Origin of the sequence: Selenomonas ruminantium subsp. ruminantium ATCC 12561, assembly GCF_000424065.1 — a bacterium.
In the GTDB taxonomy this organism is placed as follows: Bacteria; Bacillota; Negativicutes; order Selenomonadales; family Selenomonadaceae; genus Selenomonas_A; species Selenomonas_A ruminantium.
This window is the reverse complement of the sequence record NZ_AUJE01000014.1, coordinates 1-100,325: the sequence shown is the minus strand read 5'-3', so window position 1 is coordinate 100,325 and position 100,325 is coordinate 1. Positions and strand designations below refer to the sequence as shown.

Annotated in this window: 97 protein-coding genes, 3 pseudogenes, 1 riboswitch and 1 other annotated feature; of the genes and pseudogenes, 5 read left to right on the top strand and 95 right to left on the bottom strand. The window is 47.2% G+C overall.

What is annotated here, in order from left to right:
* From tnpA to G598_RS0106925, 13 genes and pseudogenes are all read right to left on the bottom strand, one after another.
* Positions 1-198: IS200/IS605 family transposase (gene tnpA, locus G598_RS18960; protein WP_157833290.1), on the bottom strand; the 198-nt coding region annotated here is incomplete at its 3' end.
* Positions 199-367: 169 nt separating this feature from the next.
* Positions 368-658: pseudogene (locus tag G598_RS0106980) on the bottom strand (phage portal protein); the annotation flags it as partial.
* 189 nt (positions 659-847) lie between these two features.
* The gene (locus G598_RS0106975) at positions 848-1,438 is read right to left on the bottom strand and encodes a hypothetical protein (protein WP_026766350.1); all 591 of its coding nucleotides are present in this window, start codon (positions 1,436-1,438) and stop codon (positions 848-850) included.
* A 27-nt stretch (positions 1,439-1,465) separates the two neighbouring features.
* Positions 1,466-2,107, bottom strand: coding sequence for a hypothetical protein (locus G598_RS0106970; protein WP_026766349.1), 642 nt, complete (start codon positions 2,105-2,107; stop codon positions 1,466-1,468).
* A 349-nt stretch (positions 2,108-2,456) separates the two neighbouring features.
* Positions 2,457-3,530 (bottom strand): terminase TerL endonuclease subunit, encoded by a 1,074-nt coding sequence (locus tag G598_RS20255; RefSeq protein WP_245582773.1) that lies wholly within the window; start codon positions 3,528-3,530, stop codon positions 2,457-2,459.
* A complete protein-coding gene (locus tag G598_RS20485) occupies positions 3,530-3,895 on the bottom strand; it encodes a hypothetical protein (RefSeq protein ID WP_037363481.1) in 366 nt (121 codons plus the stop codon). The genes G598_RS20255 and G598_RS20485 overlap by 1 nt, the downstream gene beginning before the upstream one ends.
* A gap of 270 nt (positions 3,896-4,165) precedes the next feature.
* Positions 4,166-4,417 (bottom strand): annotated as a pseudogene (locus G598_RS20245) (terminase large subunit); the annotation flags it as partial.
* 375 nt (positions 4,418-4,792) lie between these two features.
* Entirely contained in the window at positions 4,793-5,887 is a 1,095-nt protein-coding gene (gene queA, locus G598_RS0106950) for a tRNA preQ1(34) S-adenosylmethionine ribosyltransferase-isomerase QueA (RefSeq protein ID WP_026766346.1), read from the bottom strand.
* Positions 5,888-5,902: 15 nt separating this feature from the next.
* The gene (locus tag G598_RS0106945) at positions 5,903-7,078 is read right to left on the bottom strand and encodes a SpoIID/LytB domain-containing protein (RefSeq protein WP_037363477.1); all 1,176 of its coding nucleotides are present in this window, start codon (positions 7,076-7,078) and stop codon (positions 5,903-5,905) included.
* A complete protein-coding gene (locus G598_RS0106940) occupies positions 7,075-7,701 on the bottom strand; it encodes an epoxyqueuosine reductase QueH (protein WP_026766344.1) in 627 nt (208 codons plus the stop codon). The genes G598_RS0106945 and G598_RS0106940 overlap by 4 nt, the downstream gene beginning before the upstream one ends.
* Positions 7,702-7,713: 12 nt before the next feature.
* Positions 7,714-8,718 (bottom strand): Holliday junction branch migration DNA helicase RuvB, encoded by a 1,005-nt coding sequence (gene ruvB / locus G598_RS0106935; RefSeq protein ID WP_026766343.1) that lies wholly within the window; start codon positions 8,716-8,718, stop codon positions 7,714-7,716.
* A gap of 37 nt (positions 8,719-8,755) precedes the next feature.
* On the bottom strand, positions 8,756-9,358 hold the full coding sequence (ruvA, locus tag G598_RS0106930) for a Holliday junction branch migration protein RuvA (RefSeq protein WP_026766342.1): 603 nt from the start codon (positions 9,356-9,358) through the stop codon (positions 8,756-8,758).
* 133 nt (positions 9,359-9,491) lie between these two features.
* Positions 9,492-10,232: an ABC transporter permease gene (locus tag G598_RS0106925; protein WP_026766341.1), complete on the bottom strand. Its 741-nt coding sequence runs from the start codon at positions 10,230-10,232 to the stop codon at positions 9,492-9,494.
* A gap of 213 nt (positions 10,233-10,445) precedes the next feature.
* On the opposite strand from G598_RS0106925, the gene hypF reads away from it, so the two are divergent.
* The 3 genes from hypF to G598_RS0106910 are packed head-to-tail and all read left to right on the top strand — an operon-like array spanning position 10,446 to position 13,832.
* Entirely contained in the window at positions 10,446-12,722 is a 2,277-nt protein-coding gene (gene hypF / locus G598_RS0106920; RefSeq protein WP_026766340.1) for a carbamoyltransferase HypF, read from the top strand.
* Between the two features lie 12 nt (positions 12,723-12,734).
* Positions 12,735-13,016, top strand: a complete 282-nt coding sequence (locus tag G598_RS0106915) for a hypothetical protein (protein ID WP_026766339.1) — start codon at positions 12,735-12,737, stop codon at positions 13,014-13,016.
* Between the two features lie 18 nt (positions 13,017-13,034).
* The gene (locus tag G598_RS0106910) at positions 13,035-13,832 is read left to right on the top strand and encodes a tRNA 2-thiocytidine biosynthesis TtcA family protein (RefSeq protein ID WP_026766338.1); all 798 of its coding nucleotides are present in this window, start codon (positions 13,035-13,037) and stop codon (positions 13,830-13,832) included.
* 37 nt (positions 13,833-13,869) lie between these two features.
* On the opposite strand, the gene G598_RS0106905 is transcribed toward G598_RS0106910, so the two are convergent.
* The 40 genes from G598_RS0106905 to pepT form a co-directional block, all read right to left on the bottom strand.
* Positions 13,870-14,712, bottom strand: a complete 843-nt coding sequence (locus G598_RS0106905) for a tetratricopeptide repeat protein (protein WP_026766337.1) — start codon at positions 14,710-14,712, stop codon at positions 13,870-13,872.
* 21 nt (positions 14,713-14,733) lie between these two features.
* Entirely contained in the window at positions 14,734-16,119 is a 1,386-nt protein-coding gene (gene amrA, locus G598_RS0106900; protein ID WP_026766336.1) for an AmmeMemoRadiSam system protein A, read from the bottom strand.
* Between the two features lie 92 nt (positions 16,120-16,211).
* On the bottom strand, positions 16,212-16,520 hold the full coding sequence (locus G598_RS0106895) for a hypothetical protein (protein WP_026766335.1): 309 nt from the start codon (positions 16,518-16,520) through the stop codon (positions 16,212-16,214).
* A 20-nt stretch (positions 16,521-16,540) separates the two neighbouring features.
* On the bottom strand, positions 16,541-17,740 hold the full coding sequence (gene coaBC, locus G598_RS0106890; protein WP_026766334.1) for a bifunctional phosphopantothenoylcysteine decarboxylase/phosphopantothenate--cysteine ligase CoaBC: 1,200 nt from the start codon (positions 17,738-17,740) through the stop codon (positions 16,541-16,543).
* Position 17,741: 1 nt separating this feature from the next.
* On the bottom strand, positions 17,742-17,978 hold the full coding sequence (gene rpoZ, locus G598_RS0106885) for a DNA-directed RNA polymerase subunit omega (protein WP_173437244.1): 237 nt from the start codon (positions 17,976-17,978) through the stop codon (positions 17,742-17,744).
* A complete protein-coding gene (gene gmk / locus G598_RS0106880) occupies positions 17,978-18,580 on the bottom strand; it encodes a guanylate kinase (RefSeq protein WP_026766333.1) in 603 nt (200 codons plus the stop codon). Before gmk ends, rpoZ begins: the two co-directional genes overlap by 1 nt.
* On the bottom strand, positions 18,581-18,865 hold the full coding sequence (gene remA / locus G598_RS0106875; RefSeq protein ID WP_026760967.1) for an extracellular matrix/biofilm regulator RemA: 285 nt from the start codon (positions 18,863-18,865) through the stop codon (positions 18,581-18,583).
* A 13-nt stretch (positions 18,866-18,878) separates the two neighbouring features.
* Positions 18,879-19,754, bottom strand: coding sequence for a YicC/YloC family endoribonuclease (locus G598_RS0106870; protein WP_037363472.1), 876 nt, complete (start codon positions 19,752-19,754; stop codon positions 18,879-18,881).
* A gap of 2 nt (positions 19,755-19,756) precedes the next feature.
* The gene (gene dapF, locus G598_RS0106865) at positions 19,757-20,608 is read right to left on the bottom strand and encodes a diaminopimelate epimerase (RefSeq protein ID WP_026766331.1); all 852 of its coding nucleotides are present in this window, start codon (positions 20,606-20,608) and stop codon (positions 19,757-19,759) included.
* A gap of 242 nt (positions 20,609-20,850) precedes the next feature.
* Complete coding sequence (locus G598_RS0106860) at positions 20,851-21,114, bottom strand: hypothetical protein (protein ID WP_026766330.1); 264 nt, start codon at positions 21,112-21,114, stop codon at positions 20,851-20,853.
* The gene (locus G598_RS0106855) at positions 21,111-21,602 is read right to left on the bottom strand and encodes a DUF3990 domain-containing protein (protein ID WP_026766329.1); all 492 of its coding nucleotides are present in this window, start codon (positions 21,600-21,602) and stop codon (positions 21,111-21,113) included. The genes G598_RS0106860 and G598_RS0106855 overlap by 4 nt, the downstream gene beginning before the upstream one ends.
* Positions 21,603-21,818: 216 nt before the next feature.
* Entirely contained in the window at positions 21,819-23,639 is a 1,821-nt protein-coding gene (typA, locus tag G598_RS0106850; RefSeq protein ID WP_026766328.1) for a translational GTPase TypA, read from the bottom strand.
* Between the two features lie 113 nt (positions 23,640-23,752).
* On the bottom strand, positions 23,753-24,511 hold the full coding sequence (locus G598_RS0106845) for an exodeoxyribonuclease III (RefSeq protein WP_026766327.1): 759 nt from the start codon (positions 24,509-24,511) through the stop codon (positions 23,753-23,755).
* A gap of 17 nt (positions 24,512-24,528) precedes the next feature.
* A complete protein-coding gene (lepB, locus tag G598_RS0106840) occupies positions 24,529-25,050 on the bottom strand; it encodes a signal peptidase I (RefSeq protein ID WP_026766326.1) in 522 nt (173 codons plus the stop codon).
* Between the two features lie 84 nt (positions 25,051-25,134).
* Positions 25,135-25,476: a 50S ribosomal protein L19 gene (gene rplS / locus G598_RS0106835; RefSeq protein WP_026766325.1), complete on the bottom strand. Its 342-nt coding sequence runs from the start codon at positions 25,474-25,476 to the stop codon at positions 25,135-25,137.
* Between the two features lie 119 nt (positions 25,477-25,595).
* The gene (locus G598_RS0106830) at positions 25,596-26,381 is read right to left on the bottom strand and encodes an ABC transporter ATP-binding protein (protein WP_026766324.1); all 786 of its coding nucleotides are present in this window, start codon (positions 26,379-26,381) and stop codon (positions 25,596-25,598) included.
* A complete protein-coding gene (locus tag G598_RS0106825) occupies positions 26,371-27,159 on the bottom strand; it encodes an ABC transporter ATP-binding protein (protein WP_026766323.1) in 789 nt (262 codons plus the stop codon). The genes G598_RS0106830 and G598_RS0106825 overlap by 11 nt, the downstream gene beginning before the upstream one ends.
* A gap of 15 nt (positions 27,160-27,174) precedes the next feature.
* Complete coding sequence (locus tag G598_RS0106820) at positions 27,175-28,758, bottom strand: ABC transporter substrate-binding protein (protein WP_026766322.1); 1,584 nt, start codon at positions 28,756-28,758, stop codon at positions 27,175-27,177.
* 31 nt (positions 28,759-28,789) lie between these two features.
* Positions 28,790-29,605 carry a nickel transporter permease gene (gene nikC / locus G598_RS0106815; protein WP_037363465.1) on the bottom strand — a complete coding sequence of 272 codons (816 nt, stop codon included), beginning with the start codon at positions 29,603-29,605 and terminating at the stop codon, positions 28,790-28,792.
* The gene (gene nikB, locus G598_RS0106810) at positions 29,605-30,546 is read right to left on the bottom strand and encodes a nickel ABC transporter permease (RefSeq protein ID WP_037363457.1); all 942 of its coding nucleotides are present in this window, start codon (positions 30,544-30,546) and stop codon (positions 29,605-29,607) included. Before nikB ends, nikC begins: the two co-directional genes overlap by 1 nt.
* Before the next feature lie 153 nt (positions 30,547-30,699).
* Positions 30,700-30,884, bottom strand: a riboswitch (cobalamin riboswitch).
* Between the two features lie 73 nt (positions 30,885-30,957).
* Complete coding sequence (locus G598_RS0106805) at positions 30,958-32,292, bottom strand: MATE family efflux transporter (RefSeq protein ID WP_026766319.1); 1,335 nt, start codon at positions 32,290-32,292, stop codon at positions 30,958-30,960.
* A gap of 86 nt (positions 32,293-32,378) precedes the next feature.
* Positions 32,379-33,008 carry a precorrin-6y C5,15-methyltransferase (decarboxylating) subunit CbiE gene (gene cbiE / locus G598_RS0106800; protein ID WP_026766318.1) on the bottom strand — a complete coding sequence of 210 codons (630 nt, stop codon included), beginning with the start codon at positions 33,006-33,008 and terminating at the stop codon, positions 32,379-32,381.
* Entirely contained in the window at positions 32,992-34,116 is a 1,125-nt protein-coding gene (gene cbiD, locus G598_RS0106795) for a cobalt-precorrin-5B (C(1))-methyltransferase CbiD (protein WP_026766317.1), read from the bottom strand. The genes cbiE and cbiD overlap by 17 nt, the downstream gene beginning before the upstream one ends.
* 8 nt (positions 34,117-34,124) lie before the next feature.
* Positions 34,125-35,114, bottom strand: a complete 990-nt coding sequence (locus G598_RS0106790; protein WP_026766316.1) for a lysylphosphatidylglycerol synthase transmembrane domain-containing protein — start codon at positions 35,112-35,114, stop codon at positions 34,125-34,127.
* A 21-nt stretch (positions 35,115-35,135) separates the two neighbouring features.
* Positions 35,136-35,921: a GTP cyclohydrolase FolE2 gene (folE2, locus tag G598_RS0106785; protein ID WP_026766315.1), complete on the bottom strand. Its 786-nt coding sequence runs from the start codon at positions 35,919-35,921 to the stop codon at positions 35,136-35,138.
* Entirely contained in the window at positions 35,921-36,610 is a 690-nt protein-coding gene (gene queC / locus G598_RS0106780; protein ID WP_026766314.1) for a 7-cyano-7-deazaguanine synthase QueC, read from the bottom strand. The genes folE2 and queC overlap by 1 nt, the downstream gene beginning before the upstream one ends.
* A 17-nt stretch (positions 36,611-36,627) precedes the next feature.
* Positions 36,628-37,272: a ribulose-phosphate 3-epimerase gene (gene rpe, locus G598_RS0106775; RefSeq protein WP_026766313.1), complete on the bottom strand. Its 645-nt coding sequence runs from the start codon at positions 37,270-37,272 to the stop codon at positions 36,628-36,630.
* Positions 37,269-38,171, bottom strand: coding sequence for a ribosome small subunit-dependent GTPase A (gene rsgA / locus G598_RS0106770; RefSeq protein ID WP_026766312.1), 903 nt, complete (start codon positions 38,169-38,171; stop codon positions 37,269-37,271). The genes rpe and rsgA overlap by 4 nt, the downstream gene beginning before the upstream one ends.
* A gap of 31 nt (positions 38,172-38,202) precedes the next feature.
* Positions 38,203-39,972 carry a Stk1 family PASTA domain-containing Ser/Thr kinase gene (gene pknB / locus G598_RS0106765; protein WP_026766311.1) on the bottom strand — a complete coding sequence of 590 codons (1,770 nt, stop codon included), beginning with the start codon at positions 39,970-39,972 and terminating at the stop codon, positions 38,203-38,205.
* Between the two features lie 33 nt (positions 39,973-40,005).
* A complete protein-coding gene (locus G598_RS0106760) occupies positions 40,006-41,403 on the bottom strand; it encodes a peptidoglycan D,D-transpeptidase FtsI family protein (RefSeq protein ID WP_026766310.1) in 1,398 nt (465 codons plus the stop codon).
* Positions 41,396-42,667 (bottom strand): FtsW/RodA/SpoVE family cell cycle protein, encoded by a 1,272-nt coding sequence (locus tag G598_RS0106755; protein WP_026766309.1) that lies wholly within the window; start codon positions 42,665-42,667, stop codon positions 41,396-41,398. Before G598_RS0106755 ends, G598_RS0106760 begins: the two co-directional genes overlap by 8 nt.
* On the bottom strand, positions 42,664-43,383 hold the full coding sequence (locus G598_RS0106750) for a Stp1/IreP family PP2C-type Ser/Thr phosphatase (protein WP_336433144.1): 720 nt from the start codon (positions 43,381-43,383) through the stop codon (positions 42,664-42,666). Before G598_RS0106750 ends, G598_RS0106755 begins: the two co-directional genes overlap by 4 nt.
* Positions 43,380-43,832 (bottom strand): FHA domain-containing protein, encoded by a 453-nt coding sequence (locus G598_RS0106745; protein WP_026766307.1) that lies wholly within the window; start codon positions 43,830-43,832, stop codon positions 43,380-43,382. The genes G598_RS0106750 and G598_RS0106745 overlap by 4 nt, the downstream gene beginning before the upstream one ends.
* Complete coding sequence (locus G598_RS0106740; RefSeq protein WP_026766306.1) at positions 43,832-44,581, bottom strand: FhaA domain-containing protein; 750 nt, start codon at positions 44,579-44,581, stop codon at positions 43,832-43,834. Before G598_RS0106740 ends, G598_RS0106745 begins: the two co-directional genes overlap by 1 nt.
* A gap of 12 nt (positions 44,582-44,593) precedes the next feature.
* Positions 44,594-45,634, bottom strand: a complete 1,041-nt coding sequence (gene rlmN / locus G598_RS0106735; RefSeq protein ID WP_026766305.1) for a dual-specificity RNA methyltransferase RlmN — start codon at positions 45,632-45,634, stop codon at positions 44,594-44,596.
* Between the two features lie 4 nt (positions 45,635-45,638).
* Positions 45,639-46,973 carry a 16S rRNA (cytosine(967)-C(5))-methyltransferase RsmB gene (gene rsmB, locus G598_RS0106730; protein ID WP_026766304.1) on the bottom strand — a complete coding sequence of 445 codons (1,335 nt, stop codon included), beginning with the start codon at positions 46,971-46,973 and terminating at the stop codon, positions 45,639-45,641.
* Entirely contained in the window at positions 46,966-47,772 is an 807-nt protein-coding gene (locus G598_RS0106725) for a DUF116 domain-containing protein (protein WP_026766303.1), read from the bottom strand. The genes rsmB and G598_RS0106725 overlap by 8 nt, the downstream gene beginning before the upstream one ends.
* Positions 47,773-47,812: 40 nt before the next feature.
* Positions 47,813-48,748: a methionyl-tRNA formyltransferase gene (gene fmt, locus G598_RS0106720; RefSeq protein ID WP_026766302.1), complete on the bottom strand. Its 936-nt coding sequence runs from the start codon at positions 48,746-48,748 to the stop codon at positions 47,813-47,815.
* Positions 48,745-49,212, bottom strand: a complete 468-nt coding sequence (gene def / locus G598_RS0106715) for a peptide deformylase (protein ID WP_026766301.1) — start codon at positions 49,210-49,212, stop codon at positions 48,745-48,747. The genes fmt and def overlap by 4 nt, the downstream gene beginning before the upstream one ends.
* A gap of 9 nt (positions 49,213-49,221) precedes the next feature.
* Entirely contained in the window at positions 49,222-50,475 is a 1,254-nt protein-coding gene (pepT, locus tag G598_RS0106710) for a peptidase T (RefSeq protein WP_026766300.1), read from the bottom strand.
* A gap of 128 nt (positions 50,476-50,603) precedes the next feature.
* Here pepT and lgt point away from each other — a divergent pair, with 128 nt between their 5' ends.
* A complete protein-coding gene (gene lgt, locus G598_RS0106705; protein ID WP_026766299.1) occupies positions 50,604-51,407 on the top strand; it encodes a prolipoprotein diacylglyceryl transferase in 804 nt (267 codons plus the stop codon).
* Here lgt and G598_RS0106700 read toward each other — a convergent pair.
* The 5 genes from G598_RS0106700 to ispE form a co-directional block, all read right to left on the bottom strand.
* Positions 51,367-52,044: a Crp/Fnr family transcriptional regulator gene (locus G598_RS0106700; protein WP_026766298.1), complete on the bottom strand. Its 678-nt coding sequence runs from the start codon at positions 52,042-52,044 to the stop codon at positions 51,367-51,369. The genes lgt and G598_RS0106700 overlap by 41 nt on opposite strands.
* A gap of 69 nt (positions 52,045-52,113) precedes the next feature.
* Positions 52,114-53,061, bottom strand: coding sequence for a ribose-phosphate diphosphokinase (locus G598_RS0106695; protein ID WP_026766297.1), 948 nt, complete (start codon positions 53,059-53,061; stop codon positions 52,114-52,116).
* A 125-nt stretch (positions 53,062-53,186) separates the two neighbouring features.
* Positions 53,187-54,551 carry a bifunctional UDP-N-acetylglucosamine diphosphorylase/glucosamine-1-phosphate N-acetyltransferase GlmU gene (gene glmU, locus G598_RS0106690; protein WP_026766296.1) on the bottom strand — a complete coding sequence of 455 codons (1,365 nt, stop codon included), beginning with the start codon at positions 54,549-54,551 and terminating at the stop codon, positions 53,187-53,189.
* A gap of 23 nt (positions 54,552-54,574) precedes the next feature.
* On the bottom strand, positions 54,575-55,288 hold the full coding sequence (locus tag G598_RS0106685; RefSeq protein WP_026766295.1) for a GntR family transcriptional regulator: 714 nt from the start codon (positions 55,286-55,288) through the stop codon (positions 54,575-54,577).
* 23 nt (positions 55,289-55,311) lie between these two features.
* Positions 55,312-56,181 (bottom strand): 4-(cytidine 5'-diphospho)-2-C-methyl-D-erythritol kinase, encoded by an 870-nt coding sequence (gene ispE, locus G598_RS0106680; RefSeq protein ID WP_026766294.1) that lies wholly within the window; start codon positions 56,179-56,181, stop codon positions 55,312-55,314.
* Between the two features lie 154 nt (positions 56,182-56,335).
* Here ispE and G598_RS0106675 point away from each other — a divergent pair, with 154 nt between their 5' ends.
* Positions 56,336-56,800, top strand: a complete 465-nt coding sequence (locus G598_RS0106675) for an S-adenosylmethionine decarboxylase family protein (RefSeq protein WP_026766293.1) — start codon at positions 56,336-56,338, stop codon at positions 56,798-56,800.
* 60 nt (positions 56,801-56,860) lie between these two features.
* On the opposite strand, the gene G598_RS0106670 is transcribed toward G598_RS0106675, so the two are convergent.
* The 37 genes and pseudogenes from G598_RS0106670 to G598_RS0106490 form a co-directional block, all read right to left on the bottom strand.
* A complete protein-coding gene (locus G598_RS0106670) occupies positions 56,861-58,888 on the bottom strand; it encodes a diguanylate cyclase domain-containing protein (RefSeq protein ID WP_026766292.1) in 2,028 nt (675 codons plus the stop codon).
* Between the two features lie 97 nt (positions 58,889-58,985).
* Positions 58,986-59,945 carry a tRNA modification radical SAM protein MnmL/YtqA gene (mnmL, locus tag G598_RS0106665; RefSeq protein WP_026766291.1) on the bottom strand — a complete coding sequence of 320 codons (960 nt, stop codon included), beginning with the start codon at positions 59,943-59,945 and terminating at the stop codon, positions 58,986-58,988.
* A 42-nt stretch (positions 59,946-59,987) separates the two neighbouring features.
* Positions 59,988-61,799 carry a B12-binding domain-containing radical SAM protein gene (locus G598_RS0106660; RefSeq protein ID WP_026766290.1) on the bottom strand — a complete coding sequence of 604 codons (1,812 nt, stop codon included), beginning with the start codon at positions 61,797-61,799 and terminating at the stop codon, positions 59,988-59,990.
* Between the two features lie 716 nt (positions 61,800-62,515).
* Positions 62,516-63,964: a beta-Ala-His dipeptidase gene (pepD, locus tag G598_RS0106655; RefSeq protein WP_026766289.1), complete on the bottom strand. Its 1,449-nt coding sequence runs from the start codon at positions 63,962-63,964 to the stop codon at positions 62,516-62,518.
* Between the two features lie 189 nt (positions 63,965-64,153).
* Positions 64,154-64,723, bottom strand: a complete 570-nt coding sequence (locus G598_RS0106650; RefSeq protein WP_026766288.1) for a cell division protein SepF — start codon at positions 64,721-64,723, stop codon at positions 64,154-64,156.
* A gap of 135 nt (positions 64,724-64,858) precedes the next feature.
* Positions 64,859-65,488, bottom strand: a complete 630-nt coding sequence (locus tag G598_RS0106645; RefSeq protein ID WP_026766287.1) for a redox-sensing transcriptional repressor Rex — start codon at positions 65,486-65,488, stop codon at positions 64,859-64,861.
* Positions 65,489-65,864: 376 nt separating this feature from the next.
* Positions 65,865-67,238: pseudogene (locus tag G598_RS0106640) on the bottom strand (O-antigen ligase family protein); the annotation flags it as partial.
* Between the two features lie 20 nt (positions 67,239-67,258).
* The gene (locus tag G598_RS0106635; RefSeq protein ID WP_026766285.1) at positions 67,259-68,572 is read right to left on the bottom strand and encodes a bifunctional folylpolyglutamate synthase/dihydrofolate synthase; all 1,314 of its coding nucleotides are present in this window, start codon (positions 68,570-68,572) and stop codon (positions 67,259-67,261) included.
* Positions 68,573-68,590: 18 nt separating this feature from the next.
* On the bottom strand, positions 68,591-71,257 hold the full coding sequence (locus tag G598_RS0106630) for a valine--tRNA ligase (RefSeq protein ID WP_026766284.1): 2,667 nt from the start codon (positions 71,255-71,257) through the stop codon (positions 68,591-68,593).
* A 49-nt stretch (positions 71,258-71,306) separates the two neighbouring features.
* Positions 71,307-71,524, bottom strand: a binding site (T-box leader).
* A gap of 66 nt (positions 71,525-71,590) precedes the next feature.
* Positions 71,591-72,889, bottom strand: a complete 1,299-nt coding sequence (locus tag G598_RS0106625; protein WP_026766283.1) for a DUF445 domain-containing protein — start codon at positions 72,887-72,889, stop codon at positions 71,591-71,593.
* Positions 72,889-74,121 (bottom strand): DUF445 domain-containing protein, encoded by a 1,233-nt coding sequence (locus G598_RS0106620; protein WP_026766282.1) that lies wholly within the window; start codon positions 74,119-74,121, stop codon positions 72,889-72,891. The genes G598_RS0106625 and G598_RS0106620 overlap by 1 nt, the downstream gene beginning before the upstream one ends.
* Positions 74,122-74,154: 33 nt before the next feature.
* The gene (galU, locus tag G598_RS0106615; RefSeq protein WP_026766281.1) at positions 74,155-75,027 is read right to left on the bottom strand and encodes a UTP--glucose-1-phosphate uridylyltransferase GalU; all 873 of its coding nucleotides are present in this window, start codon (positions 75,025-75,027) and stop codon (positions 74,155-74,157) included.
* Positions 75,028-75,112: 85 nt separating this feature from the next.
* On the bottom strand, positions 75,113-76,141 hold the full coding sequence (gene rfbB, locus G598_RS0106610) for a dTDP-glucose 4,6-dehydratase (RefSeq protein ID WP_026766280.1): 1,029 nt from the start codon (positions 76,139-76,141) through the stop codon (positions 75,113-75,115).
* A 2-nt stretch (positions 76,142-76,143) separates the two neighbouring features.
* Complete coding sequence (rfbC, locus tag G598_RS0106605; RefSeq protein ID WP_026766279.1) at positions 76,144-76,719, bottom strand: dTDP-4-dehydrorhamnose 3,5-epimerase; 576 nt, start codon at positions 76,717-76,719, stop codon at positions 76,144-76,146.
* Between the two features lie 17 nt (positions 76,720-76,736).
* Positions 76,737-77,609 (bottom strand): glucose-1-phosphate thymidylyltransferase RfbA, encoded by an 873-nt coding sequence (gene rfbA / locus G598_RS0106600; RefSeq protein WP_026766278.1) that lies wholly within the window; start codon positions 77,607-77,609, stop codon positions 76,737-76,739.
* Positions 77,610-77,685: 76 nt separating this feature from the next.
* Positions 77,686-78,921 carry a polysaccharide biosynthesis C-terminal domain-containing protein gene (locus G598_RS0106595; protein ID WP_026766277.1) on the bottom strand — a complete coding sequence of 412 codons (1,236 nt, stop codon included), beginning with the start codon at positions 78,919-78,921 and terminating at the stop codon, positions 77,686-77,688.
* Positions 78,918-80,090 carry a non-hydrolyzing UDP-N-acetylglucosamine 2-epimerase gene (gene wecB, locus G598_RS0106590; protein ID WP_102012090.1) on the bottom strand — a complete coding sequence of 391 codons (1,173 nt, stop codon included), beginning with the start codon at positions 80,088-80,090 and terminating at the stop codon, positions 78,918-78,920. Before wecB ends, G598_RS0106595 begins: the two co-directional genes overlap by 4 nt.
* An 11-nt stretch (positions 80,091-80,101) precedes the next feature.
* A complete protein-coding gene (locus G598_RS0106585; RefSeq protein WP_026766275.1) occupies positions 80,102-81,178 on the bottom strand; it encodes a polysaccharide biosynthesis protein in 1,077 nt (358 codons plus the stop codon).
* A 204-nt stretch (positions 81,179-81,382) separates the two neighbouring features.
* Positions 81,383-82,792, bottom strand: coding sequence for a lipopolysaccharide biosynthesis protein (locus G598_RS0106580; RefSeq protein WP_026766274.1), 1,410 nt, complete (start codon positions 82,790-82,792; stop codon positions 81,383-81,385).
* Positions 82,793-82,813: 21 nt separating this feature from the next.
* Positions 82,814-83,857, bottom strand: a complete 1,044-nt coding sequence (locus tag G598_RS0106575; protein WP_157833289.1) for an acyltransferase family protein — start codon at positions 83,855-83,857, stop codon at positions 82,814-82,816.
* A 22-nt stretch (positions 83,858-83,879) separates the two neighbouring features.
* Complete coding sequence (locus G598_RS0106570) at positions 83,880-84,983, bottom strand: DegT/DnrJ/EryC1/StrS family aminotransferase (protein WP_026766272.1); 1,104 nt, start codon at positions 84,981-84,983, stop codon at positions 83,880-83,882.
* 84 nt (positions 84,984-85,067) lie between these two features.
* Positions 85,068-86,063: a 3-oxoacyl-ACP synthase III family protein gene (locus G598_RS0106565; RefSeq protein WP_026766271.1), complete on the bottom strand. Its 996-nt coding sequence runs from the start codon at positions 86,061-86,063 to the stop codon at positions 85,068-85,070.
* Positions 86,064-86,075: 12 nt separating this feature from the next.
* Positions 86,076-86,822 carry an SDR family NAD(P)-dependent oxidoreductase gene (locus G598_RS0106560; RefSeq protein ID WP_026766270.1) on the bottom strand — a complete coding sequence of 249 codons (747 nt, stop codon included), beginning with the start codon at positions 86,820-86,822 and terminating at the stop codon, positions 86,076-86,078.
* 6 nt (positions 86,823-86,828) lie between these two features.
* Positions 86,829-87,044 (bottom strand): phosphopantetheine-binding protein, encoded by a 216-nt coding sequence (locus G598_RS0106555; protein ID WP_026766269.1) that lies wholly within the window; start codon positions 87,042-87,044, stop codon positions 86,829-86,831.
* A gap of 23 nt (positions 87,045-87,067) precedes the next feature.
* Complete coding sequence (locus G598_RS17270) at positions 87,068-87,643, bottom strand: GNAT family N-acetyltransferase (protein WP_245582774.1); 576 nt, start codon at positions 87,641-87,643, stop codon at positions 87,068-87,070.
* 24 nt (positions 87,644-87,667) lie between these two features.
* Positions 87,668-88,078 carry a sugar 3,4-ketoisomerase gene (locus tag G598_RS0106545; RefSeq protein ID WP_026766268.1) on the bottom strand — a complete coding sequence of 137 codons (411 nt, stop codon included), beginning with the start codon at positions 88,076-88,078 and terminating at the stop codon, positions 87,668-87,670.
* A gap of 57 nt (positions 88,079-88,135) precedes the next feature.
* Positions 88,136-89,068, bottom strand: a complete 933-nt coding sequence (locus G598_RS0106540) for a glycosyltransferase family 2 protein (protein ID WP_080656970.1) — start codon at positions 89,066-89,068, stop codon at positions 88,136-88,138.
* A 23-nt stretch (positions 89,069-89,091) separates the two neighbouring features.
* Positions 89,092-90,429 carry an O-antigen polymerase gene (locus G598_RS0106535; protein ID WP_026766266.1) on the bottom strand — a complete coding sequence of 446 codons (1,338 nt, stop codon included), beginning with the start codon at positions 90,427-90,429 and terminating at the stop codon, positions 89,092-89,094.
* Between the two features lie 119 nt (positions 90,430-90,548).
* Positions 90,549-91,367, bottom strand: coding sequence for an HAD-IIA family hydrolase (locus tag G598_RS0106530; RefSeq protein WP_026766265.1), 819 nt, complete (start codon positions 91,365-91,367; stop codon positions 90,549-90,551).
* The gene (locus G598_RS0106525; protein ID WP_026766264.1) at positions 91,364-92,110 is read right to left on the bottom strand and encodes a phosphocholine cytidylyltransferase family protein; all 747 of its coding nucleotides are present in this window, start codon (positions 92,108-92,110) and stop codon (positions 91,364-91,366) included. Before G598_RS0106525 ends, G598_RS0106530 begins: the two co-directional genes overlap by 4 nt.
* Before the next feature lies 1 nt (position 92,111).
* Complete coding sequence (locus tag G598_RS0106520) at positions 92,112-93,125, bottom strand: iron-containing alcohol dehydrogenase family protein (protein WP_245582772.1); 1,014 nt, start codon at positions 93,123-93,125, stop codon at positions 92,112-92,114.
* Positions 93,126-93,178: 53 nt separating this feature from the next.
* Positions 93,179-94,210 (bottom strand): glycosyltransferase, encoded by a 1,032-nt coding sequence (locus tag G598_RS0106515; RefSeq protein ID WP_026766262.1) that lies wholly within the window; start codon positions 94,208-94,210, stop codon positions 93,179-93,181.
* Positions 94,211-94,212: 2 nt separating this feature from the next.
* Complete coding sequence (locus tag G598_RS0106510) at positions 94,213-95,514, bottom strand: glycosyltransferase family protein (protein ID WP_026766261.1); 1,302 nt, start codon at positions 95,512-95,514, stop codon at positions 94,213-94,215.
* An 18-nt stretch (positions 95,515-95,532) separates the two neighbouring features.
* Positions 95,533-96,711 carry a CDP-glycerol glycerophosphotransferase family protein gene (locus tag G598_RS0106505; protein WP_026766260.1) on the bottom strand — a complete coding sequence of 393 codons (1,179 nt, stop codon included), beginning with the start codon at positions 96,709-96,711 and terminating at the stop codon, positions 95,533-95,535.
* Between the two features lie 67 nt (positions 96,712-96,778).
* Entirely contained in the window at positions 96,779-98,209 is a 1,431-nt protein-coding gene (locus G598_RS0106500; RefSeq protein WP_051180029.1) for a GumC family protein, read from the bottom strand.
* Positions 98,210-98,267: 58 nt separating this feature from the next.
* The gene (locus G598_RS17265) at positions 98,268-99,359 is read right to left on the bottom strand and encodes a glycosyltransferase (RefSeq protein WP_037363447.1); all 1,092 of its coding nucleotides are present in this window, start codon (positions 99,357-99,359) and stop codon (positions 98,268-98,270) included.
* A 61-nt stretch (positions 99,360-99,420) separates the two neighbouring features.
* Positions 99,421-100,325 (bottom strand): exopolysaccharide biosynthesis polyprenyl glycosylphosphotransferase (locus G598_RS0106490; RefSeq protein ID WP_026766258.1); only part of this gene is annotated, 905 nt, incomplete at its 5' end.

The following is a 100,325-nucleotide window of genomic DNA, read 5'->3' as shown; positions in this document are numbered from 1 at the left end:
GTGAACACCGAACTGCGGGTGAACCTCCAGTAGAAGATGCACATGGTCTGGCATGATTTCCATTTCGATTACATCGACTTGGATTTCTTCACAGATTGACTTGACCAGCTCCTTTAGTCTGGTGTCAACGCCATTGACCAACACTTTTCTGCGGTACTTGGGACAGAACACGATATGGTACTTACATGAATATACGATATTGTGGCTTTAATGATATTTTTTTTTTCCCATATTTGTATTATACAACTTTAAGAAAGATAATACAACACAAGTTAAAAAGTAATTCTCCACCTTCAATTACTTACGTAAATTCGGTGGACACGCCTTATATCCCCATAACTAAAGTTAGGGGGTTTACGGCGTTTTGGATAAAAGAGGTCATTTCAGGGTTGGGCGAATCGTGAAGAAGAAAATAGAGCGGATGCCCCGGCACACGCTCTTTCCCGTTCCCTCGATATTCATATACATGAAGCGGAAGCCCCGCAATGGACTCCGCCAAGATGCGGACGCAGGCATAAACCGCCGTGGTCTGCATGGCTATGAACTCGTTGACCTTGGCTCCGGCGGCAGATTTGCCGAATACGAACGGCCAACCGCTGAAGTGGTAGCTGTTTTGGGGCTTATCCCGTGAGCGGAAGAGTTTTGCAAAGAAATTCATGGGTATCACGCTCCTTGATTTTTTCCACGAAAAAACACCACCATTTCGAGTGGCGTTCATGATATTTGATTTCAGAAGATATTTTGAGCAAGCAATCCGAGCATTGGAGATGCAGAAATACTGCCCATATTTTGTGCGCTAATGCTGTCTGACTTGTCTCGAGATTGTAGCACTTGCATAGTTTCTATTCTATTGTTGCTTGCTGTTTTCGTATTTATGTTTTATGACTCGTATTATCCCTTCAACATCCCTAGCGACCTCTATAGAAATGCATGGAATATAAACTGTGTGAAATTGTAAATTATCAATTTCTAATTTCACCGACACACTATCTATGATTTTCTGACTTTCACTATCTGAGCCAGCTGTTACACCACCAAGCACAGCTCCTACCCCACCAGCTAATATACCGCCAACTATAGCTCTCTTAACTCCACTTGAACCCTTTTTAGTTTGGATATGATATGTATATTCCACTTCATGCGAGGTAATATCTTTCAAACTAAGTTTATAACGCATATCATCTGTTAGGATTGCAAAATATGGTGTTTCTGCATCAAAAAAATATATTTTTTCAAATCCTGTCGAGCTAATATTCCATGAATAATATGACGCTTCTTTAGCAACACACACATCATTAAGGATATCATAAATATTAGCCTGTTCATGTTCATTATTTGCTTTCTGTATTTTAGCTATACGATCTTTTTCCTTGCTATCAAGCCAAGACTTTAGCCCCCAGGAAACAACTGCTAATGCTAACCATCCAACTATTTCCATTTGTCTTCTCCAATCCATATAATTTTTTCATTCTTCATATGGCATTTTTAGTATTCCTTTTAATTGTTTATCTGCTTTTTCTGCTCTAGATTCTGCTTGAGCTGCATTCATTAAATTTACAGCTTTATCATAATCTGCCTGTATTCTTTGTCTGTCTTTGATAATCCATTCAGCGAATTGACCATTATAATCTTTTGGTATTTTATTTATTTCATCTAATGCCATCTTATATAATTCTGCATTAGTCCTAGTCATTGGTTTATAATGGTCAGTATCGCGCATAGCTAAAGCTTTAGCATAATTAAGCAATACTCCTAAATCAGGATGTGCCGCTCTTACATCTGATTTTGCTTTCTTATCCGCTCTTTCTTCAATAGTTTCTTCGTGGTTTTTATCCTTACTCGCTGAACCATCATATTCAAAAGCTAATGCAATTGAGTACGCATCATCTAATGCTTTTGAATCATGTATATCGTATTTAGAATCATATTTTGCGCTCAAATCACCGACCAAATTATTATACATACCTTCATATTTTTCAGTTGCTTGCTGTATTGCAAGATCTTCTTTTTGTTTTTTCTCTGCCTCGGATTCGCATCCAGTTAAAATAACCGAACACAATAAAACCAGAATCAGGCCTAACCATACACTTGATTTAAATTTTTTCATAAAATGACCTTCCTTCTATATTTTATTTTTCATCTCCTGTTATGCTTTCTCTTCCGGCGTGCGTTCAGGCTGTATTGCAAGACCAATAACAAAAGAAATGATACAAACCACGCCAATGATTCGTTTGATTTTGCTGACATTCTGATAGTTGTGGTCGTTGATGTAATCAGCACCTTCCGCAATGCGAACTTTACGCTTTTTCTACCAAAACACCACAAAGGCAATCAATGTTATCAGGAATACGAGACTCGCTAAGATGTACATTACGAATAGCCCCCCTTCCACTATACGCTTACAGTATACAATATTCTCCTCCCCCGTAGACTTTCCTGCTTAATATCAAAATTTTTCATAACACCAACAGCCCCCGATTCTCATACACGCTCTCCCCATTCACATTCCCACAACGAATCGCACGGTCAAGAGCCATGATGAGGGCAATCGCCCCGTCAATCTTCTCCGTGCTTTTTGCTTTGTCAGCCTTGATATTCTCGGCAGGGTCGGTGCGGATGAAAATGTTGTCCATGTTCCACCGCAAAACGGGATGCCCGCCGTGGGCGATTTTCTGCTCCAAGACCAGCTTCATCAATTCCTTGGTGGGTGGACTCATAGACGCAAAGCCCTGACCGAAAGGAACAACGGTGAAACCCATCCCTTCGAGGTTTTGCACCATCTGCACCGCTCCCCAGCGGTCAAAAGCAATCTCCCGTATGTTGAACCGCTCCCCAAGCCTCTCGATGTATTTCTCGATGTAGCCGTAATGCACCACATTCCCCTCCGTGGTTTGCAGAAATCCCTGCCGCTCCCAAAGGTCGTAGGGAACATGGTCGCGGCGCACTCGGAGGTCGATGTTGTCCTCTGGAATCCAAAAATGAGGAAGAACGGCGTATTTGTCATCGGCATCCATCGGTGGGAACACCAGGACAAATGCCGTGATGTCCGTGGTGGAGGATAACTGGCGGTCTGCCGCACAACCGTAAACATCCGCTCGTTCCTCGCCGTCCCCGCAACAAAGGAGAAGAGCGACTGCTGCGGCAAGATTATGAGTCGGAACGAAAGATTCTCCCGCCAAATAACAATGGCTGGTGCTGTCCACCTGAATGCACTGCATTGGGATTTTCCCGTAGAGCGGCTCGATATTTTCCAGATAATGAAAACAGGAGCGAGTTTTCTTCACCCGCTCCCGTTTCCGGCAGATTTTCCTATGCAACTTTGATGTTGGTTGGTCGGTAAAAGTGGTAAACCGAATGGTATAAAGCGTTTCACCCGTTGGCTCTCCGTAGCGTGTCGAGGGAGATTCGGTCATGGAGTTCTTGATTCCAAGGCTCCATAAAAGTTCCCTGACAGTTTCGGCAAGCTGCTTTACGGTGCTGACATAAACGCTTTGCACCTTGCGTCTGCCAATGCATCCATCGGAATCCATCAGCCCTTGCAAAAGCTCCCACCGCTGATTTTCGGAGGCTCGAAGATAAGCCGCTGGGATAACCTTATCACGAAAGGTCGGCAGAGGATTTTCCGAAGTTCGTGATAATATACACGGACACTCCCCGGCTGACAGATAGTGTTGTAGGCACGATACGGAATATTTGCCATCACCGCCTGCAAATCTCCATCGCACACGGTGATTTCCGGCTTGGTGGCGCATCCGTTCCCCAGCCAGTATCCGTACAGGTATGGATCTATCGGCAAATCACGCTCTGCCGTTTGAAGGGGCTTTCCAACGGGAATGCGAATAACGGAGCGAAGTGCCTCATGCACATCATGCTTGTTCCGCTCCCTATGTCTCATCGTGCGCCGATAAATCTCGCCCGTTGTTCACAGAAAAGGCTTGGTCTTGCCCACGATGTATTCCACATTCCAAAGATGCCGTTCTCCGGCTACAATGGAGGAGCCGTCACGGAAAGTCAGCCGATAGGCTTGCTCTGTATCGTCAACCTCGCTCTTGGCTACCACACGGCAGGGCTTGCCGTTCTCATCGAAAACGGTATCTCCGATTTGCAAGCCTCCCATCGTGGTAAAGCCGCCCGGCGTAGGAATTTTGGTGTCCAAGGCTAACTGCTTTCCTTGTTTCTTCGGAATCTCAACATATGCCGTATTGAACTGACGGTAGCCGTTGGGCTTGATGATTCCGAACAGATCCCGGATAATTCGCTCCTGCCAGTCAATCAAATCGAAGGGCTTTCCTGCCCATGTCCCCTTGGTATGGCACAGACATTCGATGAAGCCCACCGCATAGTCGGCGGCATCGGCATCGTAGTGGGAATCCTTCGCCATGAATTTTGTCGGTGTGTAATCGGTCAGCTTCCGCAAGCAATCACCTCCCTTGCCCAGAATTTATGTGAACGAGAAAACCGCCCGTAGGCGGCCTGAAGATAATATTACGCGCATCAAAAAAGAGCTCCATCTTTGCCACCAATTTATCCGAGGAGATATTTGTACAAAAAGCTGCCCAATTTTTCATGAATACTGCATTGCAGAAAGGACGCATTGATTTTGAACAGCTCGCCACTCAAACAGAGGCTACCATACTGAAAGATTTCGTTAATGCCATAGTGTCTCGTATCAGTGTACGCAACGGCAGGATTATCGAGCTTGAATTTACCAATGGCCAAATACATAGATTTGAATACTCTCTATGAACGACAAAAGCACCGGCAGTCCTTGACCGTCGGTGCTTTCTGGTATTTATTCATCTTTTTGATGGGAAGCTTCGAGTGCTGCCAGTTCTCTATCCCGTTCATCCTTGGGTTGTTGTACTGAGAGATACATAGCATCACCAAAGGAGAAGAAACGGTACTTCATTTCCACAGCCGTCTTATAGGCATCGAGCACAAATTCCCGTCCGGCAAAGGCGCTGATCAGCATAATCAGCGTGGACTTAGGCAGGTGGAAGTTGGTGATGATGGCATCGACAATCTTGAAATCATAGCCCGGATAGATGAAAATCTGCGTCCAGCCACTCTTGGCAGAGATTTCTCCGAGGCCGTCCGCAGCAGATTCCAGTGTGCGGATACTGGTCGTGCCCACGGCAATAACCCTGTGGCCGGCTTTTTTTGTATCCATGATGAGCTTCGCCGTTTCCTCCGGTACATTGTAGAATTCCTTGTGCATATCGTGCTTCTGGATGTCTTCCACATTGACCGGACGGAACGTACCCAAACCTACATGGAGCGTCACAAAGCCCAAGTTCACGCCCATGTCCTTGAGTTCCTGCATCTGTTCCCTGGTGAAATGCAGTCCGGCTGTCGGTGCAGCCGCCGACCCCTGTTCGCGATTGTAAACCGTCTGATAGCGTTCACTATCCTCTAGTTTTTCATGGATATAAGGCGGCAGGGGCGTTTCCCCTAAGCGGTCAAGAATTTCCTCGAAAATCCCCTCAAACTTAAACTCCACAATGCGACCACCAAAATCTGTATGGTCGGTCACCACGCAGCTCAGTTCATCGCTAAAATTGATTTGGTAGCCCGGCTTAGCCTTCTTGCCCGGCTTGACCAAGGTTTCCCAATGAGTTGCATCCAGCCGGCGCAAAAGGAAGACTTCCACCTTGCCCCCTGTCTGGTCACGATGACCGATAAGGCGTGCCGGCATAACACGGGTATCATTGAAGATAAGCGTGTCGCCCGGTTCCACATATTCCTTGAGGTCATAAAAATGACGATGCTCCATGGTCTTTTCCACGGGGTCAAGCACCATCAAACGCGAGGAATTGCGCGGCTCCATGGGAACCTGTGCAATCCGTTCTTCTGGCAGTTCATAATCAAAATCCGAAAGTAATAACATCATTCAATCCTTCAATCAATATAATTTCTTTAACTCTGCACCACGATAATAATGCTGCAAAATCTGCTTATAATCATAGTGTTCACTATCTGCATAGGCCTTAGCGCCATGCTGGGACATCCCCAGCCCATGGCCCCAGCCATAGCCCTTGATGAACAATACATTGCGGTTCATAGTCATACCAAAAAGCGTACTTTTCAGCCCCAGCATACTGCGCAAATCATTGCCTGTTATACTGGCTTTGCCGTTCTTGCCGACAAACGTCACCTGCTTGACCCGCCCCGATACCGTGCGGTCTTTCGAGGCTTTGCCAATCTTTATGGGGGACAGTTCAATCTTCTTCAGCGTGCCGATATTTTTCCCACGCTTGGCGAGCAGCTCACTGAACTTTTGCACAGTGATATTCTTCTCCCACGGATAAGTCTCCGTCCGCACTTCTTTAGCCGCCCGCAGGCAGTCAATGCGGCTGCCCCATACGTCTTCGCTGTTCTCCGTCATGCCGCCCGAATCCGTATGAAAGAGCGCATCAACAAGTGCGCCATGACTTTCCAAAACCTCGCCGCTGGTTTCCTTTACCGCCCGACTAGCCGCTGCACGCTCCACAGCCACGCCGCCATATTGCTGGCAATGGGTTGTTGCACAGACATCAAAGCCTTCTTTGGCATGACGCTTGCGCTGGCGCAGGGCATACGTCCTGGCCGCCACCGCCTGTGCCTTCACCGCCTCCGGATTCCATTCTGCCGGCATTTCCTCCGGCACAACGCCCTGCAGATATTCCTCCGCTGTTACCCGGTTTAGCAGCTGCAAACTTCCCTTGCGCGGTATAAGGCGCAAGGCACCACGATAGGACTTATTATCGTAGGTACTGACCAGCTTAGACAGATTGCGCTCGTCCTCCACCGTCAGTTCCAAGGCCGCGGCATCCGCTTTTTTAAGTTTTCTGCCGTTAAGTTCCCAGCCCTTGTCTGTGAAGGTTAGCGTAGCAAATTCCTTGGCTTTTCCCTGCCAGACCACTTTCTTATTGTCCAGCCGCTTCAACACCACAGGAACATTTCCCGACAGGCGCAGGGTCGTTCCCGCCGTCCCCAGCGATACCAAAAGCTCCGGCTGCCAGGCCGCTTCCACAAAAGCAGCCGGCGATAATAACAGGCAAAACAAACTGCAAAGAGCAATAAAATGCTTTTTCATCATCCGTCCTCCCCTACACGCGCCTTTGCCTCAGCTTCAAGCCGGGCACGCTTTTTCGCCTTGTTGTCCTTCTTGCGCTGCTTGCGAATAGCCTTGCTGTACCGTTCTTCTTCACTGAAGATACACCCACAATAAGGCTGACGGTAAAGCTCCAATTCCTGACTGATATCAATGCCCTCCTGCCAGCCGGGACGGAAATCTTCATAATAAAACTGCACACCATATTGCGCGGCAAAACGCTCAGCCGTCCGCTTCATTAAATCATGCTGCTGGTAAATGCTGTAAAACAGCGTGGACGTAAAGGCATCAAAGCCATGTTCGGCCGCAAACCTCGCCGCTTCTTCCAGCCGCCAGGTATAACACATCGTACAGCGGCCATTGGGCAAAGCCTCCGCCGGCAGGGCCTGCTTCAAAAAATCCCGCAGACGGTATTGTTCATCGGCGAAAAATTCCATATTGACCTTTTCCGCAAACTCGCGGGCTGTATTTAAACGCATCTCCCACTCTTTGTACGGATGAATATTGGGATTAAAGAAATACCCCACCGGCTCAATGCCATCTGCCCGCAGTTTTTTCACCGGATAACAGGAACACGGCCCGCAGCACATATGTAATAGTAACTTCATCACCATATACTCCTATTCCGGATAAGCAATGCCCAAATGCTCATAACCGGCCTTCGTGACCACTCGGCCCCTGGGCGTACGGTTGATAAAGCCCAGCTGAATCAAAAACGGCTCAAACACATCCTCCACAGTATCCGTACTCTCGCTGATAGCTGCCGCCAATGTATCAAGCCCCACCGGGCCACCGCCGAATTTCTTAATCATGGTCAAAAGCATGCGCCTGTCCGTATGGTCAAGACCGGCCTTATCCACCTCGAGCAGGGACAACGCCTTATCGGCAATCTCGTCGGTAATAACCTCCATGCCTTCATACTGCGCCACATCCCGCACCCGCTTTAACAGGCGATTGGCAATACGCGGAGTTCCCCGGGAACGGCGCGCAATTTCCAACGCACCTTTATCCTCAATGGGGATTTCCAAAATCTCTGCCGCCCGCTTGACAATCGTCACCAAAGCCTCCGGCGTATAATACTCCAGGCGCGAGATAATCCCGAAACGGTCACGCAAAGGAGCCGCCAAAGAACCTGCCTTAGTCGTGGCGCCAATCAGCGTAAAGGGCGCAATATCCAACCGGATAGAACGGGCACTTGGCCCCTTGCCGATAATAATATCCAGCGCAAAATCCTCCATGGCCGAGTACAGCACTTCCTCCACACTACGGGACAGGCGGTGGATTTCATCGATAAAGAGCACATCATGCTCCTGCAAATTCGTCAGCAGCGCCGCCAAATCCCCCTGCCGTTCAATAGCCGGGCCGGAAGTCTGACGGAAGTTCACCCCCATCTCATTGGCGATAATTCCCGCCAGCGTGGTCTTACCCAGCCCCGGAGGCCCATAGAGCAGAACATGGTCCAGCGAATCGCCGCGGTTCATGGCCGCCTGAATGAAAATCTCCAGATTTTTCTTGGCCTTGTCCTGCCCGATATACTCGCTTAACTTGCGGGGGCGCAGGCTGTACTGCCAATCATCTGTCCGCTGCTCGTCCATGGCCACAATGCGGCCATCATCAATATCCATCTCGTAAAAATCTTCTTCAGCCAAGCCTCACCCCTCCTTAAAATTTATTCAACTGCTTCAAAGCCAGCTTGATGACGTCTTCCGTTGTCTTGCACTTGGTTGCCTTCTTGAGCACCGGCGCAATTTCGGCCTGGCTGTAACCCAGAGCCACCAAAGCCGCCTGCGCTTCACTCATCATATCGTCGCCAACCGGCCCTTCCATATCCAGTGTCAGAATTTCTTCCACATCATCAGCTGCCGCAAAAGCAACCTTGTCCTTCAGTTCCAAAATCAGCCGTTCTGCCGACTTCTTGCCAATACCTGGCAACTTGGTCAGCACCGTGGCCTGCTTGTTCTGGATTGCCTTGCAAAGGCTCTCCACAGTGATAGCCGACAAAATCCCCAAAGCCACCTTCGGGCCAATGCCCGACACGCCAATAAGCAACTGAAAAATATCGTATTCTTCCTCACTGGCAAATCCATAGAGGGTAATGCCGTCCTGATAGACATTCATATAAGTAAACAGCTGAGCTTCCTCTTTAAGCCGTAATTTATTCCGGGTAGAACCAGCCACAAAAACCCGATAGCCCACACCATTTACATCCAACAGGCAGTAATCCGTCTTCAACGCCGCTACCTGCCCCCGTAAAAAACCAATCATTCTGTCCGTTCACTCCAATAGACATAGAAAACTTGTAACCTTATTAGTATAGCACGAATAGCAAGCGGCTGACCAGTCAAAATTGACCAGTCAGCACGACCGTGTTCGCATTATTGTTTTACATTCGTTATCCTTATGAACTGAACGTACCCGGAAATACTCGTCGGCTTATAACAAAGCCGGCTGCCGCATACAACAGCAAAATCAACAAAGAACTATACGCCAAATCATTTCCTGCTGCAAGGCTCCGCAACAATGTGCTTGTATGGGTCAGTGGAAGAAGCTCGATAAACCAACGTAAAGCGGCTGGCAATGCCTGCGTTGTAAAGAACGTACCACATAAAAAGGACATTGGCAGTAAGATATAGGTATTTACCTGACTCATTTCCTCATAGGTACTGATTTTCATAGCAGCAATAAATCCCACTTCAGCAAAAATAATCGCATTCAATATGAGAACAGCCCACAGCCAAAATGAAAGGTTAATCTGCGCTCCAAAACCATAAGCCAACAATAAGATGATGGTACTGGACAGAAGACTACGCAGCACCGCAGCCAGTATCTTTCCCAAAACATAAGATGCAGGTTTAATCGGTGCTAATATATACTCCTCCAGACTTTTATGATAAATACGTTCCGCATGTACTGGTGTAATGCTGTTAAAACTGATATTCATCGAATTTAGGGCAAGTATCCCCGGCACCAAAAAATCCAAATAACTGCCGCTTCCAACATTTATACTGCGTCCCAAGCCCCAGCCAAAAGCCACTAGATAAAGCATGGGTGCTACCATACGAGCTAAAATAAATTTGGCCAGACGCCGCTTAAGCACCACCCAGTCACGCCAAAAAACCGTCCAAGTATCATAAAGCATCTGCAAAATATCAAATCCCCTTTATGTAAAATTCTCTATGCGAAGCAGTCATTATATGTAAAAAGATATGGTTTATTATATCACTATCATTGTTTTTTTATCCAGCCCCATGAATAATATTCGTGACAAGTAAAAAGACCATGCTATAATAGCAAATATAAAACCATCCTGTTTTTTTCACAATCTATCCCCTATAATAAAGGAGTTATAAGCATGGCACTTTTTCAAAGCAAAATTTTTGGCATCGTCCAAGGGGTGGGTTTTCGGCCCTTTGTCGCACGGCTGGCGACAAAATTCCAAATTCTGGGCAGCGTCTGCAATAAAGGTCCCTATGTGGAGGTCTATGCTCAGGGCAGCGAGAAAGCTGTGGACAAATTTCTCACGGCTATTGAACAGGAGCCGCCGGAGCGATCGTCCATCTTAAAATTGACGCGTCAGCGCCTTGACGAAGACAAACATTATCAGGATTTTCAGATTATCGAAAGCACCAAGGAAAAGGGCTCCATCTTCGTTTCGCCGGATATTGCCACCTGCGATAAGTGCCGGGCAGAACTCTTTGACCCGCAGAACAAGCGCTATCTCCATCCCTTTATCAACTGCACCGCCTGCGGGCCGCGGCTGACCATCCTCGATTCCATGCCCTATGACCGGGAGCGCACAAGCATGGGCGAATTTCCCATGTGCCCCAGCTGTCAGGCAGAATACGACAGCCCCTCCACCCGCCGCTATGATGCCCAGCCGGTCTGCTGCAATGACTGCGGGCCAGAAGTCTACATCATCGGCGAGGAAAATGTGCGCGGGGCTGCGGCCATCACCCGCACCCGCCAAACGATTATCAATGGCGGCATTGTGGCCATCAAGGGCATTGGCGGTTTCCACCTCTGCTGTGATGCCACCAATGAACAGGCTATCCTGCGCCTGCGCCAGCTGAAACACCGTCCGGTAAAACCCTTTGCCATTATGGCCCGCGATATGGCCGCCATCAATCGGGAATGTTTTGTCGAGGACGGGCAGGAAGAAATCCTCACGGGCCATCAAAAACCCATCCTGCTGCTCAAGCGCAAAATGACCGGTCAAATCCAAGATGTCGTTGCGCCCGGCAATCCCAAAATCGGCATAATGCTGCCTTATGCACCATTACATATGTTATTGTTCGCTTATCCCGATGGGCTGACCATGCCGGACACGCTGATTATGACCAGCGGCAATCCGGCAGGTGCACCCATCTGCCGTGACGATAAGAACGCTGTTGATGCACTTGACGGTTTCTGTGACCTCATGCTGTCGCACAATCGCAAGATTCGCATTCGCGCCGATGACACGGTGATGGACTGGCTGGACGGCAAGCCCTATATGATTCGCCGCAGCCGCGGCTATGCGCCCCTGCCCTTTATGCTGAAAAATGACTGGCATGGCGCGGTACTCGGCATTGGCGGTGAGCTCAAAAACACCTTTTGCGTGGGCAGTGACAACATCTTCTATCCCTCCCCTTATGTGGGCGATATGAGCGATTTGCGCACCATGCAGGCCCTGCGCGAAACGATTCAGCGGCTGACTGCATTGCTCGAATGCCAGCCGCAAATCGTGGCCTGTGATATGCACCCCCGTTACAATACCGTAACCATTGCCAAGGAACTGGGGCTGCCCCTCTTTCCCGTCCAACACCACTATGCCCATATTCTCTCCTGCATGGCCGAAAATGACTATGATGAACCGGTAATTGGTGTCTCCTTTGACGGCACCGGCTACGGTACTGACGGCACCATCTGGGGCGGCGAGATTTTACAGGCGGATTATGCCGGCTTTAAGCGGCTCGATTCCATCACGCCCTTCCGGCAGGCAGGCGGCGATAAAGCCAGCCGCGAAGGTTGGCGCATCGCCATTTCCCTGATCTACGATTTGACGCAGGATAAAGAAGAAACGCAGAAAATTACTCACCAGTTAAACCTTTGCCAGAACAGCGACCTTAATGCCATGTTCTTTATGCTGGATAATGATATCAACGTCATCCAGAGCACCAGCGCCGGACGCATCTTCGATGCAGTCAGTGCCCTCTTAGGCATTCGCAACAATTCTACCTTTGAAGGAGAAGCCAGTATGTATCTGGAATTCGCCGCGCAGAAATGGCATGATGAACATTCAGGCAATCTGCCTGTCCCTGCCATAAGCTTTAACACGGACAAGATATTTGCCCTCCTGTTGCAGCAGCGGCTGGCCGGTGAGGACTGCGGCAAACTGGCGTACCTGTTCCATGCCTGCCTGGCCGCCTTCATCGGTGCTGCCTGCCAAAAAGCCGGCGTACATACCGGCCTGAACACCGTAGCCCTGTCCGGCGGCGTATTCCAAAATCATCTGCTGACCGAACTGACCACCGCCAGATTGCAGGAACGCGGGTTTACGGTTCTGCGCCACAGCCTGCTGCCGCCCAATGATGGGGGTATCTGCTTAGGACAGGCTGCCGCCGCCATGTATCATCTCAACCATAAATAAAGGAGTTTCCTCATGCTGATATCACTGGGCCAAATTTTGGCCTATACGCTGGTACAAACCATCGGTATTTCCATCTTCACCCTTTCGCTCTACCGCCTGAAAAAAATTCGACAGGTCTACCGCCTGAAAGCTTTTTTCTATTTGGCTATGGTCAATTTTGCTGGAGCATTGACCTTTGGCACAGCGCCCTGGCTGGCGACCAGTAAGCCCGTAGCGGCGGGAATCTTTATTTTAGGCATTCCCTTTATGCTGGGCAGCCACCTTTTGCTTTTACTCAGGAATCATAAACATTAACGACTAAAGGAGAACACGATGAATCTCAATATTCCCCAGCTCTACTACAGCAAACTCATGCGCGCTGTAGTGGAATTTGACATGATTAATGACGGCGACCATATCCTGCTGGGCATTTCCGGCGGCAAGGACAGCATTTTCCTAGCTTATGCCATGGCCATTCTCAAAAAACGCCTGAACAAGCAGTTTAAGCTGTCTGCCCTCACCATCAATCCGCAATTCAAGGACGCACAGGGCCGGCCTGCGCTCTTTGATATTGAACGCGCCAAAGGCTTTATGGCGGAACTGGACATTCCCTACGAAATCATTGATGTGGATATCGCCGGTACCATCGCCACGACGCCGGACAAAAATCCCTGTTACACCTGTGCGTTCTTCCGCCGTGGCGCAGTAAACCGCTATGCCATGGAACACGGCGTAAACAAAATCGCCTACGCCCATCACCATGATGATGCCGTTGAAACCTTTCTGATGAGCCTGCTGTACTCCGGACAGCTGCATACCTTCACACCGGTCACCTACCTTGACCGCACGAAGTTGACCGTAATCCGCCCGCTGGTGTACTTCCGCGAATCCGAGTTGATTGATGCCATAAATATTCATGGCTTTGACCCGGTAAAAAGCCCCTGCCCCCATGACGGCCATACGGTAAGACAGGAGGTTAAAGAACTGATTGCCCGGCTCGAACCGGAAATCCCCGACCTCTATGACCACTTGGGCGCCGCCATGCGAAAAGGCGCACTCGGGGAGCTTTGGCCAGCTGCCAAAACCCGCGCCGAAATGCGCCAGACGTATTTTGCCTATAAGAATAAATAATCCTATTGCCTTTTCCACCAGGGGAAGGCTTTTTTGCTTATTTGAGGGCCTTATTGATGTTGTCGATAAGCTCCTTTAATTCCTTGCTTTCCGTCAGCTTGTAGGCGATATCCAAGAAGTAATTGGCATGTTCATACTTCTTGTTGGCCAGCATCGCCTTGCCATACTGCATCGCCGTTTCAATGATTTTGGCATCGGGGCCAATGGGAAAACCGTACTTTTCCCCATAGGAACGCATGGCACCAATGGAGGGGCGCTGGGCCTGGCCTTCCGTTTCCTCATGGATATATTTGAGTTCCAGTTCGGCCTGATAGCGGCCTTCTGCATCGGCAAAACTCATGCTGAGCAGATAGCAGCCAACCGCCTCATCCCACATCTGTTTTTCCACGAAGTAATAGCCTAAATTGCGGTAGCAATGAGCAATTTCCCGGCGCTTGTAGGCAATGGGGAAAATCGCGGTCGTCAGTTCTTTGAGCTTTTCCCAATCCTTCTTCTGCTTGAAAATCTCCGCATGCTCAAAGGCGATATCGGCACTCATGGGGTTCCAATCCATGGCAATGGCCAGTGCCTCTTCGGCTTCATCCAGTTTCCCCTGTTCCAGGAGCAGAGAGCCATACATGGCGTACAGGCGGTTCAAGGGTTCTTCAATATCCGCCACGGGCTGCATTTCAGGATGCTGGCTCTGAAACATCACCATTTCCATCAGGGTATTGAAATCATAATAATCTGCCTGTCCATCATTGTAGAGGTTGAGCTTTTCCACGCTCTCAATCTCCTGCCGCAGAATGTCCGCTGCTGCTGCAACCTCCTTCTCCTCCACCAGCGTTGCGGCCTGTGCCAAGGCATCATTTATCTTCTTCGTCAGTACATTTTCCTGCAATACTTTACACTTCCTAACTAATCAAATATGTCTGGTCACCGTAAACCGCCATAATTTCACGGCTTCATTGGGGCCAATATTGCCCTTTTTGCGGGCAATTTCCACCTGCTGTTCCACGGTGTCCACACCGGCTAAATCCGGCAGAAGCAGTCCGCGCCGACTGCCCGCTTCAACGATTACGCCGTAACGCTTGGTATCCAGCTGCTCTATCCCCTCAATCGGTTCGGGAACAGACAGGACATCCACATCATAAAGCAAATCCTGCAATTCATCTTCCCTCACCGGCGAAAAACGTGGGTCGCCGGTACCGGCAGACACGGCATTATAGAGGATTTCTTCAGCCAAACTCTCTCGCACCGGCAAAATCGTACCAATACAGCCCCGCAGCTGACCGTCCTTCTTGATGCTGACAAACGCCCCGGCTTTTTGACCGGTCAATTCCGCTGGCAGATTTTCCGGCAGTGCCGCCCGCCTGCCCGTCCGCACATAATGTTCCAGCGAATAACGCGCCAAAGCCAGATATGCGTCTTCCTGGCTGTGCCGCCGTTCAATTTCCTCGCGGAACAGCTTCGCCGCCTGCTCGCCAATATTACGGGATTCATCATATTCCCCAGGTGCAAAAACCGCCACCGCATAGCCTACGCCAAACGGCCCTTCCTGCGCAAGCAGCTTTGCCTGCACCTGATGCCTGTCCAAAGCCCCTGCCATAATCCAGAACGAGCGCAGGCCGCATTCGGCTGCCGAATCCGCCAGTTCCGCCGGCGTTGTCATGAGCTGCAGAAAATCACCGGTCTTAAAGCAATCTCCCATACGTTGGTCAAACACGGGGCCGGCCGGATCAAAACCATAGGGGCCATCGGCCTTCAGTTTATGGGATAAATCCCCGCTGGCGACCAGCACCACCCGCCGTTTTAATTCAGCAGCCGCCCGGGCAATCAGTACACCCAACGCATAGTGATGGTCACGGGATAACCCCGACAGGCCGATGCGGACAATCTTGCCTGCAAAACCTGCCTTTTGCAAAAAATACAGCGGAATCATGGTGCCATGGTCAAGACTGCCATCCTGCTTGCCCAAAGTGCCTGCCGGCAGCTTGATTGAATCGGCCAGTTTGGCAATATGCCCGACAAGCGACTCATCATAATCGGCTTCGAAGCGCAGTTCCGCATGCCCAAAGCCAGCAAAACTGCCCTTAGCCCCGGCCCCGGAGGACAGCTGCAAATAATCGGCATACATTTTGGCATGCGGGCTGGTGATTACGATGGTTTCCGGCTGCAGACTGACCACCCATTTTGCCGCTTCTTCATAAGCTGCAATGGTGGCGCTGATTTTCTGTTCCTCACCTCTGCCAACAGCCGGCAGGATCAAGGGCGGATGCGGTACTACACAGGTTCCTAATAAAGCCATTTTATACACCTCTTTACCAAGCTATGCACAAAATCCATCTGAACACACCCTAAAGGCTGACAAGTCAAACTGACCTGTCAGCCCTTAATACCTTATTTTTTTCGCTGCATTCTGCGCTCATGCAGTTCCGCGCATTTTTCCACGATAAGGCGCACGACCCAGGAGGGCGGCCGCGAGGCCTTCTTATGAAACCACATTTCCACCGTGCGGCTGGGTGCGCCCAGTATCTTTTCGCAGTCCCTGGGCGTTATGCCCCAAAGGTCACGCATCATCTTCATCGGCTCGTCGGCGCAGGCTATGCGGTCAAGTTCTGCCGCTTTCTTCAGTTCTTCCACATCTACGTTGAAACCGGTCTTGCGCTGAAACCAGTTGGGAATATCTTCACGGGTCACTTTGGGCATAGCGCGCCTCCTTTATTGCATCAGGACATCAGCTCTGCTATCTTATTCAATATAATCCCGGCTAATTCCTGCTTGCTCATCAAAGGATATTTTTCACAGCCGCCATCACGGGTATAAATCTGCACCCGGTTGTTGTCCACGGCAAAACCTGCATCACTGGCGGATACATCGTTCGCGACAATGAAATCGAGATTTTTCTTCACGAGCTTCTTTTTGGCATATTCCTCCACATTGCAGGTTTCTGCCGCAAAGCCCACGAGAATCTGCCGCGCCTTGTGCTGCCCCAGACCATACAAAATATCCGGGTTGCGTTCCAGATGCAAGACCAGTTCATCATCGCTCTTTTTGATTTTTTCTTTCGCTACTGTTTTGGGTCGATAATCCGCCACTGCCGCCGACATGATGACAGCATCTGCCGCAGCATAGGCTTCCTGCACTGCCGCCTGCATTTCCAGCGCCGTCTGAATGCGTATCGTACGCACCCCCGCCGGGTCAGGCAGGTTGCTTGGGCCGGAAACAAGCAGGACTTCTGCGCCCTGTTTGGCCGCCTCAGCGGCAATGGCATAGCCCATCTTGCCCGTAGAGCGGTTGCCTAAAAAGCGCACCGGGTCCAAGGGTTCAATGGTTCCGGCAGCCGTAACGATGATTTTTTTGCCCTTGAGACGCTGTTCACCAGCGGCAAAATCCAGAACAAACTGGACAATTTCTGCCGGTTCCGGCAGACGGCCCTTGCCTTCCACACCGCAGGCCAAATGCCCGGAGGCCGGTTCGATAATCTGCACGCCCCGGCTTTTTAATTCCGCGATATTTTTCTGCGTTACGGGATTTTCATACATATTGGTATTCATGGCCGGCGCCAGGATAAGCGGTGCCTTAGTTGCCAATATCGTAGTCGTCAGCATATCATCGGCAATACCCGCAGCGGTCTTGGCAATGATATTGGCCGTAGCCGGAGCAATCAGCATAATATCGGCCAAATTGGCCAACGCAATATGCTCCACGTTGAAATTCGTGACCTTGGCCCACATATCCACGGTCACGGGCTGGCCGGTAATTTCCCGGAAGGTCAGCTCGGTAACAAACTCTGTGGCCTCACGAGTCATAACAACATGGACTTCCGCTCCCGCCTTACGGAGACGGGAGGCAATCTCCACCGCCTTGTAAGCGGCGATGCCTCCCGTCACGCCCAAAACAATTTTCTTGCCGGTTAAGCTGCCCATCTTAGAGGTCAGCCTTGGAAATCTTGTAGGCGATTTTGCCTTCCGCGATTTCTTCCAGTGCATTGGTTACATCTTTGGTGGATTTCATTTCGATTTCCTTGAGTTCTTCGCCATCCACCAGCTGACGGGCACGCTTGGAGGCGCAGACCACCAAGCCATAACGGCTGTCCACACGGGACATCAGTTTATCCGTAGACGGGTTTACCATGCTCATTTCCGGTTTGCTCATTACTTTCATTACTTTGCCAACTCCTCAAAAATTTCCTGATTTCTATCCACACGGCAGTGCTCAGCGGCACGAATCGCCATAATGCGCTGCACGGCATGTTTTACGGTATCATTGACGACCACATAACTGTACTTCCTGCCGTCTTCAATTTCCTTGCAGGCAGAACCCATGCGCTTCTGCAGGGATTCCTCCGTCTCCGAACCACGGCCACGGATACGGCGTTCCAGTTCAGCCAAAGAAGGCGGCACGAGGAAGATAAACAACCCGTCCGGGCATTTTTTCATCACATTCAAGGCACCCTGCGTATCGATTTCCAACAGGATATCCTCGCCCTTGGCCAGGCGTTCCTCAATCTTGCCCAGTGGCGTGCCATAGTAGTTGCCATAAACATTGGCGTATTCCAAAAAGCCGCCTTCCGCGATTTTCTGCTCAAAATCCGCCTTGTCCATAAAGTAGTAGTTCTTGCCGTCTACTTCACCAGCGCGGGGCTGACGGGTCGTGGCGGAAATCGAATAGGCCAAATCCTCAGCCTGCGCAAGAAGTTCACTGCATACAGTGCCCTTGCCCGTTCCCGACGGCCCGGAAACGACCATCAATAATCCTTTACGCATTTATTCTTCGTCCTCTTTCTCTTTTTCCGTCTTTACATCGTCATCATCATCTTCAACGCGGTGTGCCACCGTTTCCGGCTGTACTGCCGATAAAATGACATGGTCGCTGTCCATGATGATTACTGCTCTTGTTCTGCGTCCATACGTCGCATCAATAAGCCGCTCCCCATCTCTGGCTTCCTGAATAATGCGCTTAATAGGCGCCGATTCAGGGCTGACAATGGCCACAATACGATTGGCCGATACAATATTCCCAAAGCCGATATTGATGAGCTTGATATCCATCAGTATCTCCCCTTTACTCGATATTTTGCACCTGCTCGCGAATCTTTTCGATTTCGCTTTTCATGTCCACGACCAACTGCGCAGCGTCTTTGCTGTTGGCCTTGGAACCGATAGTGTTTGTTTCCCGGTTAAATTCCTGAATCAGAAAATCCAGCTTACGCCCGGACGGCTCCCCAGCCGCCATAATCTGCCGGAATTGGGCGATATGACTCTCTAAGCGCACCACTTCTTCGGTGTAGTTTACACGGTCAGCAAAGAGCGCCGTTTCCTGAATGATGCGCGTCTCGTCAAAATCTTTCCCGGCAAGGGCCTCGGCCAGAACTTCCTGCAAATGCTGACGGCGTTCTTCCACGATAGCCGGAGCAAGCGTGATTAACTGCTGACGCATACCTTCCAGCTTCACCAAACGCTGTTCAAAATCCTCGGCAATATGCGCGCCTTCCCGCTGACGCATATCGTCAAATGCCTTGAGTGCCTGCTGCAGGGCATCTTCAAGCACCGGCTGCAAGCCGTCTAACTCTGCACTCTGCTCCACCTGCAAGACATCGGGAAAGCCCGCGAACATCGCCGCACTATCCGGACGGGGCAGATGCAGGGTATCACTAAGTTCATTCATCGCCGTTTGATAGGCCAGTGCCAGCCCCTTATCCACGCGAATGGTGCTCTTGGACTCCCGTTTGTCAACGTAATTGACAAAGATATCCACCTTGCCGCGAGCCGCTGCCTGCCGGATAAGCTGGCGCAGATTTTCCTCCCACTGCCCAAACTGCCGGGGCATATGGAAGTTCAATTCCAAAAAACGCTGATTAACCGCCTTTAATTCCACGGTCACTTTGTAATCATCATTTTCCACAGTAGCGGCACCAAAACCGGTCATACTCTTCAGCATAATCACGCCTCCAAATCGGCCAGCTCACCACTGAACACCAGTTCAGCCGGGCCAGTCATAAATACATGGTTGTTATCCGCCCAATGAATCCGGAGCCTTCCACCGTCGAGTTCCACTTCCGTTTCGCCGGCTCTGTCCAGCTTATCATTCAGGATACCCGCCACAACCGTTGCACAGGAGCCGGTACCACAGGCCAGCGTAACTGCCGCGCCACGCTCCCAGACACGCATGCGCACATGCTGACGGTCTTTGACCTCAACAAACTCTGTATTCGTCTTGCGCGGGAAAAGTTCATGGGACTCAAACTTGCTTCCGAGTTCATAAATCGGGAAGTTTTCCGCATCGTCTACGAAAATCACGCAATGCGGATTGCCCATGGACACAGCAGTGAACTGATATGTCCTGCCCTCAACCATAATCGGCTGAGCAACCACCTGCTGACCGTCAAAGCCGATAACGGGAATTTCCTCACCCAAAAGATGCGGCTCACCCATATCCACCTTAATGCCCTTGACCGTACCGCCATCCAGAACAATCTCCGGCACCAAAATCCCGGCGCCCGTTTCCACCGTAAAGCGCGTCTCCTTGGTCAGACCGAAGTCATAGAGATAGCGGGCAAAGCAACGAATGCCATTGCCGCACATCTCCGCCTCGCTCCCGTCGGTATTAAAAATCCGCATACGGAAATCCGCTTCAGCAGAAGGCAGCACAACCAAAATGCCATCTGCCCCCACGCCATAATGACGGTCACAGACCTTGCGGGCCAGTTCGGCATAGTCCTCTATATCTTCATGCAGGCAGTCAAACAAAACAAAATCATTGCCACAACCTTGCCATTTCGTAAATTTCTTCATCAATTCCTGCCCCCTGTCTATTTCGATATCTATACTATAATACCTGCATTTCCGCAAATTTTCAAGGTTTTTCTCACCATTACGCCCATATACAACTTTATTTTGCTATTTTTTCGCTGTAAAAACCCGGAGGACAGATGATATTTTTCCGCAGCGTTTGACAAGCCTGTTGTCTAAGCATAGGAAAAATATTATCTGCCCTCCGGGCGTCTTATTCATTGATGTACCCCCCAAATAGCAGTTCACGCAGTTATCGCTTCTCCTGCATGCAACATATCATAATCTTGGATTACCCAGTCAGCCCAGCGTTGTTCGTCATAATGCCAGAATACTACCGGATCATTGAACATCCTATCGCCAAGATGCGACTTGGTAATCATTTTTCTAGCTTCGACTCTTTTATACCCACGACGCACGAGCTCGATTAATGTAAGCCGATAAGCCATATTTCTGTCTGACATTTTACCAATATACCTTTCAATAACCGATCTCCTTTCCATCGTCATTCATCTTCCTTTCCATTTATTATATGTCCTCTTTTTAGCTCGCTTATTGCCTTCTGACTTTTAAATACGATTTGGCTGCCGATATTAGCTTGACTAATCTGGCGAAAGAAATCATTTTTAGAGATTTCCCCGTGTTTTACCCTTGCAGCCAACTGCCTAGCCTTACCATCCGCAAGCGGCCCTTCTACATAATCCTTATCGATATGTATATCTGCACCATCTACTCTATTACTATAGATTGTATTTTTCCACTCACTCGTAAATCCTGAAAAAGAAACTCCACTAAGATTATCTGTATCGCAATAAAACGCCACAACCGCAGAACTTTCTGTATCTCCAGCCCATCGCGCAGCCTGTTTGTAATCTTCAGTCGTGTAGAATCCTTTTCCAAAATCATTTTTTGACCGCCCAACATTTAAATCAATGCCGTTTTCTAATATATTTTTTGCGGCCGTCTTGTTTGTTCCATGATAATACTTCTTTAGCATATACCTCTCCTTATGTTACATTGTAACATAAGTTAAATAAAAAAGACAGACTATTTATGTACGCTGTTTACTCCGCGCATGTGACAATCAGCTACGCAATAAGCCCGGAGGGCAGATGATGTTTTTCCGCAGCGTTTGACAAGCTTGTCTAAGCGTAGGAAAATATTATCTGCCCTCCGGGCGTCTTAGCATATAGATGTAAACCTAACCTAAATCTTAGCCCTTACGTGCGTTCTTCGCATTACGTCCACGCACCGTACGGTCCAGAATGGTCTTACGCAGACGGATGTGTTCCGGCGTAACTTCAACCATTTCATCGTTGTTGATGTATTCGATAGCCTGTTCCAGAGAGAGGATTCTCGGCGGCGTCAGGCGAATTGCTTCGTCCGAGGAAGACGTACGCATGTTGGATACGTTCTTCTTCTTGCAGGGGTTGATGTCGATATCGTTATCGCGGGAGTTTTCACCAACAATCATACCTTCATAAACCTGTTCGCCCGGCTCAATGAACATTACGCCACGGTCCTGCAGGGAGAAGATACCATAACCGGTCGTTTCGCCCTGTTCGAAAGCAACGAGGGAACCGCGCGTACGGCCCGGGATATCGCCCTTGTACGGCGCATAGCCATGGAACACATGGTTCATGATGCCGTTACCCTTCGTGCTCGTCAGGAGTTCGGAACGGAAACCAATCAGGCCGCGGGCCGGAATGGTGAATTCGAGGCGCATGTAACCGGCCGTCTCCGTCATGTTCGTGAGTTCAGCCTTACGGGTGCCAAGGCCTTCCATAACAGCGCCCATGTATTCCTGCGGTACTTCAATCGTCAGGTTTTCAATCGGTTCGCAAAGCTGGCCGTTGATGGTCTTGTAAACTACTTCCGGTTTGCCGACCTGCAGTTCATAGCCTTCACGGCGCATGGTTTCAATCAGGATGGACAGGTGAAGTTCACCACGGCCGGAAACCTTGAATACATCGGCAGAATCCGTTTCCTCAACCTTCATGGCCACGTTGGTTTCAATTTCCTTGAACAGACGGTCACGCAGGTGACGGGAGGTTACGAACTGACCTTCACGGCCGGCAAACGGGCTCGTGTTGACACCGAAGGTCATGGACAGGGTCGGCTCGTCGATGTTGATGGTCGGCAGCGCTTCCGGATTTTCAGCATCCGCAACGGTGTAACCGATGGATACATCACCAAGACCGGTCAGGGCAACGATTTCACCCATGCCGGCAGCTTCGCTCTCTACGCGCTGCAAGCCCTGGTAAGTGAATACCTTGCCGATACGGGCTTTCGTTTCCTGGTCGCCATTGATGATGGCTACAGCCTGATTCGGCTTTGCCGTACCGCGGATGATGCGGCCGATAGCTACGCGACCTACGAAGGAATCGGATTCGAGCGTCGTAACCATCATCTGCAGCGGAGCGTCCGGGTCACCATGCGGAGCCGGGATTTCCTTCACGATGGTTTCCATCAGCGGTTCGAGGTTGTCGTTGTCATCGTCCATGCTGTACTTGGCAATACCGTCACGAGCCGTAGCATAGATTACCGGGAAATCGAGCTGGTCATCATCGGCGTCGAGTTCCATGAAGAGTTCGAGAACTTCATCATAAACGTCATCTACACGCTGATTCGGCTTATCAATCTTGTTGATAACCACAATCGGCTTCAGCTTCTGTTCGAGAGCCTTGCGCAGCACGTATTTCGTCTGAGGCATCGGGCCTTCAAAGGCATCAACGAGCAGAACAACGCCGTCAACCATGTTGAGAACACGTTCCACTTCGCCGCCGAAGTCAGCATGGCCCGGGGTATCTACGATGTTGATTTTTACGCCGTTGTACATAACAGCTGTGTTCTTGGACAAAATCGTGATGCCGCGCTCACGCTCAATATCGCCGGAGTCCATAACGCGCTCTGCAACCTGCTCGTTGGAGCGGAACACATGGCTCTGCTTCAGCATGCCATCAACCAGGGTCGTCTTACCATGGTCAACGTGGGCGATAATGGCGATGTTTCTCAAATTTTCATTGGTCGTCATACTCATTTTAGTGTAATCTGCCTCCTAATTCTATAAAGCAAGGAAGGATACATAACTGTATCCCCCAAAAGCTCAACATAACGTATAAATTTTATCCTATGGCCGTTCCCATGTCAAGGATTTTCTATTTCCAATCCCACAGGACAGTGGTCACTGCCAAAAACTTCATTGTGAATGGTCGCGTCCTTGATTTTTTCCTTCAACCGCGTGGAGGTGACAAAATAATCAATGCGCCATCCGGCGTTGTTGTCCCGGGCTTTTCTAAGATACGACCACCAGGTGTAGATACCCGTGCGCTCCGGATACAAGGTGCGGAAGGTATCAATAAAGCCCGCGTTTAAAAGCTCGGTAAACTTGCCGCGTTCTTCATCGGTAAAACCGGCATTATGGTGATTGGTCTTGGGATTTTTAAGGTCAATCTCCTGGTGGGCCACATTCAAATCCCCGCAGACTACCACAGGTTTCTGCGCATCCAATTGGCACAGGTAATCGCGGAAGGCGTCTTCCCATTCCATGCGGTAATCCAATCGTTCCAGTTCCCGCTTGGAATTGGGCGTATAGACCGTCACCAAAAACATTTCCGGAAATTCCAAGGTGATTACCCGGCCTTCATGGTCGTGTTCTTCAATGCCCAGACCATAGGTGACGTTTAACGGCTCAATGCGGGAGAACACCGCCGTGCCGGAATAGCCCTTCTTTTCAGCGCTGTTCCAATACTGCTTGTAGCCGGGCAAATCTAAGATGGCCTGGTCCGGCTGCATCTTCGTTTCCTGCAGGCAGAACACATCGGCGTCCAGCTTGCAGAATGACTCCATAAATCCCTTTTTCAGGCAGGCCCGCAGGCCGTTGACATTCCAGGAAATAAACTTCATCGTCTATGCCTCCCTCGTTACGGCAGTGTCTTGAACTGTCCTACCGGCCAGAATACCAACATGGCCTTGCCTTTGATTAAATCAAACGGCACAAAGCCCACGTCGGCAAAACGGCTGTCCTCGGAATTGTTGCGGTTATCGCCCATCACAAAGACGGTTCCCTTGGGCACCGTGGATTTGGGATATTCGCTGCGGGTGGGTTCCAAGATATAATCTTCATTGAGCAGCTGGTCGTTGACAAAGACCTTGCCAGCTTTAATCTCCACCGTATCACCGCCGGTTGCAATGACGCGCTTGATGAAATCACGGCTTCTGTCGCGGGGATATTCGAATACGAGAATATCATTTTTCTGGGGTTCCCGGAAGTTGTAGATGAACTTATTGACCACGAGCCGTTCCTGCGACTGCAAGGTCGGCCGCATGGACGGGCCATCTACAATGTAAAGCTCCACGATAAATTCACGAATAAAGAAGGCCAGCACCACCGCAATGACAATGGAGACAAGCCAGTCTTTTGCTTCTTCGCCTAATGAACTCATAAAAAGGGTCCTCCTCTTAATGTGTTTTGGCTATCCTACGCAAAAATAGGGACTGCTCGGAAGCAGTCCCTACCGTTACGCAGATTAGCGTTTTTCTTTGATACGAGCAGCTTTACCCGTAAGGTTGCGCAGATAGTAAAGTTTTGCACGACGGACAACACCGCGGCTAACAACTTCAATCTTGGCAATACGCGGAGAATGAACCGGGAACAGACGTTCTACGCCGATGCCGTAGGATACACGACGAACGGTGAAAGTCTCACGAACGCCAACGCCCTGACGAGCGATTACGCGGCCTTCGAATACCTGAATACGCTCACGGTTGCCTTCGACGATCTTTGCATGTACGCGAACTTTGTCGCCAGGTGCAAATACGGGAATGTCGCTGCGGAGCTGTTCTTTCTCCAGAGTCTCGATGATGTTCATTTGTTTTTTCCTCCTTAATCAGACGTTCGTGGCAAGCTCATGCCTACTCAGAGGACCGTCCACATACCTAAGTAGTTTACCATAAAAAAATCCTGGCTTCAATACCTAAAAAATATTTTTTAGGCCCTTTTTTTCACGGAAAACACCGAACTGAGCAATTTTTTCGTATAGGGGTGCTGTGCCTGCGCAATCTTATCCCCTGCCAGTTCTTCAACAATCTGACCGTTTTGCATAACCGCCACCCGATGGCTGATGAGACTTACAAGGCCTAAGTCATGGCAGATAAAGATATAGCTGACGCCCTTTTCCCGCTGCAACTTGGCCAGGAGCTTGGCGATGCTGTCCTGTACGGACACGTCCAGGGCACTGGTTGCCTCGTCGCAGATGATGACCTCCGGTTCCAGGATAAGCGCCCGGGCAATGCCCACGCGTTGTCGCTGGCCGCCAGAGAGTTCATGCGGATAACGCAGGGCGATTTCCGGCGCCAGTTCCACCTGCTCCAAAAGCGCCACAGCTCTAGCCTCGGCTTCCTTATCGGAAACCTTGGCAAAGTTGCGCAGCGGCTCACAGATGATATCGCGAATCCGCATCTTGGGATTAAAGGCCGTAGAAGGGTCCTGAAAAATCATCTGGATATTCTTGGCCATTGCCCGGCGTTTTTCACCGGAAAGGCGCGTGATATCCTCGCCCTTAAAAAAGATTTTGCCGCTGTCGGCCGGATGCAGGCCCATAATCGTGCGCACAAAGGTGGACTTGCCGCAGCCGGACTCACCGACCAGCCCCAGCGTTTCACCACGGTAGAGCTGCAGGCTCACATCCTTGCAGGCGGTAAACTTCATGCCGTCACTTTTGGTAAATTCCTTGCAGATTTTATCCGTAGACAGCAAGATTTCTTTATCCGACATAGCGTGTGCCTCCAATCTCCGGCACAGCGCGCAAAAGTGCCTGGGTGTATTCTGCCTGCGGGCGCTCGATAACGTCTGCCGTACTGCCGTACTCCACCACTTTGCCGCCGGCCATGACCATGATTTTATCCGCCATATGCGCCGCCACGCCGATATTATGGGTGACGATAATCATGGCCGAACCTGCTTCGTGGACAACCTGCATGAGCTCGTCCACAATCTGTGCCTGCGTGGTCACATCAAGGGCCGAAGTCGGCTCGTCAGCGAGCAGCAATTTGGGCGCAAAGGCCAAAGCCATGGCAATGCCGACACGCTGGCGCATGCCGCCGCTGAGCTCAAAGGCATGGGATTCCATCACGCGCTGCGGGTCGGGCAGATTCATGCGGGTAAGCAGTGAACAGGCTTTTTCTACCGCCTCGCTTTTGCTCATGGAGCTGTGCAGCTGGAGGTATTCCACAAACTGCTTGCCAATGGTCTGCACAGGATTGAGCATATTGCCGCTGTCCTGAAAAATCATGGCAATGTCCTTGCCGCGAATGGAGAGCCATTCCTTATTGCTCAAATGGGCAATATCACGGCCGCCAAAGTTGATTTGGCCACCCTCTACCTGTCCATTGCCGGACAGACAGCCCAAAATCGCCCGAATCACAGAGGTCTTGCCACTGCCGGATTCCCCGACAATGGCCATAATCTCCCCTGCCTGCAGGTCAAAATTGACATTGGACACCATAGGCTTGCCCTGATAGGCAATCGATAAATTCTTTACATCTAAAAGCATCTTTGCTTCCTTTACTTATTTCGCCGGTTTAATCAGGCTCGTAATCCAGTAATAATCGGAAGGATACATCTTCACGCCGGACAGAACCTTGTTGCTGATGATGTTGGTCTGCGGATAACCCAGGAACAGCGCTGCACCATCGTTTAAGAGAATCTGCTGAATGTCGATAATCAGCTGACGGCGCTTGCTCTTGTCAAACTCAGCGGCCAGTTCGTTGAACTTAGCATCGAGTGCCGGGTTGCTGTAACCGGAACCATTCTGCGGGTTGTCGCCGTTGTTGTTGGTCTTCCAGTACCAGGAGAGGAAGATTTCCGGGTCACCGGTGTTGGCCGTGGTGATGTTGGAAATCAGGAGGTCATATTCGCCCTTGATGCCCATCTGATCAACGAGGTTATAGTCAACGGTCTTGATGTTGATGTCAAAGCCGAGTTTCTTGAGGTCAGACTGTACAGCTTCGGCGTAGAGCGGCAGTTCGGCACGGCTGTTATACACAACGAAGTCGAGCTTCAGCGGCTGGCCATTCTTGTCACGGATGCCATCGCCATCCGTATCCTTCCAGCCTGCTTCATCGAGCAGTTTTTCTGCGCGTTCCGGATTATAGGCATTGGGGTCAGTCAGCTGGTCAAAGCCATAGTCCATGGACGGCGGTACAGGAGCCTTGCCCGGCAGGAAGGTGCCTTTGAGCAGGACATTGTTATAGGTTTCACGGTCACAGCCGCAGATAAGTGCAGCACGCACTTTGTCATCCTTCAGGATGCCCTTCTGGTTCAGACGAGCCAGAACGACACGCAGGGAGGAAATTTCATCCACGAAGAACTTGTCGTTGCCGCGGAAGGTATCCATATCGCCAGCCGCAATATTCACGGCCATATCCACTTCGCCGGACTGCAGCGCCATAGCGCGGGTGTTCGGGTCGTCAATGGACGGAATTTCTACGGTTTCAAACGGCACTTCGCCATCCCAGTAGTTGGGGTTTTTCTTCATCACGGCTTTTTCCTTCACGAAGGATTCCACCATGTACGGGCCGGTGCAGATGGGGCCTTCCTTGGCAAAGTCGCGGCTGCCTTCGGCGCTGGTGTCCACGATGATGAAGAGCGGGTCAGCCAGGAAGCCCGGCATATTCGGCATGGGCTTTTCCGTCACGATGGTCAGGGTCTGACCTTCGGCCTTGATTTCCTTGTACTTGAAGAACGTAGCGGCGCGGTTGTTCTTGGCAAAAGCGCGTTCAATGGAAGCTTTGACTGCTTCCGCCGTCAGCGGATTGCCGTTGGAAAATTTTACGCCCTCACGGATTTTGAACGTCCAGGTCGTATGGTCATCGCTGATGCTCCAGCTTTCGGCCAGCCAGGGCTGTACGTTCATCTTATCGTCAAACTTCGTCAGGCATTCACCGAGGCCGTAACGCATAACCACCCAGCCAAAGAAATTCTGCGTGGGTTCGAGCGTATCGGCAAAGTTCGTCACACCGACTTTGAGTACGCCCTTGTCGGCGCTACTGCTATTATCCGCACCGCAGCCAGCCAGCATAACGGTCAATGCTGCACCGCACAGGCCGAGGCTGACGGCTTTCCATAACTTCTTCGTGTTGAACATTTTCATCGCAAACATCTACCCCTTTATAAAAAATATATTATTCCTGCCGTGGGTCGAGAACATCCCGCAGGCTGTCCCCCCACAGATTAAATATAGCTACGACAATAAAGATGGCCAGGCCCGGATAAATCATAAGCCAGGGTGCCGTCTGGATATACTGACGGCCCTCGTTGAGCATCAGGCCCCATTCTGGCGTCGGTGGCTGTGCACCAAAGCCTAAAAAAGAGAGCCCCGCAATTTCCATCATCATGGTGCCGATATCCATTGCTCCAGTGATGACCACCATGGGCATAACATTGGGCAGGATATGACGCCAGAGAATACTGCTGGTTTTCGCCCCCTGAATCTTGGCCGCCTGGATAAAGTCCTGATTGCGCAAACGCAGAACAAGGCTGCGCACCAGACGGGCATATTTTGCCCAGCTGACAACGAGCAGTGCCAAAATGGTATTGATGACGCTGCCGCCTAAGATACCGGCAATGGCGATGGCCAGCACGATACCGGGGAATGCGAGCATCATATCCGCAAAACGCATGAGAATCGTTTCGAGCCAGCCGCCAAAGAAACCGGCCAGTACGCCGACCAATGTGCCCACCATGGCAATCAGGGCCACAAGGCACAGGGCCATAAAGAGCGAAATCTGCGTGCCGCATAGGATGCGGGAGAAGATATCCCGTCCGAGTTTATCCGTGCCAAGGAAATGTTCCGCAGACGGCGTCTGCAGAACCAATTTCATATTTCCCGCCATGGGGTCCTGCGGCGCAAGGTATGGCGCAAAGATGGCTAAGAGCACAATCAGCACGACAAGCCCCGTATAAAAAGCAAATAACTTATTTTCCCGAAAAACCGTCATCAATGGGCCTCCTTCTTCAGACGCGGGTCAAGGTAGACATAGGACAAATCCACCAAGGCGTTGATGGCCATGTACACAATGGAAATCCAGAGCACAAAGCCCTCAATCAGCGGATAATCCCGCATGGAAATCGCCCGCACCGCCATGTTGCCGATACCCGGCCAGGAAAACACCATTTCGATTACGGCCACGCCGCCCAAAAGCCAGCCAATGGACATGCCCAAGAGCGTAATCAGCGGCAATATGGCATTGGGCAGAACATGCTTCCAGAGGATTGCCCGTTCCGAAAGGCCGCGGGCTCTTGCGCCCACCACATAATCCTGCTGCAGTTCCTCCAAAAATACCGTGCGCACCTGACGAATATACTTGGACGACATGTAAAGCGCCAAGGTAAGAGACGGCAGAACAATGCCCTGTGCCGTCACCGCCGATTTGGCAATCGGGAACCAGCCCAGCTTCAGGCCGAACACATAGAGAAAGATAAGACCGAGCCAAAAGGTCGGCATGGATACGCCGATAAACGAAACCGTCCGCACCAGATAATCCTGCCAGCCATTGCGATGCACAGCCGACCATATCCCCAGTGGCAGGGATATGAGCAGGACAAACACAATCGTCACGGCCGCCAGCGTCAAGGTTCCGGCAAAGCCTTCAAGCAGTTTATCCGTTACCGGTTTCTTAGCTGAGTAAGACATGCCCATATCCCCATGGAGCACACCGCCCGCCCAGTTGACATACTGCACGAGGAACGGCTTATCAAGCCCCAGCTCCGCCCTGGTCTTGTCCAGGGTTTCCTGCGAAACAATCGTGTCACCGGCTTCAAGCAGCATCGCCGCCGGGTCGCCCGGTGCCAGATAGGTCAAACAAAAAGTCAGAAAACTGACGCCCACAAGGGTTACCAGCATTTGCGACAATTTGCTTACAAGTTTTTGCAAAATCATCCACACTCCCTAAGGAACTGTTCTATTACCAGTTCCTAAAAAAAATAAAAAAAGCCTGTCCGCATAAAAATGCAGACAGGCTCACCGTAACAAACTCCAGTAAAATCCCCATCCCCATCGCTCGCGGGTGTAAGAAACGGTAAACTGTTTCTTGCGGTGATTGTCAATCAGGCAGTTCTCCTGGCTTCAGTTCATCATCATATCGCGCCTTCCCAAAGAGGCTTTCCCCTCTCCAGTGACTTTTATGCAATATGACTCCCTGTTACAGTGGCGGGACCGCTCCGGCATATACCGGATTCTCTATTAAGTCTTCCGACACCTGATTCAATCGGTATTAATAATTAATAATTAATAACCACTCTCAATACACAATAAGACAAATAAAATTTTATCATTCTCTCCCCTTATGTGTCAAGAGTCACAGACAATTTGCGGGCGGGCTTTCCATAGGCGCCAGAGCAAAAATGATGCACAGGACGCCCGCAGTGACTGGTCAATCGCCAGGGCGAGCCACGCACCTGCCAGCCCCAAATCGAGTACCTGCAAGAAAAAAGCGGTGACAAGCGGCCGCAGGAAGGCGATGCTCACAAAGGAATAGGCAGCGACCTGACTCGTCTTGCCGCTGCCCCGAAGGACACCTGCGCAGACCATGGCATGGGCTTCGGGGAAACTCACCGCCGCTACAAAAATCATAATCAAAGCCCCTAGCGGCAGAAGTTCTGCCTCATGGGAATAGATGCCAAAGATTTCCTCACGCAGTACATAAGTGGCGGCAAAGGAAATCAGCGAGAACACAAAACTCCATTTGAGTCCTGCCCGCAGCTGCCGCTGCCAGTAGTTCCAATCGCCTGCCCCATGGGCATGACCGGCCATCACCATATTGGCCTTGCCCAAGCCGCCTGCAAAGCAGTAATAAAAATCGCAGAAGTTCATGCAGATGGCATGCACGGCATAGGCCGCCGTACCGAGTTCTGCGACCATGCGCGTATAAAGCACCATACCGATACGCTCAAAGCCCTGCTCGCTGAACACGCCGCCAAAGACTGGCAAAAATTCCTGAAAATACGCGCGGGTCGGCAAAAAACTGCCCCAGCCTGACCACTCGCTGTTTTTGAGTTGATACCCCGTAACGCCCAATGTCCAGCCTGTACCGATAACTGTACCAACAGCGGCACCAACTACGCCCATTTCCGGGAAGGGGCCCAGTCCAAAAATCAACAGGGCATTGGCGATAATGTTGACCACATTGCCCTGTACATTGGCACTCATAACCTGTTTGGTATGGCCATAACCTAGTTGCACAGCCTGCAGAATGGTGGATACCGTCGTCAAAAACACGCCGCCCAAAGCAATATCACCATAAGCTAGCGCCGCCGCCATATATTCCTCCTTGGCTCCCATCCAGCTTAGAATCCCCTCTAAATGCAGGAAGAAAAGCACATGGAGCGTGCCCATCAGAATGAGCATACAAAAAAGTGTCCGCGCCAAGAGCGCAGGCACTTCCTGTAATTTCTTCTCCCCAAACTTGCGGGCAGTGAGCAAAGTGAGCACCGAAGCCACCGACCGCACCACACACAAGAGCATCATGCGCGGCTGGGTGAAGATACTCACCGCCGCAATAGCCGCCGTTCCGAGCACGCCCACCATGATGATGTCCACCGAGGAAAGCAATACCATAAAGAGTCCTTCCAAGGCGGCAGGCATGGCTATGCCCAAATAATGTCTGTCTTCTTGTTGTAATCGCACAGCAAAACTCCTTATCATCGAAAATCAATCTCATTTCGATGATAACAGCTCATACGATTTCTGCACAAGCCCCCCAGGGGGATATTTTAAACGATAATCAAAATACAATGCGCGACAGCAGTCAGTTTTATTGCCTCTCCCAGCGTTGTCGTAACGACTGTTTCATCATCATAGGACAGGTGGCTGCAGATGTGCATGGTTTGCGTTTTGGGCCAGCCTGCCTGCAGCAAAATCTCTGCAATGGTTTGGGAGTTATACTTGCTATCGGTGAGCAGGCCCAATATTTTTCCCTGTTTGTAGGCAATATCCTGCGCTGTCGGCGTACGCCCATGAAAGCTGGCCAGCGTGGCATCATGCCAGGGCAGGGCCAGGCGGGCAAAGGCATATTGCATGGCACTGATACCGGGGATTACCGTTATCTGTTCAGCCGGAAATTCCCTCCGCAAAGCATCAAGCAACGAATAATACCCCGGGTCACCAGATACCATTGCCACGACATTATCCAGTTTCACCTTCGCGCGAATAAAATCCATCACGCCCTGAATATCTGCTGTTATCGGACAGGTTTCCTGCCCGTCAGCGGCAAACTGATTTAGAGCCCTTCTGCCTCCCACGAGGAACTTTGCCTGCTCAATGGCTTTAAGTCCCTTGGGCACGATATAATCGGGATTGCCGGGGCCAATGCCCACGACCACGATTTTATTCTGCGTTTCCATTTGGCACCTCCCCGCCTAAATCCCGGCAAATGCTTGCCGCTGTTTCGTCCATACCCAAAAGCTCCCCGCTCATGGCCACCATCACCGTACCTATCTGCATCTTCTGAAACAGATAACGCTGGGCGCGCAGGCTGGCACGTTCAGCCAAGCGCTGACATACCACACCTTTCAAACCTGCCCTGTCCAACACGGCCAAAGCATCTTCCGTGGTATTGGCGTTTAGAACCGCCTGTACATCACGGGTACTAAGCCCTTCGGCTGCGCCATAGGCCGCTATGGTTTCCAAACGGCCATCGGCAATGCGGTTATGGGTGTAAAAACAGCCTGCCGCCACCTTGACCAGCTTGCCAATATGACCGAACAGCAACACCCGTTTGATATCCCGTTGCTGCGCCGCTTCGAGCATAAAACCGATAAAGTTGCTGGTCTGCACCATGGCCTGCGCAGGCAGCTGCCATTTGCCTGCCAGCCGCTCGCCAATCTTGCCGGGCACAAAAACCAGCGCATCAAAACCTGCCGCCTTGGCCACATCAATCTGCGGCACCAAGGAATTTTTAAAGCCTTCCTCAGACATTGGCCGCAAAACCCCCGTCGTGCCGATAACCGATATCCCCCCTTCAACCCCCAAAATGGGATTAAGGGTCTGTTTCGCCAGTTCCACACCGGCCGGAATGGAAATCGTGACTTCCAAAGGGATTTTGTCCGTTCCCAATACCTCAGCTACGACATTGCGGATTAATTGCCGAGGGCCGGGATTGATGGACGGCTGCCCCACTGGCACGGACAGCCCGGGCTTCGTCACCGTACCAATGCCCAGACCTGCCTTAAAGGTAATTTCCGGCGGCGCTGCCTCTAAATGACGAACTGTGGTAAATACCGATACGCCATTGGTGATATCCGGGTCATCACCGGAAAATTTCACCACTTCAGCGGTAAGGCCCCGTTCATCTTTGACAATTTTTTTTACAGGTATAAGAAGCTCCGTGCCATCAAGGGCACGGAGTTCTATGCTATCCCAATCTTCTCCCTGTTCATAGAGCAGGGCGGCCTTGACACCGGCAGCCGCACAGGCGCCGGTGGTATAGCCGGAACGTAGTTCTTTTGCCATAAATTCACCTACTTATTCAGCTGACGGCTCAGGAAGTCGCGGCCGAACACCGTTAATGTGTAATATAGCCCAATCAGGAAGGGAATATATTCGGCAATCAGGCGCCAACAGACGGCGATAATGCCCACAGTCCCCGCGGGCACTGTTTCACTGAACAAGAGCACGAAACCGCCCTCTGCTATACCGGAACCACCGGGAGTCGGCGTGAAGTACAGCAGCATATTGAGAAAAATCATACGCCCCATCACGGTATACCAATCGGCATCGGTAACACCCAATCCTAGCAACAGACAGGGCACAATGGCATAAATACACAAGAGATTCAAACCGGATTCGACAAAGACCAGCAGCATTTTCCAGGGCGACTGCAACAGCAGGGCAATCGCGCATTTCGTATCGCGATAAAAGGCAAAAACCTTGCGCCGGCGGCTGTTTTTCATGCGACGGGTAAAGTGGATGACAAAGTAATCCAGCGTCCCCTGACGCGCCCCCACCACAATGGCGATAATGACCACAAAGGCCGTAAGGGTAATCGCCATCAGGGTATGATTGGAAATGCCCGGCACAATCCCTTCATCATGCAGAAAGATAAAGGGCATACAGAGCACCAAAAAGAAGATGGACAACAGCGTACGCACGATAACGAGCACGGTCGCTTTCCCCGTAGGCACGCCCGCATGGCGCAAAAACATCAGCTGGGCCACAGCCCCGCCGGTTGCTCCCGGCGTTAAGAGTGCCAGAAAATAGTTGCCAAAGACCACCTGCACGGCCTGATACAGACTGATTTTCTCATTGGAAATCTTGACCATATGCATCAGACGGCTGCCGTCAAAGAACATGCCGAGTCCTACCGCCAGCACAGCCAGCCCAATTGACCAGGGCTGAAAACGATTTAGATTTTTCAGGGTATTGATATCAACGGTTGTATAGATAACCACGCCGGAGATAACAACCACCAGCAGGATAAGTACGATAAACCGTTTGTAAACTTTACTCATGCAAACCGTCCCTTGGGATAGTTATAGTTCTTCCTCATGTGCTGCGTAAGCACTGTGGTTGTGAATGGACTCATAATTCTCACATTCCACGGAAAACCAGCCTAGGCCTTCAATATCCCGCAGCACTAGCACCGTATCCCGTAGAATATCCTCCACAAATTTGGGATTTTCATAAGCGGCTTCGGTGACAAACTTTTCGTCCTCCCGCTTCAGTAGCGGATAAATTGGCGAAGACCCCTGCCGTTCCACCAATTCGGCCAAATCTTCGATGAAAATGCAGTCATAGCCCTCCTTGAAGCGCAGCTGAATCCGGGCTACTGAACGCTGATTATGGGCACCATAGCTGGAAATTTCCTTGCTGCAGGGACATAGCGAGGTAAACGGAACCTCCACGCCCAACTGAAATTCCATGGGCTTGCCCTGCTCCTTGCGGCCAGTGAAGCAACAGTCCAAATCCAGCACCGAAGTGCGGCGGCTTACCGGTGCCACCTTATCCACAAAGTATTTGAAGGAAAGCTCTACTTCGGCCGAATGGGCTTCCAAACGCTCCAAAGCCTCAGAGAGCATAGCCTCCATTTCCGTTTCCGCCAGCGGCTTTTTGCTCCAGGGCATCAGGATTTCCAAAAAGCGGCTCATATGCGTACCCTTGTACTGACTCGGCAGAGCTACCGTAAAGCGCACTCTGGCGAGCACCTGCTGATAGCCCCCCTCTTTGGTCTTAATCAAAAAGGGCAGATGAGCTTCCTTAATGCCTACCTTCTGGATGGCAATACCGCGTTTATCCTGGCGGTTTTGTACGTCCTGCATTATGAATTCCTCGTTTCATATTCCACAGGGTCTTCCACGCCAGCTTCAGCAAAGCCCTGCAGGCGCAGTTTGCAGCTGTCGCAGACACCGCAGGCCTTTTCACCGCCCTTGTAACAGCTATGGGTAAACTGCAAGGGTGCACCGAGTTTCGAGCCAAGCTGTACGATTTCCTTTTTGGACAAATCCTGCAATGGCGTTTCAATCGTGATTTTCGTGCCATTAACTGCCGTAGCCGTGGTCGCATAATCAGCCAGAGACTGGAACTTCTGAATGAATTCCGGGCGGCAGTCCGGATAGCCGGAATAATCGATGGAGTTTACACCGATATAAACATGCGTTGCCCCTACAACTTCCGCATAGGCCATAGCATAGGACAGGAAAATCAGATTGCGGGCTGGCACATAGGTAATGGGCACATCATCCCGGTTCACATCCCCGTCCGGCACCTCGATATGACTGTCGGTCAGCGCCGAGCCGCCAATAGCCTCCATATTGGTTTCGATAATCAAATGTTTGGGCACATCGTAGAACTTCGCGATTTTCTTCGCCCCTTCGAGCTCAATGCTATGACGCTGATGATAGTTAAAGCTGATGGGATATACTTCATAGCCAGCTTCCTTGGCCACAGCCATACAGGTACAGCTGTCCAGGCCGCCGGAGAGCAGAACTACTGCTTTTTCTTTTGCCATTTCTTACCTCTCCTTAATTAACCGCGGATTGCCTTGATGGCTGCCGCTACATCTTCAGCACCATAGACAGCCGAACCAGCTACCAAAACATTGGCACCAGCTTCCTGCACCAGCTTGCTGGTTTCAGCATTGATGCCGCCATCAACTTCGATATCACAGGTAAAGCCCATATCCTTAATCGTATGATAGAGCATATGGATTTTTTCGAGTTGGGATTCGATAAACTTCTGTCCGCCAAAGCCCGGGTTTACCGTCATAATGAGCACCATATCCACATCGGGCAAGATTTCTTCAATCATGGCGAGCGGCGTGCCCGGATTCAGCGCAATACCCACTTTGCAGCCAGCGGCCTTAATCTGCTGAATAATGCGGTGATGATGACGGGCAGCTTCCCAATGGAAGGTGATGATATCCGCACCGGCCTCGGCAAAGGTTTCAATATGCGTTTCCGGATGTTCCACCATCAGGTGTACATCAAAAATCGCCTTGCTGGTCGGGCGCAAAGATTTAACAACCAATGAGCCCAAAGTGATGTTCGGCACAAAACTGCCGTCCATAACATCAATGTGGATGTATTCAGCACCGGCATCTGTAACCTTCTTTACTTCATCAGCCAGATGAGCAAAATCTGCCGACAAAATGGAGGGTGCAATCTTAATCATTTGTATTCCTTCTTTCGTTTCAATTGTTGCGCTTCCTGTATTTCCTTATAAATGGTCTGATAGGCCTCGTAGCGTTCCTGCGAAATCTCCCCAGCTTCCCAGGCAGCCTTGATGCCGCAATCCGGCTCATGGGTATGGCTGCAGGGAGCAAAGCGGCACTGCCCTAAATAGGGTCGGAATTCCGGGAAAAAGCCTGCCAGTTCGTCAAGGGGAATTTCGCCCAGTTCCATTGCACTAAAGCCCGGCGTATCCACGATAAAGCCCTGCTCATAGGGCAAAAGCTCAGCTACGCGGGTGGTATGCCGCCCACGCTTAATTTTATCACTGACCTGCCCTGTCGCTAAGGATAAATTCGCATCAATTGCATTGAGCAGCGAGGATTTACCCACACCGGACGGTCCGGCAAAAACCGTCGTCTCGCCGGCTAGTGCCTGCCGCAATTCATCAATACCCAGATTTTCCTTGGCCGACACACGCAGAACCCGATAGCCTGCCTGCTCATAGAGCTGCAAAAAGGCTGCGCTGTCACCACTGTACAAATCCGTCTTATTGACGCAAATCAGGATATTTTTCAGCCCCGACCACTCGGCCAGCACCAAAAAACGGTTTAAAAGCAGCGGATGTAAATCCGGCTGAGCGGCAGCAAAGGTCAAAATCACCTGTGTTACGTTAGCAACTGCCGGACGGCGCAGCAGGCTCGCCCTTGGCAGCTGTTCTTCCACCACGCCTGTGCCATCGGGCAATCTGCCGATAAGCACCTTGTCTCCTGGCACTACCCCTTGACTCTTGCGGGTCTTTTTAAACTTACCACGAAGCTTGCAGGAAACAAGCTCCGTTTCCGTCTGTACATAGAAGAAGCTGTTATAGGCCTTGATTACCCGGCCTTCCTCTAAATGCATAAATGCTCCTCCCTAATCAATCAACACCATCTCAGCGGCTTTTGCTCGTTTCATTCGGCTTAGGTGTCACCGCTTCCTGCTTGCCATCAGTATTATCCTGTTTGGTCTGTTTATCTTTCTTCTCTTCTTCAACCTTGCCCGTTTCAGCAACCACCAGATGAATGGATTCACCGGCCAGTGCTTCCGCACTGCCTCCAGGGCTCTGGCTGATAACCGTGCCAGCCGCCTGCTTGCTGGCTTTTTTCTCCACACTGCCAATCTTAAAACCAGCACTGGTAAGAGTCTTACGTGCAGATTCCAGCGGCAGGCCCGTTACATCGGGAACAGATGCCTTCTTTTCTTTACGCTGGCCTTTGCTGATGACCAAATCAACACTTTCGCCTTTGGTCACTCTGGTACCTGCCCGCGGATCAGAAGCTATGACGACACCAGCTTCTTCCTCATCAGAAGTCCGTTCTGAAATCCGGCCTACCTTCAACCCCATTTTTTCTATTTTAGCCACAGCATCTGCCTGTTTCAAGCCACGCACATCAGGCATTTCGATATTTTCGCCGCCCTTGCTGACCTTAATGGTAATCGTACGTTCTTCCTTGACCTTGGCGCCGCCTTCGGGATCCTGAGAAATAACCATGCCTGCCGGAACCTCTGCACTGAACTCTTCGTCCACTTTAACCCGCAAGCGTTTATCTTCCAAAATCTGTTTGGCTAAAGTCATCTGCTTGCCGGTAACATCCGGCACTTCTACTTCTGCTGTGCTCCAGAACTTACCAAAGCTCAAAAATGCACCGACAAAGAACCCCATCATGAGTACCATCACCAGACCGGCGATAAATTTCTTGGATTTGAACACCGACGTTTCTTCCGGTTCTTTCTCAACATATGACGGCTGCGTATAACGCTCTCCCCGGCTGACAGGCATGGATTCTTTTACCCGGGGCAAAACCTGCGTAGCATAAGGGTCAGCAACCCCCGCACTATATCCTCCCAGCATTTGCTGCGCCTGTGCGATATCCTGCATGAGTTCACTGCTGCTCGGACGCATATTGGCATCTTTCTGCATAGCCTGGGCAACGATAGCCTCAACTACAGGCGGAATGGTTTCATCCAGCTGCCGCACCGAACGGGGCTGCTCCTGCAAGTGTTTCATGGCAATGCTTACCGGTGTTTCCCCCGTGAACGGCAACTGCCCAGTCAGCATTTCATAGAGGACCACGCCCAGAGCATAAACATCCGAGCGGGGCGTGATCATCGTCCCTTTGGCCTGCTCCGGCGAGAAGTAATGAACAGACCCTACGACATTTCCCGTATAGGTCATCGTGGATTCTGTCACTGCCCGGGCAATGCCGAAATCGGCTACCTTGGCGCTGCCATCTGGCATCATCAGGATATTATGCGGTTTGATATCGCAATGCACCAGATTATTGGCATGAGCATGGGCTAATGCGCTGGCAATATCCTTTGCCACCCGCAGGGCAGCCTCTACGCTTAAATGACCCTCCTGTTTGATACGGTCCTTCAAGGTGCTGCCCGGCACGTATTCCATGACGATATAATGGTCATCGCCCATTACCCCAACATCATAGATATTGACAATATTGGGATGAGACAGCTTGGCCGCAGCCTGTGCCTCCCGGTGAAACTTCTGAATAAACTCAGAATCCCGCTTGAATTGTTCATGGAGGATTTTGACCGCCACAGTACGGTCAAGCAATATATCCCTGGCTTTATACACATCGGCCATTCCGCCGCCGCCAATGAGTTCCTGCAATTCGTATCGATTGTCCAAGACACGCTGGTTCATTGAATTTCTCCTTCCCCAAGGCTCATTTTATAATTAGTTCTGTAAACTCAGGATTATCTTTCGGGCAATTGGTGCTGCTGCTTTGCCGCCGCCGCCACCGTTTTCCACAATAATGGCAAAAGCGATATTGCGATTGCGCAGTTTCGCTGAACCGATAAACCAGGCATGATCCTCTCCATGAGGATTTTCGGCAGTACCGGTCTTACCGGCTACTTCCACACCGCCGACCTGCGCAGCTTTGCCCGTTCCCTTGGTGACCACATCTTCCATATAGCTGTGCACCTTCGCTGCCATGGTCTCCGTAGTCACCGTCAGCCATTTTTCGGGGTTAGCCTTATGTACCACCAAACCACCAGGGGTAATGACTTCCTGCACAAGATAAGGCTTCATCACCGTTCCGCCATGGGCAAAAGCTGAAGCCAGCAACGCCATATGCATCGGTGTTACTAAAAGTGTGCTCTGTCCAATAGCCGTCTGCGCCTGATCTCCACCGCCTAAATTGCCAAAATCCGGCAAATGCGAGCTGGTCATAACGATTTCCCCACCAATTGACTGATCAAAGCCAAAGCGGATAAAGGCCTTCTTGAGCTTATCATCGCCTAAGCGCATTCCCAATGTACCAAAGGTCACATTGCAGGATTCCGTCAAGGCTTTGCGCAGGTCTACCCGATTGTGCACTTCGCCATGACTCTCCCGAATGCTATGGCCACCGCCAACATCCAAAATACCAGGACAGTCAAAAGTTTCCTGCTCATTGGTTACCCCCTCTGTCAGTGCTGCATCAGCAATCATAGGCTTAATGGTTGATCCCGGTGGGTAAAGCCCCTGCACTGTACGATTTAGGAGCGGTCCATCTGCTTCCTGCGACATCGCTTTCCAATTTTCTTCTACATTATTGGGGTCATAGGCCGGAGAACTGACCATAGCCAGGACAGCGCCTGTATCTGCATCCAAGACCACAACAGCCCCTTTTCGCCCAGCCAGGCCATCATAAGCAGCCTGTTGGGCATCAGCTTCAATTGTAGTCTTAACATCATTGCCGCTGTCCGTCTGCAAAAGCTGCGAAGCTGGCCCTAAACGGCTCATATCCGCTGTCAACCCCAACAGTTCCCTGTTGGCATGACCTTCCAGCCCCGCACTGCCAATGTTTTCCCCATTATAACCGGTAATATGTGCCATCACCTGGCCCAAAGGATACGTTCTGGTACCATCACCTTGTGTTTGTGCCAGAACACGTCCATGAGCGTCAAAAATAGTGCCCCGGCGAATATCGGCCTTGGCTGCCGCTCCCCGCATATTGAGCGGATTTTCCGCCAGTTCCTGCCCTTCCCAAACCGCTAAGTAAGCGATATAGAGAGAAAGTACCGCCACCATGACGAGCAGAAAGGCACCGACCTGTACAATTTGTCGTTTTAACTTCCAATCAGACATTTTTCTGCTCCTTGGTTAATGATAACAACATGGCCAGCAGAATAAAACTGGAAACCATGGAACTGCCGCCATAGCTTACAAACGGCAGAGTAATCCCTGTAAGCGGCAAAAATTTGGTAACACCGGCAATGATAATAAACATCTGCAACAGTATGAGCACACCACAGCCCGCCATCAACAAAGCCTCGCTGGCATTCTTCAGCTTCAGTGCTCCTTTTATCCCCCGCCAGAAAAGCAGCGCATAGCAGATGATAAGCATAAGTCCTGCTGTAAGCCCCATTTCCTCCACGATAGCAGAAAAAATAAAGTCCGTGTGCACTTCAGGAATAAAGCCGGGATGGCCGAAACCAAAGCCCGTGCCCCAAAGTCCGCCCGTGCCAATGGCAAAGAGTGACTGTACCACCTGATAAGCCATTCCATTGGGGTCAGCCCAAGGGTCAAGCCAGATATCAAAACGCACCCGTACATGGCCGAACATAGCATAACTGACAGCAGCGGCCATCCCCATAAAGGCCATGGCCAAAAACACATAAGACTTGCTGCCTGTAGACATATAAGTCATAAGCACCGCCATGCCAAAAAAGAGCAGTGCTGAACCCAAATCCTTTTCCACCACGAACATCAGAACCGCCAAGCCCCAGATACAAATAAGGGGCGCGATAAAACGCAGAGGCGGCAGCTTCAGGAACAGGAATTTATGCGCAGGCAAAGTCAGAACCCGCCGATGGTCAGACAGATAAGATGCCAAAAAGAACAACAGAATAATCTTACCGAATTCCGAAGGCTGCAAGGATACCGGCCCAAGTACCAGCCAGTTTTTGCTGCCACCGATTTCCGTACCGAAAAGGAGTGGCAGTCCCAACAAAAACACACAGCCAATCCCCAATAGGTATGGATAATTGAGCATGCGTTTTATTTTCGGCCAAAGACGAATAACGATGAACATCACCAACATGGCTATGCACAACCACTGCATCTGTCTGAGCAGCAAAACCGGTTTCAAGCGGGCAATTTCCACCAAGCCAATACTCACGAGCATCAGAATGATCGGCAGGATGAACGTATCCAAATGACGACGGATAACCACCATCTGAATAACAATCGTCAGAAAAACAGTTGCCAACAGGTACGGCGCATAAACCAACGGGTCCTGCAAGGTGTTATTGGTCACCTTTTGTACAGCCCCCTGCATTTTTAAATACAGAACAGCCATACCACAGAGGAAAATGCCCAGCGGAGCAGTTAAAAGTCCCCAATTCTTCATGTGAGACTCACCACCACAACGGTAATATTATCCCTGCCGCCAGCAGCCAAAGCTGCATTTAACAGTGCTTGCGCCGGGTTTTCCGCATTTTCCCGCAGGATATGTGTGATTGCAGTGTCCTCTACATGCTTCATCAAACCATCTGTAGCCAGCAGGAAAATATCTCCATCATGAATCGTCAGCTGACCGCTATCCACAACAAGCTCTTCCATGACACCTACAGCACGGGTCAACATATTGCGTTGTGGATGTCTCTTTGCTTCTTCGTGAGTAATCGTTCCTTCCCGTACCAAATCCTCTACATACGAATGGTCACGAGTTATCTGTTCCAAAGTCTCTGCACCACCACGAAGAAGATATAACCTGCTGTCGCCTACATGAGCCCAAAAAGCCCGGCAACAATGCTCATCAATATGCAGCAGCGTTGCCGTAGTGCCCATACCTTCACAGGCGGGATGTTCCCAAACATAATGACGAATAGCCATATTTGCGTCCTGGACAGCCTGACAAAGTTCCCTTTCTCCAATATTATCTCTGCCAGCCAGTTTTTCCTTTATGGTATCAACCAACATTTGACTGGCAATCTCTCCGGCAGCTTCGCCGCCCATGCCATCTGCAACTGCATAAACCGTATCAAAAACCACCAGATTATCTTCATTGCCTTTACGCACTAAGCCTACGTCAGTAGCTTTATAAACCTGCTGCAATTCGTTCACCTCTCGAACCTTAGGGTAACCATGCCCACACGAATTTCATCACCGGGTTTTAAGTAAGTCTGGCCTTCCAAAGGCTGACCATTGACATACGTATGGTTCACACTGCCCAAATCCTCAATGACATATTGGGCACCATGAAGAAAAATCGTGGCATGGCGATGGGAAACAAAATTTTCGGGAATGCGCACATCATTTTCTGCGCCCCGGCCAATGGTTATTTCCTCCTGAAAAGCAAAACGCCGTCCTTGGAGTTCTTCCTCGCTGGCCTCCACTACGGTAAGCAGCGCTTCATTCTGTTTGACCGCAGGCTTATGTTGTTGCTTCAGTTCCTGCTTAACCTCACCAAACATTCTGCGCGACAGGCTGACGGTAAAGTAAATCAGCCACAAGAGCATACCATATTCCAAAGCCACTCTGGCCACCTTAATGGCCATTGCCGCACCTTGCATCAAATCACCTCGTAGACTAAAACCGTTGTTCCAATTTGGATTTCATCACCGGAGCACAGACATACGGATTCCACCGGCTCACCGTTCACAAAAGTGCCATTAGTGCTTTGTGCGTCATAAAGGATATGACGGTGATTTTCATAAGCAATCCAGGCATGAAGCCGGGAAGCCTTAGGGTCGGTGAGAATAAACTCATTTTTATCCCGGCGGCCGATGTAAATCTGCCCTTCACCCAATTCCAGATACGCATCCAAATCCGGGCCCTCGATAACTTTCAGAGCAGCGAGTTTTATTTCCTTGGGCAGATTCAATGGCTGCTGGCTGCCCAAGCGTGGCTTAGCCAGTACCAACGTATTTTGCTCATCACAGTTTTTCGTCTGTGTATCATCCTCCGGCTCTGAAAAACAGGCTTTTAACTCGAAGATACCGCGCTGTTTTTCCTCATCGGCCTGACAAAGCACCTTCAGGTTACCCTGCATAAGATAATTCTGCAGGATAACCTGTTTTTCGGCTACTGTATAAAGCTCGTCGATAATCCGCCGGGCACAAAGCCGCTGATAGTCTTCCTTGGCGAGGAAAAACACATACTGATTGGGCACCATGCGCTGAGCCTTTCCCTTGCCCTGTCGGGCAATTTCCTTTTCCAGCGCCTTAGATAGTTCTACCGGCTCCAAATCACTGCTGAACTTCTTATTAAAGAATCCTTCGATACGATTTTCCAAAAATGATTCTAATTTGCCAATGCCCATAGAGTAACACCTCTAATCCTGCAAATGCTTATTACGCAACTGACCGCAGGCCGCCTGAATATCCGTGCCCATCTCCCGGCGCACGGTCACGTTCACATGATGGCTCGCCAAATACCCCTCAAACCAGTCAATCCGTGCCTTGGATGGACGCAGAAGATTGCGCTCCACCACGGGATTGATGGGAATGAGGTTGACGCTGGCCAGTTGGCCGTACATAAGCGCTGTAAGCTCTTTGGCCTGCTGCTCCCCATCGTTTAACTTGTCGATCAGGATGTATTCGTAAGTCACCCGCCGCTTGGTCTTGTCAGCATAATTCTTGGCCGCCGCCACCACATCCTTCAGCGGATATTTGCGATTGATGGGCATGATTTCCGAGCGCAGTTCCTGATTTGGTGCATGCAGGGAAACCGACAGGGAAATCGGCAGACCTTCCTCTGCCAACTGATACATTCCCGGTACGATACCGGATGTGGACAGCGTGATATTGCGATAACCTAATCCTAAAGTGTAGGACTCATGGATAAGGCGCAAGAACTTCACAACTTCGTCGTAATTCATCAAGGGTTCTCCACTGCCCATAATCACCATGGTATCCACCTTGCTGCCGGACTCCTCACGCAGCATATCATTAATCACAACTGCCTGCGAGAGAATCTCGCCACAGGTCAGATTCCGTGCCATGCCGTGCAAGGTGGAGGCGCAAAAAGCGCATCCCATATTGCAGCCTGCCTGTGTGGATACGCAGATGCTGTTGCCATAAGGCTGACGCATCAGCACCGTTTCAATGGCAATGCCATCGGCAAATTCGAGCAGGAACTTCGTTGTCTTTTCATCCTGTGAATCCAGCCGCGCCTTAATCTTCGGACGGCCAATGATGAAATTCTGCGCCAGCTGCTCCCGCAATGCTTTCGACAAGTTGGTCATGGATGAAAAATCCACTGCTCCGCGCTGATAAAGCCATTCGGCAATCTGTTTGGCACGGAACTTCTGTACCTTAAAGGGCGCCAAGACTTCCTGCAGCTCTGCTAAGGTCAGTCCAAATATATTCGTCAATGTCTTATCCTTTCGCTTTGCGCAGACGCGCAATAAAGAAACCGTCGGTGCCATCCCGCTGGGGATAAAGCTGTACCATCTTATCCGGACGCTTCACCGGCAAAAAATCCCCGGTCTGTTCCAGCGTAAACTCCGGATGACGGGTCAAAAAGGCCTCCACCACCCCGTCATTTTCTGACGGGTCAATGGTGCAGGTACTGTAAACGAGTACGCCGCCCGCTTTAAGTGCCTTGGCGGCACTATCAAGGATTTCCCCCTGAAGTGGCGGCAAAGCCGCAATCTCCTCAGCACACTTATTCCAGCGGGCATCGGGCTTGCGCCGCAGAACACCCAGACCGGAACACGGTGCATCCACGAGCACGCGGTCGGCCATATCTTCGTATTCCTCGCCCACTTCGCGGGCATCGAGCAAGTTAGGTTCAATGATATCAATGCCCAAACGTTTGGCATTTTCCTCAATGCGCTCCAGCTTATGCTCATAGATATCTCCGGCCACAATGCGGCCTTTATTATCCATAAGCGCTGCCATATGGGTGGTCTTGCCGCCCGGAGCACTGCAGCAGTCGATAATGAGTTCACCGGGCTGCGGGTCAACCACATGAGCAACCAACATGGAACTTTCGTCCTGCACCTGACACAGGCCTTCCTGCAGGGGGGCAAGATTATCCAAGGCACCATGCGCCGTAACCAATATGCCTTCAGGCGTCCACTGGCTTTCCTGCACTTCCGCGCCAGCTTCTTTGAGGGCCATCATGAGTTCTGTTCGCTTGGTTTTCAGCGTATTGGTGCGCACCGATAAGACCGGCTGGCCGTTATCAAAGGCGCAGAGCGCTTCCGCTTCTTCAAAACCAAACTGCTTGACCCAGCGCTTCACGAGCCAGTAAGGATGCTGGCTCTTTAGTGCTAAGCCTTCCGTTGCCTTGCCCTTACCTTCGGGGAAAGCCGCCTTTTCCGGCTCCCGCACAGCGGTGCGCAGAACGGCATTGACAAATTTTACGGTACCGGCATGACTGTACTTCTTGGTCAGCTCCACCGCCGTATTGCAGGCTGCCGAAGCGGGCACCTTATCCAGATAGAAAATCTGGTAAAGCCCCAGCCGCAGGATATCCCGCACCATGGGCGGGATTTTCTTCAATGGCCGGTTCACATAGCGGCGCAGAATCCAATCCAACGTATCCCCAGCCTTGACCGCGCCATAAACCAGTTCCGTCACAAAGCGGCGGTCCTGGTCACTAAGGTCAGCCTTGCGCAGATGACGGGCCAAAGCCACATTGGCATAGGCTCCTTCCTCATGCACTTCATTTAATATCTTAATCGCGATTTCCCGCGCTTTATCCATTATCTTGCTCCTTGGGAATGATGATTTTTTCCAGCTGGGCACGGACTTCGGCCATGTCCACATGGGTGTTATAGCAGGGGCCGTTCGGACGAATGTTTAGCACCCCAACGGCCGGCAGGGGATAAACATCCTGAATCCCGCTCATTAAATCGCGCTCACAGGCAATGGCCAGCACCGCCTGCGGCCGGGTATTATACACCACCTGCCGGGCCAAAGTACCACCGGTAGCCACAAAGAAATGAAACCCCATTTCTTCCGACAACGTCACCAGTGAACCGATATCACAGCCGCCACAGCGCTTACAATTCTGCGGGTCACGCGTGATTTTATGCGGGCAGGTCGCCAGCTGCAGACAATGCGGCGTTACTACCAGCAATCGGTCTGCCGGGACCTTAAGCCCCAAACGGTTAAACAGCAGATTGCTGGTAGCAATGAACGAGCCTTCCAACTTCCGCTTTCCCACGCCAAAAATTTTGGCAACATATACGGCCACGGGAAAGAGCACATTGATCAGCTCATAGGTCTGCCGCTGCAAAAAGGGCAAATAAAACCAGCCCTTGACCGCCAGCACCATATTCAAAATGGCGAGCATTGCCCCGCCGCTGAGCAGGGCAAACAGCGCACCGACCACCATAGGCAGTGGCTCTGCTATTTCGGCCAGCCCTAAACGGGCAATATACCAAATGCCATAAAGCACCACCGAAGCCAACACCGTAGTCAGTGCCAGCATTCCGATAAACAGCCGTTTCTTCGGCCTGCCCGGCAATTTATATTTTTTCTTTTGGGTAGAATCCGTCATTGAAACCTCCAACAACTCTCCCCCTTGCTTTCCAAACAAATCAGGCAAATTTTGCCCCATCGGCAAAACCATGACCATTCAGATAGTCCGCTGCCCGCATTTTCTTCTTGCCGGGAGCCTGCAATTCCACAATCTCCAGAACTTCATCACCGGCAGCCACAAAGAGGCCTGTCTTTTTATCTGCCCTTACAATAGAACCTGCCGGCGCGCTGGCCTTTTCGCCTGTACGGCGCGTACGCCAGATTTTGTACTTGGCCCCGTCCAGCTGCGTATATGCACCGGGCCAGGAATTAAGCCCGCGCACAAGATTATGCACATCCTGCGCTGTTTTTGACCAGTCAATCTGACCAGTGTTTTTTGTGAGCATTGGCGCATAGTTGGATTCAGCAGGCTGCGGCGTGCGCGTAAGCGTACCGTCAGAGAGTTTTTCCAGCGTGTCCATAAGAACTTTAGCGCCCATGTCCATCAGACCATCATGCACTTCTTCAAGCGTGGTGTCTTCACCAATCGGGAATTCTGCCTTTAAGAGCATATCCCCGGTATCCAAACCAGCATCCATAAACATCGTGGTAACGCCAGTCTTTTCTTCACCGTTAATCACGCACCACTGCATGGGCGCAGCCCCGCGGTAGCGCGGCAAAAGCGATGCATGGACATTGATGCAGCCGTATTCAGGAATGTCCAGAATACGCTGAGAAAGAATCTGTCCAAAAGCCACAACCACCATAAGGTCCGGTTTCATTTCCTCCAACTTGGCGGTAAATTCTTCCGTTTTGATTTTCTCCGGCTGATAAACAGGCAAGTCATGCTCGACAGCCCAAGCCTTTACCGGCGACGGCATCATCTTCTGCCCGCGCCCTCTGGGCTTATCCGGCTGGGTGATAACCGCCATGACCTCGCACTGTTCGTGGAGAGCGGCCAAGCAGGGCACCGCAAATTCCGGCGTACCCATAAATACTACGCGAAATTTCTTCACGACTGATTCCCCCTATGAACACTCGTGGCAATATCAATAAAGAGCTGGCCTTCCAAATGGTCAAGTTCATGCTGAATGCAGCGGGCCAAAAGTCCCGTGGCCGTCAGATGCTGGCGCTTGCCCCGGCGGTTCATAAATTCCACCTTGACCTTGGCCGCCCGCTTTACTTCACCATAAATATCCGGTACAGAAAGGCAGCCTTCGGTATCGACAGCCTCGCCTTCCTTGAAGGTAATCACCGGATTGATGAGCTCTAACAGGCCATGCTCGTCCTGACAGTCGATGACCACCAGACGGATGTTCTGTCCAATCTGTGGTGCAGCCAGCCCCACGCCATCGTTTTCATACATGGTTTCGGCCATATCGTCCATCAGTTTTTTGAGTTTTTTATCTACGCGTTCCACAGGTACAGAAACCCGCTTCAGGACGGGATTGCCCGCCTTCAATACTTCTAATAATGCCATATATTCTCCTTACTTCTTGTTCAATTTGCCTGCGCCCACGGCGATTTGCAGCACCGTTTCCCCGGCTTTTTTGAGAGATTCCAATGGCAGGTATTCAAAACGGCCATGGAAATTGGCGCCACCGGTAAAGATATTTGGACACGGCAGCCCCATAAAGGACAGACGGGCGCCATCCGTACCGCCGCGAATCGGCTGTACATCAGGTTCTACACCGGCAGCCTTCATGGCTTCCTTAGCCAGCTCTACCACATACATATTGCCGTCTTCAATCTTTTCCAGCATATTGAAGTACACGTCATGGTGCTTCACTTCCACGCGGCCTTCACCATACTTTTTGTTGAAGAATGCGGCCATGGTGTCGAGATAGGCCTTGCGTTCCTCGAACTTCTCACGGTTGTGGTCACGAATCAGCATGCTCATCGTGCAGGTTTCCACATCACCGCTCATCTTGTAGACATGGAAGAAACCTTCGTGACCTTCCGTGTACTCCGGCTTCTCACCGGCAGGCAGCATCTGCTGCCATTCGCAAGCCATCGACAGAGCATTAATCATCTTGCCCTTGCCATCACCGGTATGCACGCTGACGCCGTGGAACACAATCGTGGGATTGGCTGCATTGAAGTTCTCATACTCCAAACCGCCCAGTTCACCGCCATCAATGGTATAGGCAAAATCAGCTGCAAACTTTTCCACATCGAAACGGTCAGCGCTGCGGCCCGTTTCCTCATCTGGCGTAAAGCCGATGCGAATCTTGCCATGCTTGATTTCCGGATGCTGTACGAGATACTGCATAGCGCTGACAATTGCCGTCACACCAGCCTTGTCATCAGCCCCCAGAAGCGTCGTGCCATCCGTGAACATGATATCCTGCCCCTGATACTTCAGCACTTCCGGGAAAGCCTTGGTGGAGAAGATAATATTTTTTTCCGCATTGAGCACAATATCCTTGCCATCATAATTTTTCACAATCTGCGGCTTGATATCCTTGCCCGAGGCAGACGGGCTCGTATCCACATGGGCAATAAAGCCGACTACCGGAGCATCTTCCATGCCGTTAGCCGGCAGGGTTGCCATCACATAGCCATGGTTATCGAGTTCCACTTCACTAAGCCCGATTTCTTTCAGCTCCTCAGCTAAGTGCTTCGCGAGCACCATCTGTCCCGGCGTACTAGGGCAAGCTTTGTCGTTATCCTCATCGGATTGCGTATCAAAACTCACATAATCCTTAAACCGTTTCACTAAAATATCCATGCTTAATTCCATGAAAAACACCTCGAATAAATTTTGTTCGTTTCATACAACTTATCATTATAGCATAACTGTCTATAGTAAAAAAGCCCCTCATGGTTTATAATAATGAGGGACAGATACTTATTTTAGGAGTTTTCGTTATGCATCAGTATTTATTTTTTGTCGGTGATTTCCCCGTCCGCGCTTACGGACTTGTCATTTCCCTGTCGATTATGCTGGCTACCGGCGTTGGTTATTTCCTGGCCAAACAGGATGGCCGCGGAGCAGAAAAACATCTTGTCGACCTGGGCATTTACTGTGGTCTTGCCGGACTCTTAGGCGCCCGCCTTTGGGATGTGTTCTTCTTCGACTGGGATTACTACTCCCACCACCTGACCGAACTCTTCAATGTTTGGCAGGGTGGCATGGCCATTCAGGGCGGCGTCTTCCTGGGCGTCCTCACAGGCGTTTTTTACTGCCGCCATCATAAGCTGGACACCCTGCATATGATGGATGTGCTTGCTCCTGCCATCATCTTGGGACAGGCACTTGGCCGCTGTGCCAATCTCTTGAATGGCGATGCCTTCGGCGCTCCCACCGGCAGCAGCTTTGGCATTGTTTATCCCGCAACGACCCTGGCTGCCCACACTTATGGCAGCCAGCCGCTTTGGCCTGCGGAAATCTGGGAAGGACAGCTCGATATCGTCATCTTTGCCCTGCTGCTCATCTTCCGCGCCACAGTCAAGCACGCCAAAGGACAGTGTTTTGCCCTCTATGTCATGCTCTACTGTGCCGCCCGCTTCGGACTGGAATTCTTACGCGGCGACTATGCCGAAAAGGTACTCGGCTTTATGACCAGCGGTCAGACCACCAGTGCTATAGGCTTTGTTATCGCACTGATTTGCTTTATTGCAGCCCCAAAATTTACTTCCCTTTCAACTGCTCAAGGGCCTGACGGTCGATAATCTTTATGCAGCCCCGGGAATTTTTTATCCAGCCTTCCTGATTGAAGTACTTCACCATGCGGCTGACCACTTCCCGGGCCGTCCCCATATAACGCGCAATCTGCTCATGGGTAAGATGAATTTCATCCGAACCATGTTGTGCACTTTCCTCCAGCAGGAAAATGGCAAAACGCCGGTCAGCAGACAAAAACAATACTTGCTGCATTTTCCAAAGCATATCCGAAAGGCGCTGGGTGGTCAACTGATAGGCATAACAGCGTACATGAACATTGTTTTCAACCAGCCGGCGGAATGCCGGTGCCTCAGTCAGCAGAACCTCTGTATCCTCTTCTGCATCAACATAGACATCAAAAGTCAGGTCATCCAGAACGCAGGCCGCCGACATAATGCCTACATCACCGGCGAAAAGACGGTACAAAGTTACTTCGCGCCCATCCTCAGACATGGTATATACGCGCAGCTGCCCCGACTTGAGTAAGAGTGCACCTATGCAATCCAAAGGTCCCTGATGAACATAAGCTCCCTTTGGATAGCTGGCATTGCGCGTATGGGCGTAGACCCATTCCTTCTCTTCATCACTTAATTCTTCCCAAAAATCAAAATAATGAGCAAAAACCTCCATCAATGCTTGTGACATTGATAATCCCCTCCTACAGAAAGAGCCTTCCCTTTGGGGAAGGCTCTAATTTTTTTTGCTTTGCTCAGCTTAGCGGAAAAGCTGGCTTACAGAGCGGCGGCCCTGAATGCGCATGATAACATCACCGATAGCATCTGCCAAGGACAGCGTTACAATCTTATCGGAATGCTTCTCCGGCGGCAGAGGAATGGTATTGGTGATAACCAGTTTCTCAATGCAGGATTCATTGATGCGCTGCACTGCCGGGTCACTTAAGATAGCATGCGAGCAGGAAGCAAATACCCGCTTAGCACCACGCTTTTCCAGTGCCTTAGCGCCTTCACAGAGAGAGCCTGCCGTATCTACGATATCATCAATGATGATGGCCGTCTTGCCTTCCACTTCACCGATGAGGTTCATTACCTCAGCACAGCCCGGTTTCGGACGGCGTTTTTCAATGATAGCAATGGGTGCATGGAGGTGGTCAGCCAAAACACGGGCACGGGTTACACCGCCCAGGTCCGGGGAAACCACCACCACATCATCGAGCTTCTGGCTGCGGAAATAGTTGGCAATTACAGGCGCTGCTGCCAGATGGTCCACAGGAATATCGAAGAAGCCCTGAATCTGGCCAGCATGGAGGTCTACAGTGACAACACGGGTAACGCCAGCCGTGGTCATGAGGTTAGCCACGAGCTTAGCAGAGATGGGTTCACGGCCGCGGGTCTTGCGGTCCTGACGGGCATAAGCGTAGTAGGGAACAACTGCCGTTATGCTATGGGCAGAAGCACGCTTGCAGGCATCTGCCATAATGAGCAGTTCCATCAAGTTGTCGTTTACCGGGTACGAAGTCGGCTGGATGATGAAAATATCCTTGCCGCGAATGCTTTCGCTAATCATAACCTGGGTTTCACCGTTGTTGAAATGACCGACATATGCATCGCAAAGATTTACACCAATGTGGTCCGCAATCTCTTTTGCCAGTTCCGGGTTAGCGTTACCGGTCAGGATGCATAAGTTTCCAGTGTCTAAAGCCATTTTGTACAAGTCCTCCAAATCTTTCTTTTCCTAAAGTTAACACATCATGGGGAAGTGACCTGAGTCACATTCTATCTACAACAGTATATCACTGTTTGCAGCTTACATAAAGCCCTTATTTATGATTATTTACGCTTATCTGCCCAGCCTCCGATATTTGTCTGGCGGGCACGGGCGATAGCCAGTGTATTGCTGGGCACTTTTTTGGTAATCGTGGAGCCGGCACCGATATATGCACCGTCCTCAACTTCCACAGGAGCCACCAAATTGGAATTGCAGCCTACGAAAGCATCATTGCCAATCTTCGTGCGGAACTTATTCTTGCCATCGTAGTTGACCGTGATGGTACCACAGCCCATGTTGACGCCGGAACCCATATCCGTGTCGCCAATGTAGGACAAGTGCGGCAGCTTGGAACCTTCGCCAATTACGGAATTCTTGACTTCCACGAAGTTGCCCATCTTGACACCAGCCATCAGGTGAGAATCCGGACGGATGTGGTTGAACTGGCCGAGGATTACGCCATCATCAATCACGCAGTCATGGTAGTAGCCGAACTGGCCCATAACCTTATTGCCCATCTTGACATCCTGCAGACGGACGCAGGGGCCTACCTCACAGTCTTCACCGATAACCGTATTGCCTTCAATCCAAGTCTGCGGATAGATAACCGTATCACGGCCAATCTTTACATCACAATCCACATAAGTGGTGTCCGGGTCCATAATCGTAACGCCATCAGCCATGAGTTCTTCATTCTTGCGGCGGCGCAGGATTTTTTCAGCACCGGAGAGCTGCAGGCGGGAGTTGATGCCCAGCGTGGATTCATAATCATCGGCTGCTACAGCCCAGATTTTTTCACCCTGCTTCTGGAGAATTTCGAGCACATCCGGCAGGTAATATTCACCCTGTGCATTGTCATTCGTAACCTGCTGCAAGGAGGCAAAGAGCGCGCGGGCATCAAAGCAATAGATGCCGGAGTTTACTTCCTTCACCGCACGTTCTGCTTCCGTAGCATCCTTATGCTCCACAATCTTGAGCACGCTGCCGTCTTCGGCACGGATGATGCGGCCATAGCCCGTAGCATCCGGCATGATAGCCGTGAGCACTGTAGCCTTTGCCTTGGCTTCCACATGGGATTCATAGAGCTTTTTCAGCAAATCACCGGTCAGAAGCGGTGTATCACCACAAAGTACCATTACCGTTCCCTGCTCGTCCTTCAAGAGTTCTGCAGTCTGCAATACAGCATGACCTGTACCCAGCTGTTCTTTCTGTTCAGCAAATTCAGCCTGCGTGCCCAAAGCTTCGCGCACCATTTCACCGCCAAAACCAGTGACTACGATATTGCGTTTCGCGCCAGCAGCCTTAGCGGCATCAATGACGTGCTGCACCATGGACTTACCTGCAGCCTTGTGCAGAACCTTCGGGAGTTTGGATTTCATACGGGTGCCCTTGCCGGCAGCAAGGATTACAGTTACTAAATCAGACATTGTTTCAATATCTCCTTAAAATTTTATTTCTTGGCCTTTTTCGCCTTGGCTTTTTTTTCATTTTCCAGGGCTTCCATAGCCTTTAAGAGTGTCTTTTCCGAGTTTTCCATATGGCGCTCTGCCGCGCGGCTGGCAGCCTTACGGTCACCACTGGCTATGGCATCCACAATCAGTCGGTGTTCCTCCAGCGTTTCTTCCAGACGCCCCGGATAGGACATGGAGAGGGTACGGAACCGCGTGAGCTGGTCGCGCAAATTGGAAATAATGCCCACCAAACGTTCATTGCGGGCCGCATGATAGAGTAAATCATGGAACTCAATATCCGTTTCCACGATTTTTTCGATATTGCCTTCCTTGATATAACCACCGATAATCACGAGCAGACGCTGCAAATGTTCAAGCTCATCATCGGTGATATGGTCAGCAGCCAGCCCATTGGATAACGATTCCAAGGCGGTGCGGATTTCAAAAATCTCATTAATGTCACGGATGGACATACTGGCTACATACGTTCCCCGCCGGGGCATCATCACCACATAGCCCTCAAGCTCCAGTTTGCGGATAGCCTCCCGCACCGGAGTACGGCTGACCCCCAACTCCTCAGCCAGCTGAATTTCCATAATGCGTTCGCCAGGTTTCAATACCCCGCTGCGAATAGCTTCCCGCAGGGATTCACACACAACCTCACGGAGCGGCTGGTAACTATCAAGCTTAATTGGAGCTAATCTGTTTGTCATATCAGGCCTACCTCTTTTATAAATTACGCTTTTCTTCGATTCATTTGAAATGTACGGGTGACAAAGACATCCGCATTGGTTTCCTGCCGCAGAACATCGGCAATGGCCTCCGCCTGTTCCCGGCTTTTTGCCAGGCCGAAGACAGTCGGGCCGCTGCCGGACATCATGCTGGCCATCGCGCCCTTGTCCAGCATCATCTGCTTATATTCTGCAATCACGTCATACTTCTTTATAGTAACACTTTCCAGCACATTACACAATAACCCGGCTACAGCTTTTCGATTGCCGCAGTCTATGGCCTGCTTGATGGCTTCATTATCCGGATGACGCTCTGCGCCCTGTTCATCATAATTCTGATAAGCCCAGGCCGTGGACACCGAAATGCGCGGTTTAGCGAGCACCACCCAGGTTTCCGGCATATCAGAAAGCCTCGTCAGCACTTCTCCGCGCCCCGTAGCCAGCATGGTGCCGCCCATAATGCAGAAGGGAATATCCGAGCCCAGACGCGCCCCCAGTTCACAGAGTTTTTCCTCATCGAGCTGCAGTCCATATAAATCATTCATGCCCTTGAACACAGCCGCTGCATCTGCGCTGCCGCCGGCAAGACCTGCCGCAACAGGGATACGCTTTGTCAGTTCAATGCGCACGCCTCCCTCAAGGCCGTATTCCTGCCGTATAAGCTCTGCCGCCCGCCAGGCCAGATTCTTTTCATCCGCCTTCAGCCAGGGCACGTTAATGCTCAGCTCGATATCCCGTTCCGTTTTTTCCATCACCAGCGTGTCATGAAGACCTATGGTTTGCATGACCATAGCCACTTCATGAAAACCATCCGGACGCTTGCCCAATATATCCAGCGTCAAATTTATCTTGGCATTTGCTTCTACTGTAACCATCTGCACACTCCCATTCAATCAACTTCTAATAGAATATCAATTTTTGCTCTATAACGCAAGAAATCCTCCTCTCTTTGCGAGAATAAATTTGACTAGCCCCCTGCTTATCCACTATAATATAGGTTATGTCATAGGGAAGGGAGCGGATTAAAACATGAAAATACTTGCCCGGCATTTGACCGCGGATTTATTTAACTGTCAAAACAATCAATTAACCGATAAAGAACTCATTTTGGATATGCTCAAGACCATTTTACAGGATTTGCAAATGAAGCTGAGCAGCTGTGTTACGGAATCTCCGGACAGCGAACACGCTGTATTCATTCTGGCACTGGACAAAGGGCATATTACCCTGCATGTCTATCCTCAGCTCAAATATGTAGCTTTGGATGTCTTCCTCTGTCAGGAGGATGCCGAGCCGGATAAACTTGGTCAGGCTATACGCAATTTCTTCAAACCGGATAAGACCAAGACCACGGTCTTAAAACGTGGAGATTTCGGTGCACCGAAGGAAATCAAACCCAAGGTAAAGACAAAAGTTGCGCCCTTGCGCAAAATCCACAACACCGGCGCCAAGGTCATTCGCATTTTAGCCCGGCGCAACAACAATCAGCAATAACTGAATTTTATCCATACAACAAGAGCGGATGCCGATATTTGGCATCCGCTCTTGCTGTATTTACTTTTCCCGCTCCAACATTACGGCATAACATATCGTTCCATACAGAGGATGCAGCTCCAAGCGATGACAGATTTCCACTTCCACCGCTCCCCGCTGCACATTCTGCAGATGATAGCGGAATATTTTCGTATTCTCGCTTTCGCTCTCCTTATGGAAGATATTTCGCTCCTTTTCATCCACTAAAGCCAAGGCAGAACCATCCGTCCGCTGCTGCAGGGCATCCAAGCTTTCATCCCCCGTCAGCCGCAAGAGCTCACCACTCGCATAAAGCAAGGTATTCTGCGGGTCAATCTTGTAAATCAAAATAGCCGCCGGCAGATTGCAGCTGACATTGTGCAGATTAAAGCCCAATCTTGTCCGCATAACCTGCTGCTCCAGCTCCGCATCATAAATCACATAGCCATTCTTACCCTTGAGCTTCACGCCATAAAGTGCTTCGTCCGACTGCCGGAACAGAGCAGTCAAGTCTTCAGCTAAATCGGGATATATCGAGACGCCCACAGAAACCGAGAATGTCTTGCCCCGCTCACCGACCGTAAAACTCTTTGGCAGGCTGCAGAAATCGGCAATCCGTTTTTCAGCCTCTACCACAGAGATATCCTTCAATATGACGATGAATTCATCACCGCCATTGCGTCCCACAATGCCCACATCACCGAAATAGGAAAGCAAAATCCGGGACAGTTTTTTCAGCACCTCATCCCCGATGGCATGACCATACAAATCATTGATGAACTTAAAATCATCAATATCCAGTGTCATCATCACCGCCGTTTTGGCGTCCGTCCACCAGCCCTTGAGTTCCCGCTCCACACCAAAGCGGTTAAATAAGCCCGTCAGCGCATCATGGTAGGTTCGCTTCTCCATTTCCTCCTGATTGCGCTTCAACTGACTGGCCGCATTGGCAAAAGCCCGGCACAAATCACCGATTTCATCGTTGCCGCCCTCAGGCACAGCCACATCAAACTTGCCGGCCGCCACCTCATACGATACTTCCGTAAGACGCGTCAGTTTTTTCGTCATGCGCGTGCTCACCAAAAAGCAAAATACTGCCGAAACCACCACGAGGAGCAGGAATATTTCACAGAGCTGAATGATTTTATACATGGCTTCTGCATAGGTTTCATGTACAGGTGCTGCCACCATCAGAGCCAGCTCATTGCGCAGACTGACCACCGCCATATCGTATTCTTTGCCGCTCCAGTTGTAGCGCATGAGTTCCTTGCTGTGCGTATTGGGCACAAAGAATTTACCTGTACTGGAAATCAGCTGACCGCCACGGGTTGACTCAATGCCATCCGGATTTTCCAACGTATAATGAATGCGTCCGGATAAATCCGTCAGAAAAGCCTGCCCCGAATTGTAGGACGGAACATGTTCTATGCGTGACAACAGCTGACGAAAATCCAAATCCACACCGATTACCGCGACGAGTTTTTTATCCTTGTAAACCGGCGTTACATAAGACAGCAGATAGCGCCCCTGCACATCGTAGTAATAAGGCGGTACCCACATCCCATGACCTTTTTCTACCGGCAGTTTATACCAGCTGGTATGCGCCACATCATCCGCAGCATAGGACGAAACCAGACCGAGCGGCCTGTCCTCAAAATCTTCGCCTTCGGCCGGCCGCACACGCCACAAATTTTCCTCGCTGCCATTAAGCTCATCGGCATAATAGACATAGTAGGAACATACGACATCCATATTGCCTACTGCATTCTGAAACGCCTGCTTTGCACTGCGGCTCAAAAATTCCCGCATTTCCTTATCCGGCAATCCCGGTGCCGCTGCAACCTGCAGCTTTACCTCATTGGCAACGAACTTGGTCACATCCTCGGCATGAATCAGCTGCGTGTTGATAACCGCCCGCTGATTCTCCGCTACGCGGTTAAGGTTCTCCGCCTCATGTTCTCCCGTCAACCGGTCAATGGTCATCACGCTGACCGAGCCCATCCCCAAAGCCAGTATCAGCATAAAGGTCATACACATGGCCAGTATTTGAAATTTTATTGAATGAAACATCGGTCAACCACCACACTTATATAGATTCACTACACTACATAGTTAATTACACCTTTAACGCTGAATTTCCTGCTCTATACATAAAAATCCATATAATTTAGCACAATTTTCGCACAGCCTTGCCATTAAGATAATCACACAGCCGCCCCTGATAGCGTCCCTCCTGCCGCATTACATTGATGATGTGGTCGCGGATTTTCCACCAGCCCGTATGCCAGTTGGAAAAGAGGGTATTTTCCTCCGGTGCCCGGCCGATAATGCGCTGCAGAACAATATCCGGCGAGAGGTGTTCCAAAAACTTAATCACGCGGTCTTCATATTCCGGCAGGGTAATCATTTTGATTTTGCCCGCCTCATAATCTTTTGCCATAGCTGTGCCCTTGACGATATACAAGGCATGCAGCTTCACCTGGTCAACGCCCAACGCCGACAAAATCTTCGCATCCTCAATCACATCCAGCTCGTCATCCCAGGGCAGATTCAGAATCAGATGAACACAGGACTGCATACCGAATTTCTTAATGCGCAAAATGGCATCGATAAGCTCTGCCAGCGTATGGCCGCGATTAATCTCCACCAAAGTATGGACATTGGTGCTCTGCAGCCCCAGTTCCACACAGATGTCAATATTGTGTTTCTCCTTCTGTTCCTGCAGCACCGCCAAATGCTCGTCACTGACGCAGTCGGGACGGGTGGCGATATATACCGCCACCACATCTTCCGGCGCTCCGGCTTCATCCACCCAGGCCGCCAATTTTTCCGGCGTGGTGTAGGTGTTGCTGAAATTCTGCAGATAGGGAATAAACTTCTTCGCCTTGTACTTCGGCACGATATGCGCCTTGTTGGCCTCCATCTGCTCCGTAATCGTCATTGAAGCCGGCAGATTCTCATACCCCGTGCCAATCTCCCCGCAAAACGTGCAGCCTGCCCCGCCATTGCCACAGGTGCCGTCTCGATTTGGGCACGTAACGGGCAACGCAATCGGCAGCTTATAAACCTTCTCGCCGTAGCGGTCTTTTAGATAATCGGAAAATGCCCGATATATTGTCTGTTCCATTTATAACCTTTCAATACCTTATATACTTTCTTATATACTTTCTTATACACCATCTTGTGCAGCAACTTCAATCTCCAGTTCAACCCGCTGGCAAACTGGCTCGTCTGCGGTATAGTCAAACAACAGGGCAGTCTGTTGAGCTATCCGTTTTTGTCCTGTCAAATGTTTACTGGCCAACATCACATTATAGCCAAAGACCTCAATATGGTATTTCTTGTTCACATCCCGCCAGTTGGTGAACTCGTAATCCGGCAGGTAAGCCCGCACGCGGCTCGGGGCGCCCTTCCAAAAATCAGCGGTAATATCCTGATACTGCAGGCGGTTCCAATTGAGGTTCTCCGGGCGGATTTTGCCGCCATCGGAGAGCAGGGCATCATAGCGCAGTAAGTTATCCAGCAAATCAGCAGGCAAAGCATACGCCGCCAGCGCAAAATCCCGCAGATAGCCATAGAGATTCTTGGTGCTATGGCCGATTTTGTGGAAGCCCTGCGCCTCCCACCAGTCGGTGAACTTCTGCCAAAAGGCAAAGGCATCCCCTCGCTCACATTCCTGAATCAGGTAGTTAGCCGTCTTACGACAGCGACCTGCATTATAATAGAGTTCAAAGACCTGTTCAAAACTGTGGAACCAGCGAATTTCGCCGTAGCTCAACGCATCGTTTTGCAGTACCTCATAAGGTGCCATGGGCATATACTGATAATGATAAGTCTCAATCAGCTGCATCATCGCAGCCCCCTTGAGGAATTTCAAAAAGCCCAGCTGCAGCATATCCGTCTGCAAAGCATAAACATCATTGAAGGACTTGTGGAAGGATTCCATGCCCTCCCCCGGCAGGCCGATAATCAAATCCACATGCAGGTGCATATTATGGAAACTCATTATCTTTTGGATATGGTCGGCAATATCCTGCCAATGATTTACGCGGGAAACAGCCTTTAGCGTCGCAGGATTGGTGGACTGTATGCCAATTTCGAGCTGGACACGCCCCTTGGGCAGCTGCGCGAGCACCTGCATGACTTCTTCATCCAGATAATCAATGGCCACTTCAAAATGGAAGTTAGTGCGGCAATCAGCGGGCAATTTCAGTAAATACTGCAAGATGGGCAGGAAATGTGCTTTTTTGGCATTAAATGTGCGGTCAACAAATTTCACCTGCCGCACATCATGAGCAACAAAGAAATCCAGTTCCTTAAACACCCGCTCCAACGGCAAAAAGCGCACGCCTGCCGTCGCACAGGAAAGACAATAGGCACAGGAAAACGGACAGCCGCGGCTGGTTTCGTAGTAGAGAATCCGCTCCTTGATATCCGCCATTTCTTCCGCGCGATAGGCAAAGGGCACCTTGCCCGCAAAATCGGCCACCGTCACATCCTGCCCCTCATTGATTTGACCAGTCAAACTGCGCCAAGCAATGCCTGGAATCGCTGACTGGTCAAGCTGACCGTTGACTTTTGACCGGTCAAAATCGGCCTGCTGCAAATAGTTCGCCAACTCCGGCAGGGCAGCTTCACCTTCCCCACGGCACACATAATCCATCATGGGAAAGTCCTGCATGAACTCAGCCACGCCATAGGAAACCTCCGGCCCGCCACAGATGATGATGGTATTCGGCAAAGCCGCAGGCAAAAGTTTCAGCAGGCTCTTGACCAGTTCGATATTCCAGATATAACAGGAAATCCCCAGCACCTTAGGCTGGGCACTATAGATTTCCCCGAGCATGGCCAATAGTTGATGATTAATCGTCAATTCCATAATTTCCGAGCCCGGCACTGCCTGCCGCAAATAACGGACAGACAGCGAGGTATGAGAATACTTGGCATTGACAGCCAGCCAGAGAATTTTATTTTCTTCCATTTACGAATCTCCTAATATAAAGAAGCTGTGAAATTGCAGTTTGTCGGGGAGTTCAGTTCGTGGTAAAGATATCTTGTTCATACGTAGTCAGGGGCGAACGGGGAGTACTTTTTCTGTTTCCCGCTAAACGACCCCCTCGGAAAAAATAGCTGTCCAGTTACTCGCGCCGGGCAGGCCAACGGCGCTGCTTTCAGCGTATTATCCTAGTCTCGTTCTACATGGGGCCGGCCTTCACTGCGTTCAGGCAGTCGCTCCTAACAGAAAAAGCACTCCCCGTTCGCCCCAAGTTACGGATTAGCCTATTGCCACGAACTCGTTGCTCCCGTCACAAGAACATCGATGTACTTGCTGCTTGTCACCGCGAAAATGCCGTTTTATACGAACATCACTTAGGGCGGAGGTGGTGATGCTTTTCGCTGTGGAACGACTGTCCGAACGCAGTGAGGACTGGCCCACAAACGACAGTTTCTAGAAATTGAGCTGAACATACGCGCCGCCGGTCTTGCCCGGCGCAGGTAACTAAAAAGTGCATTCCTTTGCTTGTGGGTCATTTCGTGCAACGGCGAAAAGTATTACCACCTCCGCCCAAACTGAGCTGTAACAAAAAAATTTCAGCACGTACTGGCAAACTGCAATTTGCAAAAAGTGCGTTGATAATTTATGTCAACGCACTTTCTGTATAAAAGGGATACTTCACAGCCCCTTTTTATGTTCTCTTACATTTTTGCAATTTCATGCAAAGTTTCCACAATCAAATCCACCTGCGGTTTAACCGTTTCAAGCAACAAACGTTCCTTCGGGCTGTGAATATCCATGGTCGTTACACCGATGGACACCATATCAAGCTGCGGATTTTTACGGAAATGCCAGCCGCATTCAAGGCCTGCATGAATGGTTTCCACCTTCATATCCTTGCCGTTCTGTTTCTTGAAGGTGTCAGCCATGATTTTGGCCAGCTTGCTGTCCTTGTTTTCCTTCCAGCCCGGAGACTGCGTGCCGATATGCGCCATAAAGCCGGTGAGCGCTCCCCATTCTTCAGCCATAAAGCGGAATTCGTCGAGCTTCTGGTCTACAGCAGAACGCGGGAAATACTGCACCTTGACTTCCGTATCCGTCGTTTCCACTACACCAAGGTTGGCAGAAGTTTCCACAAGGCCCGGAATCACCGTAGACATCGCAAAAGTGCCCGTATGCAGAATCGTCAGCAGACGAATCAAACGAGTCATATCGCCGGCATTCATTACCTGTTCCGGCACATCAGCACTGTTCAGCACGAACTGCGCATTGGGGTCAACACTGCCGTACATTTTATTAAAACGTTCCTGCTGGTCTTTGAGCACCTTTTCGATAGCAGCCTTGTCCAAATCTGTAACAATGGTCATACGAGCATCATCAGGGATAGCATTACGTGCTTTGCCGCCGTTAAACGCAGCCAGTTCCACTTCACCTTCAGCAGAAAGTGCAGCAAGCGTCATAGCCAAAGTACGGATAGCATTGCCGCGGCCATCACCGATGCGTTCACCTGAGTGGCCACCCAAAAGGCCCTTGACCTCAATCTGCCAAGCCGCCGACATTTCCGGCTTCACCCATTTGATTTCACGCGAGAAGTCGAGGTTAACACTACCGGCACTGCCTACTGTCAGTTCATCATAGTTTTCCGAATCGCAGTTAATCAGGAACTTGGCATCCTGCAGATGCTTGGCATCAAGATGAATCGCACCGGTCATCCCCTGTTCCTCGTCTACAGTGACAATCATGCGCAGCGGGCCGTGATCCTTGGCATTCTTCATAATGTAAATGGCTTCGGCGACACCAATACCGTCATCAGCCCCCAGGCTCGTGCCATCAGCGCGCAGGAATTTTTCATCCCGCACCAGTTTGATGGCATCTTTAAGCGGGTCGAAGGCGACACCTTCTGCTGCCACGCAGACCATATCCATATGACCCTGCAGAATGGTCAACGGAGCATTTTCGAAGCCCGCACAAGCTGGCTTATCGGCAATAATATTATTCTTCTCGTCCTGCGTTACGGCAAAGCCAAGCTCCGTCAGATATTTTTTCAGAAAATCGCTGACTGCCTGCTCATGACCGGATTTACGGGGAATTGCTGCCAACTTTGCAAACTCATTTAATACGCCTTCCAAGATTTCATTGTTCTGTGCCATTACTATCTCCATCCTTTTACCACATAAGCAAGATGAAAAATCTCACAATTTTTCATCAGCCCTTACACGAAATCTAAGCCATTCTGCGCCTATTGGCTTGACTGACTAAGATTTCATAGCAAATAGGTCAGACAATCCCCGAAGAGACTGCCTGACCTAACTTAAAAACTTTATTATTGCGGGCAGCTATCAATCCGCCAGTGCCATCGTCATGGCCTCTGTCACATCTACCCCATTGGGTACATAGAGCATTATCTGATTGGAAATGCGCTTTGCTGAGCCATCCAAAACATAGCAAACGCCATTTACGAAATCACAAATGCGACGCTGTTCCATAGCCTCAATCTGTTCATAATTGACCACACAAGACTTACCGGCCTTGAGGTCATCGGCAATTGCCGTCACCTGATCAAAATTACGCGGAGCATAAATTTGCATCTTGAGTTGCGGCTGCTTAGTCGTATGCACTGTAAGCTGGGGCTGGGACTTTTTCTGCCGGAAGACACCTGCTTCTCTGCTATAAGACGGACGTTCAACCCGCACCGACTCGCCATTGGAAACCTTATATTCTTCCGTATAGCTGACACCAGACATAGCACTTTTCTGGCTGCTTTGGGTTGAAACCTGCTTTTTCTGCTGCTTCTTGTCAGCCAGTTCTTCCTCTACTTCGTCCAATTCCTCATCGTATTCATTGTCCAACGGCATGATAACATCAACTAAGCCTGAAAACTTGTCCGCAATTTTTCCAAATGGCCCCATCTTCAATCGTCCTTCCAGTAGTTTTTCACGTTTATTAATAATTTCAGTGATTCCTAATCCTAATTAACTAACCTTATAATAACACAGTTCTATAGAAAAAGCAAAATTCCTTCTTCATTTATTTTTCGGTAAAAATTATTTGCGGGTAATGTGATAAGAAAGGCTGCTAAGCCCTACAGACAAGTCCTCATTGACAATATGCATGGTATCCGGCACTTCCATCTTGATGGGTGCAAAATTCCAGATCCCCTTGACGCCAGATGCGACCAGTTTATCGGCTACCCCTTGGGCAAAAGCCGCAGGAACAGCAATGATGCCGATATGAATCTGCCGTTCCTGCACAATCTGCTCCAGATTGGCAATGTCTTCCACCTTCACATGGTTAACCGTTGTGCCAATCACTTCCGGGTCTTCATCGAAAAGCGCCACGAGATTAAACCCCAGCGTGACAAAATTATGGAAGTTCGCCAAAGCTGCCCCCAGGTGACCAATGCCGATAATCGCGATATTCCAGTGATTATCCAAACCTAAAATGCCGCCCACATTACGCTTCAGTTCATTGACATAGTAGCCTACGCCCTTTTTGCCAAACTGCCCAAAAGATGCCAAATCCTTACGAATCTGCTCCGGCGTAATACCCAGACGGCGGCCCAGCTCATCCGAGGAGATAATATCTATCCCCTCGTCCTGTGCCAGGCGCAAAGTGCGGAAATACAAGGGTAAGCGGTCAATGGTCGCCTTTGATATGGTTGTCGGACTTTTCATCTATTCCTGCCTCCTCCGCGTTTCCATCTTTCTGCGGTTTCTCTTCATCAGCTTGTTCAGCCTCACTCTGCGGTTCAGATTTTTCCTCAGTTTCAGCTTTATCTTCTGTTACCTCAGTTTCAGTTTCCTTATCTTCAGTTCCAGTCTCAGCCGACTGTTCAGGAGCCGTTTCAGCATCTGCTTCAGCTGCCGGCTGAATATCTTGCTGCTCTTCGCTGGCAGAATCCGTTTCCGGCACATCTTCCTCTTCCATCTTCGTTTCTGGCTCCGGCATCTTTTCTTCCGCTTTGTTATCTGCGGAGATTTCACTCAGCAGAGACGCCGGCACTTCAGCTGTCAAATCTGGAGTTTCCTCCTCTGCTTGATTTAATTCAGCCACTGCCGCGATAAAAGCAAACAACATCCACAGCAACATCGATGAAGGAATATTAAAGAGCAAATCGTCTGTAAAGCCATTTAAAGCAACAGATATAAGCGCTAATCCTAAACCTAAAGCCGCACCATCTAAAATGTGCCAGTCCGTCCAACGGCAAAAATCCTGCCATAACGAAACTTCCGGCGTCGCTTCTTCAACCTGCACACTGTCAGCAACTTTTTTCAATTCCACATCAGCTGCCGCGCCTTCGTTATAGTCAAACGGCGTGGGCGCAGGAATTTCCGGCTGGGGCGGCAGAAATCTCTGCTGCAGGGTCAGGAACAGCGAACCGAAAAACAGCCAGACAAAGGAAAGCATACCGGGGATGCCGATTTCTGCCGCATAATTGAGATACCAGTTATGCGCATGTACAATGCGGATATCGGCTCCCTGCAGGTAAAAATCGTATTCCGGATACACCATCCAGTAAGCGCCCCAGCCAATGCCCAAAAAGGGATGGTCCTGAATCATCGCAATGGTGCTTTCCCAAAAGGCCAGCCGCATTTCCGACGAGGTATCTACCTTCGTAAACACTGAACTCAAACGTTCATAGAGCACGGGGTCAACCACGAGCAAGCCCACAGCCACCGCCACACAGGCTAAAAGCACGCGCCAATCTTTTAACATTCCATAAAGGGCAAAAATAACAGCAATAACCAGGCACGCCCCGCGGGCATAGGTCATCGCCAGACAGGCAGCTCCTGCCGCCAGCATAACGCCCAGAACAATCTTTTTCTTCTGCGAATCCGCTTTGACAAACAAACCAAAGACCAGACAGATGATAATATCCAGATACCCCGCCAAAATATTGGGATTTTCCCAAGTGGAAAATACGCGTTTCCTCAACTCGGGGAAGGCATCACCATCCACCCATTTCATCGCACTGATGTCAATACCGAAAATAAACTGGTAAAAACCATAGAGCACGACAAGGACTGCCGCCATCGCCGTGACGATAAGCAGTTCCTTAACCTGCTGCACGCTGCGCATATTCTGCCCCACGACAAAATAGGTCAGCACATAAACGCCCACCAGATTATACCAGTTGTAAAAACTGAAGCCTTTATCCGGTGAAGCCATGATGGAAAGGCCGCTGAGCAGGACAAAGAGTGCCGCCGGCACATCAAAGGGCAGCTGACGGAACTTAAACTCAGCCTCCGTACGAAACCGCAGGATGGTCAGCACAACGGCAATAAGCAAAGCTGCCGTAGCCGCCGATGGCAGCAGAGGCAGTAAAAAGGCCTCGGCCAGCACAAACTGCCACGACCATTTCTTAAACCTATCACGCCATTTTTCCTTAGCGGCTTCCCGGCGTCTTTGTTTGACCAGCTGCATTTCAGGAGAATCCACTTCACTCATGCTTCTCCCCCCTTTTTATCCAGCAGCATTTTCCGCAGTTCACCCACCAGATACAAGGAGCCTGCCATAACCAGCAGTTTCTCACCATTGGCCAGTTCCAAGGCACGATTCATCGCCTCATCGTTATCTGCAATGGCTTCCACATGCTGTACATGTGCTGCCACTTTCCCGGCCAAAAGCTGCGGGTCGCTGGCCCTGTCCGAATGTGGTACGGTAACAACCACTGTATCGTTCGGACGCAGGAGAATATCCAGCATGGTGTCGATATCCTTATCCTTGAGAATCCCCAAAAGCAATACGCGTTCCTCTGCCGGATAATAAAGGTCAAGGCTTTCCCGCAAGGCAACCATGCCTGCCGGATTATGAGCGCCGTCAATAATGATTTTCTGACGGCCCATTTCCACCCGCTCAAAGCGGGCTGGCCAGCTGACCAGGGACAGCGCATCATCAATGGTCTTATTGGTGATGCGGTCGTCCAGATTGTGGATAAGCTTGGCAGCCATCACCGCCACCGCAGCATTTTCAATCTGATGCTTGCCCAAAAGATGGAGCGTATAGGGTTCCTTTACCGCTCCCAACAGACCGGAAGAAAATTCCAAGCGCTGGAAATTGCTCTCACAGCTAATAAATTCGGCACTGAAGTCCTCACCTGCCACAAAGATATCCGCATTCTTTTCCTCCGCCTGTTGACGGATAATATCGAGTGCAACACCTTGCGCAGCCGTGACCACCGGCACATCATCTTTGATGATACCTGCCTTATGATGGGCCACACCTTCCAGCGTACCTCCGCAGCGGTCAGCGTGTTCCAATGTGACATTGGTGATAATCGACACTTCTGGCACAATAACATTGGTGGAATCCAGAAGCCCCCCAAGTCCCACTTCAATAACGGCATATTCTACATGCTTGATCGCAAAGTAGAAGAAAGCCAGTGCGGTGAGCACCTCAAACTGGGTCGGACATTCTTCCCCGTCTGCCACCATCTGGTCGATATAGACCTTGATGGAACTCAGGCAGTCGGCAAATTCCTGCTCGCTGATGGCCTGACCGTCCACCCTTATCCGTTCCGTATAAGAAACGAGATGCGGGGAACTGTAAAAGCCCGTATGGATGCCCGAATGGCGCAGGATGCCCGCCAGCATGGCGGACACCGAACCTTTGCCATTGGTGCCGGTTACATGAATCGTGCGATACCGTTCCTGCGGCAGTTCCAAACGCGCCAGCAGTTTTTGAATGCGTTCCAGACCGAGTTTAATACCAAATATATTGAGACTTTCTAAATATGCCAGCGATTCCTGATAATTCATATAGGATTCTCCTAACGATTATTTCAGTTTGGCCAAATCCTGCATACGGCCTTCCACAGATTTTTTCTTTTCTTCATAACCAGCCAGTTTTTCCTTCTCACCGGCTACCACATCAGCAGGAGCCTTGGCGAGGAAGCCTTCGTTGCCCAGTTTCTTGGCCAGGCGGCTGATTTCCTTGTCGAGTTTTTCCAGTTCCTTCGTGAGGCGGGCCGTTTCCTTATCCACATCAATGAGGCCCTTGAGCGGCAGGAATACTTCCACGCCGTTTACCATACCGGCCATCGCATTTTCCGGCTTGTCAGCACCGGCAGGCAGAATGGTAATCGGGTCAGAAGATGCCAGCTTATCCAGATAGCTCTGATTCTCCGTAAATACAGCGCGCAGGGATTCGTCCGTGAAGTTCAGAATCAGCTCGCTCTTCTTGCTCGGAGCCGCACCAACCTCAGCACGCATATTGCGGACCGTCTTGATGGTTTCCATGATGGCCGTCATATCAGCTTCGATTTCGTCGCTGATGCACTCGGCCTTAACTTCCGGCCAGCTGGTTTCCATAATGCTCTTGAGGGCATCATCATGGGGAACCTTCTGCCAGATTTCTTCCGTGAGGAACGGCATGAACGGATGCAGCAGGCGCAGCGTGCCTTCGAGCACCGTGGAGAGCACATAAAGCGCCGTATTGCGGGCACGGACATTTTCCTTGTCGTAAAGACGTGCCTTCGTAAGCTCGATATACCAGTCGCAGAACTCATTCCAAATGAATTCATAAATCATGCGGCCAGCTTCGCCGAGTTCGAACTTGTCCAGATTTTCCGTAACGTCACGCACCGTGCGCGCATAGCGGGACAGAATCCACTTATCGGACAGCGTATAATCTTCCTCAGCCGGCTTGAAGTTCTTGTCAAAGCCTTCGAGGTTCATGAGCATATAGCGGGAAGCGTTCCAAATCTTGTTGGCAAAATTGCGGGCACCTTCCACGCGTTCCCAGTAGAAACGCATATCGTTGCCCGGCGTGTTGCCCGTAATCAGCATGAAACGCAGGGTGTCGGCACCGTATTTTTCGATAACTTCTACCGGGTCAATGCCGTTGCCCAAAGACTTACTCATCTTGCGGCCCTGGCTGTCGCGCACGAGACCATGAATGAATACATGATGGAATGGAATATCCTTGCCGAATTCCAGGCCCATCATCACCATGCGGGCTACCCAGAAGAAGATGATGTCGTAACCGGTTACGAGCGTAGCCGTCGGATAGAAATGCTTGAGCTCTTCCGTCTCATTCGGCCAGCCCATGGTTTCAAACGGCCAGAGGCCGGAACTGAACCAGGTATCGAGTACATCTTCGTCCTGATGAATGTGCTTGCTGTGGCAGTGCGGGCATTCCGTCAAATCCGTACGGGAAACACTGGTTTCACCGCAGTCATCGCAGTACCAGGCAGGAATCCGGTGGCCCCACCAAAGCTGACGGGAGATACACCAGTCACGGATGTTTTCCAGCCACTGCAGATAAATCTTGCTGAAGCGTTCCGGCACGAACTTGATGCGGCCGTCTTTAACGGCTTCCATAGCCGGCTTGGCAAGGCTTTCCATCTTGACAAACCACTGCTTGGATACCATCGGTTCAATCGTGCTATGGCAGCGGGAGCAATGACCAACAGCGTGTTCATGTTCTTCAACGGATACCAGTACGCCGAGTTCTTCAAGCTCTTTGACGAGTGCCTTGCGGCATTCGTAACGGTCCATACCGTTGTATTTGCCAGCACCTTCGCCCATCGTACCATCGTTGTTGATGACCTTAATCTGTTCAAGGTTGTGGCGCAGCCCCATTTCAAAGTCGTTGGGGTCATGAGCCGGCGTAACCTTAACAGCACCGGTACCGAATTCCTTGTCGACATATTCATCAGCGAACAGCGGAATGCGGCGGTTCACAATCGGCAGAATCAATGTCTTGCCCACGATATCCTTATAGCGTTCATCTTCCGGATGCACCGCTACGCCCGTATCACCGAACATCGTTTCGGGACGGGTCGTGGCGATTTCCACATAACGGTCCTCGCCCTCTACCTGATAGCGCAGGTGCCAAAGATGGCCGTTTTCATTTTCATGTTCCACTTCGATATCCGAAATGGCCGTGTTGCAGTTCGGGCACCAGTTGGTAATACGCGTGCCCTGATAAATAAGCCCCTTGTCATACAGGCTTACGAACACTTCACGCACAGCCGCAGAGCAACCCTCATCCATCGTGAAACGCTGGCGGTCCCAGTCACATGAAGACCCCAAAGAACGCAGCTGGGACATGATGCGGTTGCCATACTGTTCCTTCCAGTCCCAAACGCGTTCAAGGAACTTTTCGCGGCCCAGTTCATAACGGTTCGTGCCTTCTTCACGCAAGGACGCTTCAACCTTAGCCTGCGTTGCGATACCGGCATGGTCACAGCCCGGAATCCAGACGGCATTGTAGCCCTGCATGCGGCGGAAACGAATCAGGATATCCTGCAGCGTATTGTCAAGCGCATGGCCCATGTGCAGCTGCCCCGTGACATTTGGCGGCGGGATAACCATGCTGTACGGCTTCTTGCTCTTATCCACTTCAGCATGGAAGAGTTTGTTATCCTCCCAGAACTTATACCATTTCTTTTCAAACGACTGCGGGTCGTAAACCTTCGGAATGTTGTTTTCCTGTGCCATTTCTTCGCTCATCATTGTCCTCCTCAATAAACTAAAAAGCGCCTTCGCCCCAAAGGACGAAAGCGCATACTTTCGTGGTACCACCAATGTTCCCGGCAGGAAAGCCCTGCCAGCTCAAAGCCTTAACGCGGCCATACGTCTGCGCCTACTAAAATTCAGCCCAAAAGCTCCGAAGCGACCTTCACGCCTCCTGCACGAAAACTTCCACCAGCCGTTTTCTCTCTCTGCCGCAGGTCCAGCCCTACTCCTCTTCGTCATTGCCTTACTATTTACTAATATGGCGTTAATTTTATCACAAAATCTTATCTTTGACAATGGACTTTGCGCAAAACCTCACATCGTCACCTGCAAAATAAGGAATAACACCAGCCCAATGCCCGCACCGACAATGGAACCATTCATGCGTATCCAAAGCAAGTCCGGCTCCACCTTGTCATAGACCAGATGATTTAACTGTTCATCCGTCAGGCGTGACAATACATCGGTCACAATCACCCCCACCAGAGTTTGGGCATGGAGTGCCGTACGGGCAATCACATCATACAAAAAACTGCCCACCGCATGATTGAGTTCAGCATCCTGCTCAATCAAATGCAAAGTCCGCTGATACTCCTCGCTGATTAACTCTTCCAGGCGGTTGCGCAGGGCAGGCAGATGCTCCGCGAGCGGGTCAACATCACGGGCCTTATCCTCCAAAAAGTGAATGCGCAGCTGATCAAACATATTCTCCACCGCAGATTCCAAAGGCAAATCCCGCAAAAGACTGTCCTTTAACTCATGGGTCAGCTGATGGAACTGCGGCTCCTTGTTGAGTTCGACCGCCTTTTCATAAAACAAGTTCAGAATTTCTTTCTGCAGTTTGGAATCACTGCGGCCAAGCTCATCGAGCATGGTCAAAAGCTGCTGCTGAATAAGCTCTGCTGCTTCCTCATAATTGATTAAATCCACCGCCTGCGCAAAACCGGCCAATAACTGCGCCAAGACATTATCATTGGTTTTTTCCTGCTCATAGGCTTCCAGCATCGCCTTAATCTGTTGACGAGCCTCCGCTGTAGAAACCTGTCCCCGCCAATAAGCGGCGACTCTCGCCAAAAACTCTTTGTCTTTACCGGTTTTCTGCAACCATGTTCCCCACAGCGCAAAAAAATCCTCCGGTTCAACTTTGGCCAACGACTCCCGCAGCTTGGCCGCGATAATCGCCGCCTGCGCCTTGCTCTGCTGCAACAGAAAGTCCCGCATATAATCGACCAGCTGCTGGATAAGCCTCGCCTCCATAGCCGGTTCCCGCAGCCAGGAAATCAGCATCGGCATAAGATGCATCTTTTCCAAATGATGGAAAATCTTGCGGCGGGAGAAAAACTCCTGCTGCACCAACGTCACCGAAGCTTCGATAAATGCTTCCCGCCGCCTTGGCAAAATCGCCGTATGATAAGGAAAACCCAACGGCTTTTCGAAAAGCGCCGTCACAGCAAACCAGTCAGCAATACCGCCCACCAGCGCCGCTTCGCTGCAAAACAGCAGCAAATCCGCCAGCAGATTCTGTGGATAACTTAAATGAAGCCCCAAGGACAACAGAAACAGCACAAAGACAATGCACAAGGTCTTATCTGCCTTGTTCAATCCACGCGTCATCAGCCCCACATCCTTTCTGCCAAAGCAATAAGGACATACAGCCCCATGCCCACCAAAGCACCGACCACAGAACCATTAATGCGAATCATCTGCAAATCGTCCTGCACCTTGTCCTCCACGAACGTCACCAGTTCATCATCGGATAAACCATTCAGATGCTCACGAATAAGTCCCGGTATCAAATCATGATGTTTTACCAGTTCTGTGCGCAAAAACTCCTTAACCGCCTTATCAAACTTGGCCTGCAATGAAGCCGAACCGATAAACTTGTCAATCAGCCGGTCCACATAAGCATGCATCTGCGGCAACCAGAACGGATTATCCCCCTTGATATTCCCCTCCAGCCAGCGGGCAATCAGGCCAGTCAAATCCACCTGCTCCAACAGCTTATCCTTGCGGTCCTTCAACAAATCCCGCAGACGCTCATCCTGGCTCAGACTGTAGAGCATAACCGACAGTCCCCGCTGCAAATCGCTGTTCTCTGCAAGCCCGGCCTGCTGCACTTTCGCAATTCTGTCCTTTATCCGGCCAATAAGCAAGTTTAAAATCTTCTCATCACTCAGCCCCAGCGAAGCCAGTACAAAGGCCCGCCCTGCTGAATCGCGTTCATAGCTTTCCCTCAGAATACGGATATGCTCCAGCAATGCCTGCTGCAAAGCGGGAGATTCGAGAACCTGTCCCCCAATAGCCGTCAGACTCACCAGCAGCCGTTCCAGATGTTTCTTCTGTGCCAATTGCTGCAGGACATCGGGCAAAATATTTTCCAAGGCAAAGGAATTCAGCCCCTGCCGTATCGCCGGAGCAAGTTCAGCGGCTATCTTTTCCGCGTTCAGGTCATTTACGACCTTCAGCAGTACCTCATCCACCACCTGCTGTACACGTTCGCGCCCGCCACGATGAATGAAATACGCCGTCAAAAGCTGCGCCGTATCCTGTTTTTCCAGCACAGCCATGATATTCTCTGTACTCAGCAGGTCATCACTGGTATAGGTGACCAATGCTTCCATAATACGCGGCCGGTTGCGCCGCAAAATATCTGTGCGGTAGGATATGCCCAAAGGACGACGAAAAATGGCGGTCACAGCAAACCAATCTGCCAGACCGCCAATCGTCGCCGCCAAAAAACCGTGATGTACCATACCGGCAACAAAACCTTCCGGCAGGGCAAATGTCCCCAGAAAACCTGCCGCACTTAGGCCCAAGGCCAGATTGGCTTTATTTTTTTTCTGCAAGATTTACACCTCAGATTCAACGGATTTAATTTTTTACTTCGCCATAAATTCCTTCAAATAAGCCTTGAACGGCCCACCCAAATCCTCACGGCGCAGAGCATACTCCACCGTAGCCTTCAAAAAGCCCAGCTTATCGCCCACATCATAGCGCTTGCCTTCAAAGTCATACGCATAAACCGCATCCTGACGAGCCAGCACCTTGAGTGCATCCGTAAGCTGCACTTCGCCGCCCTTGCCCGGCTGCGTGCTTTCCAAAATATCGAAAATCTGCGGCTTGATGATATAACGGCCCAAAACAGCCATACGGCTGGGTGCTTCTTCTACTGCCGGTTTTTCCACCATATCCGAAACCCGCATCAGACGGCTGTTGTCCGTCTGCGTTCCCGCTACGATACCATAGGAAGAAACCTTATCTTCCGGCACGTTCTGACAGCCCAAAACAGAGCCGCCAGTAGCTTCATAAATATCAATCAGCTGTGCCAGTGCCGGCTTCTCCGGATTGTAAACCACATCATCACCCAAAAGCACAGCAAACGGCTCGTCTCCCATGAAGGAACGGGCACAGAGAATCGCATCGCCCAGCCCACGCATATAACGCTGACGGATGTAATGAATATTGATATCTGCCGTTTCCAGCACCATATTCAACAACTCATCCTTACCCTTTTTCCGCAATTCCATTTCGAGCGCCGGAGCACTGTCAAAATGGTCTTCAATAGCACGCTTGCCATGACCACTGATAATCAGAATATCCTCAATCCCACTGGCCTTGGCCTCTTCCACGATATACTGAATGGTCGGCTTGTCGACGATGGGCAGCATCTCCTTCGGCGTTGCTTTGGTCGCGGGCAAAAACCGCGTACCATACCCTGCTGCCGGAATTACTGCCTTTCTAATCTTCTGCATAGTCAAAATCCCCTTGCTTTATAATTTCCTTATACTATTATACACAAACCTGGGAATCTATGCCACTATTTTACAATATCCTTGATTAATGTTTAGAATCCTGTCCATACATGCGCTCATAATAATCCTGATAATCACCACTGATGATGTTCTCCCACCACTGGCGGTTATCCAGATACCACTGCACCGTAGACTTTATGCCGTCTTCGAATTTCGTTTCCGGCAGCCAGCCCAGTTCATTATGAATCTTGGTCGGGTCGATGGCATAACGGCGGTCATGGCCCTTGCGGTCACCAACGTATTCAATCAAATCTTCACTCTTGCCCAACTGTTTGAGGATTGTCTTAACCACATCGATATTAGCCCGCTCATTATGGCCGCCAATGTTATAAACCTCACCGACTTTGCCCTTCTCTAAAATAAGATTGATGGCCGCACAGTGGTCTTCCACATAGAGCCAGTCACGAACATTGAGGCCGTCACCATAGACCGGCAGCTTCTTATCCGCCAGCGCATTGATAATCATCAACGGAATCAGCTTCTCCGGGAAATGGAAGGGGCCATAGTTGTTCGAGCAGCGAGAAATGGTCACCGGCACTTTGTACGTGCGATGGTAAGCCATCACCAACAAATCTGCCGAAGCCTTGGAAGCCGAATACGGGCTGGACGTATGCAGGTTCGTTGTTTCCGTAAAGAATAAGTCCGGTCTGTCCAGCGGCAAATCCCCATAAACTTCATCCGTAGATACCTGATGATAACGCTTAATCCCATACTTGCGGCAGGCATCGAGCAGCACACTCGTGCCGATAACATTGGTCTGCAGGAAGATTTCCGGATTTTCAATCGAACGGTCTACATGAGATTCTGCCGCAAAATTCACGATAACATCCGGCTTTTCCTTTTCAAACAACTCATATACAGCCTTACGGTCAGCAATATCTGCACGTACAAACTTAAAACGGTCATTCTTCATGGCTTCAGCCATGGTTTCCATATTGCCCGCATAGGTCAACTTATCCAGGCAGATAATCGTATCTTCCGGACGTTTTTTCAACATATAATAAACAAAGTTGCCGCCGATAAAACCGGCACCACCTGTTACAACAATTTTCATAATTAACAATTCTCCCCATACACAAACTGATTATCACTGTCGGACAAAGTCGGCCCGGTCGTATCTTTCTCACTGAGCACCGGTTCAATGCCAGCCAGCAAAGAGCCCCAGTCCACATTTACCTCCGGCGCATCATAACGCATGCCGCCTTCTGCTGCTTTGTTGTAAACATTATCGCATTTGTAGCGGAACTCCACATCATCCGTCAACGTCAGGAAACCATGAGCAAAGCCACGGGGAATTAGGAACTGCCGATGATTTTCTGCACTAAGTTCCACCGAAACCCACTTGCCAAAAGTTGGGCTGCCCTTACGGATATCCACAGCCACATCGATAACTCTGCCCTTGGAGCAGGAAACCAACTTCGCCTGCGCATAAGGCGGATTCTGCCAATGCAAACCGCGCAAAGTGCCCTTCTGTGCCGAAAAACTCATATTGTCCTGTACAAAATCATTCGTTATGCCCAGCGCCTCATATTTCGGCTTGTTATACGTTTCCGTAAAATAACCGCGATGGTCACCAAACACATCCGTTTCAATAATCAGCACACCCGGTATACTTGTTTCAATAACTTTCATGCCCACCAAAAACTCCTTTATTCCCGAATCATGCGGATAAGATATTTGCCATATTCATTCTTCAACAATGGCTGTGCCAAGCGCTCCACCTGTGCCGCATCAATATAGCCCATACGGTAAGCAATTTCTTCCAAGCAGGCAATCTTCAGCCCCTGCCGCGCCTGAATCGTCCGTACAAAAGACGCCGCATCGAGCAGGGATTCATGCGTGCCGGTATCCAGCCATGCATAACCACGGCGCATCTTCTCCACCTGCAGCTTACCGCGTTCCAGATATACCTTGTTGACGTCCGTGATTTCCAATTCGCCACGAGCCGAAGGTTTAATGGATTTTGCCACGTCCACAATATCTTTGTCGTAGAAATACAGGCCAGTTACCGCATAATTGGATTTGGGCTGAGCCGGCTTTTCCTCCAAACTCAGCGCATGACCATGTTCATCAAACTCTACTACGCCATAACGTTCCGGGTCGGACACATAATAAGCAAAGACTGTTGCCCCTTCTTCCATAGAAGCAGCCCGCTGTACTGACTGTGCCAAATCTGAGCCATAGTAGATATTATCTCCTAACACCAACGCACAACCTTCCCCATTGATGAATTCCTCGCCAATGATAAAAGCCTGCGCCAAGCCGTCCGGACTGGGCTGTACCGCATAAGAAATACTTATCCCTAACTGACTACCATCCCCCAACAACTTCTTGAAGGATTCATTATCCTGCGGCGTGGTTATAATCAGGATATCCTTAATCCCCGCCAACATTAACGTACTGAGCGGATAATAAATCATCGGTTTGTCATAGACAGGCATCAATTGCTTGGAAACCACTTTTGTTAACGGATATAAACGAGTTCCGGAGCCGCCTGCCAGTATCAATCCCTTCCTAATCAAAAAAGCACCTCCCAATATTATGGCAAAAGTCACGAAATAACCTTTACTTTATAACAGTGTCATTTCTTTATAAAAATCAAACCGGTTCAAAAAACGTATCCGGTCTATTGGAATCAAACAGCTCATTAGCCCACATAACCGTCACTAAATTTTCCGTTTCGGACAAATTGATAATATTATGGGTATATCCCGGAAGCATATGAACTGCCTGTATTTTCTCACCACTAACTTCAAATTCGATAACTTCATCCGTACCGATTTTTCGTTCCTGTATCAAGCCATGACCAGCAACCACAATAAAGAACTCCCACTTGCTGTTATGCCAATGCTGTCCTTTGGTTATTCCCGGTTTGCTGATATTCACCGAAAACTGACCATGCTCAGCGGTCTTCAGCAGCTCCGTAAAGCTGCCACGATCATCGCAGTTCATCTTTAAATCAAAAGCGACTTTCTCCTTTGGCAGATAGGACAGATACATGCTATATAGTTTCTTGGCAAGGCTGCCTTCCGAAATTGCTGGCATGATAAGATTCTGCGGCTGGTCATGGAAGGTATGCAGAAGTTCCACAATCTGCCCTAACGTAGCCTTATGCGTAACCGGAGCATAGCAATAACGTCCGGATTCAGTTGGTTTTGCCGTCAAACCATCATACACAATGCCGTCAATCCCTTCTCCTGTTTGGGGATACTCACAGCGCACTGCCTTACCTTCAAGCAAATCATACATAACTTCCAGCAGGTCATCAATGAACAGCATTTCCAGTTCTACGGACGGATCATTTACCGTTATCGGCAAATCATGGGCAATATTATGGCAAAAGGTTCCTACTGCAGAGTTGTAGTTTGGACGCACCCATTTGCCAACCAAATTGGGAAAACGATACACATAAACAGGCGCACCTGTTTCCTCGCCATACTGGAAGAACAACTCCTCCCCATCCCGCTTGCTCAGACCATACTCCGACGTTCCAAAACGGCCAGCCAGCGTTGCCTGCAATGAAGAACTCAGCATCACAGGGCATTTGTTATTATGTTTTTTCAACGTATCGAGCAGGACACTGGCAAAACCAAAATTCCCTGTCTTAAATTCTTTCGGGTCTTTGGGACGGTTTACCCCTGCAAGATTAAAGACGAAATCACAGTCAGCACAAAACTGCTCCAAATCCTCTACCGTATTCTGACGATCATACTCATAAATCGCCTGAATGGATATGTTAGGCCGCGTTCTATTCTTTCCAGCCTGAATATTTTTCAAGTTCTCTACAAGATTACGGCCGACAAAGCCTGCCGCGCCTGTTACCAGTATCTTCATACGTCTTTTCTCCAAACCATCTTATTAACCACGCCAACATAGGATTGAATGAGTTTTACGACCTTATCCGACACGTTGATGTCCGTATAATCCGGCACGGGTATAGCGCCACCATTTTTCTCAGCCTTTACCATCTCTACCGCCGTATCTACAGCCTGCAGCAATCCCTTTTCATCAATTCCGGATAGGATAAAACAGGCCTTATCCAACGCTTCCGGCCGTTCTGTCGAGGTGCGGATGCAAACTGCCGGAATCGGCTGTCCTATAGAAGTAAAGAAACTGCTTTCCTCCGGCAAGGTACCGGAATCCGAAACAACCGCAAAAGCATTCATCTGCAAACAGTTATAATCATGGAAGCCCAGCGGTTCATGCTGAATTACACGCGAATCCAGCGTAAATCCGGAAGCCTCCAGCCTCTTCCTGGAACGCGGATGGCAGGAATAAAGAATCGGCATGTCGTATTTTTCGGCCATGCGATTAATAGCCGTAAAGAGACTCGTAAAATTCTTTTCCGTATCAATATTCTCTTCGCGGTGAGCAGACAGGAGAATGTATTTGCCCTTCTCCAAGCCAAGGCGGGCATGCACATCCGATGCCTTGATTGCCTCCAGATTATTGGTCAGCACCTCAGCCATGGGCGAACCGGTTACATAAGTGCGTTCCTTCGGCAAGCCGCAGTCCGCCAGATAACGGCGGGCATGCTCGGAATAAGCCAAATTCACATCACTGATGATATCCACAATGCGCCGATTCGTCTCCTCCGGCAGACATTCATCCTTGCAACGGTTGCCGGCCTCCATATGGAAAATGGGGATATGCAGACGCTTGGCACCGATAACGGACAGACAGGAATTCGTATCGCCCAGCACCAGAACCGCATCCGGCTGCAGTTCTGCCATAGCCTTATAGGACGATGCGATAATATTGCCCATCGTTTCGCCCAAATCATTGCCCACCGCATTCAAATACAGTTCCGGATCTGCCAGGCCTAAATCCTTAAAAAATACCCCATTCAGGTTATAGTCGTAATTTTGTCCTGTATGTACCAACAACGTATCAAAATATTTGCGGCACTTCTTGATTACAGCAGCCAAGCGGATGATTTCCGGACGCGTGCCCACAATAATCATCAGCCTGATTTTGCCATTATTTTGCCATTTTGCTTCCATGATGCCCTCCATTACGCTTCCACAGCATGTGGACGTCCTTCCAGCTCTTCCTTCACATAGTCTGTCGTCATAATCTTTTGCACAACGCCATCTACATCCAGTCGATTGGTATTATGGGAAGTATACGCCTCATCACCTTCGGTAAGGACATCCCCCTGCACATAGAACTTGTCATAATTAAGTCCACGCGCATCCGGGCTGATACGGAAATAATCGCCCATATCCGTAGAACGCAGGCGTTCCTCACGGGTCATCAAGGTTTCATAAAGCTTCTCACCATGGCGTGAGCCAATGATTTTCTTCTCCGTCTGACCAAAGACTTTCATTACACCATCAGCAAGGTCACCAATCGTGCTGGCATCCGCCTTCTGGATGAACAAATCGCCCGGTTCAGCATGCATGAACGCAAACGCCACCAAATCCACTGCTTCATCCAGATTCATCAAAAAGCGGGTCATGTTCGGGTCGGTAATGGTAATCGGCGCCTTCCGCTTAATCTGGTCAATGAACAGAGGAATAACCGAACCACGACTGCACATAACATTGCCGTAGCGCGTACAGCAAAGAACCGTACCGCTACGGTCAAAAGCAGCCTGCGCCCGGGCACCAACGACCTTCTCTCCCAACATCTTCGTTCCGCCCATCGTGTTGATGGGATATGCTGCCTTATCTGTAGACAGGAAAACAACCCTCTTTACTGCATTTTCCACTGCCGCCGTAATCACATTATCCGTACCAATAATATTCGTTTTCACCGCTTCCATGGGAAAGAACTCACAGGACGGAACTTCTTTCAAGGCTGCGGCATGAAAAACATAATCCGCACCATACAAACAGTCGCGTACAGAAGAAATATTCCGCACATCTCCTACATAAAACTTCACCTTCGAAGCATATTCAGGATATCTTGCCTGCAACGTATGCCGCATGGTGTCCTGCTTCTTCTCATCTCGGCTGAGAATACGAATCTCACCTAAATCAGAAGTAATAAAATGCTTCAACACTGTAGAACCAAAAGAGCCTGTTCCACCGGTGATAACTAAAGTCTTATTGGAGAAAGACTCAACTATAATATCTTTTTTTGACATATAAAGCTCCATTCCATCGCTGTCGCTAGCGACATAAATATACACGAAAAAACAAAGATACGACTTTCCTTTGCTAAGTATGATCTTAAATCGATACACTACTTTGGAAACCACTTTCGTTAATGGCTATAAACGTGTTTCCGAACCCCCTGCCAAGATTATTCCTTTTTTTATCAATAAAAGCACTCCCTTCTAAAGGATAAGCTATCGCTTCATCAGCAGTCCAAATTCATGTCTATACAATACTAATAATATTACAGACAAAAACACAGCAGAAATTAAACTCATCCCCAATTCATTGATAAAGCACCAACGCCAGATAATGAAATACAACGCCATAATACCAACCGAGACTAGAAACTTTTTCGATATGATTAATAAATGCATCTTTATAAGCAATGCCGAAGCTAAAAATACTGTCAATACATAGCCACACAACGTAGCAATGCCAGCACCTTCCACACCTAATATAGGAATCAACAAATAGTTGAATACTACATTCGATAATGCCCCCAATGTCAACACAACCGTTCCCGGCCAAGTTTTTTTGACCACCAAAAACTGATTAGCAATCACCTGATAGAGCATCAACAATAACGGTGACAAAAACAAATATGGTGAAACGATATAGCCTGCGACATATTCTCCTGTAAATATCAGTTCATAAAATTCTTTACTGATGGTACAAATAAACATACAGGAAATAAAGGATATAATCCCCAAATACTCAAAAACCTTAGAATTGGATTCTACTTGATTTTTTTCCTTCATCGTCGAAAAAGCAAAATATTGCCAACCACCAGCAAATGCCTGGTAAATAAATTGACTAGCCATCCCCAGCTTGGAACCAATGGAATAAATACCATTAGCCTGTACACCAATCATATTAGAAATCATCAAACGGTCAGCAGAGTTAAATACCCAATAAACTAGAAAAGTCGGTGCCAATGGTACGGCCAGCTTCAACATATTTCGTAAATATTCACCATGAAATCTATTGAAAGAAAAAAATTGCCGATTCATATAGGCAAAAGCACCTTCAAGAAGGAAAGAAGACACAATTCCCGCCAAGGGCAGAGCAACAAGATAATGTCCAGCAAGCAATAGCGGTATAGATACTGTATAGCCAATGATTGGTGACAAAGTGTTCGTTACCAAAAAGACTTTTCGCTTATTCTGCATCCGAGTTGGCGCTGAAATTATACCGTTAGTCGCTCCGAGCAAAGTAGCAATTGCTGTTAAATATACCAATAGGCCATATTGTTCATCTGCAAATACCCAAACAGCGATTTCCTTTTCAAACAGAATCATCAGCAAGAATATCGCAATCGATGTTCCTAAAGTAAAAATAAACGCCGTAGAACAAATATCCTTCCTATATTCTTCATCATCTTTTTCAAAGAAATAGCGAAACATGGCATCGTACATTCCCAGGATTGCAATCGCTGTTCCAAAGGAAGTTATCGTATTGGATAAGTCAAACAAACCATAAAACGCAGGGTCAGGCATAAGTCTGGTGATAATTGGTAGCATTATCAGCGGAATCACCTTGCTAATAACGCTGCCAAGGCCATACACCAGAAAGTTTTCTATAAAAAGTTTAAATTTGTTCATTTTCCTAACACAAACTTGTATTTATTTTTCCTCAACTTTTATGATTGGGAGTTTATCTACTACAACTGCGAATAGATGTTTGGACATAAAATTCCAAATCATCATAACCACCACAGAAACAACATATATCCCCACTAGACATACAGACAATAATAACATAACATAACAAAACGAATCTTCAATCGGAACATATTTTCCAATCCAGATTAAAAAATATCCATGAATCAAAAAGCATGTAAATGACGCTGGAGCAACAAAATTTATAAACCTCTGTTTAAAATCCATCTTAGCAAATATCATAAATATTATGCACGCTTCTAAAATCACTAATGGGCTACTATAGTTATAGGCTGATTTAGGCAAAATTTCATGCCAAATGAATATAGCAACTATAGAAGATATTACTGATATTTTCAATATACTATTATTTATTTTTTTTACTAAATCACTTTTTCTTATATAAACACCCATTGTATATATAAGCATAAAATTGATTACAGTATATCCTTCTATAGATCCTTTTATAGAAATAGAATTTAGCCCCATAAAAGTTTTGCCTAATACTTCTTCCAACACATCTATTAATGTAGGATATATCGAAAATACACACATAACTATCCATATAAATTTTTTCATACATGCTTTACTCAACCTATCCATAACTATATTTATAAACGGAGCTATGAACATTAAAGCAACATATAATATCACATAGTAATTGACTGGCAACAACGAACCTATTATTCTTTTTATTTGCCATGAATCATGCATAATACTCCCTAATACAGCAAATATAAAACTAAAGGCACTTGTTTGTATTATAAGATTTACTAATCTACTAACATTTACTTTTCTGCTATTTGCACTACAATAACCACTAATCAAAATAAACACATTAACCGCACATACACATATTGCTTCTAGTATTAGCAATACTTTTTGTGTTAATCCTGTAGTTAAATCCACTACATGCAAGTTCCAAAAATTAAAGTGGAGAACTATAATCGCTAAACCTGCAAAAATTCTTAAAAGTTCAATAGCAGAATTACGCTCTGTCTGTAACATATATTTCCCTATGTCAATCATTTTATTTGCTAAACTTATTCAGCTTATTAATCACATAATCTACCTGCACATCAGTCATTCCATAGTACATCGGAATACTTAACACCGTCCGGCTGATTTCTTCAGCGATTGGAAGTGTCCCTTCGGAAATCTTTAATTCTGCATATGCCTGCTGCATATGCATGGGAATTGGATAATGTTTCACTGTATGGATGCCATTATCAGCCAAATATTTCTCCAGTTCATCTCTTTTTTCGCAACGGATTACAAACACATGATAAATGTGCTCATAAGTTTCAGATGTTGCCAATGGCAGTTTAATCAGCGGATTCTTGATTTCTGCCAAATATCTTGCCGCAATCTTACGGCGATTTTCATTCCATTTGTCCAAATGCGGCAATTTTACCCGCAAGAAAGCTGCCTGCATTTCATCCAATCGGCTGTTTGTTCCCTTATAAATATGATGGTACTTATAATCGGAACCATAGTTGCCTAAAGCACGCACCTTTGCCGCCAGTTCATCATCATTCGTAGTTACGCAGCCGCCATCGCCCAATGCACCAAGATTTTTGCCGGGATAGAAGCTGAAGCCTGCCGCATCGCCTAATGCGCCTGCCATCTTTCCCTTATACTTAGAACCATGCGCCTGAGCAGCATCTTCAATAACTTTTAAACCATGCACTTTCGCAATACGGTTGATTTCATCCATATCACAGCAACGTCCCTGTAACTGTACAGCCATAATCGCCTTGGTTTTCGGCGTAATCGCGGCTTCAATTCGGGACGCATCAATGTTAAACGTTTCCAATATCGGCTCCACAAACACCGGCGTTGCACCTGCGTAGGAAACAGCTAATGCCGTAGCAATAAATGTATTAGACGGCACAATAACTTCATCGCCTGCGCCAATGCCATAAGCCTTCAAGACCAGATAAAGCGCATCCAAGCCTGTAGCCACGCCAATACAATGCTTCACACCTACATACTCGGCAAACTCTTTTTCAAAAGCTTCCAGTTCCCTGCCCTGAATAAACCAGCTGTTATCCATAACCTTCTTATAAGCCGCATCCAAATCAGCACGAATTTCATCATGCATCGGACGTAAATCTGCAAACGAGATTTCCATAATCGTTTTCCTCCCAAAAATTACTGATTTCAATGTGAAGTTATCTAATACCCTTACGCTAGTCCGCTATAAATATTGGGGCTGTTATAAATATTTTTCTTTCGTCAAATCAATGACGCCCCCAGCCCAGGACAAGCCTACGCCGAAGCCCATGATAACCACATTTTGCAGGATTTTATCTGCATTAGCTTTCAGCATATCTTCCAGCGCAAGGGGAATGGAACTGGACACGGTATTGCCATATTCAGCTACGTCATTCCAATAGGGCACATCAAGCAGGTCACATTTTTGCTGCAGGTATTTGAGCATGAAGTTGTTTGCCTGATGGAATACATAGTAATCTACGTCTTCCTTGGCTAGTCCAGCTTCCGCCAAGACATTCTGCAAGGTTTCCGGTACGACTTCCAACGAAAATTCGCTGATAGCCGAACCAACCATCTGCAAGTGATAATTATCCCGAATATTGTTGTATTGGTCAGTAGTTTCCTTTTTGTCTACGCCATAGGGATTACGCATGCCGCCAACAGGAACAATAAGGTTTTCTGCCCCGCTGCCATCGGTACCATAATGAAGTGCCCGAATGCCAGAAGTTTCACTTTCCAAACCTTCTATCCATACGGCACTGGCACCGTCACCAAACAAAGGCGCAGTACTGTGATCCTGCGGGTGAATATGCTTGCTATAGGTTTCCGCTGTAATAAGCAGCACATTTTTAGCCTGTCCGGATTCGATGAATCCTTTAGCTATGCCCAATCCATAAACAAAACCAGAGCAGCCTAAATTATAGTCAAAAGCTCCAATATGCTTAGACAAGCCTAATCGATTCTGCAGTAGGCAGGCTGTCGGCGGCAGGATATAATCCGGAGATTCCGTACAAAAAAGCAGGAAATCTACCTTGCTTCTATCCAACCCCTTAGCAAACAGCTTTTCTGCAGCCTGTACCGCCAAGTCCGAAGCCAGTTCCCCTTCTGCTGCAATATGCCGCCGCAGAATGCCTGTCTTCTTGGTCAAACGATTTTTCTCATTTTCCTCAACCTGTTCGGGCAAAGCGTATGCCAGCCCTCTGATATATGCCTTCAAAATAAAAACTCCTTATGCCAGATAACCACCGTCTACTACAACGTTGGTCCCCGTAATCCATGTAGCCCGGTCACTAAGCAGGAATAACACCTGTCCCGTGACATCTTCCGGCTTGCCTACACCTAAGAGTTCACGCTCCATAATCGATGCCATGTCCGTAAGCTCTGCCGCTTCTTTGGTCATATTGGTCTGCACCCAGCCGGGCAAAATAGAATTGACACGCTGACCACGGCGGGCTATTTCCTTAGCAATGGATTTCACCGCACTGTTGACGGCCATCTTTGCACTGCTATATGCAAACTTCCCCTTCTCTCCAGCAATAGCATCTACTGAAGAAAACAGCACATAACTTGCTCCTTTTTCAGACACAGCTGCTTTGGTACAAATTTGCAAAAAATCCATACCCGCCCAAAAACTTACATCCATTATTTTTCGGGCCATTTTACTGTCATGCTGCTTCAAGGGCGTTATCCCTAAAATGCCAGCTGCATGAATACCGCCATTTAATTTACCTTTCGCCTGCACAAAATTACAGACTGCCTCGCCCACTTTTTCTTTATCACAGACATCCACAGCTGCAATCGTTATACGCTCTGGAAACTCTGCCTGCAAAATTCGCAGCTTTTCCTCCCGGCGGGCAACAGCTAATACATCGGCACCAGCCAAGGCTAGTTCCCTTGCTATAGCACAGCCCATACCTGAAGACGCACCAGTGACCACAAAACGACAGCCGGTAAAATCAAAAGTTACCTGCCCCATACTCCATCAACCTTTGACCAATGCATAAAGGTCAGCCACCGTTACGGCTTCACGTACCTGTTCAGCAGACACCTTTTTGTTATAGCTCGTATTTGCCATCGAAATAAAGCTAACAAAGCTTAAAGAATCCCAGTCTTCCAAGTCGTCCAGCACCGTATCCATAGCCAGCGTTTCTTCCGTATCGATGGTTTCTGTTAATTCTTCAATAAATTTCTGTTCCATTGTAAATACCTCCAAAATAAACTTTAAAATAAAGATTCCTGTAAATCTTCATACAAGGATTTTCTAACCTTTTGATACATCTCCTTAGTGCGGTAATATTCCCGCTGATGCAAATTGTTTACAAAAAGCTCATGTGGATACTGTATTTCACCATAATTTTCCACAAAACCAAGCATTTTATTCAAACGAATCGCTTTGCGGTTATCCTTAACCACATGGATGTGCATCATATCCACAGATTGATAAAGATAATCCGACAATAGGAAAAAGCCTTCCAAGAAGCCTGCATGATTGCGATATTCAGAATTGCCTAAGAGCAACCTCCCCAATATGCAGCGCCGCTTCTCCCTGTCCATATCCGTCCAACCTAAAGTGGCAAAAGGTGTTCCATTCTCCTTGTCAATAAAAATCATCAGACCCTGCGTATCATCCTGCAAATACCGATTCTGATACCAAGCTGTCTCTGCCTCCAAGGTCAATTTCTGTGGCTGATTCAGAAACTTATTGAGTTCTTTATCATTACGCCAATCAACAACTTCAGAAAAAAACTCAGGCGAAAGTTCCTTCAAAATCACCTTATGACCAATTAACTCCGGCACCCTGCTCAAACCACCATCTCCCATTCACTTCTCAGGATGTTCCTTAACAAACTTCAAAAACTCATCATAATCACGGATATAATCACGTTCATCATAAAGTTCTGAAGCAAATACCAGCAAGACTGCGTCAGAAGAAAAATCAAACATTTCTCGCCACATATTATTGGCTACATACAGCCCTTCATACGGCTTTTCTAGCGGAACAACCTTCTTTTCCTTCCCATTGTCCAGCCGAATCTTACAGCTTCCGTGAATGCATACCAATATCTGCTCCAACTGCTTATGCGCGTGATGTCCCCGCACCACACCTTCTGCAGTGTCGTACATATAATAGACACGCTTGATTTTGAAAGGAATGTCCTTAAACTCCTCTAAGGCAATTAATTGCCCACGGTCATCTCCATGGGGCTGGAATACATATTTAATTACTTGCATTTTTCCTCCTAAAACTTTAATTTTTACAACTCACGCATTAAGCATATACTGTGAAATTTATTTTTGTTTTAATAAAATTTTTGCTAATATATAATCACTGGATACACCAAATATTTTACTAACTATTTTACAGCACATAAATATAATATTTACATACCATAACCTAATTGGTACACTCAATCCCCAATTAGTATTATTTTCAACCAAATATAGCTTAAGTTCCAAAAACTTTTTTAACAAGTTTATCCCTTTTATTTCACCTATATAATCCCCCCTAATCAAATCTTCAATTAGCAAAAGTTTATCTTTATTTAATAATTTATTTACTTTTCCTCCTCCCACCACACCTTTTTCACCATAGATAATAATATTTTCATCTATAAAGCCTATTTTTTTCCTCTTATATACTAAATCCATTATTTTAGGATAATCTTCCATTAATATATATCTCTCATCAAATAGATTATTTATTAAATAGTCTTTTCTCCAATACAATACAGAACCAGAAATAAAATTGTTTACGGCCAACCTCCCCCACAAAAGATTATTGTCACATTTATTCATTAACTCAATATCTTTTTTATCAGGATATACCCTACCACTAATTTTTCCTTTTCTTTTTGCAAAACATACATCAACTTGATTTTCCTCAAAAAAATTGACTATATATTCTAACGAATGTTCATCACAGAACACATCATCCTGAGATAATGGGACTATAATATCACCAGAACAACGCAAAATTGCTTTGTTATAATTTTTTACTGTCCCACAGTTTTTATGATTAGATTCTACGCTAACATCTATATGTATTTCTGAAGCTAGATCCATTATATATTTTAAATCAAAATTATCAGATCCATCATCCTGTAAAATCACTTCATAGTTATGATAATTTTGTTTTGATATAGATTGAAAATTATACTTAAGGTTATCAAATTTTTTATACAATAACACAACAATACTGATTTTTATATTATTATTCATCATACGCCTCCCCCATATTAAATTGATTAAAATTTTATTTTAATTTTTGACTTTCCAAAATAGTACCAATATAGCAATACTATCATTATTATCGTTAAAATAAAATATACTGTTATAAGATAATTTATAATATTTGCATAGAAAGAAAACGCAACTGCATAATATAAAAAACTATAAATTATTAAAGATTTATCACGTTGATACCCTCTATATGTATTTTTTATATTAGCATTATAATAATATGACAATAACAAAAAAACAATAAAAACGAACAACATCATACCCAAAATGTCAAAATCAATCAGTGCTCGCCCAAATATAGTATCAACATTTCCTCCTACTCTAGTTACTGGATCTACTATATAAAATTCTCGATTACTGCACATAGGCAAATTACTTACTAATCCAAAATCAGTTAAGTCCTTCCAAACACTAGGAAACGAATTTTCCCCAAAATAATTTGATTTTAGATTATCCAACCCCAACTTGATTTTCTCATTAAGTACTATCCACGACGAACCGATATAAAACTCTAGATACTGAATAAATCCATATGCTTTATTCTCAGCTAAATTAGTAGAAGCTTTCACTATAGAACGCAATGCAAAAAACAAAAACAGAAGCCCCAACATAGGTATTGCAAAACGTTTCAATATCATTTTTATTGTTTTATTTTTCCTTTGCCATGAATGTTTTTCGTTATTTAAAACAACAAAATACACAAAAAACGAGATTACCAATCTAAAAATTTCAGTTCTAACACCAGTAAAAATAGAACAAACGCAACCACAGATAAATGGCAAAATATACATAATATCCGTTTTTTTAAACTTATTCGACATACAATTATTTACAAATATATAATTATTAACATAAGCAGCAGCCATTATGTATTTTATTCCCTGCCTTAGATAAAAATTGCCTGACACATTTTCATCGCCCCGCACAGCAGCAATTACACCAAATCCAACAGCATTTAAGCTGCTTCCTAACTGAATAATATCTCTAACATACAATATAGTCAAAACACACGCCAAGCCTATAACCACAATACGTTTTTTCTTTGACAGCTCAATACGTGTTATTCCTAAATTGAGGTTTATACGTTTTTTTTTCTTTATCCTTGCTCCGATCTCTCCACCAGCAATTATGCCTACATACCCTAATATTATTATCAATAAATATTCTCCGCTTATATAATTCCCCCAAGAGTCATTTCCACTAGTAGCAAACAAAAGAGAAATCGAAAAAAATAAAAAAACTCCAACTACTGGATTAGCTAAATCATATTTACATTTATAATACTCTATCGAAAATAAAACTATGGTAATTACAAATAATATAATTAAATATAGATTATTCATTATTTCACTCCACATATTTTCGCAAATAAATCTAGCATACTTTATTCACCATTTTATTAACCATATACTTTAGTACCCTGCCATTTAATTGTCAAGTCAACAGTTTAATGTATGATATATTACTTTTTTAGTATATTGGCAATATCATACACGCTTTCAAATGTATATGAAGGCTTGTTTTCACTGTTTATTATTCTTTCAACAGTAGCTTCCCCAGTTAACACACAAATCGCTTGTACACCAGCATTCAAACCAGCTGCTATATCAGTATATAAACGATCGCCAACAACCACCGTGTCATTCGATTCAATACCAAATTTCTCCATAACAATCTGAACCATCGTTGGTTCAGGCTTTCCTATGAATTTAGGCCACTTTTCTGTTGCATTTTTAATCATTAAACAGATAGAACCACAATCAGGAATAAAACCAAAAGATACGGGACAAGCCCAATCTGGATTTGTAGCAATATAATCTACATCTTGTGTACTAAGAATCTCACAGGTATTACGCACTTTTTCTGTGGTTAGTTCCATATCAAACCCAATCAGTACAATATCCACAGGTTTTACCTCTTCTGTCACGTCAATACCTGCATTACCTAGTTCCTCCACAAAACTTTTAGTTCCTTGACAATAAACTTTTGCTCCTGGATAATTTTGTTTCAAGTATAAAATAGCCGCTTGTGAAGATGTAAAAAAGTTTTCAATATCTGCACGAATCCCTAGTTGATTAACTTTTTGGATATAGTCAATAACAGACTTCGAAGAATTATTTGTAATGAAAACATAACGACCACCTTGCTCTACAATTGCATCCAAAAGATTAAATGTACCATCAAACACATGGCCTTCTTCATATATGGTTCCATCCATGTCAAATAACCATAATTTTTTATTTTTAAGCTTGGATGAATCCTTCCCAAAATAATCTCTCATTTTTCATCCCCAAAAAGCTTTTCTGCCGCAGCTAGATCGTTATGATTGTCAATTTCAAGCCATCGACCATCCAGTGGACAAGCTTTGAATATCACATCAGAAAAAGCATCATTCAAGGCAACTTCCGACCACATTTTGAACTCTTTTTTTCTCTCGATATAGTCACAGCATCGCTTGTAAAATGCTTCTCCACCGTCACTGCCAAACTTATAAACATCTATGGAACACCCTAATGCTTCGTCAGGCTTTATTTGTTTTGATATAGCAATCAAACGACCTTTGTCCTCCATAACTTTCATTGATTCATCAATATATCTTCCCAAGTCAACAACCACAAGATTATCCAAAGAACTTTTTTCCAAAGCCGTAATTACAGAAGTATCAAAAAATACATCTGCATTCATCATATAAAATGGTTTAGTGCAGCCATTTGGAAACATACTCTTTATTCCAATATATGCAGAATACATATTGTTAGTAGTTGCATAATCTCTAGATTCAATTATCGTTACTTCTGGAAATTTCTCATGTACTGCTTTTTGCAAATAATCTGCTTTATATCCCGAGACAATAGTAATATCATATATACCATTTTCTTTTAAATTTTCAATTTGCTTAAACAGGATTGGCTTACCATTTACCGGAACCAGTGATTTCGGTCTATCATTTGTAATAGGAGCCAAACGAGTTCCTAATCCCGCAGCTAAGATAAGTGCTTTATTATTGCTTACATACGAATCCATTTTACAATTCCTCCACAAGTTCTTTATATACATTTTTCAATTTATCAGAATCTAAATCAGCTTCATGAAGATATGTATATCGGTTATTTCGCATTTCTGTTGCATGCTGCATACAATAAACGAAACTGTCCTCTGAAATTCCCATATGCTCAGGATTCACATCCACTTCAAATTTTTTAAGATAATCTATAACTTCAGTAGGATCATCACCGATAATCTTTAAAACAGCAATTGTGCCCAAAGCAACATTAAATCCATGTAAGTTTTGCTTTTCACAATAATAATCTAAAGCATGCGAAAAGAGATGTTCCGATCCTGAAACCGGACGAGAACTGCCTGCGAAATCCATTGCAATTCCAGAAAGCACAAGAGAATTAGCAAGAACATCTATAAATTCAGGACAAATATGATCAAATTGTGTTTTCATAAGAGCATCTAAGGATGTACGAGACATCATATAGGCATAACCATTCATCTCATCTTTGCCATGCGATACCGCAAAATCCCAGTCTTTCAGTGCCATATAATTTGAAATAGTATCACCTATTCCAGCTTTGATAAGGTGTTTTGGACATGTAGCCATTAGCTTTGTATCCAAAATAATCATTGATGGCATAGCACATCCTAAACTCTTAGGCTTTTCATCCTGTCGTTTTAATACTGCTATTGGAGAAACAATACCATCATGAGCCATAGTTGTCGGAATCGATAAAAATGGACGTTTTGAAACAAAAGCTGCATACTTGCCCACATCAAGAGTCTTTCCACCGCCCATCGCAACAATACAGTCAATATCCGTTGCGATCACTCTTTCAGCAACTTCCATAGAATAGGCTATCGTATTATAATCAACAGATTGCTCCTTAATCTTTCCTACAGCTTCAATCTGAGGACGAACAGAAGCACCGTATAGCGAATCAACATACGGATCTGAAATATAAAGAATTTTTCCAGAAATATCAGCTGCTCTTAACGTTGACTCTATTTCAGAAATTTTTCCTGAACCAATTTTCAATATATTACTTTTCAACCTACTCACCCTTAATCAATTGAACTATTAATATATTATTAATTACTTTTTATTCTATATAAAAATTCAAGCAAAAAAACAGCAAAATAGTATTGTTCTTTTTTATATATAAAACTAAATAAATCCCAAAAAATATATTTTTTAGGTATTCTCGAAGTATCAGAATGCACACTTAACGACGTTGCAAACACGAAACCTCGAGAAGTGCCTGATTTTATCAAAAAATTAACTTTATCTTTTATACTGTTATTAAATCTACAAAATCTACAATATACATTCGAGTAAAATCTCAGCAAATACAGCTTAACAATTAATAGGTCATTTTTATCAAAATCCACTGTTAATTTAGAAACCTTATCTGCATAATACAAGTAATCACTTAACAAATCTTTATTATATTTAGTTATAGTGCTTATTCCTTTTCTAATATAATAATGATAATATGATTTGCTTGAAAAATATATTCTCTGACATTTTAAAGTATACTCAATATTAAACATTCCATCTTCATCACCATGTTTAAAATGTTCATCAAATCTAATATTATACTTATCAATTATATCTTTTTTGTATATACAATTCCAAATCGTCATCAAGCGTTTTTTATTATCTATATTAAAAAGGCACTCCATCATTCTCGATTTATCAGTCACTAGCTCTTCATCTATTTTTTGTGGTTCAACTGAACAGACATTACTATTTTCTATAAAGTAATGAATTTTTCCAAACGATGCTAGATCTACATTCTTTTCTTCAATAATTCTAACATAGTTTTCAATTAAATCTTTTTCTATCCCATCATCTTGATCTAAAAATATTAAATACTCACCCTTAGCATTATCTATCCCAACATTCCGTGAAGCACAAATCCCCTTATTAGATTGCGAATAAACACTAACTGAGCTATCATTTAGTGATATTTTATTTAATAAGTCTAACGAATTATCACTCGAGCCATCATTAATATATATTATTTCAAAATCCCTATATGTTTGTGCAACTAATAAGGAATACATTTTTTGTATAAAATGTTCTCCATTATATATAGGTATAATCACTGTCACTTTCATCTTTAATCAGCCCTATTTTTCATACTCAATTTAAAATCAGAAATTATCATTTTCTGTATCTCGCTAATACTATGATTCTTTTTACCACATTCCCATGCATTATTTGCATAATCACTTAACAATTCAGGTTGTAATATAATTTTCTCTAAAACATTATCAATAGTATCTAATTCATTTACTACTATCGCAGCATTGTTAGCTTTTAAATATTTCATTGACGCATTCTGACCACCAACTGCCAATATACACCTTTTCTGATACATATAATCAACAATTTTTGTTGAGAATGAAAGCATGCTGTTTTCTAATTTCACTTTATTTACCGGTTCTACATGGACTAAAACATGCGCTTTATCAGTTATTTCAGGAATTTTTTTCGAAGGAACAGCCCCCATTAAAGTAGACGCACCTTCAATATTCAGTTTCGCTTCCATTTCATTGCTAATAGGACTTAATGTATAAATATATAAATGTAATTTCCTATCATACTTTCCATTTAACTTTGCTATACTTTCTGCAATCATAGATAATACTTTCCATCTTTCATCCCCAATATTTCCCGTATAAATCATTTTAATTTGATTATCTACTAACAATTCATATTTTTTTTCAATATCAAAATCATAACCTTTTCTTAAAACCTTACAATCTTTTTTAAAAAATTTATTGTATTTGTCTCTCATATCTTCGGTTATAACATATAAAAAAGCACTATTAGTCACAGTTTTTTTTATATAATAGCGTTCTAAAAAAATTCTAATATAATAAATAGGCGATACATAATTTTTATTAATACTATACCAATCATCCCAAGGATAAGGTATTAAAACTGCTCCTGTTCTATTTTTAGCATACACCATCAATTGGTTTATTACAGGAATAAATCCCAATGTGCCAAATATAATATCTGGTTGAAACTCGTCTAAAAACTTATTCAAAGCCTTAGATTTCCACCCCCCCATGGAACTAATAATATCTCTACACAATAGAAATATATTCCATCTCAATCTTCTCATGCAATTATATGTATTAGAAAATTCAACTGGTTGCGTATCCATTGGATCATCCATTACAAAATATTTACCAACTTCCTTTCTATTTACTACACTCTTAATTAACTCTTTTTCGGATATTTGAAAATATTTATGTACTATATCATTTTCAGGCATTCCATCTCTTATATATATCTGTGCGAATTCTATTGAATCATTTAATCCATTAAATATATTTGAATAAGAATTACCAACACTTGTATCATTTCTCCATGGTGCATGTGTGATAATCAAAACACGTATTTTTTTCAACCTTATCATCCTCAAAAACTATAATCCCAGAAAATCAACTAGTCGTTCACAATGGTTACGATCATACTTATTTACAAGTTTTTTTACACGTTTTCTATGTTCTCTATATAGATCGACATCATTCTGTATATCATTCAACATGGAATAAAATTCCTTTACATTACTTATTTTGGGACCTGGAAGCATCTCATTAATATCATCAAATATAAAACCTCTACTTTTTAAATAATTCTCTTGATCATCAATTGTAAAAGCCATATAACGGTTTAAAATAATAAACTCATTATATATAGATGAATAATCAGTAATTAAGGCATCAAATTCTTTTATAAACTCATACAACCGAACCCCTTGAGATGTTATTTCATCATTAGTTATTATTTTTATTCTTTTGTAAATTCCCTTTTTAAACTTTGCCATTGGATGTATTTTTATAACCATAAGAATGTTTTTTTTATTTAAATATTCATCTAACATCTTCAAGCTATCATACGTATAAAAAATTGGCAATAAAGTTTCGTTATCCTCTCCTCCATCGTGAAATCTATCATCTATAGAATTGCGAAAAGTAGGCATCCAAATCACTAATTTATTATAGTCTTTCCGTATTATATTAAAACTATTCAATGTGTTTTTTTTCGAAAAAAAATAGTCAATTCTTGTAGCTCCGAGCACTTTGACCTTATCCAAATCGCACCCAAAAGCTTTTGCCATAATAGGTTTATACATTTCTGAAGATGCCAGCAAATATGTAAAATTGTCTAATCTCTCTTCTAGATATTTAGGATCTTTTGTATACTTACCTATTTTCTTAACAGGCATTCCATGCCATTGATTAACAACCACTTGATTTCTTGCTGGTTTGATCCTAAAATCACCAAATGAAAAAAATACATACTTTGATGTCATAAAAGCTAAAATACCTCTAATTGCTCCTACAGGTTTATAATTTGCAAATGGCGATTCCTTTTTCTGATTTGGTACACAACAAATCATCTTATATTTTTTTTCATATCCATGATTGATAAGATATGTATATAATGCTTCTGTGTTATCATCTAAAAATGTACGAGCCGAATCGTAAAAAAGCATCTGTCTTTCATTTTTAGGAATTATCATATTCAACAAAGAAAGCATCTTCGCAAACAACAGCATAGCCTTTCTAAAGATGTATTTATTTTTTAGTTTATTTAGCATTCAGACTTTCACCTCAATATCACACATCATAAAATCACCAACTAATTACCCCCTAAACAAAATATATTTAACAAGATTTAGTATCTGCTTTACATTCTCTCCAATAAACATACATTACCTTAAACAATGTCACTAAAAGGCCTATTACAAAACCTATTAAAGCATTTTTTCCTTTTTTAGGTGATGCTGGCATCTCTTCCAATGGCAAATTGGGCTGATCAACGACTTGTATATCCATTGAATCTTGTGCCGCCTTCATTTTCGCCTCTTCTTCTCTATCTACTAATTTAGAATATATCGATTGCTTCATAACGGCTTCTTGTTGTAAATCCATATAATTACGTACTTCTTCTGGAAAATCATCTAATTTATGTTGCTCCTCATTTTGTTTTTCCTTAATCGCTTGTTCACTTATTTCCGCAACCTTTAATTCAACTTCTGCATTAAGTTTTTTCCCTATCAATGCCGATTGCTGCGGACTCATTGCAGCCGTTTGTGAGGATACTATAGCATTAACTTCTTGGGATAAGCTTTCTCGCATTTTATTTAATTCAAGTTCAGCTCTCTTTACCGATGGATTATCATCCGTATACCTCGATTGTAAAGAAACCAATTCAACTTCTTTATTCGCAATATTTTGTCTCATTTCTCGTATAGTTGAATTATCATTAATTTGATACTTAATACTACCAATATTTAGATTAGATAACTGCTCATTTGAAATAGACAATTCAGTATTAGTTGCCAACTGTTTTGTCTTTAAATCAACTAATTTATTTGCATAAGCATCCATACGGCCTATTGCAATTTTAGCTTGTTCAGAGGGAGCATATATTCCATGCTCTTTTTGATATAAAGAAAACTTTTTTCCAGCCTCTGCTGCATCTTTATAAGCTTCTTTTATACGCTCATCCAAAAATTTTACTAACAATGATTGTTGTTTTTGATTCAAATCTGTTTGAAGTAACAAAAAATTATCTATAACAGACTGTGCTATTTCCTGGGCTTTTTCTGGAGTTTTTGCACTAGCCGTAACAGAAATCAAATTTGTTCCAGTAGTACTCTCTATTCTAAGATTTTTTTCTACCCACTTATCGTATTTAGCAATAGCCCGTTTCTTTGTTTCTTCATCATCATAATCCATATTAGCTATAATTGGCTCAATCACTGTACGACTTTTCATTAGTGCTATATAACTATCTACAACCGCATTACCACTCCCGCCGCTCATACTTGCCAATAGCGCAGATGCTCCCCCCGTATTTGCGGCCATCGACGTTTGTACTATAGCTGTAGATTCATATGTTTTTGGTAGAATAAAACTAGTCCCTAAAAATAACACTGCAAGTCCCAAAGAGCACTTCGCAGCAAAAGCACGACGATCCCAAAATAAACTTGCTATACGACTCATATCTATTTCAAATTCATCATTTTTTTCTTCTAAATTTTGTACATACAATATTTGGTTTTGCAATGTATCTCTATCTTTATTCATCATTAATTATTCTCCTTCTAATACCATATCATTTATACAACTTTCAAACATGATATACTACCTATTTTTTACTAAAGTTAATTTCCATATATAACTCCTCAGTTTTATTTATCATTTGCTCCGCCCGATATCGTTGCAAAAACGTTAATTTAGCATTTTTACCTAGCTGTATCAATTCTTTTTTTGACAATTTTTGCAATATACTTGTTAACTCTCCTTTTTTTAAAGAAAACAAGTATCCGTTTTTATTGTGTTGTATTATTTCTTTTAAAGCACCACAGTTACTAGCAATTACAGGAGTTCCATATTTCATTGCCTCTATTGCTACTAACCCGAAAGCTTCCCATCTCGAGGGCATAACTACAACATCCGCAGCTTTATAATATGCAGAAATTTCCTCATGAGAAACCCATCCTAAAAATTTGACATTATCATATCCATATTTTACCTTGTAGTTATTTTCTTTCAAAACACCTTCACCAATAACTGTTAGTTGTAAATCTGCACGACTACATTTGTTAAACTCCTCTAAAAGAATATCTATCCCCTTTTGTTGATCAAATCTGCCCACAAATAAAATATTTATTTTATCATCAGGCCAATTTATTTGAATTGAATTTTTTTCTTTCTCTTCCGAAATTCCGCTGTAAATAATCGACATTAGACTTTCATCGATTCCCCAACGTATCGCTTCCTCATATTCATTTTTAGACACATTAATAATATGATCTGTTTTTACAGATAATGTTTTTTCTACCCAAGCGTATATACAACATTTCCATTTAGACACAGTCTGCAAGAAAGACCAGCCATGAGCATTATACACAACTCTAAATCTCTTACGAGTAAACAACAAAGGAACTCGTACAAAAAAACCTGCCCATGTACTATGACAATAAACAATATCAGGTGCTACGCAATTTATTACTTTATATATGAAATATATTGCTTTTGGTATATTAGCTACACTACGTTTATACTCATAGTATTTAACTTGACATTCTGATAAACTCCAATTATGTTCAGATTTATAATCTGAACATAATATATAATTCTCTATATTGGAATTTTCATGTGCAACAAGCGTCTTAATGTATGTTGCCACACCGCCTTGAACATACTCACCAACATGTAAAATTTTAATTTTTTGCATAATTTCTCGCTTATAGTATTTCTAAAAGATATTCAAAAAACCCATCAACTACAATTCAAATTTAATATGCGCCCTTGCCTCTAAAAACTATCGTGAATGTCTTAGCAAAATACATTATATCAAGCCATATAGACCAGTTTCTTACATACCAAGAATCCATAGTCACCCTTTCATGAAAGCTAACGTCATTTCTGCCGCTCACCTGCCAATAGCCAGTGATTCCCGGCATACTCATGGTTATGGTACTGAGTTCCTCGCCAATATCTTCTTTCTCTCTGGGCAGGTATGGTCTTGGGCCGACCAAACTCATATCGCCCTTTATGACATTGAGTATCTGCGGCAGTTCATCGAGGCTGTACTTACGCAACCATGTGCCTGCCTTAGTAACCCGCGGGTCATAGTCGCGAAGTTTGGCATATTCCTTCCATTCCGCAGCGGCTTCCGGATTCTTGTCCAAATAGTCTTTGAGAATTTCATCGCTGTTGATATACATGGAACGGAATTTATAGCACTTGAAATTCTTGCCATCTTTGCCAATGCGGTCTGCATTGTAGAATACATTGCCTTTGGAATCCAGTTTTATGCATAATGCCAGGAACAGCAGTATTGGACTAATGGCAATGCCGCCTACGATGCTCAGTATCAAATCAAATAAACGTTTATAAATCCGGTTGCGCCGCAGGGCAAGATTGTTCTTCATATGCAGCATGAGAATTTCTTCACCGAACAGTGACTGAGCCTCTACCCCTGCCATTGGTGTACCAATTAAATCCGGCACATAAGACAGATTGCGTACATGGGGCTGGACAGTGGTTATGAGCTGCTGTAATTTGTCACGCTCCATCCCCGGGGCCGTGATGATTACGTTCTGTACATGGCTGTTTTCCACGACTTTCTCTGCTTCGCTGATTTTTCCCAGCAGCTTGTATTTGTCTGGGATTTTGTCGGAAATCGGATTATCGTCCA

Excerpts from the sequence above, each read along its gene's own strand:
- rsmB (WP_026766304.1), bottom strand. The coding sequence starts at position 46,973 with ATGGATAAAGCGCGGGAAATCGCGATTAAGATATTAAATGAAGTGCAT.
- def (WP_026766301.1), bottom strand. The coding sequence starts at position 49,212 with ATGGCATTATTAGAAGTATTGAAGGCGGGCAATCCCGTCCTGAAGCGG.
- G598_RS0106675 (WP_026766293.1), top strand. The coding sequence starts at position 56,336 with ATGAAAATACTTGCCCGGCATTTGACCGCGGATTTATTTAACTGTCAA.
- rpe (WP_026766313.1), bottom strand. The coding sequence starts at position 37,272 with ATGATTAAGATTGCACCCTCCATTTTGTCGGCAGATTTTGCTCATCTG.
- nikC (WP_037363465.1), bottom strand. The coding sequence starts at position 29,605 with ATGACGGTTTTTCGGGAAAATAAGTTATTTGCTTTTTATACGGGGCTT.
- ispE (WP_026766294.1), bottom strand. The coding sequence starts at position 56,181 with ATGGTTACAGTAGAAGCAAATGCCAAGATAAATTTGACGCTGGATATA.
- G598_RS0106515 (WP_026766262.1), bottom strand. The coding sequence starts at position 94,210 with ATGAAAGTGACAGTGATTATACCTATATATAATGGAGAACATTTTATA.
- G598_RS0106505 (WP_026766260.1), bottom strand. The coding sequence starts at position 96,711 with ATGCTAAATAAACTAAAAAATAAATACATCTTTAGAAAGGCTATGCTG.
- G598_RS0106555 (WP_026766269.1), bottom strand. The coding sequence starts at position 87,044 with ATGGAACAGAAATTTATTGAAGAATTAACAGAAACCATCGATACGGAA.
- hypF (WP_026766340.1), top strand. The coding sequence starts at position 10,446 with ATGGCACTTTTTCAAAGCAAAATTTTTGGCATCGTCCAAGGGGTGGGT.
- G598_RS0106855 (WP_026766329.1), bottom strand. The coding sequence starts at position 21,602 with ATGCTAAAGAAGTATTATCATGGAACAAACAAGACGGCCGCAAAAAAT.
- G598_RS0106585 (WP_026766275.1), bottom strand. The coding sequence starts at position 81,178 with ATGTCAAAAAAAGATATTATAGTTGAGTCTTTCTCCAATAAGACTTTA.
- folE2 (WP_026766315.1), bottom strand. The coding sequence starts at position 35,921 with ATGCAGGACGTACAAAACCGCCAGGATAAACGCGGTATTGCCATCCAG.
- G598_RS0106685 (WP_026766295.1), bottom strand. The coding sequence starts at position 55,288 with ATGACAAACAGATTAGCTCCAATTAAGCTTGATAGTTACCAGCCGCTC.
- galU (WP_026766281.1), bottom strand. The coding sequence starts at position 75,027 with ATGCAGAAGATTAGAAAGGCAGTAATTCCGGCAGCAGGGTATGGTACG.
- pknB (WP_026766311.1), bottom strand. The coding sequence starts at position 39,972 with ATGAACCAGCGTGTCTTGGACAATCGATACGAATTGCAGGAACTCATT.
- dapF (WP_026766331.1), bottom strand. The coding sequence starts at position 20,608 with ATGAAGAAATTTACGAAATGGCAAGGTTGTGGCAATGATTTTGTTTTG.
- rplS (WP_026766325.1), bottom strand. The coding sequence starts at position 25,476 with ATGAACATCATCGAGACTCTGGAGAAAGAACAGCTCCGCAGCGACATT.
- G598_RS0106860 (WP_026766330.1), bottom strand. The coding sequence starts at position 21,114 with ATGACGATGGAAAGGAGATCGGTTATTGAAAGGTATATTGGTAAAATG.
- G598_RS0106820 (WP_026766322.1), bottom strand. The coding sequence starts at position 28,758 with ATGAAAATGTTCAACACGAAGAAGTTATGGAAAGCCGTCAGCCTCGGC.
- rsgA (WP_026766312.1), bottom strand. The coding sequence starts at position 38,171 with ATGCATTTAGAGGAAGGCCGGGTAATCAAGGCCTATAACAGCTTCTTC.
- G598_RS0106525 (WP_026766264.1), bottom strand. The coding sequence starts at position 92,110 with ATGGATTCGTATGTAAGCAATAATAAAGCACTTATCTTAGCTGCGGGA.
- lepB (WP_026766326.1), bottom strand. The coding sequence starts at position 25,050 with ATGAGTTCATTAGGCGAAGAAGCAAAAGACTGGCTTGTCTCCATTGTC.
- typA (WP_026766328.1), bottom strand. The coding sequence starts at position 23,639 with ATGACGACCAATGAAAATTTGAGAAACATCGCCATTATCGCCCACGTT.
- G598_RS0106830 (WP_026766324.1), bottom strand. The coding sequence starts at position 26,381 with ATGTCGGATAAAGAAATCTTGCTGTCTACGGATAAAATCTGCAAGGAA.
- G598_RS17265 (WP_037363447.1), bottom strand. The coding sequence starts at position 99,359 with ATGCAAAAAATTAAAATTTTACATGTTGGTGAGTATGTTCAAGGCGGT.
- G598_RS0106740 (WP_026766306.1), bottom strand. The coding sequence starts at position 44,581 with ATGGGCATTGGCAAATTAGAATCATTTTTGGAAAATCGTATCGAAGGA.
- G598_RS0106540 (WP_080656970.1), bottom strand. The coding sequence starts at position 89,068 with ATGATGAATAATAATATAAAAATCAGTATTGTTGTGTTATTGTATAAA.
- G598_RS0106660 (WP_026766290.1), bottom strand. The coding sequence starts at position 61,799 with ATGGAAGAAAATAAAATTCTCTGGCTGGCTGTCAATGCCAAGTATTCT.
- G598_RS20255 (WP_245582773.1), bottom strand. The coding sequence starts at position 3,530 with ATGGATTCCGATGGATGCATTGGCAGACGCAAGGTGCAAAGCGTTTAT.
- lgt (WP_026766299.1), top strand. The coding sequence starts at position 50,604 with ATGCATCAGTATTTATTTTTTGTCGGTGATTTCCCCGTCCGCGCTTAC.
- amrA (WP_026766336.1), bottom strand. The coding sequence starts at position 16,119 with ATGGCTTTATTAGGAACCTGTGTAGTACCGCATCCGCCCTTGATCCTG.
- queC (WP_026766314.1), bottom strand. The coding sequence starts at position 36,610 with ATGGCAAAAGAAAAAGCAGTAGTTCTGCTCTCCGGCGGCCTGGACAGC.
- G598_RS0106575 (WP_157833289.1), bottom strand. The coding sequence starts at position 83,857 with ATGTTACAGACAGAGCGTAATTCTGCTATTGAACTTTTAAGAATTTTT.
- remA (WP_026760967.1), bottom strand. The coding sequence starts at position 18,865 with ATGGATATCAAGCTCATCAATATCGGCTTTGGGAATATTGTATCGGCC.
- G598_RS0106870 (WP_037363472.1), bottom strand. The coding sequence starts at position 19,754 with ATGCTGAAGAGTATGACCGGTTTTGGTGCCGCTACTGTGGAAAATGAT.
- pepT (WP_026766300.1), bottom strand. The coding sequence starts at position 50,475 with ATGGAATTAAGCATGGATATTTTAGTGAAACGGTTTAAGGATTATGTG.
- glmU (WP_026766296.1), bottom strand. The coding sequence starts at position 54,551 with ATGTCTGATTTAGTAACTGTAATCCTTGCTGCCGGCAAGGGCACCCGT.
- pepD (WP_026766289.1), bottom strand. The coding sequence starts at position 63,964 with ATGGCACAGAACAATGAAATCTTGGAAGGCGTATTAAATGAGTTTGCA.
- G598_RS0106970 (WP_026766349.1), bottom strand. The coding sequence starts at position 2,107 with ATGAAAAAATTTAAATCAAGTGTATGGTTAGGCCTGATTCTGGTTTTA.
- G598_RS0106695 (WP_026766297.1), bottom strand. The coding sequence starts at position 53,061 with ATGGCTTTAGACACTGGAAACTTATGCATCCTGACCGGTAACGCTAAC.
- G598_RS0106595 (WP_026766277.1), bottom strand. The coding sequence starts at position 78,921 with ATGAAGATACTGGTAACAGGCGCGGCAGGCTTTGTCGGCCGTAATCTT.
- G598_RS0106635 (WP_026766285.1), bottom strand. The coding sequence starts at position 68,572 with ATGAATTATCAGGAATCGCTGGCATATTTAGAAAGTCTCAATATATTT.
- rfbB (WP_026766280.1), bottom strand. The coding sequence starts at position 76,141 with ATGAAAATTGTTGTAACAGGTGGTGCCGGTTTTATCGGCGGCAACTTT.
- G598_RS20485 (WP_037363481.1), bottom strand. The coding sequence starts at position 3,895 with ATGAGACATAGGGAGCGGAACAAGCATGATGTGCATGAGGCACTTCGC.
- G598_RS0106500 (WP_051180029.1), bottom strand. The coding sequence starts at position 98,209 with ATGATGAATAAAGATAGAGATACATTGCAAAACCAAATATTGTATGTA.
- cbiD (WP_026766317.1), bottom strand. The coding sequence starts at position 34,116 with ATGGCAAAAGAACTACGTTCCGGCTATACCACCGGCGCCTGTGCGGCT.
- G598_RS0106925 (WP_026766341.1), bottom strand. The coding sequence starts at position 10,232 with ATGCTTTATGATACTTGGACGGTTTTTTGGCGTGACTGGGTGGTGCTT.
- gmk (WP_026766333.1), bottom strand. The coding sequence starts at position 18,580 with ATGCGTAAAGGATTATTGATGGTCGTTTCCGGGCCGTCGGGAACGGGC.
- mnmL (WP_026766291.1), bottom strand. The coding sequence starts at position 59,945 with ATGGAACAGACAATATATCGGGCATTTTCCGATTATCTAAAAGACCGC.
- G598_RS0106755 (WP_026766309.1), bottom strand. The coding sequence starts at position 42,667 with ATGAAGAATTGGGGACTTTTAACTGCTCCGCTGGGCATTTTCCTCTGT.
- G598_RS0106940 (WP_026766344.1), bottom strand. The coding sequence starts at position 7,701 with ATGAAGTTACTATTACATATGTGCTGCGGGCCGTGTTCCTGTTATCCG.
- G598_RS0106625 (WP_026766283.1), bottom strand. The coding sequence starts at position 72,889 with ATGACGCGTGGATTGAACAAGGCAGATAAGACCTTGTGCATTGTCTTT.
- G598_RS0106845 (WP_026766327.1), bottom strand. The coding sequence starts at position 24,511 with ATGAAGTTTATTTCCTGGAATGTCAACGGCCTGCGGGCCTGCCTGAAA.
- queA (WP_026766346.1), bottom strand. The coding sequence starts at position 5,887 with ATGTTATTACTTTCGGATTTTGATTATGAACTGCCAGAAGAACGGATT.
- G598_RS0106560 (WP_026766270.1), bottom strand. The coding sequence starts at position 86,822 with ATGGGGCAGGTAACTTTTGATTTTACCGGCTGTCGTTTTGTGGTCACT.
- cbiE (WP_026766318.1), bottom strand. The coding sequence starts at position 33,008 with ATGGAAACGCAGAATAAAATCGTGGTCGTGGGCATTGGCCCCGGCAAT.
- G598_RS0106535 (WP_026766266.1), bottom strand. The coding sequence starts at position 90,429 with ATGAATAATCTATATTTAATTATATTATTTGTAATTACCATAGTTTTA.
- G598_RS0106670 (WP_026766292.1), bottom strand. The coding sequence starts at position 58,888 with ATGTTTCATTCAATAAAATTTCAAATACTGGCCATGTGTATGACCTTT.
- G598_RS0106915 (WP_026766339.1), top strand. The coding sequence starts at position 12,735 with ATGCTGATATCACTGGGCCAAATTTTGGCCTATACGCTGGTACAAACC.
- G598_RS0106790 (WP_026766316.1), bottom strand. The coding sequence starts at position 35,114 with ATGAGTAAAGTTTACAAACGGTTTATCGTACTTATCCTGCTGGTGGTT.
- ruvA (WP_026766342.1), bottom strand. The coding sequence starts at position 9,358 with ATGATTGGTTTTTTACGGGGGCAGGTAGCGGCGTTGAAGACGGATTAC.
- G598_RS0106910 (WP_026766338.1), top strand. The coding sequence starts at position 13,035 with ATGAATCTCAATATTCCCCAGCTCTACTACAGCAAACTCATGCGCGCT.
- ruvB (WP_026766343.1), bottom strand. The coding sequence starts at position 8,718 with ATGGATATTGATGATGGCCGCATTGTGGCCATGGACGAGCAGCGGACA.
- G598_RS0106760 (WP_026766310.1), bottom strand. The coding sequence starts at position 41,403 with ATGTCTGATTGGAAGTTAAAACGACAAATTGTACAGGTCGGTGCCTTT.
- G598_RS0106650 (WP_026766288.1), bottom strand. The coding sequence starts at position 64,723 with ATGGGGCCATTTGGAAAAATTGCGGACAAGTTTTCAGGCTTAGTTGAT.
- G598_RS0106545 (WP_026766268.1), bottom strand. The coding sequence starts at position 88,078 with ATGCAAGTAATTAAATATGTATTCCAGCCCCATGGAGATGACCGTGGG.
- G598_RS0106530 (WP_026766265.1), bottom strand. The coding sequence starts at position 91,367 with ATGAGAGATTATTTTGGGAAGGATTCATCCAAGCTTAAAAATAAAAAA.
- rfbC (WP_026766279.1), bottom strand. The coding sequence starts at position 76,719 with ATGAAAGTTATTGAAACAAGTATACCGGGTGTGCTGATTATTGAAACG.
- G598_RS0106580 (WP_026766274.1), bottom strand. The coding sequence starts at position 82,792 with ATGAACAAATTTAAACTTTTTATAGAAAACTTTCTGGTGTATGGCCTT.
- G598_RS0106570 (WP_026766272.1), bottom strand. The coding sequence starts at position 84,983 with ATGGAAATCTCGTTTGCAGATTTACGTCCGATGCATGATGAAATTCGT.
- G598_RS0106645 (WP_026766287.1), bottom strand. The coding sequence starts at position 65,488 with ATGAAAAGTCCGACAACCATATCAAAGGCGACCATTGACCGCTTACCC.
- G598_RS0106700 (WP_026766298.1), bottom strand. The coding sequence starts at position 52,044 with ATGTCACAAGCATTGATGGAGGTTTTTGCTCATTATTTTGATTTTTGG.
- rpoZ (WP_173437244.1), bottom strand. The coding sequence starts at position 17,978 with ATGAAAGTAATGAGCAAACCGGAAATGAGCATGGTAAACCCGTCTACG.
- G598_RS0106945 (WP_037363477.1), bottom strand. The coding sequence starts at position 7,078 with ATGATGAAAAAGCATTTTATTGCTCTTTGCAGTTTGTTTTGCCTGTTA.
- G598_RS0106975 (WP_026766350.1), bottom strand. The coding sequence starts at position 1,438 with ATGGAAATAGTTGGATGGTTAGCATTAGCAGTTGTTTCCTGGGGGCTA.
- nikB (WP_037363457.1), bottom strand. The coding sequence starts at position 30,546 with ATGATTTTGCAAAAACTTGTAAGCAAATTGTCGCAAATGCTGGTAACC.
- wecB (WP_102012090.1), bottom strand. The coding sequence starts at position 80,090 with ATGGAAGCAAAATGGCAAAATAATGGCAAAATCAGGCTGATGATTATT.
- G598_RS0106630 (WP_026766284.1), bottom strand. The coding sequence starts at position 71,257 with ATGGCACAGGAAAACAACATTCCGAAGGTTTACGACCCGCAGTCGTTT.
- G598_RS0106825 (WP_026766323.1), bottom strand. The coding sequence starts at position 27,159 with ATGCTTTTAGATGTAAAGAATTTATCGATTGCCTATCAGGGCAAGCCT.
- G598_RS0106895 (WP_026766335.1), bottom strand. The coding sequence starts at position 16,520 with ATGCCCAAAGTGACCCGTGAAGATATTCCCAACTGGTTTCAGCGCAAG.
- coaBC (WP_026766334.1), bottom strand. The coding sequence starts at position 17,740 with ATGGGCAGCTTAACCGGCAAGAAAATTGTTTTGGGCGTGACGGGAGGC.
- G598_RS0106745 (WP_026766307.1), bottom strand. The coding sequence starts at position 43,832 with ATGCAAGGTGCGGCAATGGCCATTAAGGTGGCCAGAGTGGCTTTGGAA.
- G598_RS0106725 (WP_026766303.1), bottom strand. The coding sequence starts at position 47,772 with ATGACGGATTCTACCCAAAAGAAAAAATATAAATTGCCGGGCAGGCCG.